The following is a 114,506-nucleotide window of genomic DNA, read 5'->3' as shown; positions in this document are numbered from 1 at the left end:
AGGACGATCAGGTGACCAGCCATCGCTACGATGGGATGGGCCGCAGGATCGCCACCGAATGGCCGGACCGCACTCGCATCGATTATGTCTATGACCGTGCGGGGCTGCTGGAATCGGTCCAGATGAATGGCCAGACCCTGACCCGCTTTCAGTACGATGCACAGGGGCGAGAGATCCGCCGCACCCAGGGGCAGCTCCTCACCGACAGCGACTATGACCCTCAGGGACGCCTGTCACGGCAGACCATCAAGCATTTCGAAGGCGGCCTTCGTCAGCAGCGGGACTATGGCTACGATGCCGCCGGACGCCTCAGCACATTGCGGGACGAACTCAAGGGCGAAACCCGTTACCGCTACGACGCCCGCGATCGCCTGCTGGCTGTGGAAGGCGACCTTCAGGAGCGCTTCGCCTTCGATCCCGCCGGTACCTTGCTCGGGCCCCCCGACGAAACCCTCGGCAACGCACCCGGCCCGGTCCGCCACGGCCGCCTGATCATGCAGGGCGATCGCCATTTCAGTTATGACGACGCCGGCAACCTGATCGAGGAACGCTGGGGCGCCAACCGCAGCCAGGAACGACATTATCGGTACAACGCCTGGAACCAGCTGGTGGCCGTCGAGCACAACGGCCAAACCGTAGAGTTCGCCTACGACGCCTTGGGCCGCCGCACCCAAAAATCCGATGCCTTTGGCACGACAACCTTCCTTTGGGATGGTGATGTCCTGCTGAATGAATCCAGAGGCAACCATCAACGCCGCTACCTCTTCGAACCCGGCACCTTCCGGCCCTTGGCGCACCTTGAGAATGGGCAGACCTATTACTATCACCTGGACCACTTGGGAACGCCCAGGGAGCTGAGCGACTACCGCGGGAATCTGGTGTGGTCGGTTCGATACAGCGCCTATGGCAATGTGGTTCGCGAAGAGGTGGCGGAGGTCCGGACACCGATTCGGTTTCAGGGGCAGTATTTCGATGAGGAAACTGGACTGCACTACAACCGGTTTCGGTATTACCATCCGGGAGTGGGGCAGTTTGTTAATCAGGATCCGATTGGGTTATTGGGGGGCTGCAATCTTTATCGCTATGTGCCGAATCCAATTGGCTGGATTGATCCATGGGGGTTGTCGGCGAAAAAGGAGGACTGTCAGGGGGTTGTGTTCGCCGGGCATGGCTCAATTGATGAAAATAACCATTTTGTTATGCCCCAAGGGACTGAGTTGACAGTATATAGTTTGCCAGGATCGACAATTACTGATGATCTTGGTGTTGCTATCGAGGATTGGGATCCGTTAGAAGGAGTCTATAAAAAAACATATAAGCCAGGAGATAAAATTCCAATGCTTACACTGCACCCTGATGATGGCCAGCTGACGATAAATCCAAATTCTTATCAAGTTAAAAGAGATACGAATATTGATGAGCTTTTGAAACCTAATATGGGAGGGTGTCGATGGGCTGCATGTACATGGAAGGCTGGACATCCGAATTCAAATATGATTTTTCATGTTGATGGTGTTTATAAACAATTAGGTACCAAATACTTTAAGCAGGACGGTGAGGAGTGGATTGAGATATGAAAATAGGAAGTTTTTCAGGTGGAATTTTTTCCCATGATAAAGATGATATTTATGTTGAGGACTACAAGGATGGACAAGTATTTCCTAAGCTTAGTTGTGAAAGAGATTCTTTGATTTCTGATTTGTTGTTTTTGTTGACTAATGGTCATGTTGTCAACAAAAGAAGGCATATTGCTTCATTTAAATTGCCTGATGGCGATTATGAGGAGTGTGTGGTTGAATTTATCGTTGATGGTGAATCAAAAAAAATCCCAATAATTGATTGTCAAATTAGAGTTTCAAATTGCTGTGGAAAGGTTTTTTATTGTAATTCTTCTATAATATATTCCATTTCTAAGTATAGTTATAGGCCTGTGAGTGATTTTGTGGCGGCAGTTTCTGAAAGTGTCCGTCGTATAAAGGGAAATTAAAGTGTCTGCGTATACCCTTAAATGACCCCCTGACATCGCTTCACGTTTATCGTCTCCTTGGGACCGCTCCTCGAAGTGGCAGCCCCGTAGGGCGCAATAACCGAAGGGCATTGCGCCGAATGAACCAAATACCAAAACTAATATGCCAAATTACCGCCGAGATTGGATGCCTGGCGACACCTATTTTTTTACCGTAACGTTACTACAACGGAAGAACAACGACCTTCTGATACAACACATCGACATCCTACGCCAAGTTGTCAAATCGGTTCGCGACCGACACCCCTTTTCGATTCATGGTTGGGTGGTGTTGCCGGACCACTTGCACTGCGTTCTCGAATTACCCCCTGATACGCGAGATTTTTCGACCCGCTGGCGCCTGATCAAGGCGGATTTTTCCAAACGGATTCCGTCTTCAGAATTCCGATCGCCGGTTCGCTAACGGCGTGGGGAAAGGGCCATTTGGCAACGACGGTTTTGGGAGCACCGGATTCGTGATGACAGTGATTATCGGGCGCATATGGATTATGTGCATATCAATCCGGTTAAGCATGGATTGGTGACGCAGGTAGCGGATTGGCCTTACTCGACTTTTCATCGGTTGGTAAAGGGGGGAGTTTACCCCTTGGATTGGGCCGGTGGTTTAGATGGGGAATTGAGTTACGGGGACTAACATACGGCGCAATGCCCGTTGGTTATTGCGCCCTACGCGAGCTGGGCAGAATTTTAATCATGGGCAACGTAGATAAAGTGTATCCGAGCGGCCTGAAGGCTGTTTTATATTTTCTCAACTATATCCCTGATGTTTATAACGAGGATAAATATAAATCTCTGTCCAGTATTTTGGAGAATAATTATTCTAAGGAAGAAGTTGAAAGATACCTTGATGCAGTGGAATGGGCTTTAAATAATATGAATTCTGACGTTAACAGAATTGATTCTGGGTTACATCAGTCTGATGAGGATGTGATGTTTTTTTTGAAAAAATTCAAGTTTTTATGCAACTCAGTCAATACACGTAGGGCGCAATAACCAACGGGCATTGCGCCGAATGCGTTGCGTCGACCTTCAATGACCCACTACATTCTTCGTCCCTTTGAAGACCATAACTCAGCATAGCGGCTCTGCGTTGGCGTGACTCAGGCGCTCTCCAGTCCTTTTCTCGTATTAAAAATTTCACCCCTCTGTCATTAACCCTCCCTACGCTGGAGCGGCTGTCTTGCCGCACGGCAAGTTAAGGGAAATGCAAAACCTAAAAAAGACCGAGCAGAGGGAAGTAGGATGAAAAGCATACTGAAAGTACTGGCGCTGGGAGCCTGTGTCACGTTGGGTTCCGCGAGTGCGATGGCTCATGATGTTGATCGCGACGGTTGGCATCATCAGGAATGGGGCCACCACCATGTCTTGAAGGTCGGCCTGTGGGGTGATCAGTTCTATGCGGACGATCTGACTGAGCGGGCTTTGATGGCCGAGCAGACGATCGATTCGATGAACAGCCACCACCTGGATTTCACGCTGTATGCCGGTGATTCCAAGAATGGTCACAGTGAGTGTACCGATCAGGTGATCGGTCAGGATCTGATGGATCGTTTCAACAGCCTGAACACACCGACGGTCTACAGCTTGGGCGATAACGAGTGGACCGACTGCCATCGCACCAACAACGGCAGCTATAACCCCCTGGAACGGTTGGCCTATCTGCGCAGTGTGTTCTTTACCAGCTACAAGAGCCAGGGACCGCACCCTATTCGGCTGATGCGTCAGGGTAAGCCCGGCCAGCCCTATAGCGAGAACAGCCGCTTTATCCGTAACGGTGTGGAGTTTGTGGCGCTGAACGTGCCTGGCAGCAACAACAACCTGGTTGCGACGGCCAAAGAGTGCACGCACAAATCAAACCGCACTCAAGCCGATTGCGATGCCGCGACGGCAGAATACCGGGCTCGGAACGCCGCCGACCTGGCGTGGATGAAAGCCGCATTCGACGAAGCGCGGCAGAAACATCTGGCAGGGATTGCGATTGTTATCCAGGCGGATATCTACGCCCCGTTCGAACTGGCTGACGGTGGCTATCAGGACAACTTCCTGCAGCAACTGAATGCCGACAATGGCTATACCGACTTCTTCAACACCCTGGTTGAAGAGACCCATAATTTCGATGGGCAGGTACTGTTGATCCACGGCGACTCGCACTACTTCCGTATCGACAAAGCCATGTACGAAGCCGATGGCACCCTGACCCGTAACTTCACCCGGGTTGAAGTCTTCGGCAACACTGACAACAGCTGGGTTGAAATGACGGTTGATCCGCGCACGAAGAACGTTTTCTCCTTCGAGCCGGTGATCTTGCAGTAACTGTCTCTGGACGCCGGGCAAGGGAATGCCTGGCTTTCTGTCCTGGCTTGAGGGGTTAAGGGGAAACCTCCGGTGCCTTTCGGCCAACCATCTCTTGTCAGCCCATAAAATCAGCGGTATTCACCAAGCATGGCCGGTAGGGCGCATTGCCCTTCGGTTAATGCGCCCTAAGTGGGCTGATGTCATGCCCGTGGGCATCAATGAGGATGAGCTGGTAATACGTCTTGAGACCGTCAACGTATCCGATCTGATACCACGCCTGGATACTAGAAGTACTCCCCTGCTGGAGAATGAGAGGAAGGCCTTCTCCCTCAGCGCGGTAGTGGATACGGAGTCCTTGATTGTTAGCGTAAGGCGCTGTTTCCATCCGTGTGCGGCTTAACGATTCTCTTCGAACGGGTGTTCTGCTGTTGTCTGAACGGCGTTTCGTGCCTATCGCTGGTTAGTCGATGACAACGCTGCGCCGTGAAGGATCCAAAGCGTTCAGTAATTCACTCTGTTCACCGTCAATAGCTTTCACCAGCAGCTTCGCGCTGGTCGGTCCCAGGGTAAAGCCCTGATGGCCGTGGCCAAAGTTGAACCAAAGTCCCTTGTGGCGGGGAGCGGGGCCGACCAGGGGTAGCATGTCCGGCATGCAGGGACGCATTCCATACCACTGCGGTTCTTCGACCCGCGGGCCGAGTTCGATCAAGTCCGCCACCGCGTCGACACCCCGGGACAACTGGCGAGGTCTGGGTGGTGCGCTCGTTGCGACCAATGCGGCTCCTGTCGCCATGCGCAGTCCTTGCTGCATCGGACACAGCAATACGCCGTGGGCCACATCCATTAACGGTCGGCTCAAGGTGGACGGTGCATCGAAATGTCCATGGTAGCCGCGCTTGAAGACCATCGGGATGCGATAACCCAGGAGCGAAAGTAGGCGGGGTGCCCAGGGGCCCAACGCAACGACACACTGTGGCGCCTCCACGGGGCCTTCATCGGTCAACACCCGCCACCCCGCATTCTGTATCGGCAGAAGGGTCACCGCATCGCCCGTCAACAGGCGCCCACCTCGTGCCTGAAACAGCTTTGCGTAGGCGGCGGTCAGAGCGCCGGGGTCACTGCAGGTCCAACTGTCATGCCAGTGAACGGCGCCGGCGACCTGCTTTTTGAGCGCGGGCTCCTTTGCGGCCAGTTCGGCGCCATCCAGAATGTCTGAGGGCACCCCATATTCATCCATAAAACGCGCCGCTTTCCGCACCCCTTCGTCGAGCGCCGCCTGATCCCGATAGGCCTGATAATAACCGTCCTTGCGAATCAAGGACTGCGCGCCCGCCGCCTCGATCCAGTCAGCATGGTCGTCCGTCGCCCTGGCTGTCAGCTGAGCATAGAAATGGGAGATCCGGCGATGGCGTTCAGGCGCGGATGACCGAAAATACGTCCACAGCGCCGGTGCCATCTGCAAAAGACCGGGTAAATCATAGGTAACGTCGTTTTTCCGGCCCAAGGCATAATCGAATAGTGTGGCGACATCTCGCGGTAACGGATAAGGCTCTGCTGCCTCGGTCTGGATAATACCCGCATTGCCATAGCTGGTTTCCCGGCCGGGCTCGCGGCGATCCACCAGGGCTACCTCGTGGCCCCGGGCCTGAAGTTCCAGTGCGGTACAGACGCCGATCATTCCGGCGCCGAGGATGATGAATTCGGACATGCAGGACGGTTCCCGGATCAGGAGACATCAAGCGCGTTCTGACGAACGCCATGGATGCTGAGATTGTTTTCTCTCCAGCCCGATGGTTGTGCCTCAAGCTGTATGGCTATCAGGCATCACGAGAGAAAACGCTTAGGTTCCTACAATAGCACCGACCTGTATCACTGTGGGAGCAACCTGCAGGTCCTTGGTCTCTCTTTCCTTTTACGCCTGGCGAACGCGACAGGCAGGGCGCATTAACCAAAGGGCAATGCGCCGAATGGTGGAGGGTATACGCGGAGTTTTGGTGCTGGATGGGGATCGGCGCTGAGCAATAGTATTGTGCGTGAGCACCGAGTGACGTCTCATGCGGCGCATTGCCCTTTGGTAAATTCGCCCTACGCAGATTGCACTCATCCTTTGGGTAGCACATCGATCTCAAAGGCCTTGGTCAACTGCTCGAAGCTTGGAAGCAGGATTCCCTCCCGAAGCCCGGCCTCGTATTCCTCTCGCAGGTTATCCATGGTGATTTCATAGGTGGCGAGTAAATCCTGAGTATCGGTCTGCTCGTCGAACTCCTCATCCGACATCTCATCTTCCCGCCCTTCACCTGCGAGGAGTTCGAGCCTTATGTCGCGGATCTTTGCCGCTAGCAAAGGAATGACGACAGTCAGGTCTCTTTCGCTGATGGAGCGCATTGGATAGTTTCCCCAAGTCTTATGGACCGGCCCCGTTGATGATTTATAACGGAGTAGTGGTTGTGGTTATAGTGTTAAGGGTGCCATCAGGATTGAGCTGGGCGGGATACGCCGGCTGCAGTGGCGGGGCTGGTGACCGGGTCTGGGTTTGAATGGGGGCGCGGATGTTGCCCCAAGCCGCCATCCGGTGATGGCCGGCCAAAAAAGTAGCCCTGATAGGCCGTGCAACCTTTCTCCTTCAGGAAACGGAGTTGTTCCTCCGTTTCCACGCCCTCGGCGATGACGTCCAGGCCCAGGCTCTTGGCCATCTGGATAATGGTATAAACGATGACGGCGTCGTTGGGGTCGGTGGTAATGTCCCGAACGAAACTCTGGTCGATCTTAAGCTGCTTCAACGGCAGCTTTTTCAGGTAGCTCAACGACGAATAGCCCGTGCCAAAGTCGTCGATCGAGATACCAATACCCATCCGCTGAAGGGCCAGCATCTTCCGTATGGTGTCGTCGAGGTCGTCGATAACGACTCTTTCGGTCAGTTCAATCATCAGCCGGTCGGGCTCGACCGACGTCGCTTTCAGGATGTCCTCGATTTGCTCCGTGAACTCTGGCTGACGTAGCTGCTTCGAGCTGACGTTCACAGATACGTGATTGAGACGAATGCCGGCACTTTCCCATTGCTTGATCTGGTGGCAGACCTTTTCCAGCACCTTGCTGCCGATGGGAATGATCAAGCCGGTTTCCTCGGCCAGGTCGATAAAGTGTGCTGGCGATACGATACCCCTCTCCGGGTGATTCCAACGCACCAAAGCCTCTACACCAATGACTCTACCGGTATCGTCAACCTGGGGTTGGTAATACAAACAGAACTGATCTTCCTCCAGGGCGGTGCGCAATTCCTTTTCCAGCTGCAGACGTTTATTGGCGGATTCCTGCATGCTGGGCTGGAAGAAATTGAGCGTGTTCCCACCGCGATCCTTGGCCATATACATGGCGGTGTCCGCCTGCTGGATGTAGTCGCCGGCAGGTAGATTGCCGACAGGATACAGCGCGATACCCATACTCGGGGTGGTATGGTGCCGGGTGTGGCCAAGATCAAAGGGGCTGCTGAGGACCTCCATGATTTTCTTTGCGACGACCAGTGATTCATCGGCGGCCTCTTCCGGCGTCGCGGCGTTTCCGTGAACGATCACCACGAATTCATCTCCGCCCAGACGCGCGGCCGTATCCTCGGCCCGCACCACGGAAAGGATGCGATTGGCCACCTGAATCAGCAGTTCGTCGCCAAGATGGTGACCGTAGGAATCGTTGAGCACCTTAAAGCGATCCAGGTCCATAAAAAGAACGGCGCCATATTTGTCTTCCCGGTGAGCCAGGGCGATCTCGTGGTTGAGGCGATCCAATAGCAGACGGCGATTGGGGAGATTGGTCAGCGGATCATAGAAGGCGAGCTGGGTGATACGTTGCTCGTTGCGTTTTTGCTCTGTGATGTCAGTGGACGACATCAGGATCGCGGGCCGGTCCTGATATTGCGTGTGGATCGCGGAAAAAAGCAGCCAGAAGGGAGAGCCCTCGCTGTCGTAGAGGCGGGTCTCCTGGTCAAACAGGACCTTTTGGGCTTCGAGTGTTTTGCGAATTCGTTGTGCCGTTGCGTGCGTCTCAAACGATTGCAGCGGATTCACCACGCCACCGGGACTGGCGTGAGCGAATTTTGCTTTCGCCCGATTATTCATGAACAGAACCTCATCGGTCTCCCAATCGATGATGACGATCATGGAGGGCGCGGCTTCAAGGAGTTCGTTCAGATTTTTTTCCTTGTCCCGCAAGGCCTCTACTTGGCTGGCTATACGCGCGGACATGGATGCGTAAGTTCGGGCCAAAAGGCCAATTTCATCGCGTTGCCTGACCGGCAGCGGAAACGTTGACCGCAGGTTTTCATCAGCATGGCTGATAGCATGGATGACCTGGTTGAGCGGGGCGGTCAGAAAACGTGAAATGAAAAACGAAAACACCACCGCCATCAGGGCGAACATGGCGAACAGTTCCAGCGTCTTGCGTTGCAACTGTTGCGTGATCGACAGCACGTTATCGTAAGGGATGCTGATCCCCAGGACGAGAAACTGGCGATCGCTCATGGGTCCCATGGGAATCCGGGTAAAGGAGGCGAGGTAGCCTGCCTTTTGCAGGGTGCCCGGATCGTTTATGGACAGATTCTCTCGATTATTTTTGAAAAAACCTGCCAGTTGCGGGAAGTCATTCTGAAGCAGATAGCGTCTCCCCACGTCGAAACCGAAAGTTTTCTTGGGATCGGGATCGATCAGGACATCGCCTTCATGATTGGCCAAGTAGAGCAGGGCATCCCTCGCGGTGTCGTTTTTCAGGGCGGTGAACAGGGTGTCGAGCGCGACGTTGATGACCAACACACCGTAGGGTTTGTTGTTTTCATCGAAGACCGGTAAGGCTGCCTTGAAACTGGGACTGTTGGGGCGCAGCGCATAGCTGTTCTCCTGCTTCAGGTTGATACCGGAAAAGAAGAAATCACCGGGCTTCAATAGCTTGGTTTGATACACATAGGGATAGTAGCCCTTTTCCTGAAGCCGGTTGCCCGTTATACGGACGAGCTCGTTGCCTTTGCGGTCTACCCGAACCACTTCACGTCCGAAATGTTGGTATTCGATAAATCGCATCTGGAGGTATTCCGGATGGACCCGCATAAAATCGGTGAATACCACGGCCAGGTCATTTTTTGCGTTGGCTTGGGCCTGCCCCTCTTTTTCATACAGGCGTCGAAGATTGGACAGGTGGGATAGCACCATGAGGTCATTGGTGACGCCGCCCATGGCCGCCTGATAGCGGCTGGACATGCTACGCGTCGCGGCGGACAGTTCGTCAGTAAAGCGCTTGATCACCAGCTGGCGGCTGTTATTGAAGCTGATATACCCCATGGAGGCTGTCATCAGCACGGACACCAGGGATAACCAGAACAACAACTTGACCCGAATACTCATAATGCACGGGCTCTTCTTGGCTTATGGAGCCTCTGAATGCCAGAAGCGCACAGGGACTTAATCAGAGTTTCCTTATAACGCATCCGGCTGGGCTCCTGCCCTTATTTCCTGCCACAGCCTGATGCGTTCCTCGGGATGAGCAATGGATTGCAGCCAGATGATTTTTGCATCCCCCTTGTCCGCGGCGCCGGGCTTGAGCGTATTCGCGAGCCCTTGGCGTTCGGTTAAGGTTTCACTGACCTGTGGGTCAAGGGAATAGTTGATCCACTTCAGGGCGAGATTCATATCCTTGGCGCCAGCGCTGATCACCCAGCAGTCAAGCCACGCCAGGGCACCTTCCTTGGGAATCACGTAACCAATATCCAGACCCTTGGAGCGCATTTTGTCGACCTGCTGTGTGCCAAAGTTCGCATAGACCAGCGCGATATTGTAATGGCGGTAAATGTCCAGGGCCTGGTCCGGGTCGGTGTAAAAGGTAAAAAGGTTGCGCCGCAGATCCACCAGCTTGCGCGCCGCCGCCATCATTTCGTCGTGGTTTAAGGAAAACAGATCCTTGAAACCCAGCGCCTGCGCCGCGATGGAGAAATTGTGATTACTGGCATCGTACGCCAGTACCTTGCCGCGGTACTTGGGATCCCAAAGCGCATTAATAGAGGTCGGAGGCGTGGGGACCAGCTTCTTGTTGTAGATCAGCCCCATTTCCGAGTAGGTGTAAGGCATGGCGAACACCTTGCCGTGACGCGTCATCCCGGTCACGTTTTTCAGGTTTTGAAAACGCGGCGTCTGGTTCCGATGGTTGGGCACTTTTGAAAGGTCGATGGGCAGCACGGCGTGGATGTCGATATAGCGCTGAAGCTCGGCGGTATTGACTGCAAAGACATCGTAATCCTGCCCCCGGTTGGGACCAATCTTGTTCCAGAGATCGTCATCGGAGGAGATATAGGTCACCGTGACGTGGGTATGGGTCTCCTTTTCAAAGCGCTGCACAATATCGGGGTCTGCGTAGCCTGGCCACGTCAGGACACGCAACGTCTCCTCAGCCCTGGCGGCATTGACGCAGAGCAGGTTCAGTAGCAGCAGGCAGCAACCCATCAGGCTGGAACCCCGCCCAAAGCGGGAGGGTCGGCGGCGCTGATTGGAGACTGGAGTGCCCGTCAGTAACCACTTACCACTCATTGATCCAGGGTCCCGGCACAGCAATTCAAAATGATTCGCCTAGATAGAAAAAAACAGCCAATATTTGCAGGTACGAAGCGTACCTTTCACAGCGCGATGCATCGCAGATGCCACACGTCCTTGTCGATAGTATAGGACGCAACCGCAACCAACGTACCCTCTCTTTTCCTGGCAAGCGAACGTGGCAGGTAGGGCGCGAGTGAATCCAATGGAGTGATGACGATGCGAACGGTTGCGTTGATGGCGATGATGGGTTTGCTGTCGGTGATGTCTGGAGGTTATGCGATGGGGGCTCCGAAAAATTGGGTGTTGTTCTCCGAGGTTCACGGCACAGTGCTCATGCAGGGTAAACCGGTCGAGGGTGCGGAAGTGATCGAGACGGCGCGTATGTCCGGGGACGACGCGAAGAACCGCGTGCAGCGCGCCGTGACCGGTGCGGATGGGACCTTTCATTTCCCCGCCATCGTGAAACAACTCGGCTTGCTGTGGCGGCTGTTGCCGGGACAACCGGTCGTCAATCAATCGATCGTTATCCGCTTTGACGGTGTTGAATACGAGGGTTGGAAGCACGGCAAGTTGACCTTCGCGGCGAATACCGAGCTCGATGGGCAGCCGCTCGATTTTGTCTGCGAGCTGACGGACAAGCCTGATGTCGTGGGCACCCATTACGGCATTTGCAAACCGGTCAGCGGTGGAGCCGGTGCCAAATCTTGAAGGAGTCATCGGCATGGGGGATCGCGGAAATGCATGAGAAGGGTAGGGCGCATTAACCGAAGGGCAATGCGCCGCATGAGAAGCTACTCGATGTCCGCGACTGATAACATCACTCAACACCGATTCATCACCCGGGAACCTGAAATTAAAGTTTACCCGCCACCATTCGGCGCATTGCCCTTCGGTTAATGCGCCCTACGCGGGCTGAAAAAAGAAGGGGTCCCATTTCTCAACGCTGACCCGCAAGCCGCATTTGCGGTGTTCGGAGTGCTAGAGGTTTCCTCCATGGCAGAAATAACAAACAGATCACTGGTCCTGATCATCCAAGCGGTCGATCGAGAGATCAATCGCCTGCGCGACCTACCGGACGAGACCATCGTGCCGGCGGAAGAGTTGCTATTGGTCGACTACGAGTCACTGGCCGATGAATTGGAAGAAGCCTACGCAGAGGCCACAAAGGGAGTAACGAATCTGCCCGACTACAGGCAACTGGTGACGGATCGGGGACCGACGCCGGATTGACCCGTGTGACGACCGAAAGCGTGTACGGCGGCCTCTGTCATTGCACCGGGTGGTGTTATTGAGAGGTAAATCCGCAAACGGGATCCTTCCCGGTTTTCGCTGACGGTCCTGATTGAATCCAGTCCCAGGCTTGGATGCCCAGCCAGCCACTCAATGCGCGAGCGCCTGTCGGCGTGATCGCTAGCACGCGACTGTTCGGATTGCGCCTTATCCATTGTCTGCCAAGCATGTGCTGACAGAGGGCCGCACCTAAAGGACGCCGGGATCAGCGAGTCGCAGCGACGAGATGAGATGAAGAAGCCGTTTTGGCGGGCCTGATGTGGCGCGTGCCACATGGGGTGTAAAGTGGGGAGTCTGGTTATCCGCGCCTGACAATCATGCGGCATCCGGCGCTGGCAGATAGTGATTAAGCTCGGCAATCGCCTCGCGCATGTGCTCGTAACAGGCGCTCATCAGTTGTGGCACATCGTTGCTGCTCATACCATCGGTGGCCACAGGCGGCAGAATTTTCACCCGGACCGGATTTCCGTTGGCGCCGTGGCCGGCCGATCCCTGATAGCGGCTGACACAGACCATACTGATGGGAACGCCCGCGGCAATGGCGGCGTGGAAGGCGCCCTTTTTGAAGGGCAGCAGCTCACCGCCGTGATTACGGGTGCCTTCGGGGAAAATCCAGATGGACTTGCGCTGTTCGGTCAGTGCCTTTCGCGTTGCCTGAATGGCTGCGATTGCCTTACCCCGGTGACGGCGGTTGATCAGGACATTGCCGCCCAGCCACAACATCTGTCCGAACAGGGGTAGCCAACGCAGGCTGGACTTGCCCACGACGACGGTGCGAGGCGGAAGTATATCCCCCAACACAAACACATCCTCGTTGTGCTGATGGTTGGCGATCACCACCCGCGGGCCGGCAAAATCGAGATGCTCGCGCCCTTCCACGTCCACCCGCATACCCAGGCACGAACGCCCGCCCCGCGCAAACAGCCAACCGTTAACGCAGTTGTTGTTGGCATTGAACGGGCGCATCAGGCACACCAAAAATCCAAGGCAGGACGCCAGTGCGCAGTAGCTCCAGGCGAAAAAAGCTCGAATTCGCATAGACCGCAAACCACTCGACAACCGTAAATAGAGTATTCAGCGTACAACTGTTCACTGAAATGCGAAATACAGCTTTTGTCGTATTTTTGTACGCCGGTAGGGTATGGAATGACGGGATATGCAGAAACCGGGTCAGTTTCATTTTTAAGCTTTCCGTGGTCGTCCGGGCCCCTTAATGCCACCCGAATCCACCGTCGAGAGCCTGTCAACAGATCAATGGGGTCCCGCACAGTATGAGGCGCGAAAAAAGCGTGAGGAGGGTAGGGCGCATTAACCGAAGGGCAATGCGCCGCATGAGAAGTCACTCGGTGTCCGCGACTTATAACATCACTCAACACCGATTCATCACCCAGGAACCTGAAATTAAAGTATACCCGCCACCATTCGGCGCATTGCCCTTCGGTTAATGCGTCCTACGCGGGCTGAGTCGTTACTTGCAAGCGCTTTCGGCTTATAGTTGACACCGAATTCGCCAGTATAGGCAACGTCTAGCGAATTCTTGAATCTCCAGGCAAGTGATACGGATACGGATTGTCACATCTGGTCGTCAAAGGATATACACGGAAACTATGGAGCTACTGATGTATCTGCTTATATATGTACCTCTATTTGTTGTTTATTTTATCATTGTTTGTCTGCATTGTAATTTTATGAAGAAAAAACTACCCGCCTCTTGGGAGGCCACCCATCAATTTCATCCTATCTATAAAAACAATGCTATTACGACTTGGAAATATCTAGCCTATTTGCTTTCGCCTACAAGAGGCAGGATGGATGTGTATTATGTATATGTTATAAGAGTTATGCTTTTTGTATTAATTATGCTGTTGGTTGCTCAGGCGATTTTGCATGAGCCTGTGTAACGAAAGGGCAATGCGCCTGCAGCGAGCTACAACACACTCAGCGCTCTCGTTTCGCAGTCAGCACACTCGATACCCGTCAGACCGGCCGAGGCGATCAGCTCATCCACGATCGCCTTGCCGGCACGGTTGATATAGATGCGCGACCTTGCGGTCGCCGGGTCTTTGAAGACGGCGGCTTCGGTGGGCACGTTCGAGGCGTCAAACGCTTCCCGCCGTATACGGCCAAGGGCAATGCGCCGCATGCGAAGTCACTCGGTGTCTGCGGCTTATAACATCACTCAACGCCAATTCACCACTCAGGAGCTTGAACTCCACGTTTATCCGCCACCATTCGGCGCATTGCCCTTCGGTTAATGCGCCCTACGGGGGCTTTGTGGGAGAGGATGAGGAGAAGAGTCGCGGGATGAGGTGCGTGGCTGATGGGTGAGATGTGATCTGGTCGAGGCGGGCCTCGACTGCCCCCTCTCCCGCAAGGGGCGAGGGGCTTAAAGGTGGCCGCTAGCGATGCAGTACGGCGGGTTGATACGAGGCAACCGCCGGAACGGGCAAAAAACCGCCCGGCGTGCCTTTCCTAAACTAAATCCACTTTCTACGGATTAGCAGCAAGCGCACTACACTCCGCATCCCCACAAGCCTGCCAACCCCCACCAAGCGCCTTATACAACGCCACAGCCTGCGTATTCACCGCCGTCTCCGCCTGCGCCAGATCATCATCCGCCGTCAGCGCGGTCCGCTGCGCATCCAGCAGAGCCAGGAAGTCCGTCGCCCCTTCCTGATAACGCACCTTGGCAATATCCGCCGCTTTACGGCTCAGCCGACTCTGATCCATCAGTTTCTCGACCCTGGCCCGCTGCTGATTGAAGCCCGTCAGCGCATTGTCGATGTCCTCGATGGCGAGTAGGACGGTCTGCTTGTAGTTGGCGAGGGCGGCGTCGGCGTTGGCTTTGCTGGTGTCCAGCCTCGCACCCAGGCGCTTCCAGTCGAGGATGGACCAGCTGATGCTGGGTGTCAGCGACCAGGCTTCGGAAGCGGAGCGGCCGAAGTCGTGGCTTTCGCCGGTGAGGAAGCCGATAAAGCCGCCGAGGGCGACTTTGGGGTAGTAGTCCGCCTTGGCAATTCCGATTCGGGCCGTCGCTGCGGCGAACTGCCGTTCTGCGACCCGCACGTCCGGGCGGCGGGCGAGGATGTTGCCGGCGTCTCCGATGGGTAGCGTCGTGGTGATCGGCTGGAAGTGGGCGGGGGAGAGGTCCACGTTCAACTGATCCGGGCGTTCACCGAGCAACACGGCAAGGCGGTACTCGCTGGCTTTGGCTTCGGCCTGCAGTTGTGGTAGTTCCGCTTCGACGGCAGCGAGGCGGGCACCGGCGCTGGCGACATCCTGGTCGGAGCCGGTGCCGATCCTTTCCCGGGACTGGGTCAGCGCCAGGGTTTCCTTCTGGATGCGGACACCCCGTTGCGCGATTTTCAGGCGCAGTTGGGTGCCACGCAGGTTGAAGTAGTTGCGGGCGACTTCCGCCATCAGGCTGACCTGCACATCCTGCAGGCCCGCTTCGCTGGCGCCGAGATCCGCGTTGGCGGCTTCCACGGAGCGGCGTATGCCGCCGAACAGGTCCAGTTCCCAGGTGGCGTCGAAGCCGGCCTGGTAGCGGTTGACCGTGCTGCGCTGCGTGCTGAACCCAGGCTGCTGCTCCCGGCTGCGGCTATAGCTGGCGCCGGTATTGACGGTCGGCCAACGGTAGGCCTCCGCCAGGCCGAGCTGGGCGCGGGAGGCACGCAACCGGGCCAGGGCCACCTGCAGATCCAGGTTATGGGCGGCGGCCTTGTGCATCAGCGTGTCCAGCGTGGGATCGCCGAATTGCTGCCACCATTGGGCCTGGAAGTGGGCGTTGCTTTCCTGTGTCTTGTCGATAGCACTCAGGACGGGCGCCGCGGTGTGCGGCGCGTGGTAGTTGGGGCCGATGCTACTGCAGCCGGCCAAGGCCAGGGCCAGCCCGAAGGCGGCCCCGAACAGGGTTTTACTCATTTCAAAGTTCCTCTGCCGTTGTCAGCAGCGGTGCCTGGCGCTTGCGGGCCTGATAACGTTCGACCAGACCGCGAATCACCAGATAGAACACCGGCGTAAAGATCAGACCGAAGGCGGTGACGCCGATCATGCCGGCGAATACCGCAACGCCCATGGCATGGCGCATCTCCGCCCCGGCGCCGTGGGAATACACCAGCGGCACCACGCCCATGATGAAGGCGATGGACGTCATCAGGATCGGCCGCAGACGCAGGCGGGCGGCTTCCAGCACGGCCGAAAGCCGGTCCATACCCTCCCGCTGGCGGTCTTTGGCGAACTCGACGATCAGGATGGCGTTCTTACAGGCCAGTCCGACCAGCACGATGAAGCCGATCTGGGTGAAGATGTTGTTGTCGCCGTGGCTCAGCCAGACACCGGCAATGGCCGAGAGCAATCCCATGGGAACGATGAGGATGACCGCCAGCGGCAGCGACCAGCTTTCATAGAGCGCTGCCAGCATGAGGAAGGCGAGCACCACGCAGAGCGGGAATACCAGTTGCGCGGTGTTGCCGGCCAGGATCTGCTGATAGGTCAGGTCGGTCCACTCGTAACTCATGTTGCTGGGCAGGACCTGTTTCGCCAGTTTTTCCATCAGGGCTTGTGCCTGTCCCGAACTGAAGCCCGGTGCCGGTCCGCCGTTGATTTCCGAGGTTGGGTAGCCGTTGTAATGCATTACCCGGTCGGGGCCGGCGCCCTCGTGGACTTTGACGAAGGAGCCGAGGGGCACCAGGTTGCCATCCGCATTCCGCGTCTTGAGCATGCCGATATCCGCCAGGTCGCGGCGGAACCGGGGCTCTGCCGACAGGTTGACGGGATAGGTGCGCCCGAAGCGGTTGAAGTCGTTGACGTACAGGGAGCCCAGATAGGCCTGCATGGTCTGGTAGGCATCACCCAGATCGATGCCCTCGGCCTTGGCTTTCTCCCGGTCCACATCGACATCGACCTGCGGCACGCTGACCCGGAAACTGGAGAAGAGTCCGGCCAGCCCCGGTGTCTTGTAGGCGGCGCCGATGAGTTTCTGCGTCTCCTTGTAGAGGGTGTCGAAACCGACGCTGCCACGATCCTCGACCTGCATCCGGAAGCCGCCGATGGTGCCGAGGCCCATCACGGGAGGCGGCGGGAAGACCGCAATGTAGCCGTCCTGGATGGCGCTGAACTTGGCGTTCAGGGCCTGGGCGATGGCACCGGCGGACAGTGAGGGATCACGCCGCTGGTCGAACGGTTTCAGCGTCACGAAGACGATGCCCGCATTCGAGGCATTGGTGAAGCCGTTGATCGACAGTCCCGGGAAGGCCACCGAACTCTGCACGCCGGGCTGCTTCAGGGCGATGGCCGACATCTGCTTGATCACCGCCGTGGTGCGATCCAGCGAGGCTGCGTCCGGCAGTTGGGTGAAGGCCACCAGGTACTGCTTGTCCTGCTGCGGCACGAACCCCGTCGGCACCTTGGAGAAGCCCATATAGGTCAGGCCGATGAGACCGGCATAGAGCACCAGGGCAACGGTCGAACGGCGCAGGATGCGGCGCACTCCGCCGACGTAGCGCTGCGAACCGCGCTCGAACAGATAGTTGAACGGCCGGAAGAACCAGCCGAGCAGGCTGTCCATGATGCGGGCCAGCCGGTCCTTGGGTGCGTCGTGGGATTTCAGCAGAATCGACGCCAGCGCCGGGCTCAGGGTCAGGGAGTTGAACGCCGAGATCACCGTGGAGATGGCGATGGTCAGGGCGAACTGACGATAGAACTGGCCGGTCAGGCCGGTGATGAAGGCGGTCGGCACGAAAACCGCGCAGAGCACCAGGGCGGTGGCGATGATGGGGCCCGTGACCTCTCGCATGGCCTGTCGCGTGGCGTCCTTGGGTGCCAGACCGAGGCCGATATTGCGCTCCACGTTCTCCACCACCACGATGGAGTCGTCCACCACGATGCCTATCGCCAGCACCAGCCCGAACAGGGACAGGGCGTTGAGGCTGAAGCCCGACACGTACATGACGGCGAAGGTGCCGATCAGCGATACCGGCACGGCGACCAGGGGAATGATCGACGCCCGCCAGGTCTGCAGGAACAGGATCACGACCAGCACGACGAGCCCGATCGCTTCGAACAGCGTATGCACCACGGCCTTGATCGAGCCGCGCACGAACACGGTCGGGTCGTAGACGATGCGATATTCGACGCCCTGAGGGAACTGCTTCTGCAGTTGCTTCATGGTGGCGCGGACTTCCTGGGAGATCTGCAACGCGTTGGAGCCGGGGCGGGCGAAGATCCCCATGGCGGCGGCCGGCTGGTTGTCCAGCAGGCTGCGCAGGGCGTACTGGTCGGCCCCCAACGAGACACGGGCGACATCCCCGAGGTGGACGACGGCGCCGTCCGGATCGGTGCGCAGGATGATGTGGCGGAAGTCCGCGGCGGTCACCAGGCGTCCACGGGTATTGATGTTGAGCTGGAAGCTGGCGTCGCTGGGGGCGGGCGGTGCATTCAGTTTACCGGCCGCCACTTCGACGTTTTGTTCCTGGATCGCCTTGACCACATCACCGGTGCTCAGGCCGCGTTCCGCGAGTTTCCGGGGATTAAGCCAGACCCGCATGCTGTACTGGCCAGCGCCGAAAACCTGCACGTTACCGACACCCTTCAGGCGCAGCAGCTGATCCTGCACGCGCAGCCGGGCGAAATTGGACAGGTAGAGCATGTTGTAGCGTTTGTCCGGTGACACCAGGTGCACCACCATCGCCAGGTCCGGCGAGGATTTCTGGGTGGTGACGCCGAGCCGCTGCACTTCCTGCGGCAGTTTCGGCAGGACCTGGGCCACGCGGTTCTGCACCTGCACCTGGGCGTTGTCCAGATCGGTACCGAGCGCGAAGGTCACGGTCAGCGTCATCTGGCCATCGCTGGTCGATTGGGACGAGGTATACAGCATGCCCTGGACGCCATTGATCGCCGTTTCCAGCGGTGTCGCCACTGTCTGGGCGATGGTTTCAGGGCTGGCGCCCGGATAGCTGGCGTGCACCACCACCGTCGGCGGTACCACCTGGGGGTATTCGCTGATCGGCAGCAACGGCAGGGCGATGGCGCCGGCGATGACGATCAGCAGCGAGATCACCCCGGCGAAGATCGGCCGATTGACGAAATACTGGGCAATATTTTTCATGAGCGGCCTCAGTGTTGTGCTTTCTGGGCGCTGGCATCGGCGAGCGTCGTGGGTCCGGCGGTGTCGGATGCGGCGAGCAGAGCGCGATTGTGTGACGAGAGGTTGGCCTGCATGGAGGACATCACCGCCTGGACGTGGACGCCGGGCTGAACGCGCTGCAATCCGTTGATGATGATGCGGTCGCCGGGCGACAGGCCTTTCTCGATGACACGCAATCCGTCATACAGCGGGCCGATATCGACACGCTTGTAGACGACGGCGTTCTGGTCGTTCACGGCGTAGACGAAACGATTGCTGAGATCGGTGCCGACGGCGCGATCGTCGATCAGGATGCGCGGACGCCGCGCGCCGCTGTGCAGGCGCACTCGGACATAGAGCCCGGGCGTGTAGAGACCCTCGCTGTTGCTCAGGACTGCGCGCATGCGCATGGTGCCGGAACGGCTTTGCAAGGCATTGTCGACGAAGTCGATACGCCCCTTGTGCGGGAAGCCGGATTCATCCGCCAGGCCGATTTCCACCTGACTGAGGGGGTGGCCCTGACGCTGCTGGCGGGCCAGCTCCAGATAGTGTTGTTCGTCGACATCGAAATCCGCATAGATGGGATCGACGGTGACGATACGGGTCAGGATGCTGCTGCTGGTGACCAGGTTGCCCGGCGTGACCAGGGCGCTGCTGATGCGGCCGGTGATCGGTGCCCTTACCTGGGTGAAGCTGAGGTTAAGGCGGGCGGATTCCAGGGCTGCACGGGTCGAGTCGACCTGGGCCTGGGCGGTGGCGGCGGCGGTCGTCATGCTGTCCGCCTCTTCTTTAGACAGGGCATGCCGTGCCAGCAGGCGCTGCCCCCGGGCCGCATTCTCCCTGGCCAGTTTCAATTGGGCCCTGGCCTGCGCCAGGTTGGCGTTGAGCCGGTCGACGTCGGCCTGGTAGGGCCTGGCATCGATTTGGTACAGGACATCGCCCTTGTGGACCAGGGAGCCTTCCTTGAAGTGGGCGGTTTCGACATAGCCGCTGACACGCGGGCGCAGGTCGATGGTATTGACGGCCTGCAGTTTGCCGGTGAATACGGCGATATCGTCTATGTTCCGGCTTATGACCGGAGCGACGGTGACCTCGGGCTGGTAAGGATGTTTACCGGCCTGAGGCTTGGAAGCGGCGGGACCGTCCAGGGAGAGGACAGCGACCGCTATAGCCGCCACGAGGGCGACGGTGATCAGCGCTTTTTTCTTCATGACTTATTCCGTTTCCGCTTTTCAATGAAGTGCAGCCGTCGGCGGAGGCTAACAGTTGCAATTGCGGAACATATGGGTTGCTTGCCATTCTAAAAACGGGGTTATAATCAATGCCCCTTTGAGTTTCAGTCACAAGTGATTTCCGGAGCCCCTATGGAAGACCTGTCCAGCATTTCCACTTTTGTCCGTGTGGTGGAGGCCAAGAGCTTCTCCGCGGCGGCGCGACAGCTGGATATGACGCCTTCCGGTGTCAGCCGGGCGATCTCCCGGCTGGAGGAGCAACTGGATACCCGGCTGTTCTTCCGCACCACGCGGCAGTTGAAAATGACGGACGAAGGTGCGCTGTTTTACGCCCGCTGCAAGGACATCCTGGCGGACCTCACGGAAGCGACGGAATCCCTCAGCCGGGCGCGCCGCAAACCCTCGGGCACCTTGCGTATCGCGGCGCCGACCTCTATCGGGCGCACGGCGCTGATTCCCAATCTGGCGGACTTCGAAGTCCGCTATCCCGATATTCGCCTGGAGCTGTCCCTGCGGGATTACGCCTTCGACCTGAACGAGGAACGTTTTGACTGCGCCATTCGTATTGGCGAGCTGGAGGATTCCAATCTCATCGCGCGCAAGATCGGTTATTTCAACAATGTGCTGTGCGCCTCTCCGGCCTATCTGAAGCGGTTCGGAACGCCTTCGAAGATCGATGACCTCATCGATCACCGCTGTATCAATTATGTCGACCCGGCGACCGGCCGCCCTTCCCAGTGGCAGTTCGACACGCCGGACGGCAGGGTGGCGCTGGATATCCAGGCCCACATGCTGATCAATGACAGCGAATCGGTGATTCAGGCCGCGGTGGCAGGACTGGGCATCATTCATGCGCCGCACTGTTTCGCGGCGCGGATGCTGGCGCAGGGATTACTGGAAATCGTGATGACGGAGACGGTGTTCGTCGGCTCGCCGCTGTGGCTGGTCTATCCGCAGCGCCGCCATCTCTCGGCGCGGGTACAGGCCTTTATCGAATGGGTGACCGACCTGTTTTCCGTGACCTGCGAGCCGGGGAAAAAACTGGCGATGCAGGCGCAGCAGATGCGTGAACAACAGAAAAGGGTGGCCGGAGCGCATTGACGGCGTTCCGGCGTGTCCGTTTATTGCGTGCCGGCACCCGGCGGGGTGGTCGGTATATCCACGACGTGCGCATTTTTGGGCAGGGTATAGAAACTGTCGGGCTTGTCGACCTTATGCAGGGACATCAGCACGAAGTCGTTGCCTTGCTTGAGCAGGCCGCCGTAGCCGGTTTTCCTGATTTCCCCCAGGATTTTCTTGGGGTCCATCGTCTGGTCGTCGCTCAGTGACTGACCCATCTTCAGCATCGCGCCCATGAAACCTTCGGTCAGCCGGGCAACATCCTTGTCGTCGGTGAGGACGACCGTGACGGTTTTGCCGTTGACTTCCATGGTATGCACCTTACCGCTGTAGCCCGCAACTTTCTCGGTACGGCCGGTGTTCTTCAGGGAAAACGACATCGGTTTTGCCTTCGGCTGGGCCTGATGGGTCTGCTTGCGGTATTTCTCCATCATTTCGCCCATTTTCTGGACGTCCATGGCCATCAGTTGGCCATTACGGTTGACCACGGTGTAGATCTTGTCGCCAGTGACCAGCATATAGGCGCTGCCGGGTGTCGACATGCGCAGGTGATGGGCATCCTGATAATCGACCGTCATCGTCGACTGGTTGCCTCCGACCTTGTAGGTCGCCTCCAGGTCGGCCAGGGCCATTGAGGGCAGGCTGAGTGCCAGCAGGAGCGGAACTATCCGTTTCATGTGGAGCTTCCTCGTCATGATGTCTTAAGCCATTCATGCACGAGGCTAGCACAGGTTGTGTGACGGGTAACCTGTTAAGCGCCGGCGTTCTGCGCCAGTTCATGCAGGCTTTGTTGCAGGATCGCCGCGAGCCGCCTGACTGCATCGGCAGGTTCGGCATCGGATTGGTGCAGCCTCAACTCGATAGGAGGAAGGGGCGGCAGATGCTCCAGCACCCGCAGGTGCCCGGGTACGGTGGCGCGAATACGAACCGTGACACCGAGGTCGGCGCCGACTGCCGCCCATATACCGCTCAAGCTGGGGCTGCTGAAGGCGATGCGCCAGGGACGGTTGGCGTTGTCGAGCGCTGTCAGCGCGATGCTGCGCATCAGGCAGGGCGCTTCGAACAGGGCCAGTGGCAGGGGATTCCCAGGGGTTTTTTCCTCTTCACTACGCTCGGTGCCGATCCAGCAAAGTGGCCAGTGCCCTAAAGACGCGCTGTGGGGTAATTGCTGTCCGCCGTCCCAGGCCAGGGCCAGATCCAGTTCGCCTGAACGGATACCCTCGATGAGCTCCGCGTTGCGTGCGATACGGGCCCGGACTTCGACCCGCGGATGGGCCCGCGTAAACAGGCCCAGCACCTGCGGCAGTATGCTTTCGCCGAAATCCTCCTGAATACCGATGCGTACCCCGCCACTCAAATCGGCGCCGCGGACCGCACTGGCTGCTTCGTCATTGAGGGCCAGCAGGCGGCGGGCGTAGCTCAGCATGATTTCGCCGGCCGGCGTGGGTTGCAGGCCGCGACCGGCCTTGCGCACGAGGGGTTCGCCAACCTGTTCTTCGAGTTTCTTGAGCTGGGCACTCACGGCCGAGGTGGAGCGGCCGATGCGGTCGGCGGCGCAGGCAAAACTGCCGAGTTCCAGCCCCAGCACGAAGCTGCGCAGCACATCGAGATCGAAGGTCAGCCGGTTTGTCGCCATAGTCCAGAATTTTGGGATTATTGGTTAAATTCTTTCTGATATTCGGGATTAATCTGTCAGGTTATCGTGCTCCTGTCAAAACAGAAACGTCTTCTGAAACCGAGACCGAAACGGTGAACGAAGCTAAACGGAGCGTGACGAATGAACGATAGAACCGAGACGATTCGACAAGCCATGATGAATCAGGCCCCCAAGCTGGCGGCGCTGACGAACGAGGTGTTGTTCGGGGATATCTGGGAGCGGGCCCAGTTATCGAAGCGGGAGCGGAGCCTGATCACGGTGGCCGCCCTGGTCTCGCTGTATCGCCTGGAGCAGTTGCCTTATCACCTGAAACTGGCCCTGGAAAACGGTCTGTCCCGTGAAGCAGTGGCGGAGGTCATGACCCACCTGGCGTTCTACGCAGGCTGGCCCAATGCGGTTTCAGCGCTGGCGTTGCTGAACGAGATTCCAGACCCGGTCTGAAGATACCGGTTTGTCCGGTCAACGGGCATGACTCGATAGGAGGTAAATCCAGATGCCTTTTACCCGCATTTCGCTGTGTAGCGGCAAATCCCCCACCTACCTCAACGCTGTCTCTGACAGCCTGCATCGAGCGCTGGTGGAAGCGTTCGACGTTCCTCCGGACGACCGCTTTCAGGTGATTCACCAACTGGCCCCGGAAGAGCTGGTGTTCGACCGCCACTATCTGGGTGGACCGCGCAGCGATGACTTTATCCTGTTTGCGGTAACGGCGGGTCGTAAACGGGATGCCCGGACCCGGGCAGCCTTCTACCAGCGCCTGGTGGCGTTGCTGGCGGAGGCGCCGGGTGTGCGACCGGAAGATGTGATGGTCGTGATCAATACGACGGAGGCTGATGAATGGTCCTTTGCCTCGGGGAGGGCGAATCAGGCGATGCCCTCCTAAGCCATCGGCGGATGCATCATGGCTATGCAGATAGGGTCACTCTGCGACGACGGCTTTCGGATGACGTTCGGTCAGGCTGCGGCGTGCGAGGCTGAAGAACATGGCCTGGAACTCCGGGTCCAGGGGGTACATGTGACCGTCGCCATGGCGGATATGCAGGCGGGAGTGAGGAAGGCGGGCGGCCTGGTGGCGGGCCAGTTCGACAGGAACGAAATGGTCGTCATCGCCCTGGAACAGTTCCACCGGAACCTGGATATCGCTCATGCGGAATCCCCAGTCGCCATGTTGGGTGTTCAGCTCGCGGGCGAGCTCACCAATGCCTGAACGCATGGCCTCGATCTGATCGCGCAGGAATTCGCTTTCCTGGTCGGCCCGGCTGAGGATGTCCCGGTCCCGCTGGCCGCAGGCCTTGAGGACTTCCTGATAGTAGAACCCCGGAACCAGGCGTGCGCACAGGACGAAAATCGCCAGTACGGCCTTGAACAGCAAGCCGCTCCACTGGGCAAGTTTGGGAAGGGGCCAGCCGGTCCGCAGCAGCATATCCCGGCCTTTCGGGAAGATGGCGAAATTGGTGTAACCGGACAGGGAGGCGACAAAGGTGACCCGCGAGGGGTGGCTGTAAGCTGTCGCCAGGGTAACCGGCCCACCGCTGGACCAGCCGAAAACACCAAAACGATGGATGTCCAGGGCGTCGGCAAGCCAGCCGATATCGCGGGCATCGTTGAGCAGGGAGCGATCCTTATCCGGCTGGGACAGGCCAATGCCCGGTCGGTCCGGCGTTATGATCCGGAAACCCCACTCCTTGGCCATTTCGTCGAAATAACGTCCTTCCAGGCGGCACCCTGGCACGCCGTGACAGAAGATCAATGGATAGCCTTCCGGGTCGCCATAGTCTGTATAGGCCAGATGACGACCGTCGGGCAACTTGACGAAATACGATGGGATCCAGCGCGCTTTATCGTGCATGGCTCGACATTAGGCAATCTTGATCGCCAGGTCCAGTGCGGTCAGATAAACGGCATGACCGCACTCAAGCCCGGACCTTGTCAGTGGGCGCCGGCGGGAGCGGCGATGTCGCCGTCGACCTTGAGCAGCCAGACCAGCGGAATCATGGCAAAGAACAGCAGCCCCAGGAGATGGAAGCCGGTGATATAGGACAGCAGGCTGGCTTGCTGTTCCAACTGTTGGGAGGCCATGGCGATCGCCCGTTCATGACTGCCCAGCATGCCCGTTAGCGTCTGTATATGCTGAGTCCAGGCCGGGTTGCCGGGATTGGTATGCGCAACCAGGGGGACCCGGTCGTGCGCGCTCAACCGGGCCAGCAGCGTGACCAGCAATGAAATGCCGACGCCGCCGCCGAGGTTACGCATGAAGGCGAGCATGGCGGAAGCCTGGTTGTTGGCTGATGCCGGCAGGCCGATATAGGCCACGGTGGATATCGGTATGAACAGGAAGGCAATACCAGCAGTCTGCCAGGCGCGCACCATCGCCAGTGTCGCCTGATCCACATTCAGGTTGAAGGTACCCATATGCCAAAGCGCAGTGCCGCCGATGATCAGGCCGAAGGTGATCAGAACACGGATATCCACCCTGGTGATCAGCTTACCGATGATCGGCATGAGCGCCATGATGGCAAAGCCACCCGGCGATATGACCAGGCCGGCATCGAGTGCGGTGTATCCCAGCAGCGACTGCATGAAGAGCGGCAGCATCGCCGTCGAGCCGAGCAGCACAAAGCCGAGCACGAACATCAGAACGTTGGACACAGCGTAATTCTTGTAGCGGAACAGGCGCAGGTCGACGATGGGGTTTTTCTGGTCGAAGGCGCGGACGATATAGGTCGACAGACATACCACGACGATAACCGCCAGGACACGAATCTGCGTCGATGCCCACCAGTCAGCCGTCTGGCCGCGATCCAGCAGCCACTGCAGGCTGCCGAGGCCGAGCGCGATCAGGGCGAAACCCAAGTAGTCGACCGGGCTGCCGTCATGGTTCGGCGGCTCATCCGGCACAAAGGCACGAATCAGCATGACCAGCGCGATGCCGACCGGCACATTGATCAGGAAAATCCAGTGCCAGCTGAACTGGTCAGTAATCCAGCCGCCCAACGTCGGTCCGATGGCCGGTGCCGCCACCACGGCGATACCGTACATGGCAAAGGCCATGGGCCGCTTCTCGGGCGGGAAGGCATCGGCCAGGATCGCCTGGGACACCGGTTGCAGGGCGCCGCCCGCCATACCCTGAATCGCGCGGAAGGCAATCAGCAGCTCCAGGTTGGGCGCCAGCCCGCAGGCGAGGGAGGCCAGGCTGAAGCCAATGATGCAGGCAATAAAAAAGCGGGTGCGTCCGAAATATTCCGACAGCCAGCCGGAGATGGGGAGCACCACGGCATTGGTGACCAGATAGGAGGTCAGTATCCAGGTAGCCTGGTCGGGGCTGGCCGCCAGGCTGCCGGAGATATTCTGCAGCGACACGTTGGCGATAGAGATGTCCAGCACTTCCATGAAGGCGGCCAGCGCCACCATGGGTGCAATCAGCCACGGATTGATGCTGCGTTTGGCGCGGGGAAGGACGGCTCCCCCGGCGGCTGCCTCAGCCATGCCCGTGCTCCGTTAGTGCGGTTTGCCGCTGTTCAGGTAGACCGTCGGTACGACCGACATCCCCGGCCACAGCTGCATGTCGTCGGGCACCTTGTCGAGCGTAATGCGCACGGGAATCCGCTGCACCACCTTGACGAAGTTGCCGGTGGCATTCTCCGGTGGCAGCAGGCTGAAGCGGGCACCCGTACCCGGCTGGAAGGACTGGACCTGGCCTTCGAGTGTCTGGCCGGGGTAGGCATCGACCTTGATCTTCACCTTGTCGCCGACGTGCATGCCGCCGATATCGGTTTCCTTGTAGTTGGCCGTTACCCAGGGTTTGCCTGCGACTTCGATGACCAGCGTGGTGTCGGGTCCGACCATGCTGCCGACCTTGGTTTCCACTTCGCTGATGTGGCCGTCGACGGGGGCGGTGATCGTCGTCCACTGCAAGTTCAGTTGGGCTTGATCGACGGCGGCGTTGGCTTCCTTGAGGGCGCCCTGCGCCTGCTCGATCGACGCTCCCAGGACTGCCAGCTGTTTGCGATCGGCGTCGACAGTGGCCAAGTTGGCCTTGGCTTCGCCGACCTGACGCTGTGCCACCAGAATGGCGGCCTGCGTGGTGTTGAGGTCTGCGCTGAGGGTGCGCAACTGGGTCTTGGCATCATCGACGGTCTGCGCAGAGACCTGTCTGCGCACGGCCAGTTTCTCGTAGCGGGTCAGGTTGCGTTGCGCCTGCTCTATGCGAGCCTGGGTTGCGACCAGACTGTTCTTCTGTTGGGTGACCTGTGCCTGGGCGACCGCGACACCGGCCTCGGCATCCTGCTGACGGGCTTCCAGGCTGGCTTTGTACGCCTCCAGGTTGGCCTGGGCACGTCTGACTTCTGCTGAGGCGCTGGCAGCCTTGGCCTGGGCGCTTTCCAGGGCAACCTTGAACGGCGCCGGATCGATCTGGAACAGGACGTCGCCGCTATGCACCGCCTGGTTATCCGTGACCTTGACGGCAATCAGGGGGCCGCTGACCTGGGGCTTGAGATAGGTAACATTGCGCTCGATGAACGCATCGTCAGTGCTCTGTTTGCCGGCGCTCAACCACCAGAGGATGATGGCGATCACCGCAATCACTGCGAAACCGATAAAAAGTCGCTTCAGACGTGGAGACATGTCACTTATCCCATCCTGCGGGGCTAATGGCAAAGAAGGCGAATTTTCGATAAGCTAAAAAACTGAACCGTTCAGTTTAGTTTTGCGATTGTACAAGTAAAAAGCGACGGCAGACAAATGTCACTGGACCCCCAGCGTACCGAAAAGATATTACAGGCGGCGGCCTCGGTGTTTTGCGAGGTCGGCTACAGTCGCGCGTCGATGGACCGGATCGCCAGGCAGGCCGATGTCTCCAAGGCCACGCTCTATAACCATTTCCCCGGCAAGTCCGCCCTGTTCCGGACGGCCGTACAACGGGCCAGCGAGGCGCTGGTGGAGAACCTCGATCAGGTCGAGCTGAGCGGTCTCGCGTTACCCGAAGCGCTCGAATGCCTCGGGCGTTGCTATCTGGCCTTTTTGCTGGATGAGAAGCGCCTTGCAGTCATTCGTGCCGTGGTGGCAGAGAGCCAGAATGATCCGGAACTGGGCCGTATCTTTCATGAGGTGGGGCCGACCATCGCGCAGCGAGCGGTTGCCCGCTTGCTGCGGAGGCGTGTCGAGGCCGGTGAACTTTCAGTGCGCAGTGTCGACGAGGCCGCACGGGATTTCCTGGCGCTGTTGCGAGGAGACCTGTTCTGGCGCGCGCTATTGCGGGTTAACGTGCAGGATGTCGATCGGACTCACTACCTGCGTCAGGTTGTGACCCAGTTTCTTGAAGGTTGCCGGCATCCGCATCCCTAGGCTGCCTGAGCGTTCTCGATGCTGCGCTCAGCAACTTCCCCAAGCCGCCCACGCCGGCATAGGTGCCGACGGCGACCAGGTCGTGGGTTCGTTTAACGCTCTCCGAAACGGGCTTTATCAGCGGGACTTCCCGTAGTATCCGAAAGCTTTCCTCCGCGATGGCCAGATGTGCCCGTTCGACGCGCTTTGTCCCCTGGTACAGACCCTGGCCCAGCATTTCCGTCACGCCGAGCCACCATGCCCGTGTCGGTGCCCGGAGGCGTTGCGCGGGCTTTTGGGTGTTTTCGGTTTCTGTCGGTGTCATGACAGCCAGTCCCTGATTTGCAGATAGACATCCGAATGGTGTGCCAGCCGGATATGGCCGACGCCGTGAAATTCGCGGGTACCGGCCAACTGCCAGCCCGGCTCGTTCTGGCCCTGGGCACTGCCGGGCCTGACCAGGGCGTCGCCCAGGACTGTTGTCAGCGGGTGACCTGGCCGGTGGCCGAGAGCGCCGATGCCCGCGAAATGCCGGATGCCTGCCAACAGGGGCAGGCGTTCGTCTGGCCGCTCCGCGATATCGCCATGTGTCAGGTTGCGGATCCCCTGACTGCGCAGGTCAATGAGTTCGCCGATCACCTTGAGGTAATCGCGGGGCATGGCCTGGAGCAGGGCTGCGCTTCCGTGCGCCAGCTTGGCAACGGGCGATCCCTGATGGGGCGAGCCCAGATAAATGCAGTCACTGACCCGGCGGACCCAGGAAGCCCCGTCATGGTCCGCCTGGTGGCAGGCGCTGCGGATCACCAGTCCGCCCATACTGTGGCCGACCAGTACCAGGCGTTCCAGCGGCACCGGCCAATGCCGGATGAGCATTCCGAGGAGATCGTTCAGCCGGCGGCCGTTGTCGGCGATGGCCAGCCCCGTGTTATAGCGCAGGTAAAGGGCAGAGAAATCACGCTCTTCTGCCAGCAGGCTGCCGTAGTCGACGCCGGGTTGGCGGGGATAGCGCCAGATGGTATCCAGCTCGGTCAGGCCGTGTATAAAGAGGGCAAGTTGTGGGCGGGCATCCGGCAGGGCTGTCTGGATCGATGCCCTGTCCGGCAGCAGCGCACCGGTTTGGGTGCGAAGCTGCATGGGAATCGCCAGTGGACTGTGTTGTGCTTCCAGCCAGTCGCCGATGAAGCCGCTGGCGACAGCGGATATCTGGGCCTGCCAGCCGCGAAGATCCTGCTCGGACGTTGTCACGCTGCACACTCCCGCATGAAATCGGTGGACGTTATCAAGGGCTAGTCGTCAGTCTAAGGGCGCGTTACGCCATCCCCATTGGCAGCATCGCGGCATTCGGGTGTCACCCCGATCAATCAATCCCCTCGCCTCTGCCGGCCAGGTGACAGCCGGTGACGATGCTATCCATCAAGATTTCGCAGAGACATATTCGGGGCAACTAGTTCAGGTTGCGACTTTAGGTGGCAGCCTCAGGTGACTACTCTAGGTAGCCAGGTCTGAGGCGTCAGTCGAACCCACTGCGCTGGATCGACGTATCCGTAAGGTTTTTTATAAAGACGACTATCGTTGCTGTTGATCCTGTTGTTTGTTCCTGCCTGCTAATCTTGTTGAACTGTTGTTCATGATTCGGTGGTTAAGACGTGAGAGTACAACACACTACAGTCCGACGCGTATTCTTTTCCCGGCGTACCCTTCCAGCGCTGCTGGGAATACTGATCCTGTCGCTACCCCTGATGGGGGCGGCGGAACAGCGTCTGCAGGTGGGGTATCTGAACTTTCCACCGTACGAATATTCCGATCACGGTCGCCCGCGCGGCCCCTTGATCGATATTCTGCGCAAAGTGGCTGACGAAGCCGGCTTGCGACTGGAGTTTCGTCTGCTGAAACCCCAGCAGCTGTACCGCTATCTTCGGGATGGCACCGTTGATGTCTGGCCCGGCCTGACCGGCGTGCCGGATCTTGAGAATCACATCTATCAGAGCCGCCATACCCTGATGCATCTGCGTTTGTCGGCCGACGCTGTGGCGCCGACGGCACCGGTAGATTCCCTGGACGACCTCAGCGGTCGCCGGCTGATCTATATCGAAGGATATACCTACGGTGGACTCGGGCGCATGTTGCGGCAGCGCGCCAGGCACAACACCATCATCCTCGCGTCGACCCAGCAGGCAGCCTTACAGATGCTGGCCAAGGGGCAAGCGGATTACCTGATCGACTACCAACGCCCGGTGGAGACGGCCCTGCGGAGTATGACGATCACCGGCCTGCGGGCCTCCCCCCTGAGCGAGCGCAATGCCGCCTTTATCGTTTCGCGGAAAATCCCCCACGCCTGGGATCTGATGGAAAAACTTGATCGGGCGTATTCGGCGCTGTTGCAGAAAGGGGTCATTAAACCGGAGAATCAGTGACCTTCGGCTGTTTTAAGGACCGCGAACCCATTGTGACTGCGGGCAACCCTTTTTCCCGTTTTGGGCGACGTCTTGCGCTGCTCGTCATCTGTCTGTCGTTCGGCGGCTGCGCGATCCAACAGCAAAGCCGTCAGGCGTCGTTCGACGGTGCTTATGTCGGTGGCGATTATCAGCAGGCCGCGAAGCTGGCGTCAGGCTATGGCGGCAATAATACCGCCAAGGGCGAGAGTGGGAGCCTGCTGTGGTCGTTGCAACAGGCGACGGCGCTGCAGAATGCCGGTGACTATGCCGGCAGCATCCGCCAGTTCGATGCGACAGAGGCCTGGTTCAAGCGGTTCGACCTGGAAGCGGACTATCAGCAGTGGCTTAATCAGGTCGGTGCGGTACTGAGCAACGATGCGGCCCTGGATTATCGGGGCACCGTTTACGACGCCATTATGGTGAATACCTATAAGGCCCTGGACTTCCTGGCCTTGGGCAACGACGACGATGCCCGGGTTGAGCTGAACCGCGCCCGCGATCGGCAGCGCCGTGCGGGGGATTTCTTTGCCAAGGAAATCCAGGCGGAGCAGTCCGCCCTCTACGACAAGGAAAACAGCACCGAAAACGTGGACGTCGGCGGCGCGGTGCTGCGTGCCCAGCAACTGGTGGCCAACCAGGACAACTACCTGGATGCCTGGCGGCTCTATCCCGATTTCATCAACCCCTTCGCAACCTGGCTGGACGGTCTCTTCCTGATGACGGTGGGCCCGGCTCCGGGCGACCTCAACCAGGCGGCGGATGCGCTCAAGGCGACGGCGGGAATGGTGCCGAAAAATGCGGTGGTGCGGCAGGATCATGACTGGGCCGAGCAACTGGCCAGCGGCACCCTGAGCCGTTCCCAGTTGCCGGATACGGTTTGGGTGCTGTTCGAAAATGGGCTGGGGCCGGTCAAGCGGCAGGTGCAGGTGGGGCTGCCCATAGTCATTGGTGACCGGCACGGCTATACCGCCTGGGCGGGGTTCGCCTATCCCAAGCTGGTCTATCGCCGGAAGGCTGCTCAGGCGTTACGGGTTTCCCTGGGCGCGGATGACTGGCAGGACACCACGGTGTTATCGAATATGGACGCCGTGGTCAGCACCGAATTTGCCAAGCGCCTGCCCGGCGTGGTGACGCGGGCGGTGATATCGTCGATTACGAAGGCGGTGTTGGAATATCAACTGAGTCGCAAGGCCGGACCCTTGGCTGGGCTGCTCGGATTCGCCTATCAGGTCACCACCTTGGGTGCGGATACACGTATATGGAGCAGCTTGCCAAAGAGCATCGAGCTGGCCAAACTGGAGCGCAATGGCGCCAACCGGCTGCAACTGAGCTGGAGCGGTGGCCCACCCACCACGGTGCAACTGCCTGCCAGTCATTTTGTCCTGGTGTGGGTCCGGTTGCCGGAAGCGGCAGCAAAGCCCGCGATTACGGTGATTCCGCTAGGGTCACATTGAGCCGATGTTACGAAGGAGAGACTGTATGGCGAAGGTATTTCGTCGCACCCGTTGGCTACTGATCATTGCCGCGGCCTTGACCCTGGGGGCCTGTGCCACGCTTCCGCCGCCCAGTATCCAGCTGGACCCCTCGCTGAACGGATACGTGACCATCAAGAGCATACACAAGTCGGTCAGCCCGTCGGGACTCCTGCAAGTGGAAGTCACCGGCAAGAACACCAGCGATCAGCCGCTTTACATGTACTACCAGTTCGACTGGCTGGACAAGAACGGCCAGGCCGTACCTTCCCTGCTGGCCGCCAAGACACGGGTAACGGCGGATCGCAATCGCTGGTTCACCATCCGTGGCGTGGCGCCCTCACCGGCCGTGACCGATTTCAGACTTTACCTGGATGAGAGAGACAAACCATGAAACGCTTTGCTGTCGTTACCTTTCTGGGCCTGCTGATGCTGGCGGGTTGTGCCCAGCGTAATGTCATCGTCGATCAGGCTACCGACCAGGGCGAAACACCGCTGGCCTTGGATTACCGCGATTTCGAACATGCGGCGATGAGCGCGGTGCAGTCGATGCTCAGTTCCGGCACACTCGACAAGCCGGGCGGCGGCCGTTATGTCATGGCGATTTCCCGAGTGACCAACGACACCATGCAGCGGATCGACACCGATCAGCTGATCAAGAAAATCCGCATTGCGCTGTTGCAGAGCGGCAAGGTCGTAACCACTTCAGCCATCTCTGCGAACGGCTCGACGGATGCCATGATCAATCAGGTGCGCAAGGAACGGGTGTCTCCGGAGTTCAAGTCGAGCACCAAGATCGGGGAAGGGCAATTGATCACACCGGACCTCAGCCTGTCGGGCAAGATTATCCAACGCAATATGCGGGAGAACAGCAGCACCCAGCAGGTGGAGTACTACTTCCAGCTGACGCTGACCAACCTGCGCAATGGTCTGGCGATCTGGGAAGGCGAGACGCCCATCATCAAGCGGGGCTCTACCGACTCGGTTGCCTGGTAATCGCTACAGGAGACGACGTTGCGGCGCCGTCTCCTTTCCTATCCCCGTCTGCTGTCGTTTCCAGTCGTATATCTCCATACCAGGCTGTCGCCGTCCCGCCCGTATTGTCGCTGTCGCTCATGATGGCGATGCCCGTGATGGCTGGCGGCGGGTAGCCGAAGGCCTTCTCGTAATCCGCCACCAGGTCCCTCGTCTCACTGACCCAATGGCCGGCGAGCCGGTCGCCGGACTCCACGGCGATCATCTGCGTCTGGGCCGTGTAGGCGTTGGCGATGAGGTCACCCTTGGGAAGTCGGTTGGCCCAGATATAGTTCAATGCCGAGCCGGGCAGGGTGCCACCGTAGAGCAAGGTCGCGGTTTTGCGTTTGAGCTTTTGCCAGAAGGTCGCCCGTTGCGGTTGATAGGCGAAGGTGACATAGATCCGAGCCGGATAGTCGTCGCCGTCGCGATGTCGGGCATCGCCCCTGGCAAAGGTGTTGCTGATTTTCCAGCGCCAGTGAATCAGGACGTGCCTGCCGGGCTCCAGGCGAAGGGGGTAAATCAGGCCGGAAGCGCTGTCCTGCGTATGGGCCTCCACGACCTGTTGGCCATGATCCGTCACGAGGCGGTATGTCGTGTGACGGTCGATATGCGGGAAATGCAGCGGTTGCCAACCGCTGCCGTTCAACGTCGTGAGCTGCGAAAAGGAAGTGGGCCGATTCTCTGCGGCCCAGGCCGACACAACGACGCACAGAAACAGTGCGCCGGCTAGCCAGCGCCGACGATATCGGCTGTCGGCAGGAGGGGGCATCTGCCTCTCGGTAGAGGGCTCGCTCACAACGGCGGTGTTTCCGGCAGCGCCGCGCCGCGCTGCCGATCGAAGGCACCGCCGAATAACTTGACCGCCGCCAGCAGCACCCCGCGCGTAATCGGGTGGTAGCGCTTGGCGCGCGAAAATCGCGACAGCAGCCAAAACTGTGGCCAGAAATACAGGTTGTGGCGCAACCGGTATCCCTGTAGCGCCCGAGCCAGTGCGGTGCCTGCAACGGGTGCTTCGGTGGGGTGACGATGGAGGGCCCGATGGGTGCTGTTGACCAACTGTGTGGCTGAGATCATTGCCCAGCTGCAACCGATCCCTGCCAGCGGATCGATCGCCAATGCCGCGTCGCCCACCAGGGCCAGGCCGGGCAGGGTGGGGCGCCGATATACCGAAGGGGCTTTACGCATACCCATCAATTCGCCGACCCGTTCGCCCTCGCCTAGGGGTGGCCCATTGTCCAGATCCGCAACGAACTGCTGATACCGGGCTTCGGCCTGCCCCTGCCATTCGTGGAACTGTTTCTCCGGAACATAACAACTGACCAGGGTCAGGTCGTTGTTTTGGGGAAATGCGGCAACGTAGGCCTGCCCTTCACCGACCAGCCAGACCTGGGTGTTGTTGTCCGGATAGCGCGGTAGGTGGCGGTAGTAGGCGTAATAACTGAAGCGTTCGTTCGCCTGGGTCACGGTGGGCACGCCAGCCAGTTTGGCGATGCTCGAATGACGGCCGTCGGCCGCCACGGTCAGCGTTGCGTGGATGTCCTGCGGTTCGGCCTCGTCGTCCTGCATGGTGAAGCCGATGACTTCCTGCTTCTCGGTCAACAATTGGGTGACCTTGTAGCCCGCATACAGATCAATCATCGGGTGCCTTGCCGCGCGCTCGCGCAGTAATGGGTCCAGCAGCGCCCGGCGGATGTTGATGCCGCGCGCAGTGCCGGGGTGAGGGACGTTGAAGGCCCCCCAACGGGTACGCAGCCGCATGGTGGAATGCACTCCCCCCGTCTCCAGCACCTCGCGGTATAGACCGAGTTTTTTCAGCACCGGTACCGCCGAGGGTTGAAGAAAGTGTGTGCAAAGGCGCTTGTACGCCCCCCTCTCCCGCTGCTTTTCAATGAGTGCCACCCGCAGCCCTTTCTGTGCGTAGAGCAGGGCTGTCGTCGATCCGGCAATACCCGCACCGACAATGGCAACGTCGTAGGGTGTTGTGACTTTCATGATGGGGTCCCGAGTAGCTCTTTGATATCGGTTATTAGGGGTTATTTGGGATATCTGTTCTCAGTCTACTTGCTGTGACCAGAACAAAATGGAAACGGTATCGCAGTCTGCCGAATCCGGCGCCGCGTCAATGTGGGCATGCTGCTCTGTCTGGTGACAGTCCTTTGGCCAAAAAATTCCTCAGTCACACACTGCCCTATGTGTCTCGTCGGTTTCTCTCCGTCTGGCGCGCGCCGCACTAAAACGGGAACCGGCACGCTCGCATTGCACAAAAGCGGGGCGTCGTCTGATGTGTTTTGTAGCGTGGGTATTCAGTATGGATTGTCCATTTTTGCATTTTAAAAACAATGTATTAGGTAAATTTGGCGGCATTGGCTTGATAGTTGCTTTTGCCGAAGTTGAAGGGCGGAATGCCCCATAACTAGAAACCAATAGATGACCCGGAGACGATACATGCGCATGCAAAAGAACCTGCTTTCTCTGGCTGTGGCTTCCAGCCTTTGTGCCATGAGTTACTCAGTCAGTGCAGCTGATCTCAAGCCGACGCTATATGGCGACTTGGCGCTGGCGGCGACCTACACCACGAAATCAACGTCCAGCGGTAATGCCAGCGCCTCGTTAAGTGACAACCTGTCGCTGCTCGGTGTTAAAGGGGACGCCGCGGTGCTTGGCGATGCAAAATTCTTCTACGACTTTAATGCCGCCTTTGATATGACCGCGGGTGGTAGCAAGCCGTCCACTCACCTGGGCATGATCGGTGTCGACAGTCCCTACGGTACGGTTTCCGCAGGTCGCGATCACGGTTTGTATAATGATCTGGTCGATGGCAGCATCTACCAGACCAACTGGTTCTTTGCGCCGGGTATGTCCGCGCAGTACGTGGATAAGGCGATCAAATACGTTTCGCCCAGTCTGGGCGGTCTGAAGGTCGGTGTACAGGCTTTTGATATCGGCAAGGACAGCACGACCGGCAAGACGCACAACAACTATGTTGCCGCAGTTAACTACGCTGTGGACGGCTTGACGCTGGGGGCCGGTTACACGAGCTATGCCGATTACTCGGACAACGGTAAGTTTACGGCGGCTTCCGATCAGAACCAGTTTGCTGAGGCTACGAACACCTACTCGGGTGAAGTACTCAAGCATAAGGCGGGTGTGAGCGTGGGCTACACCATGGGCAAAATGGGCCTTGTGTTGGCCGACACCATGTTTAAACCGGCTGATACCGGCGCACAGAACACGAAGAGCATCAATACCGTTATGGTGACCGGCTCCTACGCCGTCACCGAGATGGTTAGCCTGGTGGCGAACGTCTCCAGCACCAGCCAAAGTGACGATGGCGTCAATGGCAAGAAGGAAGGGAACATTGTCACGTTGATGGCGTCTTACGTGCCTGCCGATAATCTGTATTTCTCGGTTGAACTGCAAAACGCCAGCAAGAAGGCTAACGCAAGCGGGCTCACTGGCACCCTGTCCAGCGGCGGTGACAAGAGCACCACGGGCGTTGCCCTGGGTGCGACCTATAACTTCTGATGAGATGTCTGTCTTCCAGGGGCGTTCAGGAACGCCCCTGACTAACAAGAGCTATCGCGGTATCGATCCGGATTTATGTCGTCATGGTTAGGCGGTGAGCAGTGCTTCTTGGGGTAAAGGCCTTGATATCGATGTCCTTGAACTCTCTGCCACCACCGGGCTGTTCCTCAGGTATAGACCTCGGTGCAGCCATGCCAGTCTAGGCTGGCCGTCGGGCGTTGGGGCCTCCGGCGGCTGGTCATTTTATTCCCTTTCGTCTTCCCATCAGGCACCAATGCGGTTCCCTTGATGCCGGTCAAGAGTGCTCCTTCCCGCTCGCGCTAACGTGATTTTCTGGGGCCGTGCCATGCCTTCCAAGAGGCCGGTGCACGGTAATGCGTAAGCGTGGGGGAATGGATCATGTCGAGCAAAGCGGGTGTATGGATCGATCATCGTAAAGCGGTGGTGGTGACGCTGGGCGAGGACAAGGAAACGGTTCAGACGCTCCTGTCCGAGGCTGAAAAGCCGTCGCGGTCGTCAGGAGGATCACATCAGGCTGAACCGTTCGGGCATCAGGACGTGGTGGCAGGGGATCGACGCGATCACGTCTATCGTCAGCAGTTGGAACGATTTTACGCGCAAGTGGCGGACTGCCTGAAAACGGCGGATGCCTATTATATTTTTGGCGCTGGCGAAGCCCACAAGGAATTTCACCATTACCTGCGGGATCAGGCGAAACTGGGGGATCGAGTCCGGGAGGTGTCGGCGGCCGATAAGTTGAGCGACCAGGACATCGTTGCCGAGGTGCGCCGGTATTTTCACCGGTCGTGACGAACCCTGAACTGGCTGATTTGGGGCCGTGCGGGCGGGTTTAGGCGGCCCGCCGGTGCTCTGCGCCGGGGAGATTTAATCTGACAAATTTGTTGCAAGCTGCTATAAAACGAAGCGGCAACTGTTTGTTTAGAGAGAAGCTTTCCGTCTGTCGGTGACGATCGCTCCAGCTCAACAAAGGGACGGAGACAAAACAGGAAAGTTTCGGCCTTGTCATGGTGAAATGACAGGGCTTTTTGTTTTTACTAAAATTTATTTATTATTCAAAGGTTAGGAATTATTGCATGCGTCTGCCACAGAGCTATTTGCATCGATTGCGACGCCGACATCTTGCCACACTTGTCGGCGTCGTCGTTTTGGTGACAGCGGTCGTGGAATTCTACTCTTCCAAGCCGCAGGCGATGCCTGTTTCCCATACTATCGTCCTCGCGCCCTCCCAGGCACCCGTCGCGTCGCAAGTGGCGCTGACGTCAAAGCCGGCGACCGACACTGCTACCTCGGGCCAGCAGACCGCGTCTCAGGAACCGCAGGATTTCGATTTCCAAACCGACGACGAGCTGCCGCTTCCTAAGCCGACCGGTGCCCACAACACGGCGCCGACGCTCGATTGGAGCAGCTACACCGTTCAGGGCGGGGACAGTTTTTCCGCCATCCTCAGCAGCTGGTCCCAGCCTTACACCGTCGCTCAAGAAATCCTGAAGGCCGCGCCCTCTGCGGATCTGGTGGAAAAACTGAATCCGGGTGACGAACTGGATTACAAGATCGATGGCAGTGGTGATCTCGTGGCTTTGCGTATTCGTGACGGCCTGAGGGTGAACTACATCTTCACGCGCCAGACCGATGGGCAGTATCACTACGAGAAGATTGAAAAACCGGTTGAACGCTATCAGGAATATTTTGCCGGTACAGTGGATGGCACCCTGGGCGCTTCGGCCCGCAAAGCCGGCCTTGGGTCCAAGGTTATTGCGCAGTGCATCCATATTCTCGGTAACCGCATTGATTTTGCCCGTGACGTTCGTAAGGGCGATACCTTTACGGTGGTTGTCGAGCGTGATTGGCTGGGCGACACGCCGACACAGGATGTGCGCATCCTTTTGGTCGAATATCACGGTAAGCGGAAGCAGGTCGTCGCCATGCGCGCTGACGACGGGCACTACTACACGCCCACAGGCAACAGCCTGGAGCTGGCGTTCATGCGCTATCCCTTCTATCACCATTACCGTTTGACCTCGCCCTTCAACCTGCATCGCCTGAACCCTGTCACGCACCGGTATGCGCCTCATTACGGGACGGATTTCGGGATGCCGGTCGGCTCCCATATCTATGCGCCGGCGGACGGTGTCGTCGTTAAAACCGGGCACCAGCGGTATGCCGGTAACTATGTGGCCGTGCAGCATGGGCGCTACTTTATGACCCGCTACTTCCACCTCTCCAAAATCCTGGTACACCGGGGCGAAAAGGTGAAAATGGGACAGATCCTGGCGCTGTCGGGCAATACCGGACGTACCACCGGCCCACACCTGCATTACGAATTGCTCTATCAGGGACATCCGGTCAACGCCATGACCGCCTCCCTGCCGCGCCACCGCCAGCTCCGGGGAACCGCCCTGGCCAAGTTCGAAGCCAATGCCAAGGTCCTGCTGGCCGAGGCGCACCAGAACTCCACACAGTTGCTGGCATCAAACAGTCACGGTTATATCCGTCAGCGAATCCAGTAAACTGGTGTGACCCCCTGAGGCGATGCAGAGACATCGCCTCAGTCTCCAGCCTTGTCCCCATCGGCGTTTGAAGCCACATCCGGCGGCTAAGGGGCGTGCGATCTCATTAGCCGTCGTCCACTGCAACGGGAGGGAATCACATGTCTTGGCTATTTCCAGCGTTTAACACCCTACGCGGGTACCGGTTGCCGGCTGCTCTCACGGCCCTGCTGCTTCTGGGCGGTTGTGCCACGGTAGGGCACGATTTCCCCGTCAGTGAGGTAACGCAGATTCATCTGGGCCAGACCACCCAGGCGCAGATCCGCCAGATGTTCGGTAACCCCTGGCGTGTCGGCGTTGAGAATGGCAAGCGCACCTGGACCTACGGCCTATATCATTATTCGGCGTTTGGTCAGCCCTCCACCAAGGATCTGGTCGTACGTTTCAACGACCACAACATCGTCGCGTATTACTCGTTCAACACGACCGCTCACACGGCTGACGGTCGCCCGCAGGAATAGCGTTACCGGGCGCCGTCGTCCGCTGTTCACCGTTTCCCGGTGGCGAGGCATCGGCTGCCGCGCCACCGCCATGCCTTTGGGTCCAGAAAACCAACGCTACGAGGAGGGCGGGTCATGCCTGTTGCCATCGATTGTAAGAACGCGCGCACTGCTGTCCTGGTTATGGACTATCAGAACGGCATTTTGGCGAGCTACCCCGAGCCAGAGCGGGCGCGGTTGCTAAACGACGCCCAGCCGCTGCTGGGCGCTGCCCGCCAGGCTGGTCTGCCGGTTATCTATATCCGGGTCGCCTTTCGACCAGGCTATCCGGAGGTTAGCGACCGCAATAAGCTGTTCAGCGGTATCCGCAGCGCCGGTGCGCTGCAGGAGGGGACCGACTCCGCCGAGTTGTGTGAGGCAGTTGCACCCAAAACCGGGGATGTGGTGATCACCAAGCGCCGGGTCGGGGCCTTTTCCACGACTGACCTCAAAGCCGTATTGGATGCCCGGGACATTGACCAGTTGATCCTGTTCGGCGTTTCCACCAGTGGCGTTGTCCTGTCCACGGTACGCTGGGCGGCGGATGCGGATTACAAAATGATTGTGGTGCCCGACCTGTGCCTGGATCGCGATGAGGAGGTGCATCGGGTGCTGGTTGAGCGCGTGTTCCCGCGGCAGGCGGAGGTGGTGTCCCGGGACGCGGTGCTGGACGCCTTGCGTTGATCGCTTGAACTTGGGTGCTAAACGGCTATATAGTGCTCCTGTCTCTGGTATGGCACGATATGTAGTGTTTTTGATTGATCGACACGACGCGTGCCATGTCAACAGGGAATCCGGTGAGAATCCGGAACTGACGCGCAGCGGTATTGGGGAACGAAACCGGCATGGACACTGAAGCTTAACGCTTCGGGAAGTCGCCGGGAGTAGGCGGAACGAATTGCCCCTGAGTCCGAAGACCTGCCAGGGACGTGTCCTTTCCATTGGGGAAGCGACACGACTGCGCCTTCGCGTTTGAGGCGGACAGCGAATCAGGCCGGTCTGCCCTTCGTTTTCCTGCCTGTCCAGCTGTTCCTGAACGTGAAGGATTTCAACGCGTTCAGGAGAGAGTCATGTCCGTATCCGCAACCCTATCCGAAGCCGGTCCATCCGACGGTGCTGCTTCCGATCCCTTTCCGTCTCTGCGCGTTATCAAGCGCAATGGACAACTTGCCGCTTTCGATGCGGGCAAGATCCGCGATGCCATGCAGCGGGCCTTTCTCGCCGTTGAAGGGGGGGCAGGAGCCGAATCTTCCCGTATCCAGGCTCAGGTCCGACAATTGACGGCCAATATCGTCGACGCTTTCCTGCGGCGTTTGCCGGCCAACAGCACGGTACATATCGAGTCGATCCAGGATCAGGTGGAATTGGCGCTGATGCGCGCCGGCGCCCATCGCGTCGCTCGTGCTTATGTGCTCTATCGTGAAGACCATGCCCGGCGGCGGGCCGAGCGCGATCCCCGCGAAGCCCATCCGAGCCTGACCGTCACCCTGGCCAACGGCAAGCGCCATCCGTTGGATCTGGGACGTCTGCGCACGCTCATTGCCGAGGCCTGCGAAGGTCTTCACGATGTGGACGGTCCCGGTCTCCTTGAGGAGACCCTGCGCAACCTCTATGACGGCATGCCGGAATCGGATGTCAGTACCGCCCTGGTGATTACCGCCCGCGCCCGTATCGAGAAGGCGCCGGATTATGGCCAGGTGACCGCCCGCCTCCTGCTCGATAGCCTGCGTGGCGAAGCGCTGCGGTGTCTGGGACTGGGGTTTCAGGCGACGGCCTGTGAGATGGCGATGCTCTACCCCCAGGCCCTCGCTGCCGCCGTCCGGTTCGGCTGCGAAAAGGACCTGCTCGATCCGCGGCTGGAGGCCTTCGACCTGGAACGTCTCGGACGGGCGTTGCGCCCGGAACGGGATGGCCAGTTCGCCTTCCTGGGACTGCAAACCCTTTACGACCGCTACTTCCTGCACCACGAAGGCCTGCGTTTCGAACTGCCTCAGGTCTTCTTCATGCGTGTGGCCATGGGGCTGGCGCTGAATGAACCTGAGCGGGAAGACCGGGCCATCGCCTTCTACGAGCTGCTCTCATCCTTCGACTATATGGCATCGACGCCGACCCTGTTCAACAGCGGCACAACCCACTCCCAGTTGTCGTCCTGCTACCTGACCACCGTGCCCGACGATCTGGGCGGCATCTACGGCGCGTTGCGCGACAACGCCCTGTTGTCCAAGTGGGCAGGCGGCCTGGGTAACGACTGGACCCCGGTGCGCTCCCTGGGCGCGGCCATCAAGGGAACCAACGGCAAGTCCCAGGGCGTGGTGCCCTTCCTCAAGGTGGTCAACGACACGGCCGTGGCGGTCAATCAGGGTGGCAAGCGTAAGGGCGCGGTCTGTGCCTATCTGGAAACCTGGCACCTGGATATCGAGGAGTTCCTCGAGCTGCGCAAGAATACCGGCGACGATCGGCGCCGCACCCACGACATGAATACGGCGCACTGGATTCCGGACCTGTTTATGGAGCGGGTGTTCGATGACGGCAACTGGACGCTGTTTTCGCCCAGCGATGTGAGCGACCTGCACGATCTCTATGGCACTGCTTTCCGTACCCGTTACGAGCACTATGAAGCCCAGGCCGACAGTGGCGCCATCAAGCTGTACAAGCGCGTCAAGGCAGGTGATCTCTGGCGGCGCATGCTGTCCATGCTGTTCGAGACCGGCCATCCCTGGCTGACCTTCAAGGACCCCTGCAACCTGCGATCGCCCCAGCAGCATGTCGGTGTCGTGCATTCCTCCAATCTCTGTACCGAGATCACCCTCAATACCAGCGTCGACGAGATCGCGGTCTGTAACCTGGGGTCGGTGAATCTGGCGAACCACCTGCACAACGGTGCCCTGGACACCGAGCATCTCGCCCGCACGGTGAGCCTGGCGGTGCGGATGCTGGATAACGTCATCGACATCAACTTCTATGCGGTACCCCAGGCGCGCAATGCCAATCTGCGGCACCGACCGGTGGGGCTCGGTCTGATGGGCTTCCAGGACGCCCTGCAGGCCTTGGGTATGGCCTATGCCAGCCCGCAGGCGGTCGACTTCGCCGACAGTGTGATGGAGCAGATCAGCTACCATGCGATCCGCGCGTCCGCGTTGCTGGCCAGGGAGCGTGGCGCCTATGAAAGCTACGCCGGTTCTCTCTGGGATCAGGGCGTCCTGCCCATCGATTCCATCCGCCTGCTACAGGAGGCCCGCCCGGAGGGTTATCTGGAACTGGATACCTCGGCGAAACTGGATTGGCTGCCGGTCCGGGAGCTGGTGCGTGAACATGGTATGCGTAACTCCAATGTCATGGCGATCGCGCCGACGGCCACCATCGCCAATATCGTCGGCGTATCGGCCTCCATCGAACCGACCTTCCGCAACCTGTATGTGAAATCCAACCTTTCCGGCGAGTTCACGGTCATCAACCCGCTGCTGGTCGATGCCCTCAAGGCCCGGGGCCTCTGGGATGAGGTCATGGTCAACGACCTCAAGTATCACAACGGCAGCGTTCAGCCCATCGCCCGTATCCCGGACGACCTCAAGGCGCTGTTTGCGACGGCCTTCGAGATCGAGCCGCGCTGGTTGGTGGAAGCTGCCGCCCGGCGCCAGAAGTGGCTGGATCAGGCGCAGTCCCTGAACCTTTACATCGCCGAGCCGGATGGCCGCAAGCTGGACGTCACCTACCGCATGGCCTGGCTGCGTGGCCTCAAGACGACCTATTACCTGCGCAGTCAGGGCGCCACCACGGCTGAGAAATCGACGTTACACGATGGCGCGCTGAATGCGGTGAAGGCCACACCCGAGCCGGAGCTGAAGCTGTGCGCATTGGACGATCCCGGTTGTGAAGCCTGCCAGTAACTGGATACAGAGAGGATTTTGTCATGTCACTACTTTCCTGGAACGAGTATTCCGAAGAAACGGCGGGTGTTGCGGCGGCGATACCCGCGCCTGAGATGGAGCCCAAACCGGTTACCGAGAAGGCACCGGCCAGTCATGAGTCGTTACTGGACGCCGCCCGCGCTTCGTTGCGACAGCTCGAGGTGGCGCCCGGCCTGGAAGAACTGGACATGAACGCCGGGCGGGTACAGGTCGACGACAAGCGGATGATCAACTGCCGTGCCGACCTCAATCAGCTGGTGCCCTTCAAGTACGACTGGGCCTGGCAGAAGTACCTGGATGCCTGTGCCAACCATTGGATGCCGCAGGAAGTGAATATGGCCGCCGACGTGGCGCTCTGGCGTTCGCCGGATGGGTTGAGCGAGGACGAGCGGCGTATCGTCAAGCGCAGCCTGGGATTTTTCTCCTCGGCGGATTCCCTGGTGGCGAATAACCTGGTGCTGGCCATCTATCGCCTGATCACCAATCCCGAGTGCCGCCAGTACCTGTTGCGCCAAGCCTTCGAGGAGGCCATTCATACCCATGCCTACCAGTATTGTGTGGAGTCCCTGGGGATGGACGAGGGGGAAATCTTCAACATGTACCGTGAAGTTCCCTCGGTGGCGCGTAAGGCGGCCTGGGGGTTGAAATATACCCAGTCGCTGGGCAGCCCGAACTTCCAGACCGGTACCCTGGAAGCCGACCAGGAGCTACTGCGCAACCTGATCGCCTTCTACTGTGTACTGGAAGGGATTTTCTTCTACTGTGGTTTTGCCCAGATCCTCTCCATGGGACGGCGCAACAAGATGACCGGGGTGTCCGAGCAGTTCCAGTACATCCTGCGTGACGAATCCATGCACCTGAATTTCGGGATCGATGTGATCAACCAGATCAAGCAGGAAAACCCCCAGCTCTGGACGCTGGATTTCCAGGCTGAGGCGACCCGGATGCTGCTGGAGGGGACTGAGCTGGAGATCGCCTATGCGCGGGATACGATGCCTCAGGGGGTATTGGGCATGAACGCGGAGATGATGACTCAGTACCTTCACTACATCGGCAATCGTCGCCTGAACCAGATCGGTTTGCCGTCGCAGTTCAAGGGCGCGGAAAACCCCTTCCCCTGGATGGCGGAAATCATGGACCTGAAGAAGGAGAAGAACTTCTTCGAGACGCGGGTGATCGATTACCAGACCGGCGGTTCGTTGCGCTGGTAAGGTCCTGCGCTGGAAAATCAGCCGGTCGAACGGGGACATGCCGTCGACCGGCTTGCCTGCCGGTAGCGTCATGGTAGGCTGGCAGCACCGATTTGAACCCTTTCAGGCGAAACCATGACTCCAACCCTGCGCGAGGCCGCCCCCGATGACGCGGCGGCGATCTGCGAGCTGTATAACCCCTATGTTCTCAATACGGCGATCACCTTCGAAGTGGAGCCTGTGACGCCGGAGGAGATGGCCCAACGGATTGCCTCCGTCACAACGACGCTGCCCTGGCTGGTCTGCTATGAGGGCCGGCAATTGCTGGGATATGCCTATGCGACGCCCTGGCGTCCGCGTGCCGCCTACCGCCATTCCGTCGAAAGCAGTATCTATCTGGCCGAGGGGGCGTCGGGGCGCGGTTTGGGGACGCGACTGTATGGCGCGCTTTTCGATGCACTGCGCCAGCGGCCCGTCCATGCGGTATTCGGTGGTATCACCTTACCGAACGCGGGCAGTGTGGCCCTTCACGAAAAAATGGGGTTTCGCAAAGTCGGCCACCTGCAGGAAGTGGGCTGGAAGTTCGATCGTTGGATCGACGTCGGATACTGGCAACTGTTGCTCTGATCCGTCCGGTAGCGGGCCCTAAGAACCGCTGATACGGAAGCTGCCGACCAGCTCGGTCAGTGTCTCCATTTGCCGCCGGATGTCGCCAGCGGTTGAGACGGTCGTACGGGCGACTTCCGTGGTCTGTTCCGCCGCATGCGTGATGCTGTTGATGTTGCGATCGATTTCATCGGCGACGCTGGCCTGTTCCTCGGCAGCCGTGGCAATCTGGGTGTTCATGTCCGTGATCTGCTCGGCGGTGGAAACGATGCGGCCCAGCGCTTCCCCGGCACGTTGCGTCTGCTCGACGCAGGCGCCGCTCATGCCCTGACCCCTGCTCATGGCCTCCACGGCGCGTGAAGATTGCGTCTGCAGGCGCTCAATGATGTCCTGGATGGCCTGGGTCGACTCCTGTGTGCGCCGTGCCAGGGTGCGAACTTCACCGGCGACCACCGCGAAACCGCGTCCGTGATCTCCGGCACGGGCGGCCTCGATGGCGGCATTGAGGGCGAGCAGGTTGGTCTGCTCGGAGATATCGTTGATCACCTTGAGAACCTGGCCGATATCCTTGCTGTCGTTTTCCAACTGGCGAATCGTCTCGTCGGCGGCTCGGACCTGTTCCGCCAGGGCGCGGATGCTTTTGATGGTTTCATCGACGACCGACTGGCCGCTGCGGGCTTCCGTCGCCGCGTTGTCGGCCTGAGTGGCGGCTTCGGCGGTATTGCGGGCAACCTCCTGAACGGTGGCGGACATCTGGTTCATGGCGGTGGCCACCTGGTGGGTGGCATCCTGTTGCTCCTGCACGCCGCGTTCCGTTTGTTCTGACGCGCTGGCGACCTGATCCGTGCCGGAGGCCACTTCCGTCGCCGCCTTTCTGACCGCTGCGATGATGCCTTCGAAGCGTTCCAGCATGGCATTGAACGCCTGTCCGAGCCGGCTGATCTCGTCACTCCCTTCTGCCTGCAGGCGCAGGCTGAGATCCCGTTCCGACTCGACGGCGGCGATACCCCTTTCGGCATGGCCCACGCGGCCGGAGATGCGGACCGTGACCAGGATGGTCAACAGGGCCAGGATGACACCGACGCCGATTTCGCTGGCGACCAGGACGAACAGGCGGGTGTTGGTTCTGCTGGAGCTTTGCGCATCGAATTGGGCCGAGGCCTGGGCGGCCTGATTGAGGGTATCGAGCAGACCGATGGCCTTATCGGAACGCTGCACCCAGACATCCTTTTCTACCGGATAGTTCCCGGAACCTGCGCCATCCAGCATGCTGTCGCTCAGCTTCCTGTAGCTGCCCATAACCACGGTCTGTACGGCTTTCCAGGCGGAGTCGAACTGGCTGGCCAGTTGCGTGTTGCTCGACGAGTTCAGCAGGGCTGGTCCCAGGTGCCCAATGGTGTCCAGTTGCCGGGCAATATCGTCCGCGTACTGGGCGACCTTGGACTTTTCATCACTCTCCAGCGGCAGGTGTTGGGCGGCGGCGTTGGCCAGGATATCCCGGCTCCGCTCGGTATATTCCGTGGCGAGCCAGATGGATTGCTGCAACTGGGTATTGTTGTAGATGACGCGCTGTCGGTAGTTGGTGGGGGAGAAGGCGGCTGTACGGAGGTTTGACGTCGTCGTAATCAGGTTTGTGATGGTCCCTTTCCAGTCCCAGGGCTTTTCCCTGACCTTGCCCGGTGCCGACTGGTTGACCCTGTCGCGCGCGGCGTTAAGGGTTTTCAGGTCTTGTAATATGCGGTCATGGGCTGCATCGAGATAGTCGTTTTGGGGGAGGTCTGTAACCAGCGCGAGCGCTTTCTGCAGCGCTTCATCCCCAGCTTGGCGTTGCTGTTTGACCCTGGCCAGCAGGGACGGATTGGCCTGACCGGCCATGATGCCCCAGAGGTAGCTTTCGGTGAGGCCCCGCTCGCTGGCTTCGGCTCTGGCCGCAGCCAGCGCCCATCGCGTGAGTTGGTTGGCGGTTTCCAGCTCGGAGGCCTGATTCATCTGCGGCAGCAGAACGCGGAAAACCAGCAGTGTCAGTGAGCCGACCAGCATCAGTGATATCACCAAGACCGGGGCGATCAGCTTTACACGAATGGAAAGCCGTTCGAACAGCAACATGATGTATGCCCCCTACATAGGTGTTGCCACTGTGTTGGTGGTTCGTTGTGTCAGCAGTGGTCATTTTTAACAGGTCTGACATTCAGCGTAGGGTATTCGGTGTGGTAGCGGTATAACAGTAAGGTCTAAGGACTTGATCAATGTGATCTATCGCGTCTCGGCCGGGAGTGATATGCGGGGAATGACGTCCGCCGCAGGACGCGGCGGACCGGGCCGGGCGATTAACGCAGGCCGAGATGGGCGGCATCCTTTTCGATGGCGTCTTTCAGGCTGGCCAGGAATCCGGCGCGGGCCTTGAGCTTGGTTTGATGATGGGCCTTCATATCCAGTTCGACCAGCCGGGCAGCCTCGGCATGGGCACTGTCGAGCAGGGCGTCGGCCGGCGCCAGGCGGTCGAGGAAGCCAGCGCTGACAGCCGCCTGCGGATCGAACATTTCGGCATTGATCACCGCGCGCTGGAAGGCGGCTGGCTGCAGACGGTTGCGTGCAAGCTCGATGCCGGAGTGATGCATGGTCATGCCGATGGCCACTTCGTTGAGGCCGATCTTGAAGGGGCCTTCGACCCCCAGACGCAGATCGCTGGACAGGAGCAGGAAGGCCCCTTTGGCAATAGCGTGGCCGGAGCAGGCGGCGATCACCGGCGTCGGGAAGGACAGCAGCCGCAGCGACAGGGATGAGCCCACTTCCACCAGGGCGCCGGCGGCTTCCGGGCTTCGAGTCATCTCCTTGAGGTCGTAGCCGGCCGAGAAAATGCCGGGTTGGCCGGTGAGGATGACGACAGCATGGTCGCTTTCCGCTTGATCCAGCGCCGCATTGAGCTCAGCGAACACCTCGTGCGATAGCGCGTTGACCTTGCCGTTGTTGAGAGTAATGGTTGCCACTGCGTCACGCCGCGTGTAGGTGACCAGATCGCTCATGATGCTATGCCTTCTGTCGGGGGTGAGGCGCTATTGTTCCACACTTTGCCGTTTGTCGGAAAAGCCGCTCTTGTCACCGATGTGTCGGTGAGGTGGACATAATTTTACGTTTTTCCACCATTTGCCTCTGGATGTTCTGTATCCAACGACTATATTTCTGGAGATCATCTGTCTGAATGGGTCAACCTGGCAAACGGGCTTAAGGTTTGTTTGCGACGACGCATTGCCAAAGGAGAGGTCATGGCATTCACCATTGACAAGGAAACGATGCATACGATTGTGGCGGGCGCTTGTGTGCTGGCGTCTGGAGGCGGTGGCTCCTATCAGGTCGCGCAGAAAATCATCGAAGAAGGCGTGCTCGACCAGGATCACGTAAAAGTGGTCGACCTGGATGAGATTGCCAAAGAGCCCGGAGCTTGGCTCGCGGCGTCTGCCAATATGGGCGCCCCGGATGCCTTGTTCAAAACCACCAATCCCCGCGCACCGACGCATGCCTATCAGGCGATGGAGCAGCAGCTCCTTCAGCTGAAGGCCTTTAACCCCCGTTTTGCAGGTTTCCCGGAAAGCGGCTTTTCCTGGGTCCTGCCCATCGAAGTGGGCGCCATCAACAGCGCTTCGCCGCTGACCGTGGCAGCACAGTTGGGACGCAGCCGTCCCGGGTTTGCCGTTGTCGATGCCGACGGGGCCGGGCGCTCGATTCCGACGCTGAGCCTGACGGTCTTTGCGGCTAACGGGATGCCGGTCTCCCCTGCCGTCGTGGCCAGTGAAAGCCTGAATCCCTCTGAACAGGATCTGGCGGCAATCCGCTACAACAGCGGCACCATCTGGGTCGACGATGAAGTGGCGGCGGAAGACGCGATTGTCGGTTTGGTGATGTCCTCGCCGTTCGGTGGTATTGCGGGCATGAGCATGTATCCCTTTATGGCGGGTGATTTGTTGACGCGCACGCCGCCCGTGCCGGGAACCCTGAGCCTTGCCTTGCGGATCGGTCGCCTGCTGGAAAGCCTGACGGGGCGGGAGCGTGCGGAGGCGGTTGCCGACTGCATTCGTCAGGAGGGGCGGGCCAGCGCGGTGATCTGGCACGGGCGCGTGACCAAGGTCGTGCAGAGTGAAGGCGGGGTCGACGTGGGGCGCATCGAGCTGGATGATGCCAGTGGTTCCGGGGTTACCTTCACTATCTACAACGAAAATGAAAACGTTTACGCCATGCGCAGCGACAGTGCGGTGCCGGTGGTTCTCGGGCCGGATTCGATTTCCTATGTCACGGCCGGCCGGGATCCACTGGCCATCGACAACAGTGATATGAATCGTCTTTATCGGGAGCACCCGGACACCCGCCTGGAGTTGTTCGTGCTGGCGATACAGGCCGCTCCGGAGATGCGCAATCCCGTCATTATCGAGAACTTCGCCTCGGTAAATCGTTCCCTGGGATACGGTGGCGCCTATCACCCCTGGCCACCCTTATCGGTTCAGGAATAGTGCCCATGCCGCGTCGTGCTTTGCGATGGGCTCTTGGCTCCATCGGTGTGTTGCTGGTCGCGGCAGCTGTTTGGGGGTCGCTGAAGACACCGCAGCTGCACTCCACCCTGTTTTCTGTGGCCGGAACGGCGTTGATGGCAGGCGCCTTTCTTTCTGCCCAGGGGCGATGGAGGCGGCGTGATGGGATAGCGCCGCCCAAGTTCCGCATGATGGTCGAGCGGGCGGGCGACGGTATTGTCATGCTCGAACAGGGGCGCATTCGTTATGTCAATCCGGCGTTTGCCACCTTGTTGGGTTATGCGCCCGAAGAATTGCGCGACTCGCACTTCGCCGGTTTATGGGGGGAAGGGACTTCAGGCCCGTTATCGGGTGAAAAGTTGCCGGAGGGCAACTGCGACAGAATGCTTCAGGACAAGGAAGGCAACGTTATACCCGTGCAGATCCGTACCAGTACCGTAGATCTCCGCGGACAGACGTTGACACTGGTCTTCGTGCGAGATAACCGGGAGCAGCGCGCCGTGGCTGAACAGGTCCGTTCGTTGAACGAATACATGGACAGTATTATCGACAATGCGGATATCTGGCTTAACACGCTGGATGATGCCGGTCGTATCGTTATCTGGAACAAGGCCGCTGAGCGCCTCAGCGGCTATCGCCGGGAAGAGGTGATGGGGCGGTCCGATATCTGGGCCAAGCTGTATCCCGACGAAGCCTACCGCAATTACGTCTTTTCCCGCGCGATGGATATCCTCAAACGCGGTTCTGTGGCCCTAGACCTCGTAACAACCATTCGCACCAAGCAGGGTAAGCAGGTCACCCTGAGTTGGAACTCGCGGATGCTGACCCGTCTGGGCCATGAAACGATCGGCTCCATCGCCCTGGCCCGTGACGTGACCCTGGAGCGGCGAGCCGAGGAAGAATTGCGCTTGAACGCCTCTGTCTTCGAAACCGCGGATCCACTGGCGATCACCAGCCCGGAAGGCGTGTTCGTTCGGGTCAACCGCGCCTTCTGCGAGCTGTTCGGTTATGACGCCGACGAAGTGGCGGGGCGCTCGGTACACGACCTGGATCGCGAGGCGGCGTCGGAAAAATCACCTTATGAGCCCGTTTGGCTGCATCTGCGTTCCAACGACCAGTGGTCGGGTGAACTGCTCGAGCATCGGCGGGACGGCTCTGAGTTACCGGTCTTCCTGACCGTGAGCACCGTTCGCGACGAGGACGGCCGCATCACGCACTATGTCAGCCATTGGCAGGACATTTCCGAGCGCAAGGCTTTCGAGGCACAGATTCAGCGTCAGGCCCTTTACGATCCCCTGACCGGACTACCGAACCGGCGACTGGCGCTGACCCGCCTGGAACAGGAGTTGGGGAGGGCGAGGCGTATCAGGGGATTCGGTGCCTTGCTGTTCATTGACCTGGATCGTTTCAAGCAGATCAACGATACCCACGGGCACCGGATAGGGGACAGTCTGCTGACCCAAATAGCCCAGCGCATTCACGATATCCTCCGGGCCGAGGATATGGCTGCCCGCCTGGGAGGTGACGAGTTCGTCGTCCTGCTGGGTGCTGAGCCCGGCACGAGGGACGAGGCGATGGCGAGAGCCATCCGGGTCGGCGAAAAGATTCTCGAGGCCGTACGCCAGTCGGTCTCTGCCGGCGAGTTCGATATTTCCATTTCGGCCAGCGCAGGTCTGGCGCTGTATCCTGAGGATGGGATGGGGGCAGAGCACCTGCTGCAGAAGGCCGATAGCGCCATGTACCATGCCAAGGAAGGAGGACGCGACACGATTCACTTCTTTTCCGATGCTGTGCAGGCAAAAGCGGAATACCGGCGGAGCCTGCACAATGAACTGCGAACGGCATTGCAGGACGATGCGTTGGAGCTGTATTTCCAGCCGCTGGCCGATGATGAGGGGCGTTTGCACTCCCTCGAAGCGCTGGTCCGTTGGCCCCATGTCGAATCCCTGCGCATGCCGGACGAATTCATTGTTGTGGCGGAGCAGACCGGGCTGATCGTTCCTGTGGACAACTGGGTCATCCGGGAGGCCTGCCGCCTGTTGGCGACCTGGTCGAAGGACCCTGCCGTAGCCGACGATTTCAGCCTGATGGTCAATATCAGCGCCCAGTATCTGTTGTTGCCGGACTTTGTCCAGCGTATCGGCATGATCCTAGACGAAACCGGCGCGCCGGCGGATCGCCTGGTGTTCGATATCGACGAAACCACCCTGCACAATGACTATCCCGGGTTGGAGGCGGCCATGTTGAACATCAGTCAGCGAGGCATCCGTTTTGCTGTTGACGATTTCGGTGCCGGATATAGTTCGCTGGCACAGCTCAAGCGCCTGCCGATCACTGCGATCAAGCTCAATGAAAGCTTCGTGGCGGGTATGGATCAGGACGACAACTGTCGGGCGGTGGTCGAGGCCACATACAATATGGCCGCAAGCCTGGGACTCGACGTTGTGGCCAAGGGCGTTGAAACCGCTGAGCAGCTGGCGGCACTGCATGGTCGTCGTTACCGCCTGTTCCAGGGGCACCATATCCGTTCGCCCATGCCAAGCGGCGCCCTTGACAATGTCCTGAAATGGGGGCGGGTCGACGGCGTCGAGATTGCCGGCTGACGACGGCTTTTCTTCGCGCTGCGCAACGGCTATTTCGCCCTTGCGCCTCCTGAATCCCTCACGCCAGAATGAAGGGAAAGCCCCTGCGGGCTTTCCTGTTTGTCGATAACGGATACGGCCGTGCCCGGAATGGCTTGTGAAGCCCGGTCGAGCGCCGTGCAAAGGATGATCGATGCCTCTTCATTGGCTGGCGCCCGGGCTGCTGCTGATAGCGGCGATCCTGCTGGCGCTTTATCAGACACGGAAACCGCTGCCTAAGGGACTCTCTATCGCCACGCCCTTGCGAGCCGCATCCGGCGTCCGTTTCCTGTCCGACGTCACCTATGTCGATGGGGAAGGGCGTCGGGCATGCGATCAGCAACTGTTCGACGAGATTATCCGCATGGTCCGGGGTGCCCGTCGGCGCATCGTCCTCGACATGTTCCTGTTCAATCCCTTCCAGGGCAAATTGCCAGAGCGGCACCGAAGTCTCTGTGACGAACTGACCTCTGTCCTGCTGGAACGCAAGCGGGCGCTACCCGAGCTCGACATCCTGCTCCTGACGGACCCTTTCAATACACTCTACGGCGGCATGAGGGCGCCACACCTCGAATGCCTGGCCGCTGCCGGTGTACAGGTCATAAACACGCGATTGACCCGGTTACGGGACTCGAATCCGCTCTGGTCAGTCTTCTGGCGGATTGCCTGTCGTCCCTTCGGCAACAGCTGCCGGGGAGGTTGGCTGCCCAATCCGGTAGGCCCCGGCAAGGTGACCCTCCGTACCTACCTGGTGTTATTGAACTTTAAGGCGAATCACCGCAAGACCCTGGTGGTCGATGAGGGTGACGGATGGCGTGGATTGGTGACGTCCGCCAATCCGCATGATGCAAGCAGCGCTCATGACAATGTTGGCCTGGTGTTCTCGGGAGCGGCGGCGCATGACCTGTTGAGAACGGAGCTTGCCGTTGCCCGGTTTTCTGGCGCTGCGATGGCCGAAGAGCCGGAGATCCCGCAAGAGCGGGAGGCGAAGGTGGGCCTTCAGGTGTTGACCGAATCTCGTATCCGCGATGCCATGCTGTGTGCGTTGGAGGGCGCGGGGGCCGGTGATGAAGTGCGTCTGATCATGTTTTTCCTGGCGCACCGGGGCCTGGTCCGGGCGCTGAAAGCGGCGGTACGTCGTGGTGTCCGCCTTCGGATATTGCTCGATCCGAATCGTGATGCCTTCGGCCGCGAAAAACGGGGAATCCCAAACCGGCCGGTCGCCCATGAACTGCAGAAGGAAGGCATTCCTGTTCGCTGGGCCGATACACATGGCGAGCAGTGTCATACCAAGCTGCTGCTGGTCACCGGGCCAGAGCGCGATGCGGAATTGATCCTGGGGTCCGCCAATGCCACGCGGCGCAATCTCAATGACTACAACCTGGAAACCGATATCCGCCTCGTTGCACCGGGCGATACCGATGCGATCCGCGATGCCGAGACCCTGTTCGAACGGCAGTGGCACAATACGCCGGGTCAGCATTTCAGCGTGGCCTATGGTGTTTATGCCGAGGCTTCGCGATGGCGTTATGGGTTATATCGATTGCTGGAAGCCAGTGGCTGGTCTGTCTTTTGAATGGCTGGCTGTTGTGGTCGCCTGGCGTGCGCAGATGCAATTACGGCCCTGCGCCTTGGCGTCGTAAAGAAGTGTGTCGGCCACTCTGAGCAGTTCGTCGACGTCCTGAATGCCCTCGATATCGGTCAATCCCGCGCTCAGTGTGACCTGGAGCCGGGCGTCACCATAGGGCACCGTCAACGCTGCCATCTGCTGGCGAATTCGCTGGGCGATCGAGCTGGCGTCGGCCTGAGACGTATCGGGCAGCAGAATCAGAAACTCCTCTCCCCCCCAGCGAGAGACCATGTCGACCTTGCGGCTGGTTTCTCGCAGCACTCGGGCCACCTGTTTCAATGCCAGATCGCCGGCCTCGTGGCCGTAAGTATCGTTAAGCTGTTTAAAGTGATCGATATCGATCAGGAGGATGGAAAAGGGGCGCTTGGAGCGCTGGTAGCGCTCGAATTCCTGCTGTAGCAGATGCGTTGCCTCGCGCCGGTTATACAGCTCCGTCAGGCCGTCGTGCCGTGCGGCGAAGTCCAGGTCACGGAGGACTGCGAGCATACGTTTCTGTACCTTGCGCCGGCTGGTATCGAGCACGTAGCAGAAGACCACTTCGAAGGCGAAACTGAGCAGGAAAAGGGCGCGGAAATCCATGTCGTAGTCATGGCCGATAATCCCCCTCAAGGGCAGCAGGAACAGTGTTACCAGTGCCAGTCCGATGAACGACAGCCAGGCGCCGACCCGCAGGCTGCTGATATAGAAAACCAGGGGCGGAAACGCATAGAGCCAAAGAATGCCCGAGCCCTGTTCGATACCCGACAGGACCAGAAAAACGAACATGGTCCAGACCAGGCCGATAAAGCCCCACTGCAACTGCGGCAGTCGCCGGGTTAGTCGGTAGATCAGGAGATTGGCAATCAGGGCCACCGCCAGTCCGGCCAGAACCGCCGCCACCGTAAAATTCGCTGCCAGGAAGTGTTTGAGGGCGAACAGGCAAAGGAGGACGCAAGCGGCGCAGGATAGCCAGCCGATGAGTTTTTCGACGGACAGTTCGTTGAAGTCCGAGATGTGATGTTGTCTTGTCTGCATCGGGACCTCGTGCCGGGCTGCGCATCCACCTCAGATAGCGCCATACTCCCGGCCGGTTTATTCAGTGTAGCAAGGAGATCTTCCTCTGCTTCCACCCCATCCGCAATGATTGTGACGCTTTGGTGTCCGTTCGCCACGAACGGCCTCTTCTGCCATGAGGGCCTGTTACGGTCTTGCGACAGAACTGAGTTTGCGTGGCGGATCACACTTCATGGCTGATGGCCCGATCATCCCGGTTAAACGGGGCCAGTTTTCCCCGGCATTGCGCCGCTTGGCGTTAGCATGAACGGGTCCAGTCTGATGTTGGATGTTCACTTCGCCCAATAAAAACAAGGAAAGGAGTTGAGGCAAACCATGAATCGACAAACCCTGCGCGCGCATCTGCTGGGGCTGGTGGCGATGATCACGTTTTCCGTGGCTCAGCCCACACTGGCCGCCACGACATCATCGCCGTTGTTCCCCGCACTCTCTTTTGTCGCCGGCCTGCTCAATCAACCGGTGTTTCCCTCCTCGGATGCCTACACCATTCGCAAGGATCTGCGGATCACCGCGGCCGATGGCGTTCAACTGGCTGGTAACGTCTTTATTCCCAATGGAAACGGGGGGCCTTATCCGGCCGTCATCTTCATCAATAGCTGGGGCTTGAATCAGTACGAATACCTGACGGAAGCGGCACAGTTCGCGAGTCAGGGATACGTGGTGCTCAGTTACACCACGCGTGGCTTCGGGCAGTCCGGTGGCTTGATCGACACGGCGGGACCCAAGGATATCAGCGACCTGAGCACGGCCATCGATTGGTTGATTGCCAATACGCCGACGGATCCGGACCGTATCGGTGCGGCCGGGATTTCCTACGGCTCCGGCATCAGCCTGATCGGTGCGGCGAAGGACCCGCGTATCCATGCAGTGGCAGCCCTCAGTAGTTGGGGCAGCCTGAAGCAGTCGCTCTATGGCGAGCAGACGCCGCGTATGGTGTGGGGTGACCTGTTGGTGGTTGCCAGCCAGTTGCTGGGGCATCCCGACCCGATCATTGCGCAATATTATGCGCAGCTGCTGAGCAATGACGACACACCCGATATCGACTCCTGGGCTGCGGAACGTTCGCCGATCAGCTACGTTAACCGGCTCAATGCCAATGGCACAGCGGTCTATCTGTCGAAGAACTGGGGTGACAACCTGTTCCAGCCCAACAGCATCCTCGACATGTATCGGCAGCTGACGGGGCCCAAACACATCGACCTGCAGCCGGGCACCCATGCCAGCACGGAAATCTTCGGCATGTTGGGGGGCGGTGATACTCACATCTGGAATGATGTCCATCGCTGGTTCGACAGTCACCTCAAAGGCATGACGACCGCCATCGACACCGCTCCGCCGGTCCAGATGAAGGTGCCTTTCACCAACAACGGCTACGAAGGTTTTTCAGCCTTCCCGGTCCCTCAGGCCCATACCGACCAATGGTATCTGCACCCGCGCGGCCTGTTTCATCCGGGCTACCTCAAGGATACTCCCTGGCAGGACTGGTTTCCGGTGACCAACAGTATCCATGCGGGCATGGATACGGTAGCCAGTACCGGTATTCCGCTGGGGTCCCAGATCTTCGAAGAGGTCAATCTGCCGACTGTCGCGTCGATGCCGCTGATCGATCCTTCGCACGGTATCTGGTTTGAAACCAATACATTGAGCGACGGCCTCAAGATTCGCGGCACGCCCTCCGTTACGCTGCAGGTGACGCCACAGTCCACCAAGGCGCAGTTGGTGGCCTACCTATACGATATGAACGCATTGGGGATCGGTACCTTGATTACCCATGCGCCGGTGACCCTGCTGAACCAGCAACCGGGTAAGGCGACCACTGTTACGCTGCCGTTGGTGACCACGGCTTATAACCTGCCGGCCGGGGATCACCTGGTTCTGGCCATCGACACGCAGGACTTGCTGTACAAGCAACCGACCAGCGATGCCTACAAGGTCGATTTTCCGTTTACCAATAGCCGGCAGTCCGTGCTCAAGGTACCGGTTCTCTAACGGAACCTGACGCCTGGCGTCTCCCGCGTCATAATGGGTCTTTGTTGTGGGGGGACGCGGTATGATGGCGAACGGTCTGGCGGGTATCCTAGAGGTGGAAGGCGTTGTCTTCGATCTTGATGGCACATTGGTGGATTCACGCCTGGATTTTGCGGCTCTGCGCGATCAGCTGGGGTGCCCGCCGGATACCGGTGTGCTGGAATTCGTGGCCGCCCTGGCTGACCGGGAGGCCGCCAGGGCGGCCGAGACGGTGATTCATGACTTTGAAATGGCCGGTGCCCGCGCTGCCACCTGGATGCCGGGAGCGCGGGCCCTGCTGGAGTGCCTGCACGGGCGCTCCCTGCCGACAGCGATTCTGACCCGCAACAAGCGGGATGCGGTGACCCTGACCGTGGATAGCCTGAGAATTGACGTCGACATGATCCTGACCCGGGAAGACTGTCGGCCCAAGCCCGATCCTGAGGGACTATTGCGGATTGCCGCCCACTGGCGGTGCGACCCATCCCGACTGGTCTACATCGGCGACTTCCGCTTCGACCTTGACGCTGCCCGCAATGCGGGGATGAAGGCCTGCCTCTACCTGAATGCCCGCAACCGCGAACTCATCCGACAGGCTGACTGGGTGATTGCTCACTTTGACGAGCTGACACGGGCTTTCTCTGGCCCTTCGCTGCGCCCCGCGTAGAGGTTTCGAGGCGTCGCACGAAGGCGGCGACCCTATCGGCAATCAATGCGGGTTGTGACAACGGCGACCAGTGGCCCACCTCGAGATCCTCACGTTCCAGATGAGGAACCCAGCGCTCCAGTCCGAGGTACAGCTCGGGGCCGACAAAGGGGTCCTGGCGTGCCACCAGCAGCAGAACCGGCACTTCCGTAAACCGGTTCCGGGGGTGGAGCAGGCGGGGTAGCATGTTGGCGCGGTACAGGGCGATGCCCCGTCGGCCGTTGTCGATTTGTAGCGGATCCGGCGCGACAGGCGTGTTTTCCAGACGCGCGATAAAGGCAGGCCACCGCCTGCCGCCAAATTTCCAGGCCAGGGGCGCAAGAAGCGGCAGGTGGAAGGCTGCGATATACCAGGAGTGCCATGCCTGCCGGGCGAGCTTGCCGAAACGGCGTTCCCTTAGTTGCTGGCGTAGCCAGAATCCCACATGATCGAGGCAGGGGCCGGACAGGGTGGTAAAGGATGCGATGCGCGGGCGCAGCTTGGGGTCGGTGACCGACTCCCAGGTCTGGATCGATCCCCAGTCATGTGCCACCAGATGGACCGGGCGGTCCGGGCTGGCTTTGTCGATGACGGCGCAGAGATCGGCGGATAGGTAGTCCAGCCGGTAGTCGCGTTGCCGGGCCGGTTTGGCCGAAGCCCCGGCGCCCCGCACATCGTACGCGACGACGTGAAAGTCGTTCGCCAACTTCTCTGCAACCTGCTTCCAGATCCGGGCGCTGTCGGGGTAGCCATGCACGAGAATGACGGTGGGTTTGTTGATATCCCCCCAGGTGTACAGTGCCAGTCGAATGCCGTCGCTGGCAGAGACCCAGGCGCTGGGACGATGCGAATCGATGTGCATGGTGACGGACTCCCGTTGGCGCAGGTTGCCTGAATGATGACATTGAAGAATGTAATGGTTGGGGTGGGCTGTCAACGGGCCGGTTGGGCCATATCTGGAACTGGCTCACATCCTGTCGAAAGACAAAATAACCCGGGATATCCGCGAAGCTGTCGGCCGTTATGGCCGAAGGAGTCTTTATGAAAAAGTTGGCCGATACGGCCCTATCGGTATTGGATCTGGTGCCGGTCAATACGGGGGAAACGCCGGCCGATGCCCTGCGCAAAAGCCTGGATCTCGCCCGTCAGGCGGAAGCGCTGGGCTTCCAGCGCTATTGGGTGGCGGAGCATCATAATATGCCGGGCGTCGCGAGCTCTGCGACCTCGGTGGTGATCGGCCATCTCGCCGCCGGTACTCGCCGTATCCGCGTTGGCGCAGGCGGCGTCATGCTGCCCAACCACGCCCCGTTGATTATTGCCGAACAGTTCGGGACCTTGGCGTCACTCTATCCCGACCGCATCGATCTGGGACTTGGGCGTGCGCCCGGTACGGACCCGATGACGGCGCGGGCTCTGCGGCGGGATCTGGTCGGTAATGCCGAGGATTTTCCGGCGCTGGTGGCCGAATTGCGCGGATACTTCGAGCCCGAGGACGACCAGCTTCGGCCGCGTGCCGTCCGGGCGGTGCCGGGTGCCGGGGTGAATGTGCCAATCTGGTTGCTGGGGTCCAGCGACTATAGCGCCCGTCTGGCCGCCGAATTGGGGCTGCCGTTCGCTTTTGCGAGCCAGTTTGCGCCGCAACACCTGTTGCCGGCCCTGTCGCTGTACCGGGATCGTTTCCAGCCATCTGCGGTGCTCGACAAACCTTATGCCATGGCTGGGGTAAACGTGTATCTGGCGGACACCGATGCCGAGGCGCAGAAGCTGGCAAGCTCCCACAAGCAACAGTTCCTCAACCTGATTCGAGGCGTACGCAAGCCGCTACCCGCACCGGTCGATTCTATGGATGGGCTCTGGAGTGCCGCTGAACGGGCTATGGTGGAAACCCAGCTGGCGGCGTCCTTTACCGGTTCGCCGGCGCGGGTGCGAGAGGGGCTGGAAAGCTTTCTGGAAAGGACCGCTGTCGACGAGTTGATCGTCAACAGCGCCATCTTCGACCACGGTGCCCGCCTGCTGTCCTATCGCCTGTTGGCGGAATTGCGCGGGAACTGAGTCGTCCCGCGCGAAAGCCGGGTCAGTGGCTGGCGGCGGTCTGGTCGCCCACGCCGAGGGAGGCCAGCACTTCTTCGCCGGGGTAGCCGTCGGCAATCATGCCGTGATGCTGCTGGTAATCGCGAATGGCGCTGCGAGTTGCGGTACCAAGTATGCCGTCGGGTTGTCCGGCGTCGAAACCCTTGGCGGTCAGTTCACTCTGCAGGCTCTGTACCTCTTCCCGCGTCAGACGCGGAAGATTGACGGGTGGTGCTTTCTGCAGGGGAGCCGCACCGGCAATCCGGTCTGCAAGGTAACCGACGGACAGCGCGTAATACTCGGAATGGTTCCAATCCATGATGACATGGAAGTTGTGATAGACCAGGAATGCCGGTCCGCGGTATCCGGCTGGAATCACCAGTGACGCCTGGACCTGATCGTCCTGGGGGAGGGGCTTACCGAAAGCGGTTTCAACGCCCAGCTTGTGCCAGTCGGTCAGCGAGCGCGGTTGGTTGATGCCGGCATCCTGGTAGGGAAAGCCTTTGGGCAGGAGGACTTCGCGTCCCCAGCGGGTGTCGGCGCTCCAGCCCAGACCTTTCAGGAAGTTGGCCGCGGAGGCCAGGGCGTCGGGCAGGCTGTGCCAGACATCCCGCTTGCCGTCGCCGTCGTAATCCACGGCATAGCGCAGGAAGACCGAGGGCAGGAACTGGAAGTTACCGATGGCTCCGGCCCAGGAACCCTTGAAGTCGGCGGGCTTGACGGCACCCTCGTCGACCATTTTCAGGGCGGCTATCACCTCCTTGCTGAAAAATGCGCTGCGTCGCTGGTTGCAGGCCAGGGTGGTCAGGGAATCCACAATCGGCATCTTGCCGAAGTAGCGACCGTAATCCGTTTCCATGCCCCAGAATGCCAGCAGGTACTTGGCCGGTACGCCATACTGGTGTGCCACACGTTCGAGCAGCGAACGGTGTTCGGCCAGCAGTTCGCGACCGGCGGCCACCTTGCTGTCCGTCACGCGGGCGTTCAGGTAACCGGCAAAGGTCTGGGTGAACTCAGGCTGCTTGCGATCCAGGTGAATGACCGTCGGGTTATGACTGACCTTGCCGAGTAATTCGTCGACGACTTTGGCCGAAATGCCATCCTGTCGCGCTTGGCTCTGGAGTTGGGCAACACAGGTATCGAACGGGGCATCGGCAATCGCCGGCAGCGCTGCCAGCGAGGAAAAGAGGCCGAGAAAGGCTGCCAGTAAAGGGCGATGAGAAAGGCGCACGGCGAACATGAGGGTTACCTGTCGAGACTATGTTCCGGGTTTACGATACCGAGAATCGCAGTCTGCTATCGGTATCGTCAATAGCCAGTGTAGGCGCAGGCTCGCCTCCGCGCACGCGCTTGATGATATTTGGTAAGGGTAATTAAGCGGCGTCCTTTGGCTCAGGCTTGGGGGAGGACGGCTTCGCCGCCGTACCTGTTACTCCTCTTCGTTTTGGGTGAGGCCGTTACCCAGAGCGCTGAGCGATAGCGGATATTGTAACTGTCGCATGCCCTGCAGGGTTTCGCTGGGCAGCTCACCGAAGAGCGAGCGGTACTGGGCGGCGAAGCGGCTCAGGTGATAGAAACCTTCGTTGGTGGCGTGCCAGGCAATGGGGTGGCGTTGATTATGGTCGGCCAACAAGGCGGCTCGGACGCGAATCAGTTTCTGGGCGCGATGGTAACGATAGGGCGTGCTGCCCAGGGCGCGCTCGAATGCGTAGTACAGTCCGCGCAGGCTCATACCCGCCATTTCGCACAGGAGGTTTGCGTTGTATTCCCAGCGCGGCTCCTGGCGCAGGAAATTGGCAACCTTTCGGATGCGGGGGTCGAGGGGCGAGATCTCCGGCAAGGTGATCGGGCGTCCCTCAAGGCTCGACTGGAACAGGTTGTAGAGTTGCTCCCGAAGCTGCTGAAGACCGTTCAGGCTTTCCTTGTGAGAGATCACATGGCGCTGGTGTTCAAGAAACTGTCGGCAGGCCCGAATGATGCCATCGCGTAAAACCGGTGAACTCTGTGGCTTGGTGTCCCGGAATATCCGGTCGAGGATCTCCTGTCTGCCTGATTTCCGGGTGAGGCGTATCGCCAGGTGTGGCGTATCCTCGGCATAAAAGATTTCCAGCGGTGAGTCCGGTTGCAGGAAATGCAGTTTGTCATAGGTGATCCTGTCGAACGCCTCCTGACAAACGACAGCGCGTCCCTTCTCTATCCAGAGCATGCTGTAATGGTCGTAGTGCCTGCTTTGCACCTGTACCGCTTGTCCGTAATTGATATAGGTGGCCTGTATATCGGGGAGGGCAACAACACCCATGAAGGCCTGGTGATCGCCACCCGGACTTGTTGGATTCCCTTGGATTCGGATACCGGGGACTTGTTTTCGAAGGGCTTCGCCGACCAAGGCAAGGGGCGCCTTAAGGCAGACGGCATGATTGATTAAGGGTTGATCCATATTCACGATTTTTGACATAACGGTTACGGCGACGCATTTATAGCCCGATTGAATGTCGCGGGGCGGGGTCGCGTATATCCGCATCCTGCAAATTGAGACGATACGAGAAGACAGGTTGAACCCTTATGATTCAGATCAAGGGTTGTGACTGTTTTGTGACCAGTTGCCGTGCCGTTATGAGGTGCCATTTCGGGGTAAAAGGACTATCTTGTCCGACAATGTCGCGTTGACCATCGGACAAGAGAGAAGCCTCTATGAACGCCATTGTGACTCCTGTGCCGGCAGATCCGGAGCAGCTGGAAACGCTGGGGATTCGACCGTTGACGGATTTCGAGCACTGTCGCGATGACCCCCGACCGACAGCCCGGCTGGCATCGGTACGTCAGGCGGCTGAAGGTTTCCGGGAACGCATGCTGGGGCAAGGGACACCGGTCCGCTATTACCGCACCGTCGACCTGATCCGTGCGCCATACCCGACCCGCTACGGGCTGTATAACGCGGCTCGCGTGCCGTCGCCCTACATGCATATTCTCAACCGGATGTTCGTCATCCAGTACGATTCACCGGTGGGACTGAAAACCCTGCTGTTCTCGCCATCGGATATCGACGGTAATCGGGAAACCCCCTTTTTCAAGCGGCTCTCGCGCCAGATGGGGCCCCTGTCGGGTCCGCTGGATGGCTTCCTGGCGCCGGTTCTGCACCGGGTCGAGGATGCGCTGGCTATCGCGGGTATCGCGCCGGAGCAGGTCGATTTCATTTCCTACGATCACCTGCATACCCAGGATGTGCGGAAATGGTTGGGTGCGGATGGCCAGCCGGGTTATTTCCCGCGGGCCAAACTGCTGGTTATGCAGCAGGAGTGGGCATCGACCCAGGCATTGCTGCCGCCTCAGCGGGACTGGTACTGCCCCCGCGGTATCGAAGGGATCGATCCGGCGCGTATCGTTCTGTTACCCGGCTCGGTGCAACTGGGCGACGGTGTGGCGCTGGTGCATTCGCCAGGGCATACCGAGGGCAATCACTCACTGGTGGCGCATACACCCGACGGCCTGTTGGTCAGTAGTGAAAACGGGGTGTCCGCCGACAGCTACTCGCCGCGGCATTCGCGTATTCCCGGCGTGCGCCGCTATGCCCTCGAAACGGGTATGGAAGTGATTCTGAATGGGAATACCCAGGAATCCGGCCTGGATCAATACATCTCCATGGTGATGGAAAAAACCATTGCCGGGCCGACCCGGCGTCACCCCGATTTCTGCAACGTGGTTCCCTCCTCTGAATTGTCCGCTTATTGGGCCTTCCCCGGGTTACGGCCGACCTTCAGTTTTGGCGAATTGACCTATGGCGCTCCGATCAGGACGAGCGGGGAGAAGCGATGATGAGTGCACCATCGACACGTATTGCCTGGGTTACCGGCAGCGCCAGCGGTCTGGGCGCGGCGTTGACAACGGCTTTGTTACGAGGTGGCTGGCAGGTGCTGGCCAGCGATATCAATGCCGATGGGTTGAGCCGGACCGCCGCTGATGCGGGTTGGGATGAGCGGCGCTGCAGGCTGGTGACGCTGGATGTGCGTGAGTCCGGGCAATGGCGTTCGCATCTGGCGACGCTGTCTGAGGAGTGGGGGGTGCCGTCGCTTCTTTGCAACGTGGCGGGCTACCTGTTGCCGGGGTATATCCTGGAAACACCCGACGACCAGATCGATCGTCACTTGGATATCAACGTCAAAGGGGTGATCCATGGTTGCCGCGTGGTTGGCGAGGCCATGGTGGAAGCCGGGCATGGCCATATCATCAATATCGCTTCCCTGGCTGGCGTTGCGCCGATTCCGGGCATTGGGCTTTACAGTACGTCCAAGTTTGCCGTCCGCGGTTTTTCCCTGCTGCTGGCCCAGGAACTGGCACCGAAGGGGGTGCGGGTGTCGGTGGTCTGTCCAGACGCCATCGAAACGCCGATGCTGAAGTTGCAGGAGGACTGGGACGAGGCGGCGCTGACTTTTTCGGCCCCCCGTGCCTTAGGCACTGCCGATGTCGTCAGGACGATCGAGCGCCTGATCCTGCGCCCGAGGGACGAAGTGTTGCTGCCCGGCTGGAGGGGCTGGTTGGCGAAGCTGGGGAACTGTTTCCCGGTACTGTCCCGGCAACTGAGTGCGCCCCTGCGAGAGAAGGGGCTGAGAGAGCAGCGGCGCCGCCATTCGGCGGGCCGCTGATGTGGCTCAGGGGATCAGGCGATCCATTGGAAACGGATCTGCCGGCGTTGCGCGTCGACATCTGCCAGTTTGACGGTGACCGGCTGTTCCAGCGTGAAGCTGCGCTCGGTGTTACTGAGCGTCAGCGTCACCGGATCGAATGCGTATTTGCCCTCGAGATCCTTGCTGCTGACAAAACCTTCGATACCCGTCTCGTCCAGGCGGACGGTGAAACCGGCCGGCAAGGTACGCACGATGGTGCCGCTTAGATCCTGGTCACGGAACTGCTGGATATACTGACACTTGAGCCATTGCTCGGCGTCGTTGGCGGCGGCTCTCGCCTGTGCCTGACGCTGCTGCAGATCGCTCAGCACAGCGGCATCCAGCGGTTTGGCCTCACCCTTGCGCAGTACCTCGCGGATCAGGCGATGGATGCAGAAATCCAGGTATTTGCGCAGAGGCGAGGTAAAGGTCGTGTACGCTGACAGGCCCATGCCCTGATGGGGTGCCGGCTGACTGGAAAGCTCGGCGCGCTCCAGTTGGCGGGTGACGATGCTGCGCAGGGGGAGCGGATCTTTCAGTCCGTTGGCGTTGCGCAGCAGTGTCGCGAAACCTTCTGGGGTGGACGGGTCCAGTTCCGCCAGTGCCGGGAATTTATCCTCCAGCAGTTTGCGGACGTTCTCTACACGTTCCTTGCGCAGCCCGGCATGGGTGATAAAGAGTCCGTGGCCGGCACGCTTGCCCAGGAAGTCCGCGGCACAGCGGTTTGCAGCGACCATACACTCTTCCACCAGGCGATGGGCCGGTGTCGCAACCAGGCGATCGATGCAACGGATCTTCCGCTTGTCATCCAGCCGCAGGCGGTAGTCGACGCGGTCTTCCGTCAGCAGGGCATGACTTTCCCGCCAGCGGCGCAGGGTCTGGGCGAGTTCGCCGAGATTGTGCAGTCCGTTCAGGGTGCTGTCGTCCAGTGCGGCCAGGGCTTCGTCCACCTTGCTGTCGAGGAAGGAGGCCACCTGTTCGTAGCTCAGTTTGGCGCGGGAGTGAATGAGTGCTTCATAGAGTTCATAGTCTCCGAGCGTGCCGTCCGCGCCCACCTGGATTTCACAAATCAGCGCCAGTCGATCCTCGCCGGCGACCAGTGAACAGAGCTGGGTGCTGACGTTGTCCGGCAGCATCGGGCGAATGTCGCCGGGGAAGTAAACGGTGGTCGCCCTTTCGCGCGCGGCCTGCTCCAGAGCACCGCCATCGGCGACGAGCGCGGTGGGATCGGCGATCGCCACCCAGAGGCGCCAGCCGTCACCGTCTTTTTCGGCATGCAGGGCGTCGTCCATATCCAGCGTCGTTGCCGCATCGATCGTGACGAAGGCGCGGTCACGCATGTCGCGGCGCTCGGGGGCGGCGGTAGCCAGGCTATCGGCCGTCAGCGCCCGGGCTTCCTTCAGCGCCGCCTCGGGCCACTGCTCGACGAGGTTGAATTTACACATCGCGTAGGCGCGCTCGATACCCGGTGTCTCGTCGTTGCCCAGTACCTTGAGCACTTCCACCTGGGGGTTGCCATCGCGGAAGGGGTGCTGCGTAAGCCGGCAATACAGGTAGTCGCCGGACTTGGCCTGTTGGCGTTTCTTGGGCGGAATGAACAGCCAGCGGTTGAGGCCGGGCACATCCGGGACGGCAAAATGGCCGTTACCTTTGACCAGGTAGCGGCCAACAAAGGTGGTCAGGCTGGAGGCTTTGAGGGCATCGACTTCGGCAAAGGTCTTGCCGCTGGCATCTTCCTGAAGTGTGACTTCGATGCGATCACCGGGCAGGACGCGCTGCATCTGCTCCTGTGGCAGGTAGATATCACGTCCGTCGTCCAGTGTGACGAAGCCGAAGCGACCCTGAGTAGCCTTGACGGTTCCCGGATACACCTCCTTGTTGGCCTTGATGTCGGCCTTGAGTTGGCGCAACTGCTGGAGCACGTCGGCGTTGAGCATAACGATCCTTTCCTGACGTCATTTTAGGGGGCCGCCATTATAGCGGATGAAGGAGGCGAGGTCCTCGCCAACGCGTTATGCAAAATGCAATCCGTAACGCCAACCATTGTCATGACGTAGATCAATATTGTGGTGCGGGAGCCGGAATTTGCCGGATTGCGCGAAAACCAAAGTGGCCGGATACTTCGCGGGCCAATTGGCATTCAACTCTCAGGAGAAATACATGAACGTTCGGAGTGTCGTTATTGCCAGTCTTCTGTCTACTGCGCTGATCAGCGCACCGGTCATGGCCGCTGAAGGCGGTGCTCAGCCGGAGAAGACGCCCGCGACGCAGCAAGCTGCTGGAAAAGCAGCTGGCAAGGAAGCAAAGAAGACGCATCACGTCAAAAAACATGTTAAGAAACATACCAAGAAGAAGGTCCATCACAAGAAAGCAGCCAGCAAAAAAGCTGAGCCCGCCAAGAAAGCTGAGAAGACCAAGTAAGACGCCTGGGGTAACGGCGCAGCGCTAGCCTGCCGATATTGCCCTCTTCGCGCCACTGCCATCCGGCGTGGCGCTTCCCGCTGCTCAATTCCTTTATGTGATCGAGACTTAGTCCGTCGCCGTCAATGTAAAACGGACCGTCACGCTCAACCCCTGCTGTCGATCATCCGTGCTGTCCAGGGCGATCTCCGCACCATGCAGTTCTGCGATGCGTGACACGATGGCCAGCCCCAGCCCGGACCCCTGCCCGAGGCGGTGATCCAGCCGCACGAAGCGCTGCATGACCCGTTGGCGTTCGAGCGGTGGTATGCCGGGACCATAGTCTCTGATCAGCAGCGTCGGGCCTGCGTCGGCGACGTGCAGAAAAACCTCCACGGTGCTGCCGGGCGGGCTGTATTGAATGGCGTTACCGACCAGGTTCCGCACCAGCGTGGCGAGCAACACGGGGTTACCCTTGACGACGGGAGCCGTGGTTGCGCTTTCCTCAAGCATCAGCTCGACGTCCTTCTTCATCGCCACCGGCGCCAGCTCCGCCAGCACTTCGGCGACCAGAGGGTTCAGGTTGCAGGGCGTGGCGTCTATGGAACGCTCCGGATCGAGCCGGCTCAGCAACAGCATCTGCTGCACCAGATTGACCATACGATCCACGGACGCGAGCAGTGCCTGCCGACGCTCAGGATCCTGTTTCAGTTGGCTTTCGATATTGAGCCGCAAGGCGGTCAGGGGAGTGCGCAATTCGTGGGCGGCGTTGGCCGTGAACTGCCGTTCCCGGTCCAGCGCTTCGCTAAGACGTATCAGCAGTTTATTGAGCGCCCTGACCAAGCTGCGGACCTCTTTCGGCGCGACCGATTCGTCGAGGGGTTCCACCTGTGTCGGCGCCATGCCCTGGATCTGCCGTTCGAGGCGGGCAAGTGGGCGGAAGCCGAGCCAGATGACGCCTGGCAGCACCAGCATCAGGCAGGGCAGGGCGATGAGCAGCGGCATGGTATTGCCCAGGGCCAGCTTGGTGGCCAACTCCTGGCGCAGGTCGCCTCGCTGGGCGGTGCGAATCCAGTATCCGGTGCGGCTGTCGTGCAGCGTATAGGTCCGCCAGCGCCAGTGCTGGTCCCGGATCCAGTCATAGGCCGGCGTTTCTTTAAGGGGGGCGTTGAGGGCGGCAGGGCTATCCAGCAGGGGGTCGCCATCGGGCGTCCAGACCTGGAAGGCCATCGCCTTATCGAGATGCTCACTTGTGCCTTTGCCCAGAATGCCCAGGTTGTCGATGGCACTGTCCTTGTCCTCAACGTCCTCCCTCGGTCGGGTTAGTCGCTCCCGCAGGCGTTCGAGAGCTTCGCCGGAGACATGCTCACGGATCAACCCTTCGACCACGTGGGCGGATTGCGCCAGCTGACCGTCGAACAGACGGCTCAGTGTCTGTGTACTTTCCCGGTAGCTCAGGAAAAGCGCGACGGCATAGATGGTAACGACGACGCCGAGGATGGCAAGAATCAGGGTGCGGCGTATCGGCATGGCTCAGGCGCCGCTGGTCAGGGTTTTCGGATCGAGGAGATAGCCGACACCCCTCACTGTGCGGATACCGGTCTTACCAATCTTCTTGCGCAGGTTGTGGATATGCACTTCCAGCGCGTTACTTTCGACACCTTCTTCCCAGCCATAAAGTTGTTCTTCGAGCCGGCTGCGCGTCACCACTTTGCCGGCATTGCGCGCGAGGCAGTGGAGCAGCATGAACTCGGAGCGGGACACCGTCAGCGGCAGGTCGTTCAGCGACACGGAAAAATGCGCGGGGTCGATTTGCAGGGTGCCGACGTCGAGGGTGGGTGAGCCCTGCCCTCCGGTGCGCCGGATAACCGCACGTAGGCGCGCCAGCAGTTCGTCGAAGGCGAAAGGTTTGGGCAGGTAGTCGTCGGCGCCGGCATCCAGGCCTTCCAGCCGATTGCCCAGCTCGCCGCGGGCCGTGAGCACGATGATCGGGGTATTGATGCCTTGCTGCCGGGCTCTGGCGATCACCTCCAGGCCGTCCAGCCCCGGTAGGGTCAGGTCCAGGACAATGGCATCGAAACGCTCGTCTGCCAGGGCATTGAGCGCCTGTCGGCCATCGTCGACCCAGTCGACGGTGTAATGGTGTTCTCGCAGCAATGATTGCAGCGTACCAGCAAGAGGCAGATCGTCTTCAACCAGTAACAGGCGCATGTGTCGGCAGCATCGAGTGGTCAGGCGGACAAAGCCGTTGCCGCCAAGGTTTCGGGGGGAAACCGGTCATCGCCGACAGCAACGGCGCGATGTTCGACATGGTAACGGTCCGTCGCCGGCAGCGCTACAACGAAGCTTGTCTTTGATCTCCAGCCTTGATGCGTCTCAAGACGCGCCGCCCATCAGTCCGTGACTTTGAGCTGCCCTTGATACATCTGCATCTGGCAGGTGAAGCGGAAAGTACCGGCCTGTTTCGGGGTGAACCGGATTTCCTTGGGCTTGCCGATCGGCAGCGTTTCGCTGATATCCAGTCCGTGAAAGATGACCTGTTCGGCACAGGGGCTGGCATCCTTTCGCAGGAAGCGCAGCGTCAGCGGCTGTCCCTTGGGGGTCTCTATATAGGCGGGTTCGTAAATGCCGTCGTCCACCAGAATATCGATGGGGCGACCGGCCGATACCAGCGCCTGGCGGGGTTTCCAGAGCCAGAACCACCAGACGACAAAGGCTGCAATCAGCAGGCCGGCCAGATTGACGAGCAGGTTCATGAACGACCTCCTGCGGTTGGCTGAGGGGTGGGCGTGTTGACGTCAGTGTCCTGTGCCTTCCCCGTTTCACCCGTAAGGCCCGCCGAGCCCGGTTTGAAAAAGCGCAGACGTCCGGCATTACTGACCACGGTGACCGAGGACAGCGACATGGCGGCGCCGGCAATCACCGGGCTGAGCAGCAGGCCCCAGAGCGGGTAAAGCACGCCGGCGGCGATCGGAACACCGAGGCTGTTGTAGACGAAAGCGCCGAACAGGTTCTGACGGATATTGCGCACGGTCGCCCGAGAAATCTCGATGGCATCCGCTACACCGTGCAGCGAGCCCCGCATCAGGGTCACCGCGGCACTTTCGATAGCGACGTCGGTGCCGGTGCCGATGGCGAAGCCCACATCGGACTCGGCCAGGGCCGGTGCGTCGTTGATGCCATCGCCGACCATGGCAACCCGGGCTCCGGATTCGCGCAGTTCACGTACGATGCGGGCCTTGTCTTCCGGCAGGACTTCCGCATGGATTTCATCGACCCCGGCTTGCCGTGCAATGGCCTCTGCCGTGGCGCGAATGTCGCCGGTCAGCATGACGACGTGCAGGCCGAGCTTGCGCAGACGCTGAATGGCGGCCCTGGTGTCGTCCTTGAGGCGGTCGGCAATACCGATCACCCCCGCGGTTTCGCCATCGACGGCAATCAGCAGCGGTGTGCCCGCGCCGGCCGTGACCTCGTTGACGGCGCTCTGCAGTTCCTCGGTGCTTACGCCCTGTGCCGACAGCCAGCTGCGGTTGCCGATCAGGACTTCCCGGCCCTCGATCCGGCCGCGCACGCCCTTGCCGTTGATCGCCTCGAACTCGGTGCATTCCGGCAGCGACAGCTGGCGCTCCTCTGCCGCACCGGTCACCGCTGTCGCCAGCGGATGTTCGGATGGGCGTTCGACGGCGGCCGCGATGCGCAGCAGGGCGTCGTTGTCCCAGCCTGGCTGCGGCAGGATGGCGGTGACGGTGGGGCGTCCTTCCGTCATGGTGCCAGTCTTGTCGAGGACCACGGTATTGAGCTGTCCCGCAGTCTGTAAGGCTTCGCCTTGACGCATGAGGACACCGTACTCGGCGGCCTTGCCGACCCCGACCATGACGGAGATGGGAGTGGCCAGGCCCAGGGCGCAGGGACAGGCGATGATCAGGACCGTCGTTGCCGCCACCATCATGTGCACGATCTGAGGTGCCGGTCCGACGTCGTACCAGATGAGTGCGGCGGCAACCGCAATCAGCAGGATCACCGGAACAAACACGGCCGCGACGTCATCTGCCAGGCGCCCGATGGGCGGCTTGGCACCCTGGGCTTTTTTGACCATGCGTATGATCTGGGCAAGGGCCGTGTCCCGACCGACGCGAGTGGCCCGATACACCAGGCTGCCGCTCTGGTTCAGCGTACCGCCGGCCACGGTATCGCCCGGATTTTTACCGACCGGCATGGGTTCCCCGGTCAGCATGGATTCGTCGATACGGCTCTGTCCTTCGACGACTTCGCCGTCGACGGCGATTTTCTCTCCGGGTCTTACACGGATCAGGTCACCCTGCTGGACCTGTTCGACGGGAATGTCCTGCTCTGACCCGTCGCGCAGCACGCGCGCGGTTTTGGCGCGTAGATCGAGGAGGCGTCGTATGGCCTGGGAGGTCTTGCCCCGGGCCCGCACCTCCAGCGCCTGGCCCAGGTTGATCAGGCCGATGATCATGGCCGATGCCTCGAAATAGACGTGGCGGGCGCCGGGGGGGAGCCATTCTGGAAACAGCACCACGACGATCGAGTACAGCCAGGCGGTTCCTGTGCCGACCGCGATCAGCGTGTCCATGTTGGCGCTGTGGTGCCTGAAGGCCTTCCAGGCGCCGGTGAAGAAGTGGTTGCCTGCATAGGCGAGGACGCCCAATGTCAGGATGCCGATACCGAGCCAGACCCAGTGCCCGATGCTATCCGGCGCAACTGACATGCTGCCCCCGAACAGGCCCCACAACATCAAGGGGACGCCCAGCCCGAGCCCAATCCACATATTGCGAATCAGTGACCGGTAATGGGCCGTTTCGGCCGCTTCCCGTTCGGCATCGCCGCTCTCCTCATCCTCGATGACACTGGCGCCGTAACCGGCATCTTCCACGGCTTTGACCAATTGGTGAGGGTTTACGTCGCCTTCCACCTGGGCGGAGCGGTCAGCGAAATTCATGGAAGCCGCGCTGACGCCGGGCACGCTGCGCAGGGCCTGCTCGATGGTGCGCACGCAGGAGGCGCACTTGGCACCGGTGACATTCAGGTTGATGGTTTGTCCAGTCCCGGCCGGGGCGGCGGTTTCAGCTGTGGCGGTCTCGGTGAGCTCGCACGCTGGTGCTGTCGTTTCGTCAGCCTCTTCGCGGGCCGTCTGGGCCTCCAAAACCTGCGCGGGATAGCCCGCATCGGTGACGGCCTGGGCGGCGGCTGCGGCATCGGGGTGACCGGTCACGGCGACACGCTGGTTCTCCAGGTCTACCGAGACGGATTCGACACCGTCGAGAGCTTCCAGCGTCCGGGTGATTTTCTTGGCGCACCCCTGGCAACTGGCGCCGGAGATGCCGAGCACCAGATTTGCATCCTGCGGCTCTGGCGTCGTTTCACTGGTGCTTCCCGTGTCGAGAACCTGCGCGGGATAGCCTGCATCGGTGACGGCCTGGGCGGCGGCTGCGGCATCGGGGTGACCGGTCACGGCGACACGCTGGTTCTCCAGGTCTACCGAGACGGACTCGACACCGTCGAGGGCTTCCAGCGTCCGGGTGATCTTTTTGGCACAGCCCTGACAGCTGGCTCCTGAAATACCGAGCAGCAAGTCGGCTTTGGGCGTGTGTGTGATTTCGTTCATGGTGTCAGGCCTCCTTCCGGACTTCCTGATCGTCCCAGTGTTCGATCAGGCGGCAAATCGTGTGGCCGTCGGGTGCACCGTCCGGCATTTCCTGCCAGATGCTCATCGCCTCGCGCATGCGGTCCCGCAGGGATTGTAATTCATTCAGCTGTTTTTCCACGTCCGCCAATCGTTGTTCGAAGACGTGGCGGACCATGGGGCAAGGCGAGTTGTGCTCGTCGGCCTCGTGCAGGATTTCACTGATCTCCTGCAGGCTGAAGCCAAGTTGCCGGGCTTTGCGGGCGAAGCGCAGGCGCCTGAGGTCATCCACGGAATAGCGGTGGTAGCCGTTATCCGGATTGCGTTCCGGGTGCAGCAGTTGCTGCCGGGTGTAGTAGCGAACGGTTTCCGGGTTGACCCCGGCCGCGGCGGCAATCTCAGAGACGTGCATGATCCGCTTCCCCTTTTGCAGCGTCGGCATCAATGGGCTTCAGCCCAATACTACGTCTACTGTAAAACCTTTGAGTAGGTCATAGGTCAAGGATTTGTTCGATCATCGTGCAGGGCGGCATCGCAATGGTGGCAGCGTCGGGGCGCTTCGAGGCGGGCTTCCCAACCGGGGTATCTTCCGCAGGCCGGACAGCGCAGGAAAAGCTGGAACAGCGGAATGGGGACAATGAGTGCCGCCAGGGCCAGCCCTGTCAGGCCGAGGTGGAGTTGCCCTCCGGGATGGCCGAGCACGATGACACTGCCGAGCACGATGAAGGCCATAGTGGCATAGCGGCGGTGCCAGCGCTCCCAGCGAAGGATCCGGGCATATTGGGTGGGGGTCAGGGTATCGGGTGGTGTTGTCATGGGGGTGGTGAATGTGGGCGCGCGCTCACTGAAACCTCTTCGAGTACTTTGATCGCATCATAGAGGTTCGCATGGCTGGCATAAAGCCTGGGACGGGCGGAAGTTGAGTCGCCACCATGCAGTGCAAGCCCGTCAACGAAAAAAAGCCGCGCATTCGCGCGGCTTTTCAGTGTCGTCGAACCGGATCGGCTCAGAGCAGTCCTGCCATGATACTGGCGCCAGCCGGTGACAGCTTGACCTGGCCGAGGATGCCGGTGCCGCGGAGGATGGTCCAGGCGACTTTCAGGGCCGGGATGTCATCAGTGGCGACGTACCACTTGGTTTCGATGCCGCGGTAGCGGGACTTGTGGTAGGCCAGTGCCTTGAAGGCATAGAACTTGTTGCCGTGTTCGTAGAGGAAACTGCAGATCTTGCGGACGATCTTGCGCTCGCCTTCTACCGGTGCGACACCATGTAGCGGCGAAATGCCCAGGGAAAGCCATTCGATACCTTCGGCACGGAAGATGTTCATGGCTTCCAGAATGATGAAATCGAGCAGGCCGCTGGGCACGTTATCGAACTGCTGGCGCAGGATGTTGGCGGTGTAGCCGACGACCTTACCGTTCTTGTAGTAAGGGTCGAAGAAGACGTAACCCAACAGACGGTCGCCGTCATAGCAGTAGAACTTGCGCACGCCCCATTCGTCATTGAAAACGGGAGGGCGGGTCAGCAAGCGCAGTTCGCGGCTGCTGACGGCCTTATGGCTGCGCCAGGCATCAGAAATCTGCATCACTTGCGCCTGATCCACTTCATCCCAGGTCTGTTCCTTGACCACGACGCCACAACGCTCACCCAGATTGGCTGCATGGCGCAGTTGCTTCTTGTGCTTGCCTTTGACATCGAAGTCCGCAATGGGAATGGAGAATTCGGTACCCATTTCGTTGATGTTGTAACCGATGGTACGCAGATCGCGAGCCACGTCCGCATCGATACCGACAAAGAAGGTGCGGCCGGGAACACGATTCAGGAAGGCGCGCATCAGCCAGGGGCGGGCAGCCGGATCGCAGACCGGGTTGGCGAAGACCACATTGACCCGGCCCATGATGGTCCGCATCGGGAAGTAGGCGATGAAGCCGACTTCGTCGATCCCAAAACGCTGAACCCCTTCCTGCAGGTTGAAGTAAGCGCTGGACTGGCCGCCAAAACGGGCAATCAGGCGCTGACATTGCTGCAGCGACAGGGAATGATCGGTCGCCGACTCAAGAAGTGCCAGGCGATCCAGTATCAGGGCGGATGATGGAATCGATGCGGTCACGGCTAATCACCTCTCTGGGACAGTTCTTCTTGTTGTTACACCGGTTTGTTTCTGTCCCGGTTTGTAATGATCTGTGAGTAAACGTTACGCCCATTATCTGAGGATGAGAATGGGGGGGCGGTAATTTTGTGAACAGACACGGGTGTGTATCTTCGGGGACATGATGGCGGTCACAAAACGACCTTATTTTCGTGATTTTTCTAGGAAAATCGATTGTCGGACAATCTTAGGGATGGCGCATGAATCAAGGCATTTGAGCCGATTCGGGGAGAGAAATGGCTACCGGTTTCGGGCAAAAGGCTAGTCTCGTTCGCACGACTGGTTATGATGGTCGGATGTCGAAAACAACGGAAAATTCCCATGGGCAAGAACCGGCTTGAGGCGTTCAGCGATGGCGTGCTGGCGATCATCATCACCATCATGGTTTTGGAACTGAAGGTTCCCCATGGCGATAACCTGGGTGCCCTGCTGGCCCTGATTCCGATCTTCCTCAGTTATCTGCTCAGTTTCATCTATGTCGGTATCTACTGGAATAATCATCATCACATGTTTCATACGGCGGGTACCGTCAAGGGCGGCATACTCTGGGCCAATCTGCATCTGCTGTTTTGGCTGTCGCTGATTCCGTTCGCCACCGGCTGGATGGGCGAAAACCATTTCGCGCCGGCACCGACAGCCCTGTATGGCCTGGTGCTGTTAATGGCGTCGATGGCCTATTGGCTGCTGCAGCGTGCCATCATCGCCGCTCAGGGCGACGATTCGTTGCTTGCCTATGCGGTGGGCCGGGATGTCAAAGGTAAGCTTTCACCGGTCCTGTATTGTGCGGCCATTCCGTTGGCCTTCGTCTCGCCCTGGATTTCCGGCACCCTCTACATTCTGGTCGCCCTGATGTGGCTGATTCCGGACCGCCGTATCGAGCGGGTGCTGATGACAAGGGAAGAGCGGTCTGCCTTATGATCGTACCGATTCCGGATGTCCATATCGGGTTTGGGCTGGCGGCTGCGGCGCTGGCTGTGCCGCTTATCCTGCGCCGGGTGCCGATGAATCACTTCTACGGTATCCGGGTACGCAAAGCCTACACATCGGACAGTAACTGGTATGCCATCAATGCGTTCGGCGGCTGGCTCTTCCTGTGTTTTGGCGTTTTCCTGGTGGCCTGTGGTTTTCTGGGGCGTCCGTTCGCACCAGAGCCCGGCAGCCCCTGGGCGCCGGTCTATCTCTTCGTTCCCCTGTTGGCCCTGGTGCCGCTGATGCGATATATCCGGCGTTATGCCCGGCAGCGGCCTGAGGCGTGAATCCGGATGCGATGGCGCCGGCCGGTCTACGAAGGAGTTTCATATGAATGTGGCTGAGTTTTCCCGACGCGTCGGTCTCAGCACCTATACGTTGCGTTACTACGAGAAAATCGGGTTGCTCGGCGATGTGCGCAGGCGTCCCAATGGTCATCGGGATTTTACCGAGCGGGATCTGGCGTCGATCGCCTTTATCCTGCGCCTGAAAGAAACCGGCATGTCCCTGGAGCAGATGATTCATTACGCGAATCTGCGGGCCGCCGGAGCCGAGACCTTGCGCGAACGCCAGCAGATGATGCGTGATCATGCCCGGGCCGTGGAGGCCAATATTGCTGTTCAGCAACAGCACCTGGAGAAACTCCGGGAGAAAGTGGTGATCTACGACGCCCTGATCGAAGAGGCGGAGACAGCGGGAGCGCTTGACTTAGAGTGAACTCTAACTCGTAGGCTGGACTTGAACGTACATTCAGCTGCCGAGGAGAGCACACCCATGTCGAGTGAAAACCCGGATCGCTATGCCCGTGGTTGGGAAAAACTGAAAGAAATCGATGGCCATGCAGGTGAGAACGTCATCGAGTCCCTCAAACGGATTGCGCCTGATTTGGGGCGCTATGTCATCGAGTTTGGCTTTGGCGACATCTACAGCCGTCCCGGCCTGGACCTGAAGTCCCGCGAAATTGCCACCGTAGCCGCACTCACCGCCATGGGCAACGCAGCTCCACAATTGAAAGTGCATATCCATGCCGCCCTGAACGTTGGCTGTTCGCCGGAAGAAGTCATCGAAGTGATCACCCAGATGGCCGTCTATGCCGGCTTCCCGGCAGCGCTTAATGGGGTTTTTGCCGCAAAGGAAGTGTTTGAGGCGCGGGGGTTATTGGGTGACGGCGTTTCCCCCGAGTAATGTTTATATGGGCTCCGACAGGATCGCTATAGTTGATCCCGCCAAACCCGTGCCACAATGCCGCAGTTTGCGTTAAGGGCCTCTCACCGTCCACCACGATCAAGGATCGAGAACCGCTGTGTCCCGTGCCGAACGTCTGTTGCAACTGATGCAGTCACTGCGTCGCCACCGTTATCCGGTAAGTGGTGCGGCGCTGGCGGAGGAGTTGGGGGTGAGCGTGCGTACCCTCTATCGCGATATTGCTTCTTTGCAGGCGCAGGGTGCGCAGATCGAGGGAGAGGCGGGTGTCGGTTATGTGCTGCGCCCGGGGTTTACGCTGCCGCCGTTGATGTTCTCGGAAGAGGAAATCGAGGCTCTGGTGTTGGGTGCGCGCTGGGTGGCGAAGCGGTCCGATCCGCAGTTGGCGGAGGCGGCGCGGAATATGTTGGCCAAGGTGTCCGGTGTCCTGCCGCAGGCCTTGCGTCATGAGCTGGAATCCTCGGCGTTGTTGATCGGTCCGGGCGATCCGGTGCTCGGTGACAGCCGCATGCTGGAGGAAATCCGTCTGGCGATCCGGCAGGAGCGCAAGGTCGATATCGATTATCAGGATAAGGATGGTCAGGATAGCTGCCGGGTCATCTGGCCTTTCGCCCTGGGTTTTTTCGAGAATTTCCGGATGATTGTTGCCTGGTGCGAGCGGCGTGAAGCCATCCGCCATTTTCGTGTCGACCGGATTTTGGCGATGCGTTTGACGGAAACACGCTATCCCCGGCGGCGCCAGCAGTTGCTGCAGGAATGGCGTATGGCGAAAGGCATCGCGGAACAGTAAAACACTACTGACAAAAGTTGTCAGTCGCTCTCCTTAGGATGGCGTTGTCACCCTAACACTGCCAAGGAGATGAAGATGACGATCGAGATGACAACGCCCACCCTGATACTGCTCTATGTCGAAAATGCCCAGGCCAGCGCCGATTTCTACGGCAGCCTGCTAGGCCTGTCGCCACTCGAAGACACACCGGCCTTCGTCATGTTCCAGTTATCCTCAGGCGCCCAACTGGCCCTGCGTAACCGCGACGGGGCACAACCGCCACTGGTGGCATTGCCCGGCGCCACTGAAATCGGTTTTATGGCATCGGACCGCGCCGCGGTCGACGATCGGTTCGAAGACTGGCAGCGAAGGGGTCTGAGCATCCTGATGCAGCCGACGATGATGCCCTTCGGCTACACCTTTGTGGCGGAAGACCCGGATGGCCATCGGCTGCGGGTCTATGCGCTGGGGGCCGCGTGAGCCGTTTCTGGGTCGCTGTAGCCTCGGCGGAGCATGTCCGCCGGGGAATGATGATGGACAGGCCGCAAGCGACGGCGGGATCCCCCGGCGATGTGTTCGCCTTGGTCGATGCGGTGCGTCAGCAGCGCAGTTGAGCCTGTTGCCTGGCCGGAGCGTCCTCACGACTGCTTCGGCCCCCATTGCGGTGTAATGCCCTCCGGTACACCTTCACTGGTGATCCGCTGGATCCTGCTTTCAGCGGTTCCGGTAGGGCGCATTAACCAACGGGCAATGCGCCGGGGGCCTCCCGCCAATCCCGATCATTCGACGGCCTCTTCAGACCTTAAGAGGCCGTCCGCTTATGGGGGCTCACCAGCGCTTATACGGCAAAAACTTCCCGTTCATGGTCACGACCACCCGGTCTCCCTTGGGATCTTCCTGCCGGTCGACGTCCAGGGTGAAATCAATGGCACTCATGATGCCGTCGCCGAACTTCTCGTGGACGATCTCCTTCACCGACTCGCCATAGACCAGCATGATTTCGTAGAAACGGTAGATCAACGGGTCGGTGGGAATGTCCTTGGTCATGCTGGTGCCCTTGTAAGGACACTCCTGCAGGGCCTCGGCTATGTCCGGCCCCAGCCCCAGAGCGGCCGTCAGTTTCTCGGCTTCGGCTTCCGGCATGCTGTTTTCGCCCAGACAGGCGGAGCAGGTCCAGAGTGGCGACATGCCGAGCGTTGTGCCCAGTGCTTCCCAACTGATCCCCCTGGCTTTCTTGGCGGCCAGAATGGTGGTGCGCATGGTCTGCTTATCCATGGTTTTTCCTCCGTTGACGGGATGTGGCCTCTCAGCGCATAGACAGAGGACCCTGGTCGGGAGGTGAGCAATAAACAGACCAGTGGCTGGGGTGAGTGATTCTTCGGTGAGATCGGGCGTAATAGGGATTTGGGTGGGGCTTAAACGTGCGCGGATCCGCCTTTATGGTGCGGTCGGGGACGGAAGGACGGTTTGTGTAGAAACGACTGGGGCCATACAAGGCCCCAGTCGTTGCAGTGGTGGCTAGCGTCGGGAAGACGCGCCTTGCCCCTGAGACCCACCATCCTGGCGCGGGCCACTGCGATTGGGGCGCCGGTTGCGGCGATTGCCCGCCGGACGGGCATCCCCGGAACCGTTGCCGCTTGCGCGGGCTGCCGGTTTGCTGCTGCCGCCCTGGCGGGGCTTCTGGCCCTGCTGTTTCTTTTCGCCAGCACCTTCGCCGTTGCGCTGTCCCTGCCTGGGCGCGCTCGGACGTCGGCCTTTGGGCGTCCGCGGATTCAGGCTCGATTCCGGCAGATTCTGTATCGGCTCGAAACCGTCGACCGTTGTGCGGGTCAGCATTTTCTTGATCAGGCGCTCGATGGCAGCCAACTGATCGAATTCGTCAGCGCTAACCAGCGAAATGGCCTGACCGGTGGAACCCGCTCGACCGGTGCGACCGATGCGGTGCACGTAATCTTCCGGCACATTGGGCAGGTCGACGTTGACCACCTGCGGCAACTGGTCGATGTCCAGGCCACGAGCGGCGATGTCGGTCGCCACGAGGACCCGGGTGGCGCCTTTCTTGAAGTCGGCCAGGGCCTTGGTCCGTGCGCTCTGGCTCTTGTTGCCGTGGATCGCGGCGGCGCTTATGCCTTCGGCTTCCAGGAAGCGGGTCAGGCGATTGGCTCCGTGCTTGGTCTTACAGAAGACCAGGACCTGCTCCCAGCGCTGTTCCTGGATCAGGTGCGCAAGCAGCGCCGGCTTGCGTTTCTTGTCCACCGGGCTGATCCATTGCTTGACCGTGGGGGCTGCGGAGTTGCGCGGCGTCACGGAAATCTCCACCGGCTGGTTCACGAGTCCCTTGGCCAGGGTGCGGATCTCTTCCGAGAAGGTGGCAGAGAACATCAGGTTCTGACGCTGCTTGGGCAGGAGAGCCAGAATCCGGCGGATGTCGTGAATAAAGCCCATGTCCAGCATGTGATCGGCTTCGTCCAGCACCAGCACTTCCAACTGATTGAATCGGATGGCCCGCTGATTATACAGGTCCAGCAGACGTCCCGGTGTCGCCACCAGGATATCGACGCCCTTGCGCAGCTTGATCATCTGCGGGTTGATCTTGACCCCGCCGAAGACCACGGCAGAGCGCAGGGGCAAATGTTTCCCATAGGTCGCGACGCTTTCGGCCACCTGGGCAGCCAGTTCGCGGGTCGGTGTCAGGATCAGGACGCGGGCCTGGTTGGCCTGGGCGCGTTCACCTTTGGACAGGCGTTCCAGGATAGGCAGCGTAAAGCCAGCGGTCTTACCGGTCCCGGTCTGGGCGGCCGCCATGACGTCTTTGCCTTGGATTACCGCGGGAATGGCCTGGGCCTGAATCGGTGTGGGGGTTGTGTAACCTTGTTCTGCGATGGCTTTGAGGAGCGGGGCGGATAACCCCAGGGAGGCAAAGCCGGAATCTTCATTAATCACTGCGTATTCGTTCTCTTGGGGTGCCGACGATAAACCGTCAGCGGTCATGCAGCTTACAGGAAACGAGCTCCAAGGACTATCATCCTGTGTTATCGGTGGCGTGGGGGCCTTCTAGTCGCGCCACGCCTTTCGTTGGTTGGATAAGGAATTGCCCGATGACGACTAGCTTCCTTCATGCTGAAGGCGGCTGTACCTGTGGTTCTGTCCGCTACCGCCTGCAGCGCGATCCCATGATCGTTCACTGCTGCCACTGCCGCTGGTGCCAACGGGAGACTGGCTCTGCATTTGTCCTCAACGCTTTGGTGGAGCGGGAATGTGTCGATCTCCTGCAGGGTGAGGTGGTGGCGGTCCCAACGCCCTCGGCCAGCGGCAGAGGGCAGACCATTGTCCGCTGTCCTCGTTGTCAGGTGGCGTTATGGAGTCATTATCCCGATGCCGGGGCACCCATCTGTTTTGTCCGCGTCGGCACCCTGGACTTCACGGAGCGTTGTCCCCCGGATATCCACATTTATACCGCCTCGCGTCAGCCCTGGGTCTGCCTGCCCCCGGAGGTGCCTGCGGTGGACGAATACTATGAGTTGGAGGATGTCTGGTCGGCCGATAGTTTGGCCCGGTTCGCCGCCACCCGCTGACGCAGGATGGTGCGGGCCACAATGCCGGCCGCCAGCCCCCAGAAGGCGGCACCGATGCCAAACAGGGTGACGCCGGAAGCGGTGAGCAGGAAGGTGATCAGCGCCGGCTCCCGCTCGCTGGCATCCTCCAGCGCGGCATGCAGGCTGTTGCCGATGGTGCCGAGCAGGGCGAAGCCGGCGAGTGCAACCACAAAGGCGTGCGGAAAGGCGGCGAACAGGGAGACCACCGTCGCGCCAAACAGCCCGATGACCACGTAGATGGCACCGGCGGAGACCGCAGCCAGATAGCGCGAACGACGGTCGGCTCCGGCTTCCTCGCCCATGCAGATGGCCGCGGTGATGGCGGCCAGGTTGAGGGCGAAGCCGCCAAAGGGCGCCAGAATCAACGTCGCGATGCCGGTCACGGTCAGCAGGGGCGACAGCGGTGTCTGGTAGCCGTTAGCGCGCAGGACGGCCAGTCCCGGTACGTTCTGGGACGTCATGGTGACGATAAACAGCGGCAGGCCGATGCTGATCAGTGCCGAGAGGGAAAAGGTCGGGGCGGTCAGCACCGGTTTTGCCAGTGCCAGATGCAGTGCCTGCCAGCGCAGGTCGCCACTAAAGGCCGCATAGGCGGTTCCGGCGATCAGCACCAGCAGGGCGGCATAGCGGGGCCAGCGTCGGCGGGCGACCAGGTAGGTGGCAAACATCAGCGCCACCAGGGCCAGTTTGCTGTGCAGGGCGGCAAAGGCCTGTAGGCCGAATTCCATCAGAATCCCCGCCAGCATGGCCGCGGCCAGCGCTTTGGGAATATGGTGCAGCAGGCGCTCGAACCAGCCGGTCCAGCCTGCCAGTACGATCAGCAGACCCGAAAACAGGAAGGCGGCCGTCGCCTCACCCAGCGAGTGGCCGGCGAGACTGGTGACCAGCAGCGCCGCACCCGGTGTCGACCAGGCCGTGAGAATCGGCTCCCGGTAATAGAAGGACAGCCCGGCGCTGGTCAGACCCATGCCCAGCCCCAGTGCCCAGATCCAGGAACTCACGACCGCCTGATCCGCCCCGGCGCTTTGGGCGGCCTGGATAATGATCACGACGGAGCTGGTAAAGCCCACCAGTACGGCGATAAAACCGGCTGCCAGATGCGAGAGCGAATACGAGGATCCTGTCCGGGCGCGCATGGATGAAACTCCTGGGTTTCGAGGGCGTGCGTTTTAACGCACAATAAGTCAGTAGCGTAGCATTCGTGCGTTATAGCGCACAATAGTTTGCGCGGATGTGCTTTCGTTGGTGACAAGGGAATTCCGGATGACGGATATCAGTAAACATTTGGCGTGTACCCTGAAAGGGTTGCGCCAGCAAAAAGGCTGGAGCCTGGACCGTGCGTCGACGGAAACCGGGGTCAGCAAAGCGATGCTCGGGCAGATCGAGCGCGGCGAATCCAGTCCCACCGTCGCCACCCTCTGGAAGATCGCCACCGGCTTCAACAGTTCCTTCTCCGGTCTGCTGACAACACCGGAGGAACCCCTGGATGCGCCGGTCTTCCGCTCCGGTACCGATCCCCAGGCTGCGCTCCCCAGAGACAGCCTGCAGGTAGTTCCCCTGTTTCCCTTCGAGGCCCGCTTTGGCTTCGAGCTGTTCGAGCTCAGTCTGCCGCCCCACACGGAGCATCTTTCCGACGCCCATGAAGCGGGAGTGGTGGAGCATGTGATGGTGATCAGTGGCGCCATGGCGTTGCTGCTGGACGGCGAGTGGCGCGCCGTTCCGGAGAGTGGTGCCGTGCGCTTTGCCGCAGACCGCCCCCACGGCTATCGGAACGAGGGAGATGTCGCGGTGCGGTTCTATAACCTGATTCATTATCCGGCGGGGCATGGTTGATGCCTTCAGGGTCATCCGCAGCCTGATCGGTGGGCAAAGTGAGATTCCGTACTCACCGCCGCTGTCGGCAACTCCTATACTGTTTCCTGTCCAATCGTGAGGATCATTGTTCGTCGACAAGGAGTGCTTGATGACTAACGAACAATTCGAAGCGCTGGTAGCCCGTCTGGAAATCCAGGCGCGTCAAAACCCACGGGCCTACCAGTTTCGCGTTTTTCTGCTCGCCTTGCTCGGCAATCTCTACCTCGGGGCCATCCTGCTCCTGTGTCTCGTGTTGTTAGGGGGGTTGGCGGCCTCTGTCATGTTTCTCAAGTGGATCGCCGTGAAGCTGATTCTGGTGGTGGGCGTTTTCCTGCTGACGCTGGTGCGGGCGCTGTGGGTCAAGGTCGATCCCCCCGAAGGCCTGCTGGTCAGGGCCGGCGACGCGCCTGAACTGTTCAGCATCATCAATGACCTGCGCAGGCAGCTCAAGGCACCGGCGTTTCACAGCGTGCTGGTGACGGACGAACTGAATGCCGCCGTCTATCAGGCGCCTCGGTTCGGCATCTTCGGCGGTACCCGCAATTATCTCGTAATCGGCCTGCCGCTGATGAAAGCGCTGACCGTCGAGCAGTTCCGGGCGGTGCTGGCCCATGAATTCGGACATTTGTCCCGAGGCCACGGGCGAGTCGCCAATTGGCTTTACCGGCAACGTCTGCGCTGGAGTCGCCTGATGGGGGCACTGGAAGCGCAGAACCACAAGGGCGCGGCCCTCTTTAAGCCCTTTCTCCGTTGGTACAGCCCCTACTTCAATGCCTATTCCTTTCCGCTGGCGCGTGCCAATGAATACGAAGCCGATGCCACCTCAGCCCGACTGACATCGCCCCAGGCGGCGGCCGAAGCCCTAACGCGGGTGGAGGTTGTTGGCGGTTACCTGTCGGAGAAGTTCTGGCCCTCGATCCATCGCCAGGCATCAGAAACGCCGCGACCGGCATTTGCGCCCAACGCCAACCTGGGGCGCCGGATGCTGGAGGAACTCGACGAAGAGGACGCCAGCGTCTGGCTGGACAATGCGCTGGCTTCAAAGACGACGATGGCCGATACGCACCCCTCGCTGTCGGATCGTTTGCAGGCGATAGGCGCCACGCCTCAGCTTGTGTTGCCCAAGGCGGGAGAGGCTGCCGATCAGCTCTTGCACCCCTCGCTTGAGCGCATCACCGAGACACTGGACAGCCAGTGGCGCGCACGGATTCAGGGCGCCTGGGAGCAGCACTACGAAGAAACCCGGCAGAAGCGGGAACGACTGGCCGAACTCAACCAGCGGATCGCGGAGGCGTCGGAACTGGAGCCGTCCGAGGCCTATGAGCGTGCCATGTTGACCGAGTCCGTGGCTAATGACGCCCCGGAGGCCCTGGCTCAGCTTCGCGCGCTGCATCCACGGGTGCCGGACGATGCCGTGGTCTGTTACGCGCTCGGCGCACGCTTGCTGGAAACGGAGTTCGATACCGCCAAGGCCCTGCTGGAACGGGCGATGACGCTGGATGAAGAGGCCATCACGCACGCCTGTGAGCTGCTGCGTGATTACTACTGGCAACATGACGACAAAGAGGAAGCTCACCGCTGGCATGAGCGACTGGTGGAACAGCAGAAAATGGAACAGAAAATTGCCCTGGAGCGGGAACAGATTCGCCTTAAGGATAAATTCGATCGCCATGACCTTTCCGAGGCACAATTGGCGACGTTGCTTGAGCAGCTGCGTTCCGTGCCGGGCTTACGCAAAGTCTATCTGGTCAAGAAACGGATGACGCTGGCGCCGGAGCGGCCGCTCTATGTCATCGGTTTTACGGTAACCCCTTTCTGGCTGCCGCAGAGCAAGAAAAAGAATCAGGCAGTGATGACGGAGTTGGTGGCGCGGGTAAAATTCCCCGGCTTCGCCAAGTTTATTTCGCTGGAAGGCAACAACTATCGTTTTGGCCGCAAATTCCGCTGGATGCGGGGTTCGCGCATTCTGTAGGAGGGCCGTACCGGCGTGATCAGTTTTGCCGTCGACAATTACCGCTCGATTCTGCATTTGAGTACGGCCCTGGGGCCGCTCAATGTGATTACCGGCCCCAACGGCAGCGGCAAGTCCAACCTGTACCGTGCGCTGCGGTTGCTGGCGGAGACGGCGCAGGCAGGAGTGATCAACGCCATTGCACGGGAGGGCGGTTTGCAGTCGACCTACTGGGCCGGTCCGGAAGACCTGTCGCGCGGTATGCGTTCGGGGCGGGTTCCGGTACAGGGCGGGCCGCGTCAGGAAGTCGTGCGGCTACGGTTGGGGTTTTCCACCGAGACCCTGGGTTACGCCATCTCCCTCGGCTTACCGTCGCCGTCGAGCTCGGCCTTTGCCTTGGACCCGGAGATCAAGCGTGAGTGTATCTGGGCGGGCCCCTTCTACCGGCCGGCCGGGGTGCTGGTCGATCGCGAAGGTCCCTGCCTCAAGGTCCGGGCTGGCCGCGAATGGCGGGTGGTCGCCCAGCATCTGAGCGGTTTCGACAGCCTGTTCGATCAGGTCGGTGATCCCACCCAGGTGCCGGAGGTCTTGGACCTGCGGGATACCATTCGCGGCTGGCGTTTCTACGATCATTTCCGTACCGACCGGGATGCACCGGCCCGACAGCCACAGCTGGGAACGCGTACCCCGGTTCTGCACCACGATGGCCACGATCTGGCGGCGGCACTGCAGACCATCCGTGAGATCGGCAATGGTCTGGGACTGGATGAGGCTATCAGCGATGCATTTCCCGGTGCCCACTTGGTGGTGGAACGCCACGACGACGGCCGTTTCAGCCTGCACTTTCACCAGGAGGGGTTGCTCCGGCCGCTGTCGGCGCAGGAGCTGTCGGATGGCACCTTACGCTACATCCTGTGGGTGGCGGCGCTGCTGACCCCGCGCCCACCGTCGTTGATGGTGCTGAACGAGCCCGAAACCAGCCTGCATCCGGATCTGTTACCGGCGCTGGCGCGCCTGATCATCAAGGCGTCCGAGCAGGCGCAGGTCTGGGTTGTTACCCATGCCAGCCGCCTGATCGCGGCGCTTGAAGCCCATCCTGACTGTCATTCCATTGTCCTTCAAAAGGCCCTGGGCGCCACCGCAATCGCCGATCAGGGATTGTTGGATGCCCCGGCCTGGTATTGGCCGGACAAAGGTCGTTGAAAGTCCGCCCTCACCGCTCGACCTGGGGGTGCCACCAGCGGGGCAGCAAGGCCCGGATTCGGGGCTGGCGGAAGCGATCGTCGATCAGGAAGACTTCACCCCGGTCGCTTTGGGTACGAATCACACGTCCCGCGGCCTGGATGACCTTCTGCAGGCCGGGAAACAGGTAGGTGTAGTCGTAACCGTGCCCGAAGATGGCTTGCAGGCGCTGCTCGAATTGCTCGTTGACCGGATTCAGGGGCGGCAGGCCCAGGGTGGCGATGAAGGCGCCGACAAGCCGCTCGCCCGGCAGGTCGATGCCTTCCCCAAAGGCGCCGCCGAGGACCGCAAAACCAATTCCTCGCCCCCCTTCCGTGAATCGCGCCAGAAAGGCCCGCCGGGCCTCTTCGTCCATGCGCGGGGATTGGCGCCAGACCGGCAGTGCCGGATAGGCGTTCTCCAGGGCATCGGCCACCTGATCCAGGTATTCGAAGCTGCTGAAGAAGGCCAGATAGTTGCCGGGGTGGGTCGCATAATGATCTGCCATCAGCTGCACGATAGGGGCAACCGAGGCGGCCCGGTGCCGATAACGGGTGGAAATGCGGCTGACCAGATGAACGCTGAGCTGATCCGCCTGGAAGGGGGAATCCACGCTCAGCCAGGTGCAGTTTTCCGGCAGGCCCAGCAGGTCCTGGTAGTAATGCCGGGGTGTCAGGGTCGCCGAGAACAGGGTGGCGGTGTGGGCCGCCTCGAAACGTTCGCGCAGGACCGGGGCCGGCACCAGGTTTCGCAGGTTAAGGGTGCTGGTGCGGTGGCGCTGCCCGGGCTGCAGGCTGATATCGAACAGGAAATGGCGATCGAATAATTCGGCAATGCGACCGAAGTGGATCAGGTCGAAATAGACCCGCTGCAGCTCGCTGTCGACGTTGGCCGGGTTCTCCGTGAACTCGTCGGTCAGGGCAGCAATCACCCGCTGCAGGACGTCGAGCAGGCGCTGCGGTAGCTCATCACGGGTTTCGTAGGCGACGGTCTGGTCTTTGTACAGCGCATTCCAGGCGCGGTTGAGACTGTCGAAAGGTCGCTTGAGGGTCGCGGGCAAGGTCCGGCGAAGATGGCGGAACCGGGCCTGATCCAGCCCGGCGCTGTACATGCCGCGTGCCCGGTCTACCAGGTTGTGCGCCTCATCCACCAGCAGCGCGACGCGCCACTGGTTGGCTTCGGTCAGGGCATAGAGCAGCGCCGAGAGATCGAAGTAGTAGTTGTAGTCACCCACCACCACATCGGCCCAGCGTACCAGCTCCTGGCTGAGGTAATAGGGGCAGATGCCGTGCTCCAGCGCCACGGCACGCAGGGTGAGCTGATCGAGCTGACGCCCGTCCAGGGCGGCTTCGCGGGCTGCCGGCAGACGGTCGTAGAAACCCCGAGCCAGGGGGCAGGACTCGCCGTGGCAGGCCTTGTCCGGATGCTCGCAGGCCTTGTCCCGGGCGATCAGCTCCACCACGCGTGGCGGTGCGGAACTGTCCTGGCGCAGCGCCTTCAGAGCGTCCAGGGCGAGTTGGCGGCCGGGCGTCTTGGCTGCCAGGTAGAAGATCTTGTCGAGCTTCTGGCCGGGCATGGCCTTGAGCTGGGGAAACAGCGTGCCGATGGTCTTGCCGATCCCGGTCGGGGCTTCGATCATCAGGGGGCGGCCGGCGCAGGCGGCCTTGTAGACGGCTTCGGCGAGGGGGCGCTGGCCGTCGCGGAAATCCGGGTGGGGAAAGCGCAGTGTGGTGAGCGCCTGGTCGCGGGCCTCGCGGTGGGCCATTTCGCGTTTGGCCCAGGCCAGGAAACGCTGGCACTGGTCGTCGAAAAAGGCGTGCAGGCTCTCGGCGTCATGCCACTCGCGAATCACTGTTTCCTTCTGGCGCACGATATCGTAGTAGACGAGCGCCACCCAGACGCCGTCCAGGCCGCGTTCCTGGCACAGCAGCCAGCCGTAGACCTTGGCCTGCGCCCAATGTAGCAGGCGGTGATTCTCGGGCTGGCGTTCCAGTTCGCCGCGGAAGGTCTTGATCTCTTCCAACTGGTTGCGTGCCGGGTCGTAGCCGTCGGCACGGCCGCGCACTTCCAGAAGGCCATAGTCGCCCTTGAGTGGGAGCTCCGCTTCGTAATCGCGCCAGCGCTTTGCCTGTACTGCAGCATGACCGGCAATACCTTCCTGGGCGCTGGGTGAGGGCGTGAAGCGTAGGTCCAGGTCACCCTGTTTGGCGGTAAACTCGCACAGGGCGCGCACGGCAATGTGATAGGCGCTCACGCGGTCTCCTGCCAGCGCACGTAACAGACCGCGACGGGCATGTCGTGACGGGCACAAAAATCGATCCAGCGACGCTGGTTGTCCTGCAGGCGGTCACCGGGACCTTTCACCTCGATCATCCGGTAGCGGGCCTGGTCCGGCCAGAACTGGATCAGATCCGGCAGGCCCGCCCGGTTGGTGCGGATGTCGGCGAGGAGACGACGGAACCAGGCGTTCAGGTGGTCCGCGGGGAAACAGGTGAGGGCCTGCTCAAGCAATGTCTCGTTCAAGGCACCCCAGAAAACGAAGGGCGACTGGATACCCTGCTTGGCATGGAAGGTATCGAGTATGCGCTGCTGGTAGGCGTCGGTTTCCAGCAGGGCGAAACAGTCCTCGAATAACCCGGCCCGGCGGGCATGGAAATCGGGCTGCAGCAGGTCGGCTGGACCGGTATGGAAGGGGTGGAAGAAAGCGCCGGGCAGGGCGGCGAAGATGACGTCCCAGCAGAGCAGACCGAACAGACCGTTGATCAGCGTGTTCTCAACGTAGTGAACCGGCACATCGTCCGTGCTCAGGTGGGCCTGGACCCGATTTTCCACGGACAGCGGTGTGGTGGGCGGCGGCAGGATCAGGTCGATGCGTTCGGCTGGCATTTCCCGGGGGGGGCGCTGGACAGGTAGCCCCAGCTTGCGTCGCAGGCGGGGCATTACCCGCTCCAGCTGTTGCCGCTCGGCATCGCTTTCCGGTGCGAGGACGGCGGTTGCGGCCAGCTCAAAGGCGTCCTGGTAGCGCTCCTGTCGCTCCAGAACGCGAATGCAGCGGCCGCGGGCGCCGGGATAATGGCTTTGCTCATACAGGCGCTGGGCGGTTTCCCATTCGCCGGTCCTTTCGCCCTGTTGTCCCATTCTGAACAGCAGTTTGGCGCGGCGTGCTTCGAGCCAGGGGTTGTCGGCGATGATGGCCGGCAGATCGGCAAAGATATCGTCCAGCGCCTCTTCGGCATCGAGCCGTTCCCGGCAGGCGTGCAGGTGCAGATAGGTATCGACGTCCTTGCGACAGCGGAACGCGCGCGAGGCGTCACTGAATGCTACCGTTTCGTAACGGAAGACGCCGAGGTCGGCGAGGACGAATTCCGACCAGTCCTGATGCAGATTGCCGAAAAACATCAACCGCAGGCGGTCGCAGAGCGGCATGCAGGTGAGCGCAAAGAGGCGTTCGTCGCTGTCGGGGGCCCAGGAGGCAAAGGGTTTTGCCTCGTCGAACTGCGGTGATAATTCGGTCAGCCAATCGGCCTTGCGTCCCTGTGACGACGAAAGCCGGTCCCGGAACAGCGCGGCCAGCTCGGTCCGGGTCAGCAGGCCGAACAGGTCGTCCAGGGTCAACGGCGCCTCGGGATTAACCCAGCCAAGGGCGATCAGGGGTTCAACCGCCTCAAGCGTAGGACCGATCTCGACATAGCTCAGCCGGCTGGCCCGGAACAGGCAGCCCTTGCGCATGACCATGCGGACCAGCAACGCCTGGGATCGTTGAGGCAACTGCCTGAACGCATCGTTGAAGGCTCGCTCCCCGGCAGAGAGCAGGTCGCAGTAGCGCGCCTCGATCCAGTCCAGGACAGTGCGGAAGTTGTTCAGGTAGTAAAAGGGATCGTCGAGCGGATTCATCCCGGGCGGCTGCGCTGAATACTGTATGGGCATACATGGTAGCAGCGGGTGGGAGGCACTGACAAACGAACGATCGGCGGGGCAGGAAAGCGTTTTCCTCTCTTGGCCTGCCCGTCGCTTTGATGCAGGATACGGAACAGCTTTTGCCGTGGCCTTCCGGCCCATTTTCAAACTGCATTAAGGAACCTGCTATGAGCTTCGCGCTAGCGATCACCCTGCATGTGTTATCCGTTGTCGTCTGGGTCGGCGGTATGTTCTATGCCTATATGGCGATGCGGCCTGCTGTCGGCCAAGTGGTGGAGCCCGCCAAACGGCCGGCCCTGTGGGCCAACACGCTGGAGCGATTCTTCCGCTGGGTGTGGCTCTCTATCGTCCTGATCCTGGCGACCGGCTTCTGGATGATTTTTGGCGTTTTCGGCGGCATGGCAAACATCGGCCTCCATGTCCACCTGATGATGGGGTTGGGATTGCTGATGATGCTGTTGTATTTCCATGTCTATTTCGCCCCTTTCCGGCGCCTGAAAATCGCCGTGGCGAACAATGCCGTGGAGGAAGGTGCGAAGCGCGTTGGCCAGATTCGCAAGATTGTCGGTATCAATCTGTTGCTCGGTCTGGCGGTGATCGTGATCGCCGTGATGGGGAGCCGGATGTAAGTCAGCCTTTCTGTCGGCCTGCAGTGTTGTTCTTTGCGCATCAGGCCGGTAGCGGTCCGGCCGGAGATCCTGACGTCCTGAATTATACGTATTGGTTTATTAAAACCACGCTCAATACAAACGGTTGCCGATTCGGCTGTTTTAGCCCAGGACTAAATTGCCGTTTTGTAAGTCAATCCCTGATTTTGACCTGTTAAATTGCGTTAAATGAACAGTTCATGAATAGGAGGTTGCCATGATGAAAGGAATACTTCAGGTCTCGGTACTTGTGCTGTCCTCTCTGGGTCTGGCCGCTTGTGGCGGCGGTAGTGATACTGCAGCAATAGCGACCGGCAATGCGACCTTTGCGCTGACGGATGCCCCTGTCGATGGTGTCACTGCCGTCAATGTCACCGTCACCGGTCTGGAGCTCAAGCCGGCCAGCGGTTCCGTCCAGACGATTACCTTCGATCGTCCTAAACACCTGAATCTACTGGACCTCAGGGATGGGAAAACCGCCAACCTCATTTTGCAGCGGCCACTGCCTGCAGGCGATTACAACTGGGTCCGGTTGATACTGGATACCAGTCAGCAGTCCGTTCAGGTGAACGCGACGGGCGGCACCCAGCCACTGACCATCCCCAGCGGCGCGGAAACCGGTTTGAAACTGGTGCGCGGTTTTACGGTTCCTTCCGGTGGCAATATCAATTTCGTGCTCGACTTCAACCTGCGTAAATCGCTGGTACTGGCCAATGGTGCCTATCTCCTGAAACCAACCCTGCGTATCGTGGATGAGAGTACGGCGGGTGAGATCACAGGGACGGTCGATGTGGCGACGCTGGAACAGCAGTTGGGTTGCACCAATCTGCCGTCGGGTTATAACGGCGTCGTCTATCTGTATGCCGGAAGTAATGCCACTGTCGGAGACTATGGTAGTAATAACGAGCCCTACCTGGCATCGGTCGTGACCTATGGCGCGACCAGCAACTACCGCTACACACTGGCTCATCTGCCGCCGGGCAATTACACTCTCGCCTATACCTGCAGTGTGGACGACACGTCTACTGCGGAGTCGCTGAAGTACAGTTCGACGACCAACGTCACCGTACAGGCCAACCAGACAGCGACCGTTAACCTCCCCAACATCCTGTAAACCCTGAGACCCCCACTCCAGTTGCCCGTGCTGCTGGAGTGGGGGTGGCCGGGTTCTCCTAGAGAAAGAGATACCGTAGAAAGGCGAACTATCGGGACCTTGCCTTGACCAGCCTGATGCGGGTGATTTCCGATGGCGCCCCCAACCGCTTTGGCGGACCCCAGTAGCCGGTGCCCCGGCTGGTGTAGACCCAAAGCTGATCGATGCGGCGCAGGCCAGCGGTAAAGGGCTGCTGGAAACGTACGAAAAAGTTCCAGGGCAGGAACTGCCCTCCGTGAGTGTGTCCGGACAGCTGCAGATCGAAACCGGCGTCTGCGGCTGCCATCCCGGAACGGGGCTGATGCGCGAGCAGCAGACGGAAGGCAACGGTTTCCGGCGCTCCCGCCAGAGCGGCTCCGGGGTCGCTGCGATGGGAGGGTTCAATGGTGTGCGCGCTGTAGTCGGTGACGCCGGCGATGAGCAGCGATGAACCCTCGTGTTCGATAACGACGTGTTCATTGAGCAGCACGTGGATCCCCAGTCTTTCCAGTTCGGCGACCCAGCTGTGCACGCCGGAGTAGTATTCGTGATTTCCCGTGACAAAGTAGGTGCCATGGCGAGCACTCAGCTCGGCCAGAGGTTCGACGTGGGGGGCGAGATGACTGACGTGGCCGTCGACGAGGTCACCGGTAATGGCGATAACGTCCGCCTCGACGTGATTGACGCGGTCGACAATCGCCTGCAGGTAGCCCCGCTTGATGGTCGGGCCCACATGGATGTCGCTGATCTGGGCAATGGTGAAATTGTCCAGGGCGTCGGGAAGGTCCGGGATCGGTACTTCGACGTCGACGACACGGGCCACCCGGCGGGCGTTGATGAAGCCGATCAGGGTCACGATGACGGCGAGCACGGGTACGGCCAGCGCCGAATCGCGACTGAAAGTGGCCAGGCCTTCAGGGCTGGCGAGGAAAGCGGTCGGCAGCAGGATCAGGTCGCGCAGCAGGGTCAGGACGAACACCGAGGAAAACAGCCCGGTGGTGATCAGTCCTATCCAGGCAAGCCTGTCCGCCCAGGGTTGCCGGCGCATACGTCGCGCCATCAGTCCGGCTGGCATCAGCACGCAACTCAGCGTCAGCAGGACGATTCCGGCGGTGGTCCCGAGGACGCCGATGGGCATATCGGGCAGCAGGCGTAGGCCGACATAAACATGTGCCAGCAAAATCAGGGTGAGGGCTGTAACGATAAAACGGCTCAATAGCTTCAACTCTCCAGTGGCGGCAATGCTGTTCCATCATTGCCGCTCAGCACGGTGAGGTCCAGCCCGTATTCCGTCTCAGTGTCCGCCGTTCTGAAAGAACAGGGTGTAGAGGCTCAGAATGATTTCCACCACGATCAGGGCGACGATGTACCATTCCACCCGCAGTGAACGCTTGGCCTGGACCACATCCAGCACGGTTTGGGCGGTGCGGCTGATCAGTTCCAGTTTGCGCTCCAGGGCCACATCCCGTTCGCGGATCTCGAACTCGTCTTCGATGCGCAGATAGAACCGTTCCAGTTCCGGGTGATCCCAGAGTAGATCGGGCTTTTCGCTGACCTCTACGCGCCCGACCATCTTCTGCTGGTGCACCAGCACCTCGCCGATCAGTTTCAGCAGGTCCTGGGTGCGCACCCCGCGGCTGCCAAGTTGCATCAGGCGCTGAGCCAGGGGCTCGATGCGTTCGAAGGCGCGGGTGGCGCGCTGTTCGTAGCTATCGAGCACGGCACTTTTGGCTAGCACCTGCGCCATGAGCTGCATCTGTTGCAGGGACAGCGCCCGCACCACCAGTTTGTTGCCTTCGATACCCTCTTTGCCCTCGGGTTCGATGAAGAGCTGAGTTTCCTCGATGACAGGCTCCGCCAGGGGTTCCCTCGCGAAGTTGCCGAGCTCCCGCAGCCAGGCGCTTTCCTCGTGAGGTGCGACATTGAACAATACGGTGGTGCCATAGCGGAAGACCACCGCATAACCGCCTTCGCAGATGCGCAGCGTGAGCGGCTGGGTTGCCAGCACCTTGGTACGCTCCAACTGGCGGATATCGATGGCTTCTGCGATGTTCAATGCACGAACGATGATGGGGTTTTCATCGATGAACATGAGATGAGGTCACTCGTACGGAAGGATCTGCCGCATCATGAGTGACATCAGGCCTTCTTGGCAATGCTGTCAGTATATCTCCGCAGCGCCATGATGAGGGTCAGGACGGGGTATTGTCCGTGCTGTAGCGCTGTTCCAGCAGGGCCGTTTCCAGTTTGTCCACGGGAACGGGTTTGCTGATCAGGTAACCTTGGGCAACATCGCAGTGATGGGCTCGCAGGAAGGCCAGTTGCGACTCGGTTTCGATGCCTTCCGCGGCGACGCGGACGCCGAGGTTGTGGGCCAGGTTGATGACGGCGCGGACAATCATGGCATCGTCCTGCCGGGTATCGACGTGTTCGACGAAAGAGCGGTCGATCTTCAGCAGGTTGACCGGGAAGTTTCGCAGGTAGGCGAGAGACGAATAACCGACGCCGAAATCGTCGATGGCCAGTTGCACCCCCAGACGACTCACCCGCACCAGTTGCTCCAGGTTGTGGGTGATATTGTCGATGAAGATTTCCTCCGTCAGCTCGATTTCGAGATTGGCGGCATTGATACCGTTGCTTAGTAATGAGTTCTCTATGAAATCAACGAGTTCCGGGCTTTCCAGTTCTCGTCCCGACAGGTTGACGGCGATGCGCAGGTGAGAGAAAGGCCCGCCCTGCCAGCGCGCTATCTGTTCGCAGGCCTTGCGGATAACCCAGCGGCCGATTTCCGTGATCATGCCGGTTTCCTCGGCGACCGGGATGAATTCGCTGGGTGGTAGCAGGCCGCGCTCGGGATGGTGCCAGCGGATCAGGGCTTCGACACTGTCGACGCGGTTCTCGTGCAGGTCGAGTTGCGGCTGCATGAAGAGCACAAATTCGTCCTGGCTCAGGGCACGGTGCAGGCTCTTTGTCAGTTCCAGATGTTGCAGGGCCCTTTGGTGCATGTCCGAGGTGAAGAACTGGTAGTTGTTGCGGCCGTTCTCCTTGGCGCGGTAGAGCGCGATGTCGGCGTTGCGCAGCAGGGTGTTGGCATCGTGCCCGCTTTCCGGGAAGAGGGAGATGCCCAGTGTTGCCGTGACCTTATGCTGGATGCCCTGGATGTCGAATGGCAGCTCGAAGCAGCCCCGAATCCTCGACACCAGTGGCACGATATCCTCGGGACCGCTGATGTCGCGCAGATAGAACATGAACTCGTCGGCGCCGGGATGTGCCAGCGAAATCCGCTTGCTCGTCAACTGCTGTAAACGTTGGGCGACGGCATTCAGCAGGGTATCGCCGTGTAAGTGGCCAAGGGTGTCGTTGAGGGTTTGGAATCGGTCGAGATCGAGCAGGATCAGCGCCAGGCTCCGCTGGTTTTCCTCGCTTTGCCGCAGGGTGCTCTCCAGGTCCTCCATGAAAAAGCGTCGATTGGGCAGATTGGTCAGCGGATTGAAATTGGCAGCGCGTTCGAGATCGCTCTGCACCATTTCGCGCTGGTCTATCTCGGCTTTCAGGGCGTCCTGCGTTTCCTGCAGGATCTGCTTGCGACGCATAGCGGCCTGGGCGAGCACGAGTAGTCCTGTGATCAGGATGCCGCACAGGAGAATGGCCAGCAATACAAAGTTGGACCATTCACTGCGCCGGGCATTGGCCCAGCGATGGCTGGGTTCCAGTGTCAGGGTCCAGTTGAGGTCGAAAATCCTTAACGCCTGACTGCGCGTAAAGCCGGCGACCAGTGGTGTGTTTGGTGTCAGTGATAGCGTTTTGCCGTCGCCGTCGCTGACGGTCACCGCGAAGTTTCGAAGAACTTCATCGGAAAGCAGCCCCTGCAACAGGTTCTGCAAGTGAAATACGCCGGCGATAAAGCCGTTGAAGTGCTCACCTTTGCCGATAGGTGCGTAGACAACGGCGCCAGTGCCGCCCTGGCGCAGGGTCAGAATAGGGGTAATGTCCACTTTGCCGGTGGCCGCTGCCCTTTCGAGGGCATGCCGACGGGTAGTGTTAAAGGCGACGTTGTAATTCTGGACGGCTTCATTGCCAGCTATAGGGTTGACCCAACGGATGTGCATGTCCGGCCCAATCCATTCGAGGGCCTGATAATAGGGGAAGTGTTTGCGGTAGTTCTCCGCGTCGGCTTTCCACTGGGCGGGAGTGATCGAGGGATCGATGGCCCGTCGGTCCGCCATCCTGATCAACGCCTGTATATGCGTGCGGAAGTCGTCTTCCAACTGTTGTGCGACGTTTGCCGTTTCAACCTGCAGGGCCAGTTTCAATTGTTCCTGATCATGGTTCCGTGCGGCCACCCAGAGTAAGGCGCCCAAGCAGAAAAAAACCAGCATGACGCAGATGGGTAGCCATAGGCTCAGCGGCCAGGCCGGTCGTTGGGTTTCGGTGCGAGCCATTGGTTCTCTTCTTCAGGTTACAGCAGGCATGGCAAAATGCAGACCGGAACTCCTTCTTCGATCCATAATCCCCCCTGCACCATAAGTCGGTGATATCAGAAAAATCAATAGGTTTTCTCCACCTGATCGGAGAGCCAGCGGTGCTCCAGATCTCCGGGCGCCATCGGCTTGCTGTACAGGAATCCTTGATAGCCCTCGCACCCGAGGTCACGCAGCAGGCGAAGTTGCTCCTCGGTTTCAACGCCTTCGGCCACGGCTTTCAGGCCAAGGCTGTGGGCCATTGCCACGATGGTCCGGACGATGGCCGCATCGTTTGAGTTACTCACCATGTCGCGTACAAAGGTTTGATCGATCTTGAGGACATCGACAGGCAATTGCCTGAGGTAGGCGAGCGAGGAGTAGCCGGTACCAAAATCGTCCACCGCAAACCGGATTCCGAAATCGCGCAGCTCCAGCATGGTTGCGCGGGCTTGCTCAAGATGTTGCATGAAAACACTTTCCGTCAGCTCGATTTCGATTGCCGAGCCGGGAATTCGATGGTGATTCAGCAGGTCGAGCAGCATGGAGGCGAATGATTTCTGGGAAAAATGCAGGGCGCTGATATTGACGGCGATGTGCTTGTCCTCAGCAAGCAACCCGCGTTCGCGCCAGAAGAGGATTTGTGTGCAGATCCGTTCGAGCACCCATTCACCGAGACTGATGATCAGGCCGGAATCCTCAGCAACGGGAATGAATTCGCCAGGTGAGATCCATTGCCCCTGATGGTGCCAGCGTATCAACGCTTCGACGCCCAGCAGCTCGTTGCCGGGCAGGGCCAGCTTGGGCTGGTAATGCAGGGTCAGCCCCTCGTCACGTTCGATCGCTTGCCGAAGGGCGTTTTCCAGTGTGAGCCGGCGCCGTACCTGCTGTTCGAGGACGCCTTCGAAGAAGTGATAGGTGTTGCGCCCGGTGCGTTTGGCCTCGTACATGGCGGCATCGGCATGCTGCAGGATTTCCCGTACGGAACGGCCATCGGCCGGGAACAGGACAATGCCAATGCTGGTCCCGCTGGTGACCTGATGATCGCCGACCAGGAAAGGCTCGGAGAAGGTTCCCAGCACCTTCTCCGCCACCCGGCGTGCACTCAGGGCCACATGCTCGGTAGTACCCTTGCTATTGCCCATGAGGATGACGAACTCATCGCCGCCCAAACGTGCCAGGATGTCGCCTTCACGCAGGCAACGTCGCAGGCGCCGTGCCACCTCCCGCAGGATCTCGTCGCCCAGGGTATGTCCCAGGGAGTCATTGATGATCTTGAACCTGTCGAGATCGAGGAACAGCAGCGCACATTGCTCCTCGTCACGCAGCAACTGATTCAGCCGCAGGTGCAGCTGTTCCTGCAGGTAGGCTCGGTTGGGCAGTTCGGTCAGGCTGTCGTGATAGGCAAGGAATTGAATGCGGGCATCGCTACGCTTGCGATCTGAAATGTCGGTATGGGTGCCGATCATGCGGACCGGTGTGCCGTCGCTATCGCGTTCGATGATCTTGCCGCGGTCGAGCACCCAGAGGTACTCGCCGTTCTTGCAGCGCAGCCGATGTTCGCTCTGGTAAAACAGGGTTTCCCCTTTCAGGTGGCGCTCGACCTCGGCTTCGGCCGTCGCCAGGTCGTCTGGATGGACACGATTGACCCACTCTTCAACGTGGCTGCCAATGTCCTCCGGCTGATAGCCGAGAATTTCGCCCCACTGTGCGGAGAACCAGGCGGTGTTGGTGCGGATATTCCAGTCCCATACGCCGTTACCGCTGCCTTGCAGGGCAAACTGCCAGCGTGCTTCGCTGTCCTGTAGGGCGAGTTCTGTGGCCTTGATGTCGGTGATGTCGGTCACGGCGCCGATGGATGCGGTCGATGCCTTGGGATCGCCGAGCGCCACTTCGTCCAGGTTGATATGACGTTGTTCCCCAGAGCCGGTGACGCAGCGAAGTTGCAGCTGACTGGTGCGCTGAGGACTCCAGATACGGTGTTGATAGAGTGCTCGGTCGTTGCTATAGAGGAATTGCCGGAAGTCCTGCCCAAGCAGGTCATCCAGCTCCCGCCCCAGGATTTGGCAGAGACGCGGGTTGGCATACACCAGGGTGCCGCTGCTGTCGGTTTGAAAGACGCCGACAGGCGCCATGCCGGTGAGCGTCTCGTAGCGATCCTGTTGCTCAGTCAGGGCATGTACCAGATCGAGACCATTGGCAATGAGCCATTCGAGCAGATGAACGACCCGGCGGTTTTCCTCATATTGCAGTGACAGTTCGCGCAGGCGCCCTGCGACAGCCTGCATATCGTCGAGGCGGTGCGTCAGCGGTGACTGTTTCGGATTTTCCGGTAGCTGGACACGGTAGGTCGCCCGGGCAATCTGATCGAATTCAGTCCTGAGCTCCTGCAATCGATGGGAAATATTCCGCATTCGCCGGCTCAACAGGATCATCGCCAGAGTAAAGAACAGGGCCGCCAGCAGAACGAATATCAGCAAGTTGGTGACGTCTTCCGTTACGACGAGATACAGGCTGTTATTCACCGGCAATGGCAGGCTGGACTGACGGATAACATGGTAGTTGGCGATCCTCAGGCGGCCTTGGGCGATGGTTCCCGACGGGACCGCCTGATTGTCGAAGACGATCTTGCCGTACTTGTCGGTAATCAGGCTACGTAGCTGAAGGTGGGAGCTACGGGTCAGGCTGAAGTCGCTGGTCATGGCCAGCTCAAATACATCATTTCGCTTTTCGGCGAGCGTCGGAACGCGTTGTCCACTGATGGGGTCCGGCTCGAAGAGCAGCCAACGCTGATGCTCCGGCAGGGGCATTAACGCCTTGAACAGTGGGCTTTTGGAGATGTCCTTGCCTTTAAGCGTACGGGCATTTGCGGCCAGGATGTGCCCATCGGCGCTGACCTGAAGGCGGGTATAGGGTTCGTTGCGCAGAAGCTCGGAATCGCCGGGTGCGTTATCCAGTTGCGTTTGCAGGTGGTGAATGAGGGCCCCGACCCGCTGCTGCTCGAGATCGGTGGTGACGCTGAGACTGTCGTTGGACCAGAGTACGACCAATGCCAGCAACGCCAGTAACAACAGCGCCAGCATGGAATAGGTTTTTTTCAGCCATCGGCGGATACCGTCAATAATGTCCAGCAGGCTGCGTACTTCCACAAGGCAAACTCCGAGTCGCGAACAGGCACCGGGAAATCGATCAGAGCCCCGACCATGATGTCGGTGGAAAGCGAGTGATCGCAGCGCGGGTTTTAACGGCGCAAAACTTCAAACGGGTTCCAGCCGTTAGGGGGTGGAACCCGATCGAACATTCTGTTTTCGTGTCGCACATTGCAATATGAGTATAGCCATTTTGTGCAACGATGCTAACGGATTGGTCCTTAATGACAATTCCCGTGGCAGGGGGCTAGATCAGTCCCCATAACCGCAGGAAATAGAGACCGAGACTCAGGCTGAGAGGGGAGATCAGTGTCGTCAGCGCGACCATGCTGGCGGCCATTTTGGCATTTCCTCCCAAGGCCCGTGCCATGACATAGCTGACAGTGGCGGTAGGTGCCGCAAACATCGCGAAAAGTGTACCCAGTGGCATCCCGCGAAACCCCAGCAGGGCGGCGCCGGTAATCATCAGGGCCGGCAGGATGACCAGTTTCATGGCGACGGCAGTGAGTGTGATGCGAGACCCGTCGCTGATGGCCTCGCTGGATAGTGAGGCGCCGACGCAAACCAGTGCCAGGGGCAGCGTCATCGAGGCGAAATAGTGTCCGCTGGTCATCAGCAGGCCGGGGAGTTTCCAGTGGAACGCGGCGACCGTTACGCCGGCCAGGATGCTCAGTATCAGGGGGTTGCGTAGAATACTGCGCAGAATCTGTCCCCAGGGGAGTGTGCTGCGCCCCTGGCTTGCTGTCAGCGCGAACACCGAAAGCACGTTGTAGCTGAGCGTCATGACCGCCAGCAGGAGCGAACCCGCGGCCAGGCCCTGGGCGCCATAGAGGCGTGCACAGAGCGCAATACCGATGATGCCGAGATTGCCGCGGAAGGAACCTTGAACGAAGACGCCACGGTCTTCACCGCGGGTAATCAGCGGACCGCTTCCCCACCACAGCAGAAAGAATCCCACCAGTGTTGCGATCAGCGAATAGAGCAACTGCCGACCATCCACTGTGTGACTGAGGTCCAACTGCACCAGGTTGACGAAAATCAAAGAGGGCAGGGCAACGGTGAAGACCAGACGGGAAGCAGTCTCTACAAAGGGATCGTCGATCAGCCCGGTGCGTCTCAGGACCCAGCCAACGACCAGTACCAGAAAGATAGGTGCCGTTGCGGAAAAGGCGAAAATGAGGATTTGCAGGTAATTCACGGAATGAACGCCGCCACACCAAGAGACAGGGCCGTCATTCTAGCGCGGGCGGGGGGCTTGGGAACAGGCGACTTATGGCGTGTCTTCGGTGGGTGCCGAATGGTACTGGGCGGCTTTGATGTGGTTTTCGATGCGCGCTTCCAGACTGAAACCGTAGGCGCCGTCGGCGATGGCCTGTTTGATGGTCGGCGGTGCCTCGTTATCGGCAACCGCTGCGAGATCGATAACCCGGCTGGCACAGGGGCGTTTGCGGCTGTCGAGGAGGAGCTCGATTTTGGGGCGCAGTTTATGGTTGGGGTTGGTGGCGATAATGATAGCGACCTCACCGCTGTCGAGTTCGACCAGGCTGCCGGGGGGGTAGATGCCGATCATGCGGATAAAGGCTTCGGTCAGCTCCGGGTCGAAGTGTGCATTTCGCTCCTGGTACAGGATGCGAAGGGCGTCGGCCGGTGACCGGCCACGCCTATAGCATCGGTCGCTGGTGATGGCGTCATAGGCATCGACGATGGCAATGATCCGTGCGAATCGACTGATGCTCCTGGCATGATGCCCGTTGGGATAACCTTTTCCATCCAGCCTCTCGTGGTGGGTGAGCGCGGTATCGCTGACAATCGGTTCGAGTTTGTGATGGGCACTGAGCATGGCATGACCGAACTCGGTGTGCTTCTGCATCTGCCGGAATTCTTCCGGCTCCAGGGCGCCGGGTTTGTTGAGGATCTCGGCGGGCACCTTCACCTTGCCGATATCGTGCAGCAGGCCGCAGACGCCCAGAATCTCCAGGTTTTCCTTGGCCATATTGAGGAAACGCCCGAAGGCAATGGCCATGATGCCGACCCGCAAACAGTGCTCGGCGGTGTAGACGTCCTCATTCTTGATGCGGTTGAGCCAGAACATGGCGTTTGCATTGGCGAGAATGCTCGTCACGCATTGCTGTACCACCGGTCTTGCCTCGTCGAGGTTCAGCGCGGAGCCTTTTTCCACTTCGCTCAGAAGATGGCTGATGTAATCCTTGGCCTGATGGTAGGCCCGCCGTGCCCGGGGAAGCTCCCGCTCGATTGTCACCCGCTCGGGTAACTGGCTGTAGCGTGGTGTCTCGAACTGGTGGGAGAGGGAGGGATTCTTGTCGACATAGCTCTGGCTCAGTTCAACGATAACCCAGAGGCAATAGTGGCGGAGGATGGCCAGTTGCTTTTCGGTTTCGATGACCATGCCCTGGAACAACACCGGGAGTTCTGTCCAGGGGCGATCCAACTCAACGACGTGCATGCCCAGGCGTAAGGCATCAGTGGGTAGCTTAATCTGAACCAGGCGGGTGAGCCGTGACTGCTGTTCAAGATTTTTTGGGGTCCGCATATATCAAAACCGAAAAGTCCCGATGATATCGGCGGCGTCGTTCTCTTCGGCACCGTCTTATTATAGTTTTGAGTCTACACCATGATTTTTACGTCGCTTGTTAATTAGATGGGTTTTAACGATTTTAAACAACGTGCTGTTCATTTTTTTGAACTGCGACACTTGTCTGAGTGAGGGGTTTGGCCTAAAGATACTAACCATTGAGGTGAAAACCGTCAGCGCCGGAACGTTCCTGGTATTTCGTCAGGGTTGCGGGTGCTTTGCTGTCCGGTGCCAGCCCGGCTAATGTGACGGAATGACATGATCGGAAGGGTGCGCAGATGCCCCGGGAGTCTGTCATGGACCGTGTCGTTGTGCTGAAACAGGCTATTCGCTGGGGCATTCGCTGTGTGCCCAACCGGATGGTTGCCTACCGTTTATGCTCCCGCCTGGCTCCCCTGCTTGTCCGTCCCTTGCAGGGTTGTGATGTCGCCCCCACCTGTCTCGATGGTTTCAAGGCCCACTGGCTGGCTCATGGACGGCAGTGTGATGCGCGGGTCATTCTGTATTTTCACGGTGGCGGCTATGTCATCGGTTCCAACCGTACCCATCTGGAACTGGCCGGACGTCTGGCGCAGGCGGCTCGAGCCCAGGTGATGATGCTGGAATACCGGTTGGCGCCGGAAAACCCCTTCCCGGCTGCGTTGGAGGATGCCGTCGCAGCCTACCGCTATCTCCTGGATCGGCGTGTCGATGCCTCCCGGATCGTGCTGGCGGGAGACTCCGCGGGTGGCGGCCTTGCGATATCTGCCGCCATGCGCCTACGCGATCAGGGCTTTCCCGGGCCAGCCGGTGTCGTCGCCATGTCACCCTGGCTGGATCTTACCTGTGAGCAGGCCGCCAACAGCCCCGCCAGAGCCCGCGATCCCCTGATTTCAGCCCAGCGTATCCGCTATCTGGCGCGTCAGTACGCAGGAGAGCATCCGTTGGACCACCCTGGAGTGTCCCCTTTTTTCGGCAACATCGCCGGCCTGCCCCCCTTGTTGGTGCAAGTGGGTGCCGACGAAGCGCTGTCGGCGGAATGTGAAGCTTTTGCCGTCCGGGCTCGCGGGGAGGGTGTCGAGATGGACTTACAGGTTTGGCCGGAGATGTTCCACGTCTGGCAGTTTGCAGCCGGCCTCCTGCCGGAAGGGCGCGAAGCCCTTCAGCAGATCGGTGAGTTTGTTTGCCGGGTGACGCCCTCGACCGTTCGGACCGAGGGCCATCCCATTCAGCGAGCGATCTGGGCCGGCGCCGACTGAGGTGTGACAGGGGCTGTGGCGTTGGCCAGGCTCGACGCCACCATGAATACGGTCAGGGCAAACAGGATCTTGGCGAGCGAAAGCACAGTGTCGGACATGGTGGACCTCCTTGCAGGCTGTCGATACCGGTATTGTGATGCTGCGTCGCGACTACGCCGTTATCTCCCGCAAGGCTTGTACCAAAAGTCAGGAAAAGACCAATGAGTTCAAGGGTTGAACCATTTTGCCCGAAATTATCTCAGGTCCTGTTGTAAAAGATCATGACAGCGCCATTTCGGCGACAGGACGGCAATCCCGCGCCATGGGAGGGATTGCCGGATTCCGGTGCGACTGGGGAGGGGTGTCCTGTCACGTCGCTAGCCGCCCAATCGGGTCAGTTGACCCTGTTCTATGACGCGGCGGCCAGCGTTGCCGTCAGCTTTTCCCGCAAGGCTGGATCTTCGGGTGTCGTACGAGGATCGAAACGTTCCACGACCCGCCCATGGCTATCGACCAGGAATTTCTCGAAATTCCAGCGTATATCGTCACCGTCACCGATCAGCCACTGATACAGCGGGTGTCGCCCCGCGCCGTTGACCTCGATCTTGCCGGTCATCGGAAAGGTCACATCGAAACGGCTCTGACAGAAGGCGGCAATTTCCGCTTCGGTGCCCGGTTCCTGTCCGCCGAATTGGTTGCAGGGCAGGCCCACCACGACAAGTCCCTGATCGGCGAACTCACGGTAGAGGTTTTCCAGGCCTTGGTACTGAGGTGTCAGGCCGCATTCGCTGGCCACGTTGACCAGCAATACGGTTTTGCCGCGCAGCTGGTCCAGGGGCATGGCGCTCCCGTCGATGGCGGTCAGGGTGAAATCATGTAGCGTGGTCATGGGAATCCTCCTTGTCGGTTGATGACGGCTTGGGCGATAGCAGCCGCGCCGAACCCGCACCACAGGCGATCACGGTGCGAAGTGCCGCTTCCACTTTGATATCGGGGCGCAGTTCCACCAGGTCTGCGCTCACATGATAGATGAACCCGGTTGTCGGGTTGGGCCCTGTCGGCACGAAGACCGTGAATCTGCCGTCGTCATGACGGCTGGTGACGATCCCGGTGGCGGTCAGCTCCACGCTGGGGCCATAGAGTTTGACCAGGGCAACGGTGCCGTTGGCGAAGGGAGAGTTGGCGCGATCGCCAAACAGCTGCTGCACGATTTCCCGGACCATCTGGTAGCCGGGGAAAAGGCGCTGCATATTGCGGTCGAACAGCCCATGCAGGTAGGTTCCCATCGTGGTCCGGGCCAGGACGCCGATCATCAGCACCAACAGGGCAATGATCAGTACGACCAGGATATCGCTGAGCAGCGCGGGAATCTGGGTATGCTGTGTCAGGATGTCCGTCAGCGGGGCTATCTGCTGGGTGATCAGGCGGAACAGCCAGCGGAACAGCATCGCCAGAATGACGATGGGCAGCAGCATGACCAGGCCTGCAAGAAAGGCGCCGGAGAGATAGTTGCGGATTTTCTGCATTCGGTGAATCCTGTGTCGACGTTTCCAGTCGTGGTTCCCTGATAGGTGAATATGCCAGTTTATCCCAGAGTATCCCAGCCGGTGCACAGTCTCTATCTGGCCGGTCCCGAAGTGTTCCTGCCGGACGCTGTTGCTGTCGGTGCGGCAAAGTGCGAGTTGCTGGCAGGATATGGTCTGCGGGGGTTGTTTCCCCTGGATAATGCCGAGATCCTGCCGGCGTCGCCGATGGCCAGGGGAAAGGCTATCTACGCGGCCAATCGCGAATTGATGATGCAGGCGGATGGTGCCCTGGTGAACCTGACGCCGTTCCGCGGTCCCAGCGCTGATCCTGGTACGGTGTTCGAGTTGGGCTTTTTCCTCGCCCGAGGTATACCCGTTATCGCCTATACGCTGGATTGTCGTGATTACGCCGAGCGCGCGGCGGCCGGGGCTGTTGTCGATGCCCAGGGGCTGGCGGTCGAACATTTCGGCATGGCCGATAACCTGATGCTGGAAGCTGGCCTGGATGCGGCTGGTGGAAGGCTTTTACGCGGGACGCTGTCGCGGCCGGCAGGACCGGACGACTGGCGCGACCTGGCCCTGTTCGACGCCGCCGCGCAGGCTTGGCTGGCAGACTTTAGCGGATTGGCGGTACACCGAGACGGGGAATCTCCATCTTCGGGCAATGGTCCATGACGACCGTCATACCTGCCGCCTCGGCGCGTGCGGCCTCGGCCTCATTGATGACTCCCAGTTGCAGCCAGAGAATCCGTGCCTTGCTGGCGATGGCTTCATCGACGACCGGTGCGAGGCGCGAGGGGTTGAGAAAAACATCGACCATGTCGATGGCGTCCGGAATGGCGCTGACCGAGTCGTAGACCGTTTCGCCTAACAGGGTTTTACCGGCAAGTCTCGGGCTGACGGGGATGACCCGGTAACCACGGCCCTGCAGATAGGCCATAACGCGATAGCTGTCACGGTTTTCCTTGTCGCTGGCACCCACCAGCGCCAGCGTGCGGATGTCGGTCAGGATGCGGCGCAACTCGTCAGGATGGTCCACAGGCATGGGGCACCTCTTCGGAAATAATCGAGCTGTAAGGAGGTCGGCCGCCCTGCCTGGGGTGGGGCAGGTCAGTCCCGGCGTGCGGACAGGCTGACCGAAACGGAGTCCGAATAGCGTAAAGCGAAAGGCTTGTCGATTTCCACCTGTGCCGACAAAACACCCTCATGTTCCATCACGATGGCCAGTACCTCGTGGGTCATGCGCTCAAGGAGGGCAAAACGGCCGTTCTCCACGTGGCGGATGATTTCCTTGGTGATGGTGCGATAGTTCAGAGCCGAGTCAATCGCGTTTTCCTGAACCGCCGCGCCAGCATCGTAGTGAATTACCACGTTGATGATCACATCCTGGCGGTTGTTGATTTCCTCTTCCTTGATACCGATGTAGGTCCGCAGTCGGAGGTTCTTGACCTTGATGGTCGCCATTCTGTCGAAATTCAGGCTCATGAAGGTTCCCTAACGTCGGCTGGTCAGCGTGAGGAACTCCTGGCGGGTCGCTTGCGACTCGCGGAAGGTTCCCAGCATAACCGACGTACTCATGACGGAATTCTGCTTCTCCACGCCGCGCATCATCATGCACATGTGCTTGGCTTCGATCACGACCGCGACGCCGCGTGAACCGGTTACCTGCTGGATGGCATCGGCGATTTCGCGGGTCAGGTTTTCCTGGATCTGCAACCGGCGCGAGAACATATCGACGATGCGCGCGAACTTGGACAGCCCCAGCACCCGGCCGTTCGGCAGATAGGCAATATGGCACTTGCCGATGAAGGGCAGTAAATGGTGTTCGCACAGCGAATAGAGTTCGATGTCCTGAACCACCACCATTTCGTCTGTGGACGACTCGAAAATGGCGCCGTTGACGACGCCGTCGAGGTCGGTGGCGTAGCCTTGCGTCAGAAACTGCATGGCTTTGGCCGCGCGCTCGGGCGTATCGCGCAGTCCGTCACGCTCAATGTTTTCGCCGATCCCGGTGATAATTTCGCGGTAACGGTCTGCCAGTAAATCCAGATTTTCGGTCATTGCTTCTCGGCTCGAATTCGGGCTTCGGCCATGTCGCACTAAGCGCCGTGGCGAGGCAAACATACAGTCTACCCCGATCGGAGAGGCAAGCCCAGTAAGCCGGGCGGTGATCGCCGAACGGGTGTCGTCTGCTGTTTACGACAAGCGATGCGGTTTGGATGAGATCCCGTTGGGGGCGTAAAACAGCTGTTCGAAGTCGTCCAGCGACAATGGTGGGCTGAAGTGATAGCCCTGATAAAGCACGCAGCCGTGCTCCTTGAGGAACTGCAGTTGTCGCGGCGTCTCTACACCCTCGGCGATAACGGTCAGCCGGAACAGAGCCGCGATGGCAATGATGGATTCGACGATGGAGGCATCGCTGACGTCGGTGTCGATGTCGCGTACGAAGGATTGGTCGATCTTCAGCTTGTCCAGTGGTAGCCGCTTGAGATAGCTCAGCGAGGCGTATCCGGTACCGAAGTCGTCCAGGGCAAAACGGAAGCCGGCGAGCTTGAGTGTTTGGATCTGGTGCAGGGCCTGGTCGGCCCGGTCGATAAAGATGGATTCGGTAATTTCCAACTCCAGCCAATGGTGAGGCACTTTATGGCGGCGACAGGCTGAAATAAGGTCGATGGCGAAATGGTCGCTTTGGAATTGTTGGGTACTGATGTTGATCGCGAGTCGGTTGAAGTGAGGCGGCATGCCGCGCTCCAGCCATCGGGACAGCGTTGATAATGCTTCCTCGATCACCCAATTGCCGATATCGATGATCAGTCCGCTGTCTTCCGCGACCGGGATGAAACGTGCGGGAGAAACCTGCCCCAACTCAGGGTCCTGCCAGCGTAGCAGGGCTTCGGCGCCGACCAGATGCTCATCGCTGTTGTATTGGGGCTGGTAATGGAGTGAAAAGCGATTTTCCCGCAGCGCCCGCTGCATGTGGTTGATCAGGCTAAGGCGTTCGGTCGCCTGTTCCTGCATTTCATGGGAGAAGAATGCAATTCGGTTACGGCCTTCGCGCTTGGCCTGGTAGAGCGCGGTGTCGGCCTGCTTGAAGATGTCGCTCGGCGTCGTGTCCCCGCGGGGAAACAGGGTGATGCCGATACTGGCCGAGATATGCAGGCTGTTGGCATCGATGCGGAAGGGTTGCCTTAGGGCGCCGAGTACGTTCCGGGCAATGGTCTGGACGCGGGTTGAGAGCTGGTCGTCATCCGGCCCGACCTCGCACATGATGAGCACGAATTCGTCGCCGCCGATCCGTGCCAGGCTATCCTCCCGGCGGATCATCGACTGGATACGGCGGGCCACATCCTGCAGGAGGCGATCGCCAGTGTCGTGACCCAGTGAATCATTGATGTCCTTGAACTGATCCAGGTCGATATAGAGCAGGGCGTCCTGATGGCCATGGCGTCGGGCGCGGGCCATTTCCTGCTCCAGCTCTTCGAAGAGCAGCGTGCGGTTGGCCAGGCCGGTCAGCGAGTCGAAGTATGCATGGCGGCGAACCTCCTCTTCCGCTGCATATCGCTCGGTCAGGTCGAGTACGCTGGCGATCGTTGAGCTGTATCGCCCCTCCTCATCGTAGATGGCGCGGGTCGATACCAGCGTCCTGTGGCAATGGCCCTGAATGTCGAAAACCCGCACGTCCTGATGAACAGCTTCCCCCCCATGCTCGTACATCGCCTTGACCTGTTCGATGCCTGCGTCGTCCAGGAAGTCGTAGAGGTGCCGGCCGGTCATTTCCTGCGTCGTCAGCCCCAGCATCGATGCCATGCTCGGATTGGCCATCAGGGTCACGCCGCGCCAGTCCATAACCCAGATACCTTCGTGTGCCACCTCGAACAGCTGGCGGTAGTGTCGCTCGCTCCGTTGGACCGCCTGCATGGAAGTGGCGGTCTGATGGTGCATGGCGTCGAGGCGCGTCATCAGGTGGCTGAGTTCGCGCAGCATCGGTATCTTGGCGGGAGGCAGTTCCTGGCCCTCACCGATGAGTCGGGCCCGTTCTTCCAGTTGCGCCAGTGGGCGGACGATCAGGTGCTGCAGGAGCAGCAACAGCAAACCGAGAATCGACAACCCGGCCAGCCAGAACAGGCCGATGGATTGCGTGGCGCTATGCCAGGCCGTTTGGATAGCCGGTTGCAGGTTGACGTCGGCGACGAGAATCTCCGGCGTGCCGTGGGCGGATATTGGAATACTCAGCGTCAGCCGGCTCCCCTCGCGCAGGCTTTGTAAATCCGGCTGGAGTAAAGCGGCTTGCAGGCGCCGGTTCTGTGGGGTATCGCCCGACACGAAACGTTTTCCCGTCAGGCCGGGATCGTTGCTGTAAAGCGTGTTTTCCCGGGCATCGAGTAACGCGATGCGTGCCAGGTTACTGTCCTTGTCGGGATGACTGAACAGGTGGCGAATGCTCTCGGCGTCAGCCCGTTGGATGTTCTTTAGGAGCCTGTCGCGCAGTTCCAGGAATTCGTGGGTATTGATACGGGTGCTTTCGGCAATAGCGTTACCATAGGTCACATGCCAGTAGTGCAGTGAGAGCACGGTCAGGAGGACCAGAAAGACGAGCGAAATAATGGCTGGAATCGCGACGCGAATGGACCAGTTGGCGCGGTTCAGCATAGGGGCTCAAATCGAAAAGAGCCCGGCCCGAATAGCCTGTGCACGGGAACTGCCTGGCGCATGAATGTATTGCCTTCGTGTTGTCATGCAATGAGCGGTCGGCCACTGCACTCTTTGATCCGAACGCAGATGGCACGGAGTATCGTTAAAAGGTAGTCTAGCAGCTGCACAGGCGTTTGGCGGGAGGCCTGTATGAGTTTCGTGATATTTTATATTTCAATGTGTTACCAGGTGGCCGTCGATGCTGGCATCGGGGTGACGGTCTCTATACGGGTGTGCTGGGAAGCGGCCCGCCTATCGAGGGATGCGAGGTATCCATGAAGCCGGTCGATCCTCTGGTCAGAAAGCTTCAGCCCTGGCTCGCCCGGCTGCTGTCCAGCCGCGAAGTCCGCCAATTGCGCCGCCACTGGTTTTCCCGGAAGGAGCAGGGAGGTGCTGTCCTGCACGTCTTCCTGAAACTCAGCGACCCATACAGTTATCTGCTGGCGCAGGTCTTGAGCGACCTTCAGCGCCGTTATCGGGTCACGGTGCGCTGCTATCTGGTACGGCAACTCCCGGCTGCAATGTTCCCGGAACCGGAATTATGGCAACTCAATGCCGTCAGGGACTGTCAGTCGCTGGCGGCGCTTTACGGTTTGCGCTTCGAAGCTGCTGACGCGTTTCCGGCGTCCGACCGGGTCGATGCGCTGGAAGCGGAATTGATCGCCAGGGCTGACGCCGGTGAGGATTTCCTCGGCCAGTTGCCGTCTCGGCTCGAAGCGCTGTGGGCCGGGCACGCCGGGACGCCGTCGGGGATAACGCCGGCTCAGCCGCTGCAGGTGCGGGAGCATATGAGCCGGAACGAAGCCTTGCTGACGCAGTGGGGGCATTACGGCAGTGGCATGGTGTATTTTGGTGGCGAGTGGTATTGGGGGTTGGACCGGCTTGGTCACTTGGAGCAGCGTTTGCTGGACGAAGGGCGGAATCGCTGCCCGGGTATGCAGGTGCGATATAACCGTCAGGAACGGGATTTCTGCCTCTTGGGACATGCCGATGACCTGAGCGAGGCGGCACGCGACCTGCCGCTTGAAATGTATTTTTCCATCCGCAGCCCCTATTCCTATCTCGGTCTCGAGAAGGCTGCACAGTTGTGCCACCATTACGGACTATCGCTCGATGTCCGGCCGGTGCTGCCGATGGTGATGCGGGGATTGCGTGTGCCCCGCTCGAAGACGCTTTATATTTTCCTGGATGCGAAGCGGGAGGCGGAAAAAGCCGGTATTCCCTTCGGGTTCACGGCAGATCCTCTCGGTGCGGGCGTCGAATGCTGTTATCAACTTTTTGACTATGCCCGGGAACAGGGGCGGGCGGTGGACTATCTGTTGAGTGTCGCGCGGGGCGTCTATGCCGAGGGAGTCGATATTTCAACCCGTTCGGGGTTGCGGTGCGTTGTGGAGCGGGCGGGGCTGGACTGGGCAGAGGCACGTCGCCAGTTGGGCAACACGGTGTGGACGGAATGGGCGCAGAAAAACCTGGAGGACCTCTATCAACAGGGGTTCTGGGGCGTTCCGGCCTTCCGCTATGGCGATACGCGTGCCTGGGGGCAAGACCGGCTATGGCTCATCGAGCGAGCCATTATGCAGCGCTCGCGGGACACCACCGGAGAAGTCGGCTATCAGGGGGTGTCCTGCTGATGGTCTTTCAGGGCATCGCTGATGGCTTCGGCTTCAGCGTTGAGAACCCGGTAAAGCAGGCTGTCGCTATGCCCTTGAGCGCGCAGCAGTTGCTGTTGCTTGAGATCGTAAAGGCGATTAAGGCGCGTATTGGCGTCTGCCCGCTGGTTGCTGCTATCAGATACTGCTCGCATCTTGGTCACCTGTTAGCCTTTTTTTACAGTTGTGGCGGCACAGCGTCGCCTGCGTTTAATAAAGCAATTCCTCTGCCAGGCACGGCTTCTTGTCGTAATAATTAACTTTCGTCACGGATTTTTAACGTTAACGCCTTGAGAATGTAGCTGTTTTGTCGACCTTACCGTTTGGTGTCATGATTTTTCCGGAGGTGTTGGTGCCGGTAGTCGATGACAGGTGCCAAAAAACTGTAAACCTTCCTTTACAGTGTGACGAAATGGGTCAGGTGGCCGGTCGGAGAGGGGGCAGACGTTTTCCGGTTTGAACTTATAGCGTATCGGTGTATTCAAAGGTTCCTTAACCCACTATTCGCCCACAGGGACAGGTAGCTTTGCATGGACAAGGTGTCTGAGATTTCTCGAGGTATCCAGGGTCACTCCGGGCTCGGAGGCGATACGGCTCTGGAACATTGGCAGCACAGCGGGAAATGGTTCAGTTACGGTCCCCATGCCATTTTCAGCCGTATGGAGGGCGACGGGCCGGCGCTGCTTTTGCTCCATGGCTTTCCAACGGCTTCCTGGGACTGGCATCGCCTCTGGCCCTATCTGCAGGAGCACTATCGGGTACTGGCGGCTGATATGATCGGGTTTGGATTCTCCGACAAGCCGCCACGCTACCATTACAGCATTGTCGACCAGGCGGATCTGCACCAGGGTTGGCTTGAACAGCTTGGCGTAACCGAAGTGCAGGTGCTGGCCCACGATTACGGTTGTAGCGTGGCACAGGAAATGCTGGCACGGGAGCAGGAAGGAGAGCTGCCGTTCCGGCTGGCGAGTGTCTGTTTTCTCAATGGCGCCCTGTTTCCGGAGGTACACCGCCCCATTCTTATCCAGCGCCTGTTGGCCGGCCCCCTGGGTGGCCTCGCCAGCCGGGGTATCACGCGCCCGGTATTCGAATACAACCTGACCAAGATTTTCGGTCCGGACACCCGTCCGTCGCCTGAGGATCTGGAGGCGTTCTGGCAGTTGCTCCTTTACAACAACGGGCGTGGCGTCATACACCGGTTGATGCGCTATATGGAGGAACGTCGTTGCCACCGGCATCGCTGGGTGGGAGCCCTGCAGCGGGCAAAGCAGCCGCTGACCCTGATTTCCGGGATGGCCGACCCTGTCTCCGGGCGGGAGATGGCGGACCGGTATGCGGCGTTACTGGGCTCCGAATCTGTCATTCGGCTCGATAATATTGGTCACTATCCACACCTTGAGGCTCCGGACCGGGTTTGGCAGGCATACCAGCGCCTGGGCCGGATTCCGGCTTAGCCGGGTTGAGGGGATGGTGTTCCGGCTGCCGGCTGTGGCGCGCGCAGCACTCGGTCGCGTCCACCATCCTTGGCGTTGTACAAGGCTTTGTCCGCCCGGTTTAACCAGGCGGAATTGCACTCTCCCCTATGGACCTCGGCCACGCCGGCGCTTGCCGTCACCTGAATGTCGTCGTCGAAGGCGGGGCTGCGAATAACGTCCAGCAGTTTACCGGCGACTGCTTCGGCCGCTGCGGCATCGGTTTCCGGAAGCACAACCAGGAACTCCTCGCCGCCGACGCGGAAGAGCCTGTCGCTGTCACGTAGATGCTTCTGTAAGCGCACCGCGCTGGCCCTGAGAAGTTCGTCCCCTTTTACATGGCCCCATTCATCGTTGATCGCCTTGAAGTGGTCGAGATCCAGCAGAATGATGCTTGCGGGCCGGCCATAACGTTCATGCAACTGCTTTTGCATCTGCAGCGTGTGCTCCATCTGGGCGCGGTTCAGGCAGCCGGTCAGGGGGTCGGTACTGGCGATGATGGTGAGCTCGCTCTGCATCCGGCCCACCAGCCAGGCGAAGATAGAGACAAAGACGCCGGTTAGGGTCAGGGAAAAGGTAATGCGCCAGAATTCGTCCTCGGGGAAGCGATAGTAGGACACAATGATCATGCTGCCGAGGAAAACCAGGTTCAGGGCGGTCGCCTCCCTCATACTCAGCAGGAAGAAGAAGGCGGTAATTGATGGATAGGCCCAAAACAAGCCGATGTGACCGTTAAGATACGTCGAATAGACGGTGCAAGCGGCGGCGAACAGGGAGAAGGAGCGGCCTTGGAAAAGATAGAGGTCGTATCGGCGTAACATGACGATAACGGCCAGTGCATTCAGGCAGAACAGGGCCAGGAGCAGCGAGAGCAGGGTGTGGCCTTCCCCCAGCTGGATGGCGAACAATGGAGCCACAACCATCAACGTCCAGAAGTGGATGTGGTAAACGATCTGGCGTTGGTAGCCCAGGATGGTTTCTGTCGGATTGGTTGAGCCGACACCCAGCGAGCTGTATCTCATGTATGACACCTTTCTATCCAATCCAGGATAGAAGGACGGCTTCGGTTTGGCCACTTTTTGTACACCCCGGTCCAGGGGCTGAGGTGGCCGGCTCGGCACGCCTGAAATGGCGAAATCGCCATCACACCGCAGGCGGGCAGGGTTTGCCGAGACCTCCTTCCAAAAAATCAAGAAATGCATTGTACAGC

At 59.8% G+C, this 114,506-nt stretch carries 101 protein-coding genes, 1 pseudogene and 1 riboswitch (2 of these 103 only partly in view); of the genes and pseudogenes, 50 read left to right on the top strand and 52 right to left on the bottom strand.

Going from position 1 to position 114,506, the window contains the following annotated elements; translation table 11 throughout:
- The 5 genes and pseudogenes from CLR77_RS04810 to CLR77_RS04795 all read left to right on the top strand — a co-directional run.
- Window positions 1-1,577: the final stretch of an RHS repeat-associated core domain-containing protein gene (locus CLR77_RS04810; RefSeq protein ID WP_097459414.1), read on the top strand. It extends 3,331 nt beyond the left edge of the window; only the last 1,577 of its 4,908 coding nucleotides appear in the window; the start codon falls outside the window, past its left edge; it ends in the stop codon at window positions 1,575-1,577.
- Window positions 1,574-1,987: a hypothetical protein gene (locus CLR77_RS19985; RefSeq protein ID WP_143269362.1), complete on the top strand. Its 414-nt coding sequence runs from the start codon at window positions 1,574-1,576 to the stop codon at window positions 1,985-1,987. Before CLR77_RS04810 ends, CLR77_RS19985 begins: the two co-directional genes overlap by 4 nt.
- 142 nt (window positions 1,988-2,129) lie before the next feature.
- A pseudogene (locus CLR77_RS04805) lies at window positions 2,130-2,660 on the top strand (REP-associated tyrosine transposase).
- The gene (locus CLR77_RS04800) at window positions 2,564-3,019 is read left to right on the top strand and encodes a hypothetical protein (protein ID WP_198962692.1); all 456 of its coding nucleotides are present in this window, start codon (window positions 2,564-2,566) and stop codon (window positions 3,017-3,019) included. The pseudogene CLR77_RS04805 and the gene CLR77_RS04800 overlap by 97 nt, the downstream one beginning before the upstream one ends.
- A gap of 249 nt (window positions 3,020-3,268) precedes the next feature.
- Window positions 3,269-4,339, top strand: coding sequence for a hypothetical protein (locus tag CLR77_RS04795; RefSeq protein WP_198962660.1), 1,071 nt, complete (start codon window positions 3,269-3,271; stop codon window positions 4,337-4,339).
- A gap of 442 nt (window positions 4,340-4,781) precedes the next feature.
- Here the strand turns inward: CLR77_RS04795 and CLR77_RS04785 are convergent, their stop codons facing one another.
- The 4 genes from CLR77_RS04785 to CLR77_RS04770 form a co-directional block, all read right to left on the bottom strand.
- Window positions 4,782-6,029, bottom strand: coding sequence for an NAD(P)/FAD-dependent oxidoreductase (locus CLR77_RS04785; protein ID WP_097459411.1), 1,248 nt, complete (start codon window positions 6,027-6,029; stop codon window positions 4,782-4,784).
- Between the two features lie 392 nt (window positions 6,030-6,421).
- On the bottom strand, window positions 6,422-6,706 hold the full coding sequence (locus CLR77_RS04780; RefSeq protein ID WP_097459410.1) for a hypothetical protein: 285 nt from the start codon (window positions 6,704-6,706) through the stop codon (window positions 6,422-6,424).
- Window positions 6,707-6,792: 86 nt separating this feature from the next.
- Entirely contained in the window at window positions 6,793-9,708 is a 2,916-nt protein-coding gene (locus tag CLR77_RS04775; protein ID WP_097459409.1) for a bifunctional diguanylate cyclase/phosphodiesterase, read from the bottom strand.
- A gap of 72 nt (window positions 9,709-9,780) precedes the next feature.
- Complete coding sequence (locus CLR77_RS04770) at window positions 9,781-10,884, bottom strand: extracellular solute-binding protein (RefSeq protein WP_198962659.1); 1,104 nt, start codon at window positions 10,882-10,884, stop codon at window positions 9,781-9,783.
- 222 nt (window positions 10,885-11,106) lie between these two features.
- Between CLR77_RS04770 and CLR77_RS04765 the strand changes: the two genes are divergently transcribed.
- Window positions 11,107-11,598 (top strand): carboxypeptidase-like regulatory domain-containing protein, encoded by a 492-nt coding sequence (locus CLR77_RS04765; RefSeq protein WP_198962658.1) that lies wholly within the window; start codon window positions 11,107-11,109, stop codon window positions 11,596-11,598.
- 285 nt (window positions 11,599-11,883) lie between these two features.
- Complete coding sequence (locus tag CLR77_RS04760; RefSeq protein WP_097459408.1) at window positions 11,884-12,120, top strand: hypothetical protein; 237 nt, start codon at window positions 11,884-11,886, stop codon at window positions 12,118-12,120.
- A 375-nt stretch (window positions 12,121-12,495) separates the two neighbouring features.
- Here CLR77_RS04760 and CLR77_RS04755 read toward each other — a convergent pair whose 3' ends face one another.
- Window positions 12,496-13,218 carry a lysophospholipid acyltransferase family protein gene (locus tag CLR77_RS04755; RefSeq protein ID WP_097459407.1) on the bottom strand — a complete coding sequence of 241 codons (723 nt, stop codon included), beginning with the start codon at window positions 13,216-13,218 and terminating at the stop codon, window positions 12,496-12,498.
- A 569-nt stretch (window positions 13,219-13,787) separates the two neighbouring features.
- Here CLR77_RS04755 and CLR77_RS04750 point away from each other — a divergent pair.
- Window positions 13,788-14,081, top strand: a complete 294-nt coding sequence (locus CLR77_RS04750; protein ID WP_097459406.1) for a hypothetical protein — start codon at window positions 13,788-13,790, stop codon at window positions 14,079-14,081.
- 26 nt (window positions 14,082-14,107) lie between these two features.
- Here CLR77_RS04750 and CLR77_RS04745 read toward each other — a convergent pair whose 3' ends face one another.
- From CLR77_RS04745 to CLR77_RS04730, 4 genes are all read right to left on the bottom strand, one after another.
- Window positions 14,108-14,323 carry a hypothetical protein gene (locus CLR77_RS04745; protein WP_097459405.1) on the bottom strand — a complete coding sequence of 72 codons (216 nt, stop codon included), beginning with the start codon at window positions 14,321-14,323 and terminating at the stop codon, window positions 14,108-14,110.
- 347 nt (window positions 14,324-14,670) lie between these two features.
- Window positions 14,671-16,104: an efflux transporter outer membrane subunit gene (locus CLR77_RS04740; protein WP_097459404.1), complete on the bottom strand. Its 1,434-nt coding sequence runs from the start codon at window positions 16,102-16,104 to the stop codon at window positions 14,671-14,673.
- Window position 16,105: 1 nt separating this feature from the next.
- The gene (locus CLR77_RS04735) at window positions 16,106-19,288 is read right to left on the bottom strand and encodes an efflux RND transporter permease subunit (protein WP_097459403.1); all 3,183 of its coding nucleotides are present in this window, start codon (window positions 19,286-19,288) and stop codon (window positions 16,106-16,108) included.
- Window positions 19,289-19,296: 8 nt separating this feature from the next.
- Window positions 19,297-20,517 carry an efflux RND transporter periplasmic adaptor subunit gene (locus tag CLR77_RS04730; RefSeq protein WP_097459402.1) on the bottom strand — a complete coding sequence of 407 codons (1,221 nt, stop codon included), beginning with the start codon at window positions 20,515-20,517 and terminating at the stop codon, window positions 19,297-19,299.
- Window positions 20,518-20,670: 153 nt separating this feature from the next.
- Here CLR77_RS04730 and CLR77_RS04725 point away from each other — a divergent pair, with 153 nt between their 5' ends.
- Window positions 20,671-21,639 carry a LysR family transcriptional regulator gene (locus CLR77_RS04725; RefSeq protein WP_097459401.1) on the top strand — a complete coding sequence of 323 codons (969 nt, stop codon included), beginning with the start codon at window positions 20,671-20,673 and terminating at the stop codon, window positions 21,637-21,639.
- A gap of 20 nt (window positions 21,640-21,659) precedes the next feature.
- On the opposite strand, the gene CLR77_RS04720 is transcribed toward CLR77_RS04725, so the two are convergent.
- Both CLR77_RS04720 and CLR77_RS04715 read right to left on the bottom strand, forming a co-directional pair.
- On the bottom strand, window positions 21,660-22,334 hold the full coding sequence (locus CLR77_RS04720) for a hypothetical protein (protein WP_097459400.1): 675 nt from the start codon (window positions 22,332-22,334) through the stop codon (window positions 21,660-21,662).
- A gap of 74 nt (window positions 22,335-22,408) precedes the next feature.
- The gene (locus CLR77_RS04715; protein ID WP_097459399.1) at window positions 22,409-23,293 is read right to left on the bottom strand and encodes a LysR substrate-binding domain-containing protein; all 885 of its coding nucleotides are present in this window, start codon (window positions 23,291-23,293) and stop codon (window positions 22,409-22,411) included.
- A gap of 141 nt (window positions 23,294-23,434) precedes the next feature.
- On the opposite strand from CLR77_RS04715, the gene CLR77_RS04710 reads away from it, so the two are divergent.
- Together CLR77_RS04710 and CLR77_RS04705 are read left to right on the top strand one after the other, a co-directional pair.
- Window positions 23,435-23,755 (top strand): carboxymuconolactone decarboxylase family protein, encoded by a 321-nt coding sequence (locus CLR77_RS04710; protein WP_097459398.1) that lies wholly within the window; start codon window positions 23,435-23,437, stop codon window positions 23,753-23,755.
- Between the two features lie 52 nt (window positions 23,756-23,807).
- Window positions 23,808-24,197, top strand: coding sequence for a tautomerase family protein (locus CLR77_RS04705; protein WP_097459397.1), 390 nt, complete (start codon window positions 23,808-23,810; stop codon window positions 24,195-24,197).
- Between the two features lie 36 nt (window positions 24,198-24,233).
- Here the strand turns inward: CLR77_RS04705 and CLR77_RS04700 are convergent, their stop codons facing one another.
- The 3 genes from CLR77_RS04700 to CLR77_RS04690 all read right to left on the bottom strand — a co-directional run bounded on the left by CLR77_RS04700 (window position 24,234) and on the right by CLR77_RS04690 (window position 27,940).
- Window positions 24,234-25,163, bottom strand: coding sequence for an alpha/beta fold hydrolase (locus CLR77_RS04700; protein WP_097459396.1), 930 nt, complete (start codon window positions 25,161-25,163; stop codon window positions 24,234-24,236).
- Window positions 25,164-25,243: 80 nt separating this feature from the next.
- Window positions 25,244-26,800, bottom strand: a complete 1,557-nt coding sequence (locus CLR77_RS04695) for a DHA2 family efflux MFS transporter permease subunit (protein ID WP_198962657.1) — start codon at window positions 26,798-26,800, stop codon at window positions 25,244-25,246.
- Between the two features lie 12 nt (window positions 26,801-26,812).
- Complete coding sequence (locus CLR77_RS04690) at window positions 26,813-27,940, bottom strand: HlyD family secretion protein (RefSeq protein ID WP_097459395.1); 1,128 nt, start codon at window positions 27,938-27,940, stop codon at window positions 26,813-26,815.
- A gap of 117 nt (window positions 27,941-28,057) precedes the next feature.
- Between CLR77_RS04690 and CLR77_RS04685 the strand changes: the two genes are divergently transcribed.
- On the top strand, window positions 28,058-28,660 hold the full coding sequence (locus CLR77_RS04685; RefSeq protein ID WP_097459394.1) for a TetR/AcrR family transcriptional regulator: 603 nt from the start codon (window positions 28,058-28,060) through the stop codon (window positions 28,658-28,660).
- Window positions 28,661-28,960: 300 nt separating this feature from the next.
- Here the strand turns inward: CLR77_RS04685 and CLR77_RS04680 are convergent, their stop codons facing one another.
- Window positions 28,961-29,884 (bottom strand): esterase/lipase family protein, encoded by a 924-nt coding sequence (locus tag CLR77_RS04680; protein ID WP_227519804.1) that lies wholly within the window; start codon window positions 29,882-29,884, stop codon window positions 28,961-28,963.
- 401 nt (window positions 29,885-30,285) lie between these two features.
- Between CLR77_RS04680 and CLR77_RS04675 the strand changes: the two genes are divergently transcribed.
- From CLR77_RS04675 to lpoB, 4 genes are read left to right on the top strand one after another with little or no spacing between them, the layout of a single operon-like run.
- A complete protein-coding gene (locus CLR77_RS04675; RefSeq protein WP_143269360.1) occupies window positions 30,286-31,053 on the top strand; it encodes a substrate-binding periplasmic protein in 768 nt (255 codons plus the stop codon).
- Window positions 31,050-32,528 (top strand): COG3014 family protein, encoded by a 1,479-nt coding sequence (locus CLR77_RS04670; RefSeq protein WP_097459392.1) that lies wholly within the window; start codon window positions 31,050-31,052, stop codon window positions 32,526-32,528. Before CLR77_RS04675 ends, CLR77_RS04670 begins: the two co-directional genes overlap by 4 nt.
- Before the next feature lie 25 nt (window positions 32,529-32,553).
- Window positions 32,554-32,940, top strand: coding sequence for a DUF1425 domain-containing protein (locus CLR77_RS04665; RefSeq protein WP_158227117.1), 387 nt, complete (start codon window positions 32,554-32,556; stop codon window positions 32,938-32,940).
- A complete protein-coding gene (gene lpoB, locus CLR77_RS04660) occupies window positions 32,937-33,542 on the top strand; it encodes a penicillin-binding protein activator LpoB (RefSeq protein ID WP_097459390.1) in 606 nt (201 codons plus the stop codon). The genes CLR77_RS04665 and lpoB overlap by 4 nt, the downstream gene beginning before the upstream one ends.
- On the opposite strand, the gene CLR77_RS04655 is transcribed toward lpoB, so the two are convergent.
- Window positions 33,520-34,332 (bottom strand): DUF3047 domain-containing protein, encoded by an 813-nt coding sequence (locus tag CLR77_RS04655; protein WP_097459389.1) that lies wholly within the window; start codon window positions 34,330-34,332, stop codon window positions 33,520-33,522. The genes lpoB and CLR77_RS04655 overlap by 23 nt on opposite strands.
- 23 nt (window positions 34,333-34,355) lie before the next feature.
- Window positions 34,356-35,555, bottom strand: a complete 1,200-nt coding sequence (locus CLR77_RS04650; protein ID WP_097459388.1) for an NAD(P)/FAD-dependent oxidoreductase — start codon at window positions 35,553-35,555, stop codon at window positions 34,356-34,358.
- Window positions 35,556-36,008: 453 nt separating this feature from the next.
- On the opposite strand from CLR77_RS04650, the gene CLR77_RS04645 reads away from it, so the two are divergent.
- The 8 genes from CLR77_RS04645 to CLR77_RS04610 all read left to right on the top strand — a co-directional run bounded on the left by CLR77_RS04645 (window position 36,009) and on the right by CLR77_RS04610 (window position 45,859).
- Window positions 36,009-37,088, top strand: a complete 1,080-nt coding sequence (locus tag CLR77_RS04645; protein ID WP_097459387.1) for a porin — start codon at window positions 36,009-36,011, stop codon at window positions 37,086-37,088.
- A gap of 399 nt (window positions 37,089-37,487) precedes the next feature.
- Window positions 37,488-37,898: a hypothetical protein gene (locus tag CLR77_RS04640; RefSeq protein ID WP_097459386.1), complete on the top strand. Its 411-nt coding sequence runs from the start codon at window positions 37,488-37,490 to the stop codon at window positions 37,896-37,898.
- A 284-nt stretch (window positions 37,899-38,182) separates the two neighbouring features.
- Window positions 38,183-39,616, top strand: a complete 1,434-nt coding sequence (locus CLR77_RS04635) for a peptidoglycan DD-metalloendopeptidase family protein (protein WP_097459385.1) — start codon at window positions 38,183-38,185, stop codon at window positions 39,614-39,616.
- Window positions 39,617-39,756: 140 nt separating this feature from the next.
- On the top strand, window positions 39,757-40,116 hold the full coding sequence (gene bamE / locus CLR77_RS04630; protein WP_097459384.1) for an outer membrane protein assembly factor BamE domain-containing protein: 360 nt from the start codon (window positions 39,757-39,759) through the stop codon (window positions 40,114-40,116).
- A 114-nt stretch (window positions 40,117-40,230) separates the two neighbouring features.
- Window positions 40,231-40,818 (top strand): cysteine hydrolase family protein, encoded by a 588-nt coding sequence (locus CLR77_RS04625; protein ID WP_097459383.1) that lies wholly within the window; start codon window positions 40,231-40,233, stop codon window positions 40,816-40,818.
- Between the two features lie 54 nt (window positions 40,819-40,872).
- Window positions 40,873-41,074, top strand: a riboswitch (cobalamin riboswitch).
- 130 nt (window positions 41,075-41,204) lie between these two features.
- Window positions 41,205-44,021: a ribonucleoside-diphosphate reductase subunit alpha gene (locus CLR77_RS04620; protein WP_097459382.1), complete on the top strand. Its 2,817-nt coding sequence runs from the start codon at window positions 41,205-41,207 to the stop codon at window positions 44,019-44,021.
- 23 nt (window positions 44,022-44,044) lie between these two features.
- Window positions 44,045-45,253, top strand: coding sequence for a ribonucleotide-diphosphate reductase subunit beta (locus CLR77_RS04615; protein ID WP_097459381.1), 1,209 nt, complete (start codon window positions 44,045-44,047; stop codon window positions 45,251-45,253).
- 114 nt (window positions 45,254-45,367) lie between these two features.
- Window positions 45,368-45,859, top strand: a complete 492-nt coding sequence (locus CLR77_RS04610; protein WP_097459380.1) for an arsinothricin resistance N-acetyltransferase ArsN1 family B — start codon at window positions 45,368-45,370, stop codon at window positions 45,857-45,859.
- An 18-nt stretch (window positions 45,860-45,877) separates the two neighbouring features.
- Here the strand turns inward: CLR77_RS04610 and CLR77_RS04605 are convergent, their stop codons facing one another.
- On the bottom strand, window positions 45,878-47,944 hold the full coding sequence (locus tag CLR77_RS04605; protein WP_097459379.1) for a methyl-accepting chemotaxis protein: 2,067 nt from the start codon (window positions 47,942-47,944) through the stop codon (window positions 45,878-45,880).
- A gap of 221 nt (window positions 47,945-48,165) precedes the next feature.
- Window positions 48,166-48,861, bottom strand: a complete 696-nt coding sequence (locus CLR77_RS04600; RefSeq protein ID WP_097459378.1) for a crotonase/enoyl-CoA hydratase family protein — start codon at window positions 48,859-48,861, stop codon at window positions 48,166-48,168.
- A gap of 240 nt (window positions 48,862-49,101) precedes the next feature.
- Between CLR77_RS04600 and CLR77_RS04595 the strand changes: the two genes are divergently transcribed.
- The 3 genes from CLR77_RS04595 to CLR77_RS04585 all read left to right on the top strand — a co-directional run bounded on the left by CLR77_RS04595 (window position 49,102) and on the right by CLR77_RS04585 (window position 54,555).
- Window positions 49,102-50,340, top strand: coding sequence for a DUF917 domain-containing protein (locus tag CLR77_RS04595; RefSeq protein WP_097459377.1), 1,239 nt, complete (start codon window positions 49,102-49,104; stop codon window positions 50,338-50,340).
- Between the two features lie 5 nt (window positions 50,341-50,345).
- A complete protein-coding gene (locus CLR77_RS04590; protein ID WP_097459376.1) occupies window positions 50,346-52,961 on the top strand; it encodes a sensor domain-containing protein in 2,616 nt (871 codons plus the stop codon).
- 172 nt (window positions 52,962-53,133) lie between these two features.
- Window positions 53,134-54,555, top strand: a complete 1,422-nt coding sequence (locus CLR77_RS04585) for a phospholipase D family protein (RefSeq protein ID WP_097459375.1) — start codon at window positions 53,134-53,136, stop codon at window positions 54,553-54,555.
- On the opposite strand, the gene CLR77_RS04580 is transcribed toward CLR77_RS04585, so the two are convergent.
- Window positions 54,514-55,623 carry a GGDEF domain-containing protein gene (locus CLR77_RS04580; protein ID WP_097459374.1) on the bottom strand — a complete coding sequence of 370 codons (1,110 nt, stop codon included), beginning with the start codon at window positions 55,621-55,623 and terminating at the stop codon, window positions 54,514-54,516. The genes CLR77_RS04585 and CLR77_RS04580 overlap by 42 nt on opposite strands.
- A gap of 354 nt (window positions 55,624-55,977) precedes the next feature.
- Between CLR77_RS04580 and CLR77_RS04575 the strand changes: the two genes are divergently transcribed.
- Both CLR77_RS04575 and CLR77_RS04570 read left to right on the top strand, forming a co-directional pair.
- Window positions 55,978-57,651 (top strand): alpha/beta fold hydrolase, encoded by a 1,674-nt coding sequence (locus CLR77_RS04575; protein ID WP_198962656.1) that lies wholly within the window; start codon window positions 55,978-55,980, stop codon window positions 57,649-57,651.
- Window positions 57,652-57,712: 61 nt separating this feature from the next.
- On the top strand, window positions 57,713-58,336 hold the full coding sequence (locus CLR77_RS04570; protein WP_227519803.1) for an HAD family hydrolase: 624 nt from the start codon (window positions 57,713-57,715) through the stop codon (window positions 58,334-58,336).
- Here the strand turns inward: CLR77_RS04570 and CLR77_RS04565 are convergent.
- Complete coding sequence (locus CLR77_RS04565; RefSeq protein WP_097459373.1) at window positions 58,254-59,216, bottom strand: alpha/beta fold hydrolase; 963 nt, start codon at window positions 59,214-59,216, stop codon at window positions 58,254-58,256. The two genes, CLR77_RS04570 and CLR77_RS04565, sit on opposite strands and share 83 nt — an antisense overlap.
- A 179-nt stretch (window positions 59,217-59,395) precedes the next feature.
- On the opposite strand from CLR77_RS04565, the gene CLR77_RS04560 reads away from it, so the two are divergent.
- Window positions 59,396-60,406: an LLM class flavin-dependent oxidoreductase gene (locus CLR77_RS04560; protein WP_227519802.1), complete on the top strand. Its 1,011-nt coding sequence runs from the start codon at window positions 59,396-59,398 to the stop codon at window positions 60,404-60,406.
- Between the two features lie 22 nt (window positions 60,407-60,428).
- On the opposite strand, the gene CLR77_RS04555 is transcribed toward CLR77_RS04560, so the two are convergent.
- Together CLR77_RS04555 and CLR77_RS04550 are read right to left on the bottom strand one after the other, a co-directional pair.
- Window positions 60,429-61,664, bottom strand: coding sequence for a lytic murein transglycosylase (locus CLR77_RS04555; RefSeq protein WP_097459371.1), 1,236 nt, complete (start codon window positions 61,662-61,664; stop codon window positions 60,429-60,431).
- Between the two features lie 189 nt (window positions 61,665-61,853).
- Window positions 61,854-62,861, bottom strand: a complete 1,008-nt coding sequence (locus CLR77_RS04550) for an AraC family transcriptional regulator (protein WP_158227116.1) — start codon at window positions 62,859-62,861, stop codon at window positions 61,854-61,856.
- A 254-nt stretch (window positions 62,862-63,115) separates the two neighbouring features.
- Between CLR77_RS04550 and CLR77_RS04545 the strand changes: the two genes are divergently transcribed.
- Complete coding sequence (locus CLR77_RS04545) at window positions 63,116-64,237, top strand: MBL fold metallo-hydrolase (RefSeq protein WP_097459369.1); 1,122 nt, start codon at window positions 63,116-63,118, stop codon at window positions 64,235-64,237.
- Window positions 64,234-65,064, top strand: a complete 831-nt coding sequence (locus CLR77_RS04540; RefSeq protein ID WP_097459368.1) for an SDR family NAD(P)-dependent oxidoreductase — start codon at window positions 64,234-64,236, stop codon at window positions 65,062-65,064. The genes CLR77_RS04545 and CLR77_RS04540 overlap by 4 nt, the downstream gene beginning before the upstream one ends.
- Before the next feature lie 14 nt (window positions 65,065-65,078).
- Here the strand turns inward: CLR77_RS04540 and CLR77_RS04535 are convergent, their stop codons facing one another.
- Entirely contained in the window at window positions 65,079-67,022 is a 1,944-nt protein-coding gene (locus tag CLR77_RS04535) for a ribonuclease R family protein (protein WP_097459367.1), read from the bottom strand.
- A gap of 223 nt (window positions 67,023-67,245) precedes the next feature.
- Between CLR77_RS04535 and CLR77_RS04530 the strand changes: the two genes are divergently transcribed.
- Complete coding sequence (locus CLR77_RS04530) at window positions 67,246-67,506, top strand: hypothetical protein (protein WP_097459366.1); 261 nt, start codon at window positions 67,246-67,248, stop codon at window positions 67,504-67,506.
- Between the two features lie 108 nt (window positions 67,507-67,614).
- Here the strand turns inward: CLR77_RS04530 and CLR77_RS04525 are convergent, their stop codons facing one another.
- The 7 genes from CLR77_RS04525 to CLR77_RS04495 all read right to left on the bottom strand — a co-directional run bounded on the left by CLR77_RS04525 (window position 67,615) and on the right by CLR77_RS04495 (window position 75,239).
- Window positions 67,615-69,015 carry an ATP-binding protein gene (locus CLR77_RS04525; protein WP_097459365.1) on the bottom strand — a complete coding sequence of 467 codons (1,401 nt, stop codon included), beginning with the start codon at window positions 69,013-69,015 and terminating at the stop codon, window positions 67,615-67,617.
- A gap of 3 nt (window positions 69,016-69,018) precedes the next feature.
- A complete protein-coding gene (locus CLR77_RS04520; RefSeq protein ID WP_097459364.1) occupies window positions 69,019-69,696 on the bottom strand; it encodes a response regulator transcription factor in 678 nt (225 codons plus the stop codon).
- Window positions 69,697-69,878: 182 nt separating this feature from the next.
- Window positions 69,879-70,241: a cupredoxin domain-containing protein gene (locus CLR77_RS04515; RefSeq protein ID WP_097459363.1), complete on the bottom strand. Its 363-nt coding sequence runs from the start codon at window positions 70,239-70,241 to the stop codon at window positions 69,879-69,881.
- Window positions 70,238-73,111: a heavy metal translocating P-type ATPase gene (locus CLR77_RS04510; protein ID WP_097459362.1), complete on the bottom strand. Its 2,874-nt coding sequence runs from the start codon at window positions 73,109-73,111 to the stop codon at window positions 70,238-70,240. Before CLR77_RS04510 ends, CLR77_RS04515 begins: the two co-directional genes overlap by 4 nt.
- A 4-nt stretch (window positions 73,112-73,115) precedes the next feature.
- Window positions 73,116-73,541, bottom strand: a complete 426-nt coding sequence (locus CLR77_RS04505; RefSeq protein ID WP_097459361.1) for a MerR family transcriptional regulator — start codon at window positions 73,539-73,541, stop codon at window positions 73,116-73,118.
- 86 nt (window positions 73,542-73,627) lie between these two features.
- The gene (locus CLR77_RS04500; protein ID WP_097459360.1) at window positions 73,628-73,945 is read right to left on the bottom strand and encodes a hypothetical protein; all 318 of its coding nucleotides are present in this window, start codon (window positions 73,943-73,945) and stop codon (window positions 73,628-73,630) included.
- A 190-nt stretch (window positions 73,946-74,135) separates the two neighbouring features.
- Window positions 74,136-75,239 carry a DUF2156 domain-containing protein gene (locus CLR77_RS04495; protein WP_097459359.1) on the bottom strand — a complete coding sequence of 368 codons (1,104 nt, stop codon included), beginning with the start codon at window positions 75,237-75,239 and terminating at the stop codon, window positions 74,136-74,138.
- A gap of 360 nt (window positions 75,240-75,599) precedes the next feature.
- On the opposite strand from CLR77_RS04495, the gene CLR77_RS04490 reads away from it, so the two are divergent.
- From CLR77_RS04490 to CLR77_RS20105, 7 genes are all read left to right on the top strand, one after another.
- Complete coding sequence (locus tag CLR77_RS04490) at window positions 75,600-76,196, top strand: TMEM175 family protein (RefSeq protein ID WP_097459358.1); 597 nt, start codon at window positions 75,600-75,602, stop codon at window positions 76,194-76,196.
- Window positions 76,193-76,534 (top strand): SdpI family protein, encoded by a 342-nt coding sequence (locus tag CLR77_RS04485; RefSeq protein ID WP_097459357.1) that lies wholly within the window; start codon window positions 76,193-76,195, stop codon window positions 76,532-76,534. Before CLR77_RS04490 ends, CLR77_RS04485 begins: the two co-directional genes overlap by 4 nt.
- A gap of 43 nt (window positions 76,535-76,577) precedes the next feature.
- On the top strand, window positions 76,578-76,964 hold the full coding sequence (locus CLR77_RS04480; RefSeq protein WP_097459356.1) for a MerR family transcriptional regulator: 387 nt from the start codon (window positions 76,578-76,580) through the stop codon (window positions 76,962-76,964).
- Between the two features lie 57 nt (window positions 76,965-77,021).
- Complete coding sequence (locus CLR77_RS04475; protein WP_097459355.1) at window positions 77,022-77,432, top strand: carboxymuconolactone decarboxylase family protein; 411 nt, start codon at window positions 77,022-77,024, stop codon at window positions 77,430-77,432.
- A 118-nt stretch (window positions 77,433-77,550) separates the two neighbouring features.
- Window positions 77,551-78,240 (top strand): helix-turn-helix transcriptional regulator, encoded by a 690-nt coding sequence (locus CLR77_RS04470; protein ID WP_097459354.1) that lies wholly within the window; start codon window positions 77,551-77,553, stop codon window positions 78,238-78,240.
- A 75-nt stretch (window positions 78,241-78,315) separates the two neighbouring features.
- Entirely contained in the window at window positions 78,316-78,699 is a 384-nt protein-coding gene (locus tag CLR77_RS04465) for a VOC family protein (protein ID WP_198962655.1), read from the top strand.
- Window positions 78,696-78,833 (top strand): hypothetical protein, encoded by a 138-nt coding sequence (locus tag CLR77_RS20105; protein ID WP_158227115.1) that lies wholly within the window; start codon window positions 78,696-78,698, stop codon window positions 78,831-78,833. Before CLR77_RS04465 ends, CLR77_RS20105 begins: the two co-directional genes overlap by 4 nt.
- A 214-nt stretch (window positions 78,834-79,047) precedes the next feature.
- Here the strand turns inward: CLR77_RS20105 and cynS are convergent, their stop codons facing one another.
- Both cynS and CLR77_RS04455 read right to left on the bottom strand, forming a co-directional pair.
- Window positions 79,048-79,494 carry a cyanase gene (gene cynS / locus CLR77_RS04460; RefSeq protein WP_097459353.1) on the bottom strand — a complete coding sequence of 149 codons (447 nt, stop codon included), beginning with the start codon at window positions 79,492-79,494 and terminating at the stop codon, window positions 79,048-79,050.
- Between the two features lie 243 nt (window positions 79,495-79,737).
- Window positions 79,738-81,162, bottom strand: coding sequence for a DEAD/DEAH box helicase (locus tag CLR77_RS04455; protein WP_227519800.1), 1,425 nt, complete (start codon window positions 81,160-81,162; stop codon window positions 79,738-79,740).
- Window positions 81,163-81,317: 155 nt separating this feature from the next.
- On the opposite strand from CLR77_RS04455, the gene CLR77_RS04450 reads away from it, so the two are divergent.
- Window positions 81,318-81,794 (top strand): GFA family protein, encoded by a 477-nt coding sequence (locus CLR77_RS04450; protein ID WP_097459351.1) that lies wholly within the window; start codon window positions 81,318-81,320, stop codon window positions 81,792-81,794.
- Here CLR77_RS04450 and CLR77_RS04445 read toward each other — a convergent pair.
- Complete coding sequence (locus CLR77_RS04445; RefSeq protein WP_097459350.1) at window positions 81,734-82,951, bottom strand: benzoate/H(+) symporter BenE family transporter; 1,218 nt, start codon at window positions 82,949-82,951, stop codon at window positions 81,734-81,736. The two genes, CLR77_RS04450 and CLR77_RS04445, sit on opposite strands and share 61 nt — an antisense overlap.
- Window positions 82,952-83,078: 127 nt before the next feature.
- Between CLR77_RS04445 and CLR77_RS04440 the strand changes: the two genes are divergently transcribed.
- The 3 genes from CLR77_RS04440 (at window position 83,079) to CLR77_RS04430 (ending at window position 86,823) form a co-directional block, all read left to right on the top strand.
- On the top strand, window positions 83,079-83,648 hold the full coding sequence (locus CLR77_RS04440; protein ID WP_097459349.1) for a helix-turn-helix domain-containing protein: 570 nt from the start codon (window positions 83,079-83,081) through the stop codon (window positions 83,646-83,648).
- A 130-nt stretch (window positions 83,649-83,778) separates the two neighbouring features.
- Window positions 83,779-85,641 carry a M48 family metallopeptidase gene (locus tag CLR77_RS04435; protein WP_097459348.1) on the top strand — a complete coding sequence of 621 codons (1,863 nt, stop codon included), beginning with the start codon at window positions 83,779-83,781 and terminating at the stop codon, window positions 85,639-85,641.
- Window positions 85,642-85,656: 15 nt separating this feature from the next.
- Window positions 85,657-86,823, top strand: coding sequence for an AAA family ATPase (locus CLR77_RS04430; RefSeq protein ID WP_097459347.1), 1,167 nt, complete (start codon window positions 85,657-85,659; stop codon window positions 86,821-86,823).
- Window positions 86,824-86,833: 10 nt separating this feature from the next.
- Here CLR77_RS04430 and CLR77_RS04425 read toward each other — a convergent pair whose 3' ends face one another.
- On the bottom strand, window positions 86,834-89,095 hold the full coding sequence (locus CLR77_RS04425; RefSeq protein WP_198962654.1) for an ATP-dependent DNA helicase: 2,262 nt from the start codon (window positions 89,093-89,095) through the stop codon (window positions 86,834-86,836).
- Window positions 89,092-90,735, bottom strand: coding sequence for a VRR-NUC domain-containing protein (locus CLR77_RS04420; protein WP_097459346.1), 1,644 nt, complete (start codon window positions 90,733-90,735; stop codon window positions 89,092-89,094). Before CLR77_RS04420 ends, CLR77_RS04425 begins: the two co-directional genes overlap by 4 nt.
- Before the next feature lie 191 nt (window positions 90,736-90,926).
- Here CLR77_RS04420 and CLR77_RS04415 point away from each other — a divergent pair, with 191 nt between their 5' ends.
- Window positions 90,927-91,388, top strand: a complete 462-nt coding sequence (locus CLR77_RS04415) for a CopD family protein (RefSeq protein WP_097459345.1) — start codon at window positions 90,927-90,929, stop codon at window positions 91,386-91,388.
- A gap of 235 nt (window positions 91,389-91,623) precedes the next feature.
- Window positions 91,624-92,520, top strand: a complete 897-nt coding sequence (locus CLR77_RS04410) for a DUF4382 domain-containing protein (RefSeq protein ID WP_097459344.1) — start codon at window positions 91,624-91,626, stop codon at window positions 92,518-92,520.
- An 88-nt stretch (window positions 92,521-92,608) separates the two neighbouring features.
- Here the strand turns inward: CLR77_RS04410 and CLR77_RS04405 are convergent, their stop codons facing one another.
- The 6 genes from CLR77_RS04405 to CLR77_RS04380 form a co-directional block, all read right to left on the bottom strand.
- Entirely contained in the window at window positions 92,609-93,754 is a 1,146-nt protein-coding gene (locus CLR77_RS04405) for a metallophosphoesterase (RefSeq protein WP_198962653.1), read from the bottom strand.
- 78 nt (window positions 93,755-93,832) lie between these two features.
- A complete protein-coding gene (locus CLR77_RS04400; protein WP_097459342.1) occupies window positions 93,833-94,630 on the bottom strand; it encodes an RMD1 family protein in 798 nt (265 codons plus the stop codon).
- A 100-nt stretch (window positions 94,631-94,730) separates the two neighbouring features.
- The gene (locus CLR77_RS04395; RefSeq protein WP_097459341.1) at window positions 94,731-96,980 is read right to left on the bottom strand and encodes a bifunctional diguanylate cyclase/phosphodiesterase; all 2,250 of its coding nucleotides are present in this window, start codon (window positions 96,978-96,980) and stop codon (window positions 94,731-94,733) included.
- Between the two features lie 104 nt (window positions 96,981-97,084).
- The gene (locus CLR77_RS04390) at window positions 97,085-100,147 is read right to left on the bottom strand and encodes a GGDEF and EAL domain-containing protein (RefSeq protein ID WP_097459340.1); all 3,063 of its coding nucleotides are present in this window, start codon (window positions 100,145-100,147) and stop codon (window positions 97,085-97,087) included.
- Between the two features lie 247 nt (window positions 100,148-100,394).
- Window positions 100,395-101,345, bottom strand: a complete 951-nt coding sequence (locus tag CLR77_RS04385; RefSeq protein WP_097459339.1) for an AEC family transporter — start codon at window positions 101,343-101,345, stop codon at window positions 100,395-100,397.
- Between the two features lie 72 nt (window positions 101,346-101,417).
- The gene (locus CLR77_RS04380; RefSeq protein WP_097459338.1) at window positions 101,418-102,698 is read right to left on the bottom strand and encodes an HD-GYP domain-containing protein; all 1,281 of its coding nucleotides are present in this window, start codon (window positions 102,696-102,698) and stop codon (window positions 101,418-101,420) included.
- A gap of 338 nt (window positions 102,699-103,036) precedes the next feature.
- On the opposite strand from CLR77_RS04380, the gene CLR77_RS04375 reads away from it, so the two are divergent.
- Window positions 103,037-103,978 (top strand): alpha/beta hydrolase, encoded by a 942-nt coding sequence (locus tag CLR77_RS04375; protein WP_097459337.1) that lies wholly within the window; start codon window positions 103,037-103,039, stop codon window positions 103,976-103,978.
- Here the strand turns inward: CLR77_RS04375 and CLR77_RS20415 are convergent.
- The 3 genes from CLR77_RS20415 to CLR77_RS04365 form a co-directional block, all read right to left on the bottom strand.
- Complete coding sequence (locus CLR77_RS20415) at window positions 103,948-104,076, bottom strand: hypothetical protein (RefSeq protein WP_264754671.1); 129 nt, start codon at window positions 104,074-104,076, stop codon at window positions 103,948-103,950. The two genes, CLR77_RS04375 and CLR77_RS20415, sit on opposite strands and share 31 nt — an antisense overlap.
- 290 nt (window positions 104,077-104,366) lie before the next feature.
- Entirely contained in the window at window positions 104,367-104,846 is a 480-nt protein-coding gene (locus tag CLR77_RS04370) for a glutathione peroxidase (protein WP_097459336.1), read from the bottom strand.
- Complete coding sequence (locus CLR77_RS04365; protein ID WP_097459335.1) at window positions 104,830-105,483, bottom strand: DUF502 domain-containing protein; 654 nt, start codon at window positions 105,481-105,483, stop codon at window positions 104,830-104,832. The genes CLR77_RS04370 and CLR77_RS04365 overlap by 17 nt, the downstream gene beginning before the upstream one ends.
- Window positions 105,484-105,534: 51 nt before the next feature.
- Between CLR77_RS04365 and CLR77_RS04360 the strand changes: the two genes are divergently transcribed.
- Window positions 105,535-106,158 (top strand): nucleoside 2-deoxyribosyltransferase, encoded by a 624-nt coding sequence (locus tag CLR77_RS04360; RefSeq protein WP_097459334.1) that lies wholly within the window; start codon window positions 105,535-105,537, stop codon window positions 106,156-106,158.
- On the opposite strand, the gene CLR77_RS04355 is transcribed toward CLR77_RS04360, so the two are convergent.
- The 4 genes from CLR77_RS04355 to CLR77_RS04340 all read right to left on the bottom strand — a co-directional run bounded on the left by CLR77_RS04355 (window position 106,100) and on the right by CLR77_RS04340 (window position 110,133).
- Window positions 106,100-106,528: a CoA-binding protein gene (locus CLR77_RS04355; protein ID WP_097459333.1), complete on the bottom strand. Its 429-nt coding sequence runs from the start codon at window positions 106,526-106,528 to the stop codon at window positions 106,100-106,102. The genes CLR77_RS04360 and CLR77_RS04355 overlap by 59 nt on opposite strands.
- Window positions 106,529-106,593: 65 nt before the next feature.
- Complete coding sequence (folX, locus tag CLR77_RS04350) at window positions 106,594-106,947, bottom strand: dihydroneopterin triphosphate 2'-epimerase (RefSeq protein WP_227519824.1); 354 nt, start codon at window positions 106,945-106,947, stop codon at window positions 106,594-106,596.
- Window positions 106,948-106,977: 30 nt separating this feature from the next.
- Entirely contained in the window at window positions 106,978-107,544 is a 567-nt protein-coding gene (gene folE / locus CLR77_RS04345; protein ID WP_097459331.1) for a GTP cyclohydrolase I FolE, read from the bottom strand.
- A 135-nt stretch (window positions 107,545-107,679) separates the two neighbouring features.
- Window positions 107,680-110,133, bottom strand: a complete 2,454-nt coding sequence (locus tag CLR77_RS04340) for a putative bifunctional diguanylate cyclase/phosphodiesterase (RefSeq protein ID WP_097459330.1) — start codon at window positions 110,131-110,133, stop codon at window positions 107,680-107,682.
- 317 nt (window positions 110,134-110,450) lie between these two features.
- Here CLR77_RS04340 and CLR77_RS04335 point away from each other — a divergent pair, with 317 nt between their 5' ends.
- The gene (locus CLR77_RS04335; RefSeq protein WP_097459329.1) at window positions 110,451-111,806 is read left to right on the top strand and encodes a DsbA family protein; all 1,356 of its coding nucleotides are present in this window, start codon (window positions 110,451-110,453) and stop codon (window positions 111,804-111,806) included.
- Here the strand turns inward: CLR77_RS04335 and CLR77_RS04330 are convergent.
- Complete coding sequence (locus tag CLR77_RS04330) at window positions 111,788-111,979, bottom strand: hypothetical protein (RefSeq protein WP_097459328.1); 192 nt, start codon at window positions 111,977-111,979, stop codon at window positions 111,788-111,790. The two genes, CLR77_RS04335 and CLR77_RS04330, sit on opposite strands and share 19 nt — an antisense overlap.
- A 375-nt stretch (window positions 111,980-112,354) precedes the next feature.
- Here CLR77_RS04330 and CLR77_RS04325 point away from each other — a divergent pair, with 375 nt between their 5' ends.
- A complete protein-coding gene (locus tag CLR77_RS04325) occupies window positions 112,355-113,278 on the top strand; it encodes an alpha/beta fold hydrolase (protein WP_097459327.1) in 924 nt (307 codons plus the stop codon).
- Here CLR77_RS04325 and CLR77_RS04320 read toward each other — a convergent pair.
- Both CLR77_RS04320 and CLR77_RS04315 read right to left on the bottom strand, forming a co-directional pair.
- Entirely contained in the window at window positions 113,275-114,318 is a 1,044-nt protein-coding gene (locus CLR77_RS04320) for a GGDEF domain-containing protein (protein ID WP_097459326.1), read from the bottom strand. The genes CLR77_RS04325 and CLR77_RS04320 overlap by 4 nt on opposite strands.
- Window positions 114,319-114,439: 121 nt before the next feature.
- Window positions 114,440-114,506, bottom strand: the end of a protein-coding gene (locus CLR77_RS04315; protein ID WP_097459325.1) for a TetR/AcrR family transcriptional regulator. The gene runs 581 nt beyond the window's last position; the window shows 67 of its 648 coding nt (coding positions 582-648); its start codon lies off the right edge, out of view; its stop codon occupies window positions 114,440-114,442.

Source organism: Mangrovitalea sediminis, from assembly GCF_002514725.1.
In the GTDB taxonomy this organism is placed as follows: Bacteria; Pseudomonadota; Gammaproteobacteria; order Pseudomonadales; family Oleiphilaceae; genus Mangrovitalea; species Mangrovitalea sediminis.
Note: the sequence above shows the minus strand (reverse complement) of the source record. Positions and strands in the feature narration are given on the sequence as shown.

Bases quoted from the DNA above. Each gene is read 5' to 3' on its own strand.
- CLR77_RS04765 (WP_198962658.1), top strand. From the start codon at position 11,107: ATGCGAACGGTTGCGTTGATGGCGATGATGGGTTTGCTGTCGGTGATG.
- CLR77_RS04445 (WP_097459350.1), bottom strand. From the start codon at position 82,951: ATGCGCGCCCGGACAGGATCCTCGTATTCGCTCTCGCATCTGGCAGCC.
- CLR77_RS04695 (WP_198962657.1), bottom strand. From the start codon at position 26,800: ATGGCTGAGGCAGCCGCCGGGGGAGCCGTCCTTCCCCGCGCCAAACGC.
- CLR77_RS04500 (WP_097459360.1), bottom strand. From the start codon at position 73,945: ATGACAACACCACCCGATACCCTGACCCCCACCCAATATGCCCGGATC.
- CLR77_RS04570 (WP_227519803.1), top strand. From the start codon at position 57,713: ATGATGGCGAACGGTCTGGCGGGTATCCTAGAGGTGGAAGGCGTTGTC.
- CLR77_RS04775 (WP_097459409.1), bottom strand. From the start codon at position 9,708: ATGAGTATTCGGGTCAAGTTGTTGTTCTGGTTATCCCTGGTGTCCGTG.
- CLR77_RS04720 (WP_097459400.1), bottom strand. From the start codon at position 22,334: ATGAAACGGATAGTTCCGCTCCTGCTGGCACTCAGCCTGCCCTCAATG.
- CLR77_RS04620 (WP_097459382.1), top strand. From the start codon at position 41,205: ATGTCCGTATCCGCAACCCTATCCGAAGCCGGTCCATCCGACGGTGCT.
- CLR77_RS04545 (WP_097459369.1), top strand. From the start codon at position 63,116: ATGAACGCCATTGTGACTCCTGTGCCGGCAGATCCGGAGCAGCTGGAA.
- CLR77_RS04355 (WP_097459333.1), bottom strand. From the start codon at position 106,528: ATGCCTGTGGACCATCCTGACGAGTTGCGCCGCATCCTGACCGACATC.
- CLR77_RS04780 (WP_097459410.1), bottom strand. From the start codon at position 6,706: ATGCGCTCCATCAGCGAAAGAGACCTGACTGTCGTCATTCCTTTGCTA.
- CLR77_RS04755 (WP_097459407.1), bottom strand. From the start codon at position 13,218: ATGCGAATTCGAGCTTTTTTCGCCTGGAGCTACTGCGCACTGGCGTCC.
- CLR77_RS04725 (WP_097459401.1), top strand. From the start codon at position 20,671: ATGGAAGACCTGTCCAGCATTTCCACTTTTGTCCGTGTGGTGGAGGCC.
- folE (WP_097459331.1), bottom strand. From the start codon at position 107,544: ATGACCGAAAATCTGGATTTACTGGCAGACCGTTACCGCGAAATTATC.
- CLR77_RS04515 (WP_097459363.1), bottom strand. From the start codon at position 70,241: ATGAACCTGCTCGTCAATCTGGCCGGCCTGCTGATTGCAGCCTTTGTC.
- CLR77_RS04770 (WP_198962659.1), bottom strand. From the start codon at position 10,884: ATGAGTGGTAAGTGGTTACTGACGGGCACTCCAGTCTCCAATCAGCGC.
- CLR77_RS04705 (WP_097459397.1), top strand. From the start codon at position 23,808: ATGCCTTTTACCCGCATTTCGCTGTGTAGCGGCAAATCCCCCACCTAC.
- CLR77_RS04785 (WP_097459411.1), bottom strand. From the start codon at position 6,029: ATGTCCGAATTCATCATCCTCGGCGCCGGAATGATCGGCGTCTGTACC.
- CLR77_RS04415 (WP_097459345.1), top strand. From the start codon at position 90,927: ATGAGCTTCGCGCTAGCGATCACCCTGCATGTGTTATCCGTTGTCGTC.
- CLR77_RS04480 (WP_097459356.1), top strand. From the start codon at position 76,578: ATGAATGTGGCTGAGTTTTCCCGACGCGTCGGTCTCAGCACCTATACG.
- CLR77_RS04365 (WP_097459335.1), bottom strand. From the start codon at position 105,483: ATGCAGAAAATCCGCAACTATCTCTCCGGCGCCTTTCTTGCAGGCCTG.
- CLR77_RS04760 (WP_097459408.1), top strand. From the start codon at position 11,884: ATGGCAGAAATAACAAACAGATCACTGGTCCTGATCATCCAAGCGGTC.
- CLR77_RS04555 (WP_097459371.1), bottom strand. From the start codon at position 61,664: ATGTTCGCCGTGCGCCTTTCTCATCGCCCTTTACTGGCAGCCTTTCTC.
- CLR77_RS04490 (WP_097459358.1), top strand. From the start codon at position 75,600: ATGGGCAAGAACCGGCTTGAGGCGTTCAGCGATGGCGTGCTGGCGATC.
- CLR77_RS04625 (WP_097459383.1), top strand. From the start codon at position 40,231: ATGCCTGTTGCCATCGATTGTAAGAACGCGCGCACTGCTGTCCTGGTT.
- CLR77_RS04540 (WP_097459368.1), top strand. From the start codon at position 64,234: ATGATGAGTGCACCATCGACACGTATTGCCTGGGTTACCGGCAGCGCC.
- CLR77_RS04525 (WP_097459365.1), bottom strand. From the start codon at position 69,015: ATGCCGATACGCCGCACCCTGATTCTTGCCATCCTCGGCGTCGTCGTT.
- CLR77_RS04320 (WP_097459326.1), bottom strand. From the start codon at position 114,318: ATGAGATACAGCTCGCTGGGTGTCGGCTCAACCAATCCGACAGAAACC.
- CLR77_RS04335 (WP_097459329.1), top strand. From the start codon at position 110,451: ATGAAGCCGGTCGATCCTCTGGTCAGAAAGCTTCAGCCCTGGCTCGCC.
- CLR77_RS04560 (WP_227519802.1), top strand. From the start codon at position 59,396: ATGAAAAAGTTGGCCGATACGGCCCTATCGGTATTGGATCTGGTGCCG.
- CLR77_RS20415 (WP_264754671.1), bottom strand. From the start codon at position 104,076: ATGTCCGACACTGTGCTTTCGCTCGCCAAGATCCTGTTTGCCCTGACC.
- CLR77_RS04715 (WP_097459399.1), bottom strand. From the start codon at position 23,293: ATGGCGACAAACCGGCTGACCTTCGATCTCGATGTGCTGCGCAGCTTC.
- CLR77_RS04690 (WP_097459395.1), bottom strand. From the start codon at position 27,940: ATGTCTCCACGTCTGAAGCGACTTTTTATCGGTTTCGCAGTGATTGCG.
- CLR77_RS04700 (WP_097459396.1), bottom strand. From the start codon at position 25,163: ATGCACGATAAAGCGCGCTGGATCCCATCGTATTTCGTCAAGTTGCCC.
- CLR77_RS04465 (WP_198962655.1), top strand. From the start codon at position 78,316: ATGACGATCGAGATGACAACGCCCACCCTGATACTGCTCTATGTCGAA.
- CLR77_RS04745 (WP_097459405.1), bottom strand. From the start codon at position 14,323: ATGCGGCGCATTGCCCTTGGCCGTATACGGCGGGAAGCGTTTGACGCC.
- CLR77_RS04435 (WP_097459348.1), top strand. From the start codon at position 83,779: ATGACTAACGAACAATTCGAAGCGCTGGTAGCCCGTCTGGAAATCCAG.
- CLR77_RS04655 (WP_097459389.1), bottom strand. From the start codon at position 34,332: ATGCCCCCTCCTGCCGACAGCCGATATCGTCGGCGCTGGCTAGCCGGC.
- CLR77_RS04375 (WP_097459337.1), top strand. From the start codon at position 103,037: ATGGACCGTGTCGTTGTGCTGAAACAGGCTATTCGCTGGGGCATTCGC.
- CLR77_RS04420 (WP_097459346.1), bottom strand. From the start codon at position 90,735: ATGAATCCGCTCGACGATCCCTTTTACTACCTGAACAACTTCCGCACT.
- CLR77_RS04595 (WP_097459377.1), top strand. From the start codon at position 49,102: ATGGCATTCACCATTGACAAGGAAACGATGCATACGATTGTGGCGGGC.
- CLR77_RS04635 (WP_097459385.1), top strand. From the start codon at position 38,183: ATGCGTCTGCCACAGAGCTATTTGCATCGATTGCGACGCCGACATCTT.
- bamE (WP_097459384.1), top strand. From the start codon at position 39,757: ATGTCTTGGCTATTTCCAGCGTTTAACACCCTACGCGGGTACCGGTTG.
- CLR77_RS04590 (WP_097459376.1), top strand. From the start codon at position 50,346: ATGCCGCGTCGTGCTTTGCGATGGGCTCTTGGCTCCATCGGTGTGTTG.
- CLR77_RS04380 (WP_097459338.1), bottom strand. From the start codon at position 102,698: ATGCGGACCCCAAAAAATCTTGAACAGCAGTCACGGCTCACCCGCCTG.
- CLR77_RS04440 (WP_097459349.1), top strand. From the start codon at position 83,079: ATGACGGATATCAGTAAACATTTGGCGTGTACCCTGAAAGGGTTGCGC.
- lpoB (WP_097459390.1), top strand. From the start codon at position 32,937: ATGAAACGCTTTGCTGTCGTTACCTTTCTGGGCCTGCTGATGCTGGCG.
- CLR77_RS04795 (WP_198962660.1), top strand. From the start codon at position 3,269: ATGAAAAGCATACTGAAAGTACTGGCGCTGGGAGCCTGTGTCACGTTG.
- CLR77_RS04400 (WP_097459342.1), bottom strand. From the start codon at position 94,630: ATGTTCATCGATGAAAACCCCATCATCGTTCGTGCATTGAACATCGCA.
- CLR77_RS04550 (WP_158227116.1), bottom strand. From the start codon at position 62,861: ATGGATCAACCCTTAATCAATCATGCCGTCTGCCTTAAGGCGCCCCTT.
- CLR77_RS04475 (WP_097459355.1), top strand. From the start codon at position 77,022: ATGTCGAGTGAAAACCCGGATCGCTATGCCCGTGGTTGGGAAAAACTG.
- CLR77_RS04610 (WP_097459380.1), top strand. From the start codon at position 45,368: ATGACTCCAACCCTGCGCGAGGCCGCCCCCGATGACGCGGCGGCGATC.
- CLR77_RS04645 (WP_097459387.1), top strand. From the start codon at position 36,009: ATGCGCATGCAAAAGAACCTGCTTTCTCTGGCTGTGGCTTCCAGCCTT.
- CLR77_RS04505 (WP_097459361.1), bottom strand. From the start codon at position 73,541: ATGCACGTCTCTGAGATTGCCGCCGCGGCCGGGGTCAACCCGGAAACC.
- cynS (WP_097459353.1), bottom strand. From the start codon at position 79,494: ATGGATAAGCAGACCATGCGCACCACCATTCTGGCCGCCAAGAAAGCC.
- CLR77_RS04650 (WP_097459388.1), bottom strand. From the start codon at position 35,555: ATGAAAGTCACAACACCCTACGACGTTGCCATTGTCGGTGCGGGTATT.
- CLR77_RS04340 (WP_097459330.1), bottom strand. From the start codon at position 110,133: ATGCTGAACCGCGCCAACTGGTCCATTCGCGTCGCGATTCCAGCCATT.
- CLR77_RS04665 (WP_158227117.1), top strand. From the start codon at position 32,554: ATGGCGAAGGTATTTCGTCGCACCCGTTGGCTACTGATCATTGCCGCG.
- CLR77_RS04615 (WP_097459381.1), top strand. From the start codon at position 44,045: ATGTCACTACTTTCCTGGAACGAGTATTCCGAAGAAACGGCGGGTGTT.
- CLR77_RS04485 (WP_097459357.1), top strand. From the start codon at position 76,193: ATGATCGTACCGATTCCGGATGTCCATATCGGGTTTGGGCTGGCGGCT.
- CLR77_RS04575 (WP_198962656.1), top strand. From the start codon at position 55,978: ATGAATCGACAAACCCTGCGCGCGCATCTGCTGGGGCTGGTGGCGATG.
- CLR77_RS04685 (WP_097459394.1), top strand. From the start codon at position 28,058: ATGTCACTGGACCCCCAGCGTACCGAAAAGATATTACAGGCGGCGGCC.
- CLR77_RS04450 (WP_097459351.1), top strand. From the start codon at position 81,318: ATGACGACTAGCTTCCTTCATGCTGAAGGCGGCTGTACCTGTGGTTCT.
- CLR77_RS04370 (WP_097459336.1), bottom strand. From the start codon at position 104,846: ATGACCACGCTACATGATTTCACCCTGACCGCCATCGACGGGAGCGCC.
- CLR77_RS04395 (WP_097459341.1), bottom strand. From the start codon at position 96,980: ATGGCTCGCACCGAAACCCAACGACCGGCCTGGCCGCTGAGCCTATGG.
- CLR77_RS04750 (WP_097459406.1), top strand. From the start codon at position 13,788: ATGGAGCTACTGATGTATCTGCTTATATATGTACCTCTATTTGTTGTT.
- CLR77_RS04510 (WP_097459362.1), bottom strand. From the start codon at position 73,111: ATGAACGAAATCACACACACGCCCAAAGCCGACTTGCTGCTCGGTATT.
- CLR77_RS04580 (WP_097459374.1), bottom strand. From the start codon at position 55,623: ATGCAGACAAGACAACATCACATCTCGGACTTCAACGAACTGTCCGTC.
- CLR77_RS19985 (WP_143269362.1), top strand. From the start codon at position 1,574: ATGAAAATAGGAAGTTTTTCAGGTGGAATTTTTTCCCATGATAAAGAT.
- CLR77_RS04360 (WP_097459334.1), top strand. From the start codon at position 105,535: ATGCCAGTTTATCCCAGAGTATCCCAGCCGGTGCACAGTCTCTATCTG.
- CLR77_RS04600 (WP_097459378.1), bottom strand. From the start codon at position 48,861: ATGAGCGATCTGGTCACCTACACGCGGCGTGACGCAGTGGCAACCATT.
- CLR77_RS04740 (WP_097459404.1), bottom strand. From the start codon at position 16,104: ATGAGTAAAACCCTGTTCGGGGCCGCCTTCGGGCTGGCCCTGGCCTTG.
- CLR77_RS04730 (WP_097459402.1), bottom strand. From the start codon at position 20,517: ATGAAGAAAAAAGCGCTGATCACCGTCGCCCTCGTGGCGGCTATAGCG.
- CLR77_RS04530 (WP_097459366.1), top strand. From the start codon at position 67,246: ATGAACGTTCGGAGTGTCGTTATTGCCAGTCTTCTGTCTACTGCGCTG.
- folX (WP_227519824.1), bottom strand. From the start codon at position 106,947: ATGGCGACCATCAAGGTCAAGAACCTCCGACTGCGGACCTACATCGGT.
- CLR77_RS04535 (WP_097459367.1), bottom strand. From the start codon at position 67,022: ATGCTCAACGCCGACGTGCTCCAGCAGTTGCGCCAACTCAAGGCCGAC.
- CLR77_RS04325 (WP_097459327.1), top strand. From the start codon at position 112,355: ATGGACAAGGTGTCTGAGATTTCTCGAGGTATCCAGGGTCACTCCGGG.
- CLR77_RS04585 (WP_097459375.1), top strand. From the start codon at position 53,134: ATGCCTCTTCATTGGCTGGCGCCCGGGCTGCTGCTGATAGCGGCGATC.
- CLR77_RS04520 (WP_097459364.1), bottom strand. From the start codon at position 69,696: ATGCGCCTGTTACTGGTTGAAGACGATCTGCCTCTTGCTGGTACGCTG.
- CLR77_RS04640 (WP_097459386.1), top strand. From the start codon at position 37,488: ATGTCGAGCAAAGCGGGTGTATGGATCGATCATCGTAAAGCGGTGGTG.
- CLR77_RS04710 (WP_097459398.1), top strand. From the start codon at position 23,435: ATGAACGATAGAACCGAGACGATTCGACAAGCCATGATGAATCAGGCC.
- CLR77_RS04735 (WP_097459403.1), bottom strand. From the start codon at position 19,288: ATGAAAAATATTGCCCAGTATTTCGTCAATCGGCCGATCTTCGCCGGG.
- CLR77_RS04410 (WP_097459344.1), top strand. From the start codon at position 91,624: ATGATGAAAGGAATACTTCAGGTCTCGGTACTTGTGCTGTCCTCTCTG.
- CLR77_RS04565 (WP_097459373.1), bottom strand. From the start codon at position 59,216: ATGCACATCGATTCGCATCGTCCCAGCGCCTGGGTCTCTGCCAGCGAC.
- CLR77_RS04605 (WP_097459379.1), bottom strand. From the start codon at position 47,944: ATGTTGCTGTTCGAACGGCTTTCCATTCGTGTAAAGCTGATCGCCCCG.
- CLR77_RS04330 (WP_097459328.1), bottom strand. From the start codon at position 111,979: ATGCGAGCAGTATCTGATAGCAGCAACCAGCGGGCAGACGCCAATACG.